The 113,994-nt window shown below is 64.6% G+C and carries 109 protein-coding genes, 4 tRNA genes and 6 pseudogenes (1 of these 119 only partly in view); 59 read left to right on the top strand and 60 right to left on the bottom strand.

Features of this window, described 5'->3' with window-relative positions:
* Positions 1-1,310: pseudogene (cydC, locus tag W823_RS40630) on the top strand (thiol reductant ABC exporter subunit CydC) (it extends 393 nt beyond the left edge of the window).
* A 250-nt stretch (positions 1,311-1,560) separates the two neighbouring features.
* On the opposite strand, the gene W823_RS40625 reads toward cydC, so the two are convergent.
* Entirely contained in the window at positions 1,561-1,878 is a 318-nt protein-coding gene (locus tag W823_RS40625) for a helix-turn-helix domain-containing protein (RefSeq protein WP_235189498.1), read from the bottom strand.
* Between the two features lie 172 nt (positions 1,879-2,050).
* Here W823_RS40625 and W823_RS40620 point away from each other — a divergent pair, with 172 nt between their 5' ends.
* Entirely contained in the window at positions 2,051-2,926 is an 876-nt protein-coding gene (locus tag W823_RS40620) for an NAD-dependent epimerase/dehydratase family protein (protein WP_023957295.1), read from the top strand.
* Here W823_RS40620 and W823_RS40615 read toward each other — a convergent pair.
* The 4 genes from W823_RS40615 to W823_RS40595 form a co-directional block, all read right to left on the bottom strand.
* Entirely contained in the window at positions 2,923-3,537 is a 615-nt protein-coding gene (locus W823_RS40615) for an FABP family protein (protein ID WP_023957293.1), read from the bottom strand. The two genes, W823_RS40620 and W823_RS40615, sit on opposite strands and share 4 nt — an antisense overlap.
* A gap of 294 nt (positions 3,538-3,831) precedes the next feature.
* Positions 3,832-4,137 carry a DUF1416 domain-containing protein gene (locus W823_RS40605; protein WP_023957291.1) on the bottom strand — a complete coding sequence of 102 codons (306 nt, stop codon included), beginning with the start codon at positions 4,135-4,137 and terminating at the stop codon, positions 3,832-3,834.
* A 2-nt stretch (positions 4,138-4,139) separates the two neighbouring features.
* On the bottom strand, positions 4,140-4,979 hold the full coding sequence (locus W823_RS40600; protein WP_023957290.1) for a sulfurtransferase: 840 nt from the start codon (positions 4,977-4,979) through the stop codon (positions 4,140-4,142).
* A gap of 280 nt (positions 4,980-5,259) precedes the next feature.
* Positions 5,260-6,096, bottom strand: coding sequence for an LmeA family phospholipid-binding protein (locus W823_RS40595; protein ID WP_023957289.1), 837 nt, complete (start codon positions 6,094-6,096; stop codon positions 5,260-5,262).
* 177 nt (positions 6,097-6,273) lie between these two features.
* Here W823_RS40595 and W823_RS40590 point away from each other — a divergent pair, with 177 nt between their 5' ends.
* From W823_RS40590 to W823_RS40555, 8 genes are all read left to right on the top strand, one after another.
* Positions 6,274-7,059, top strand: a complete 786-nt coding sequence (locus W823_RS40590; RefSeq protein ID WP_023957288.1) for a response regulator transcription factor — start codon at positions 6,274-6,276, stop codon at positions 7,057-7,059.
* On the top strand, positions 7,049-7,915 hold the full coding sequence (mshD, locus tag W823_RS40585) for a mycothiol synthase (protein WP_023957287.1): 867 nt from the start codon (positions 7,049-7,051) through the stop codon (positions 7,913-7,915). The genes W823_RS40590 and mshD overlap by 11 nt, the downstream gene beginning before the upstream one ends.
* A gap of 212 nt (positions 7,916-8,127) precedes the next feature.
* Positions 8,128-9,234 (top strand): phosphate ABC transporter substrate-binding protein PstS, encoded by a 1,107-nt coding sequence (gene pstS, locus W823_RS40580; RefSeq protein WP_023957285.1) that lies wholly within the window; start codon positions 8,128-8,130, stop codon positions 9,232-9,234.
* Positions 9,235-9,267: 33 nt separating this feature from the next.
* Positions 9,268-10,299 (top strand): phosphate ABC transporter permease subunit PstC, encoded by a 1,032-nt coding sequence (gene pstC, locus W823_RS40575; protein ID WP_023957283.1) that lies wholly within the window; start codon positions 9,268-9,270, stop codon positions 10,297-10,299.
* Positions 10,296-11,210, top strand: coding sequence for a phosphate ABC transporter permease PstA (gene pstA, locus W823_RS40570; protein ID WP_023957281.1), 915 nt, complete (start codon positions 10,296-10,298; stop codon positions 11,208-11,210). Before pstC ends, pstA begins: the two co-directional genes overlap by 4 nt.
* Before the next feature lie 9 nt (positions 11,211-11,219).
* Positions 11,220-11,996, top strand: a complete 777-nt coding sequence (gene pstB, locus W823_RS40565; RefSeq protein WP_023957280.1) for a phosphate ABC transporter ATP-binding protein PstB — start codon at positions 11,220-11,222, stop codon at positions 11,994-11,996.
* A gap of 71 nt (positions 11,997-12,067) precedes the next feature.
* Positions 12,068-13,486 carry an FHA domain-containing protein gene (locus W823_RS56500; RefSeq protein ID WP_161633997.1) on the top strand — a complete coding sequence of 473 codons (1,419 nt, stop codon included), beginning with the start codon at positions 12,068-12,070 and terminating at the stop codon, positions 13,484-13,486.
* On the top strand, positions 13,476-14,348 hold the full coding sequence (locus W823_RS40555) for a protein kinase (RefSeq protein ID WP_023957275.1): 873 nt from the start codon (positions 13,476-13,478) through the stop codon (positions 14,346-14,348). Before W823_RS56500 ends, W823_RS40555 begins: the two co-directional genes overlap by 11 nt.
* 6 nt (positions 14,349-14,354) lie before the next feature.
* On the opposite strand, the pseudogene phoU reads toward W823_RS40555, so the two are convergent.
* The 6 genes and pseudogenes from phoU to W823_RS56495 all read right to left on the bottom strand — a co-directional run bounded on the left by phoU (position 14,355) and on the right by W823_RS56495 (position 20,966).
* Positions 14,355-15,013 (bottom strand): annotated as a pseudogene (gene phoU / locus W823_RS40550) (phosphate signaling complex protein PhoU).
* Between the two features lie 99 nt (positions 15,014-15,112).
* Positions 15,113-17,344, bottom strand: coding sequence for an LCP family protein (locus W823_RS40545; protein ID WP_023957272.1), 2,232 nt, complete (start codon positions 17,342-17,344; stop codon positions 15,113-15,115).
* Between the two features lie 200 nt (positions 17,345-17,544).
* Positions 17,545-18,705 (bottom strand): tRNA dihydrouridine synthase DusB, encoded by a 1,161-nt coding sequence (gene dusB, locus W823_RS40540; protein ID WP_255283870.1) that lies wholly within the window; start codon positions 18,703-18,705, stop codon positions 17,545-17,547.
* A 38-nt stretch (positions 18,706-18,743) separates the two neighbouring features.
* Entirely contained in the window at positions 18,744-19,736 is a 993-nt protein-coding gene (locus W823_RS40535; protein ID WP_023957269.1) for an acyl-ACP desaturase, read from the bottom strand.
* 259 nt (positions 19,737-19,995) lie between these two features.
* Entirely contained in the window at positions 19,996-20,496 is a 501-nt protein-coding gene (locus W823_RS40530) for a nuclear transport factor 2 family protein (RefSeq protein ID WP_023957267.1), read from the bottom strand.
* Positions 20,496-20,966, bottom strand: coding sequence for a hypothetical protein (locus W823_RS56495; protein ID WP_023957265.1), 471 nt, complete (start codon positions 20,964-20,966; stop codon positions 20,496-20,498). Before W823_RS56495 ends, W823_RS40530 begins: the two co-directional genes overlap by 1 nt.
* Before the next feature lie 156 nt (positions 20,967-21,122).
* On the opposite strand from W823_RS56495, the gene W823_RS40520 reads away from it, so the two are divergent.
* From W823_RS40520 to W823_RS40505, 4 genes are all read left to right on the top strand, one after another.
* A complete protein-coding gene (locus W823_RS40520) occupies positions 21,123-23,111 on the top strand; it encodes a serine/threonine-protein kinase (RefSeq protein ID WP_023957263.1) in 1,989 nt (662 codons plus the stop codon).
* Complete coding sequence (locus W823_RS56490) at positions 23,108-23,923, top strand: hypothetical protein (protein ID WP_023957261.1); 816 nt, start codon at positions 23,108-23,110, stop codon at positions 23,921-23,923. Before W823_RS40520 ends, W823_RS56490 begins: the two co-directional genes overlap by 4 nt.
* A gap of 162 nt (positions 23,924-24,085) precedes the next feature.
* A complete protein-coding gene (locus tag W823_RS40510) occupies positions 24,086-25,573 on the top strand; it encodes an LVIVD repeat-containing protein (protein WP_369792605.1) in 1,488 nt (495 codons plus the stop codon).
* Positions 25,570-26,211 (top strand): DUF305 domain-containing protein, encoded by a 642-nt coding sequence (locus W823_RS40505; protein ID WP_023957257.1) that lies wholly within the window; start codon positions 25,570-25,572, stop codon positions 26,209-26,211. The genes W823_RS40510 and W823_RS40505 overlap by 4 nt, the downstream gene beginning before the upstream one ends.
* Positions 26,212-26,228: 17 nt before the next feature.
* Here W823_RS40505 and W823_RS40500 read toward each other — a convergent pair whose 3' ends face one another.
* The 5 genes from W823_RS40500 to W823_RS40480 form a co-directional block, all read right to left on the bottom strand.
* Positions 26,229-26,420: a hypothetical protein gene (locus W823_RS40500; RefSeq protein WP_023957255.1), complete on the bottom strand. Its 192-nt coding sequence runs from the start codon at positions 26,418-26,420 to the stop codon at positions 26,229-26,231.
* Positions 26,421-26,479: 59 nt separating this feature from the next.
* Positions 26,480-27,400, bottom strand: coding sequence for an alpha/beta fold hydrolase (locus W823_RS40495; RefSeq protein ID WP_030173866.1), 921 nt, complete (start codon positions 27,398-27,400; stop codon positions 26,480-26,482).
* A 59-nt stretch (positions 27,401-27,459) separates the two neighbouring features.
* Entirely contained in the window at positions 27,460-28,698 is a 1,239-nt protein-coding gene (locus W823_RS40490) for an MFS transporter (protein ID WP_051406473.1), read from the bottom strand.
* Between the two features lie 66 nt (positions 28,699-28,764).
* Positions 28,765-30,240 (bottom strand): NCS2 family permease, encoded by a 1,476-nt coding sequence (locus tag W823_RS40485; RefSeq protein ID WP_023957249.1) that lies wholly within the window; start codon positions 30,238-30,240, stop codon positions 28,765-28,767.
* Positions 30,241-30,284: 44 nt separating this feature from the next.
* Positions 30,285-30,968, bottom strand: coding sequence for a hypothetical protein (locus W823_RS40480; RefSeq protein ID WP_023957247.1), 684 nt, complete (start codon positions 30,966-30,968; stop codon positions 30,285-30,287).
* 281 nt (positions 30,969-31,249) lie between these two features.
* On the opposite strand from W823_RS40480, the gene W823_RS40475 reads away from it, so the two are divergent.
* Entirely contained in the window at positions 31,250-31,966 is a 717-nt protein-coding gene (locus tag W823_RS40475; protein WP_152538037.1) for a HemK2/MTQ2 family protein methyltransferase, read from the top strand.
* Positions 31,963-32,214 (top strand): CDGSH iron-sulfur domain-containing protein, encoded by a 252-nt coding sequence (locus tag W823_RS0128760; protein ID WP_023957243.1) that lies wholly within the window; start codon positions 31,963-31,965, stop codon positions 32,212-32,214. Before W823_RS40475 ends, W823_RS0128760 begins: the two co-directional genes overlap by 4 nt.
* On the opposite strand, the gene W823_RS40470 is transcribed toward W823_RS0128760, so the two are convergent.
* Positions 32,215-33,243, bottom strand: coding sequence for an iron-containing redox enzyme family protein (locus tag W823_RS40470; RefSeq protein ID WP_023957241.1), 1,029 nt, complete (start codon positions 33,241-33,243; stop codon positions 32,215-32,217). It abuts the gene before it with no gap.
* Between the two features lie 76 nt (positions 33,244-33,319).
* Positions 33,320-33,967, bottom strand: a complete 648-nt coding sequence (locus W823_RS40465; RefSeq protein WP_023957239.1) for a CoA pyrophosphatase — start codon at positions 33,965-33,967, stop codon at positions 33,320-33,322.
* 90 nt (positions 33,968-34,057) lie between these two features.
* Between W823_RS40465 and W823_RS40460 the strand changes: the two genes are divergently transcribed.
* Together W823_RS40460 and W823_RS40455 are read left to right on the top strand one after the other, a co-directional pair.
* Positions 34,058-34,939: an SDR family NAD(P)-dependent oxidoreductase gene (locus W823_RS40460; protein ID WP_023957237.1), complete on the top strand. Its 882-nt coding sequence runs from the start codon at positions 34,058-34,060 to the stop codon at positions 34,937-34,939.
* Positions 34,940-34,988: 49 nt separating this feature from the next.
* A complete protein-coding gene (locus tag W823_RS40455) occupies positions 34,989-35,456 on the top strand; it encodes an SRPBCC family protein (RefSeq protein ID WP_031332008.1) in 468 nt (155 codons plus the stop codon).
* Positions 35,457-35,474: 18 nt separating this feature from the next.
* Here W823_RS40455 and W823_RS58390 read toward each other — a convergent pair whose 3' ends face one another.
* On the bottom strand, positions 35,475-35,645 hold the full coding sequence (locus tag W823_RS58390) for a hypothetical protein (protein WP_165842540.1): 171 nt from the start codon (positions 35,643-35,645) through the stop codon (positions 35,475-35,477).
* A gap of 86 nt (positions 35,646-35,731) precedes the next feature.
* Here W823_RS58390 and W823_RS0128750 point away from each other — a divergent pair, with 86 nt between their 5' ends.
* From W823_RS0128750 to W823_RS40425, 7 genes are all read left to right on the top strand, one after another.
* The gene (locus W823_RS0128750) at positions 35,732-36,442 is read left to right on the top strand and encodes a hypothetical protein (protein ID WP_031332007.1); all 711 of its coding nucleotides are present in this window, start codon (positions 35,732-35,734) and stop codon (positions 36,440-36,442) included.
* 171 nt (positions 36,443-36,613) lie between these two features.
* A complete protein-coding gene (locus tag W823_RS40450; protein WP_023957233.1) occupies positions 36,614-37,603 on the top strand; it encodes a glycoside hydrolase family 26 protein in 990 nt (329 codons plus the stop codon).
* Entirely contained in the window at positions 37,600-38,844 is a 1,245-nt protein-coding gene (locus W823_RS40445; protein ID WP_023957231.1) for a PP2C family protein-serine/threonine phosphatase, read from the top strand. The genes W823_RS40450 and W823_RS40445 overlap by 4 nt, the downstream gene beginning before the upstream one ends.
* Positions 38,841-40,820: a glycosyltransferase family 2 protein gene (locus tag W823_RS40440; protein ID WP_023957229.1), complete on the top strand. Its 1,980-nt coding sequence runs from the start codon at positions 38,841-38,843 to the stop codon at positions 40,818-40,820. Before W823_RS40445 ends, W823_RS40440 begins: the two co-directional genes overlap by 4 nt.
* The gene (locus W823_RS40435; RefSeq protein ID WP_023957227.1) at positions 40,820-41,158 is read left to right on the top strand and encodes an STAS domain-containing protein; all 339 of its coding nucleotides are present in this window, start codon (positions 40,820-40,822) and stop codon (positions 41,156-41,158) included. The genes W823_RS40440 and W823_RS40435 overlap by 1 nt, the downstream gene beginning before the upstream one ends.
* Entirely contained in the window at positions 41,148-41,573 is a 426-nt protein-coding gene (locus tag W823_RS40430) for an ATP-binding protein (RefSeq protein WP_023957225.1), read from the top strand. Before W823_RS40435 ends, W823_RS40430 begins: the two co-directional genes overlap by 11 nt.
* A gap of 102 nt (positions 41,574-41,675) precedes the next feature.
* Positions 41,676-42,917 (top strand): hypothetical protein, encoded by a 1,242-nt coding sequence (locus W823_RS40425; RefSeq protein WP_023957223.1) that lies wholly within the window; start codon positions 41,676-41,678, stop codon positions 42,915-42,917.
* 12 nt (positions 42,918-42,929) lie between these two features.
* Here the strand turns inward: W823_RS40425 and W823_RS40420 are convergent, their stop codons facing one another.
* The 3 genes from W823_RS40420 to W823_RS40410 form a co-directional block, all read right to left on the bottom strand.
* Positions 42,930-43,985: a PHP domain-containing protein gene (locus W823_RS40420; protein ID WP_023957221.1), complete on the bottom strand. Its 1,056-nt coding sequence runs from the start codon at positions 43,983-43,985 to the stop codon at positions 42,930-42,932.
* Positions 43,982-46,237, bottom strand: a complete 2,256-nt coding sequence (locus W823_RS40415; protein WP_023957219.1) for an MMPL family transporter — start codon at positions 46,235-46,237, stop codon at positions 43,982-43,984. Before W823_RS40415 ends, W823_RS40420 begins: the two co-directional genes overlap by 4 nt.
* A gap of 126 nt (positions 46,238-46,363) precedes the next feature.
* Complete coding sequence (locus tag W823_RS40410; protein WP_023957217.1) at positions 46,364-46,978, bottom strand: TetR/AcrR family transcriptional regulator; 615 nt, start codon at positions 46,976-46,978, stop codon at positions 46,364-46,366.
* 110 nt (positions 46,979-47,088) lie between these two features.
* Here W823_RS40410 and W823_RS40405 point away from each other — a divergent pair, with 110 nt between their 5' ends.
* On the top strand, positions 47,089-48,087 hold the full coding sequence (locus W823_RS40405; protein WP_023957215.1) for an oxygenase MpaB family protein: 999 nt from the start codon (positions 47,089-47,091) through the stop codon (positions 48,085-48,087).
* A 92-nt stretch (positions 48,088-48,179) separates the two neighbouring features.
* On the opposite strand, the gene W823_RS59255 is transcribed toward W823_RS40405, so the two are convergent.
* Together W823_RS59255 and W823_RS40400 are read right to left on the bottom strand one after the other, a co-directional pair.
* A complete protein-coding gene (locus W823_RS59255; protein ID WP_023957214.1) occupies positions 48,180-48,308 on the bottom strand; it encodes a hypothetical protein in 129 nt (42 codons plus the stop codon).
* A gap of 96 nt (positions 48,309-48,404) precedes the next feature.
* A tRNA-Lys gene (locus W823_RS40400) sits at positions 48,405-48,480 on the bottom strand.
* Between the two features lie 253 nt (positions 48,481-48,733).
* Between W823_RS40400 and W823_RS40395 the strand changes: the two genes are divergently transcribed.
* The 3 genes from W823_RS40395 (at position 48,734) to W823_RS40385 (ending at position 49,053) form a co-directional block, all read left to right on the top strand.
* Positions 48,734-48,806 (top strand) — tRNA-Glu (locus tag W823_RS40395).
* Positions 48,807-48,837: 31 nt separating this feature from the next.
* Positions 48,838-48,911, top strand: a tRNA-Asp gene (locus tag W823_RS40390).
* 68 nt (positions 48,912-48,979) lie between these two features.
* Positions 48,980-49,053, top strand: a tRNA-Phe gene (locus W823_RS40385).
* Positions 49,054-49,150: 97 nt separating this feature from the next.
* On the opposite strand, the gene W823_RS40380 is transcribed toward W823_RS40385, so the two are convergent.
* Both W823_RS40380 and W823_RS40375 read right to left on the bottom strand, forming a co-directional pair.
* The gene (locus W823_RS40380) at positions 49,151-50,449 is read right to left on the bottom strand and encodes an EAL domain-containing protein (RefSeq protein ID WP_031332001.1); all 1,299 of its coding nucleotides are present in this window, start codon (positions 50,447-50,449) and stop codon (positions 49,151-49,153) included.
* Between the two features lie 145 nt (positions 50,450-50,594).
* Positions 50,595-50,807: an ANTAR domain-containing protein gene (locus W823_RS40375; protein WP_023957210.1), complete on the bottom strand. Its 213-nt coding sequence runs from the start codon at positions 50,805-50,807 to the stop codon at positions 50,595-50,597.
* Positions 50,808-50,983: 176 nt separating this feature from the next.
* Between W823_RS40375 and W823_RS58085 the strand changes: the two genes are divergently transcribed.
* The gene (locus W823_RS58085; protein ID WP_023957208.1) at positions 50,984-51,151 is read left to right on the top strand and encodes a hypothetical protein; all 168 of its coding nucleotides are present in this window, start codon (positions 50,984-50,986) and stop codon (positions 51,149-51,151) included.
* Positions 51,152-51,244: 93 nt separating this feature from the next.
* Entirely contained in the window at positions 51,245-52,138 is an 894-nt protein-coding gene (locus W823_RS40370; RefSeq protein ID WP_031331999.1) for an ATP-grasp fold amidoligase family protein, read from the top strand.
* 27 nt (positions 52,139-52,165) lie between these two features.
* Here the strand turns inward: W823_RS40370 and W823_RS40365 are convergent, their stop codons facing one another.
* Positions 52,166-53,440, bottom strand: a complete 1,275-nt coding sequence (locus tag W823_RS40365) for an EAL domain-containing protein (RefSeq protein ID WP_023957204.1) — start codon at positions 53,438-53,440, stop codon at positions 52,166-52,168.
* A 117-nt stretch (positions 53,441-53,557) separates the two neighbouring features.
* Entirely contained in the window at positions 53,558-55,144 is a 1,587-nt protein-coding gene (dacB, locus tag W823_RS40360; protein ID WP_023957202.1) for a D-alanyl-D-alanine carboxypeptidase/D-alanyl-D-alanine-endopeptidase, read from the bottom strand.
* Between the two features lie 235 nt (positions 55,145-55,379).
* On the opposite strand from dacB, the gene W823_RS40355 reads away from it, so the two are divergent.
* The 3 genes from W823_RS40355 (at position 55,380) to W823_RS40345 (ending at position 59,159) form a co-directional block, all read left to right on the top strand.
* Entirely contained in the window at positions 55,380-57,023 is a 1,644-nt protein-coding gene (locus tag W823_RS40355; RefSeq protein WP_031331995.1) for a serine hydrolase, read from the top strand.
* Positions 57,024-57,093: 70 nt separating this feature from the next.
* Positions 57,094-58,425 carry a serine hydrolase gene (locus W823_RS40350; protein WP_235189496.1) on the top strand — a complete coding sequence of 444 codons (1,332 nt, stop codon included), beginning with the start codon at positions 57,094-57,096 and terminating at the stop codon, positions 58,423-58,425.
* Between the two features lie 92 nt (positions 58,426-58,517).
* The gene (locus W823_RS40345) at positions 58,518-59,159 is read left to right on the top strand and encodes a PadR family transcriptional regulator (RefSeq protein ID WP_023957196.1); all 642 of its coding nucleotides are present in this window, start codon (positions 58,518-58,520) and stop codon (positions 59,157-59,159) included.
* 13 nt (positions 59,160-59,172) lie between these two features.
* On the opposite strand, the gene W823_RS40340 is transcribed toward W823_RS40345, so the two are convergent.
* From W823_RS40340 to W823_RS40330, 3 genes are all read right to left on the bottom strand, one after another.
* Positions 59,173-60,681 carry a YdiU family protein gene (locus tag W823_RS40340; RefSeq protein ID WP_031331993.1) on the bottom strand — a complete coding sequence of 503 codons (1,509 nt, stop codon included), beginning with the start codon at positions 60,679-60,681 and terminating at the stop codon, positions 59,173-59,175.
* A 60-nt stretch (positions 60,682-60,741) separates the two neighbouring features.
* The gene (locus W823_RS40335; RefSeq protein WP_023957192.1) at positions 60,742-60,993 is read right to left on the bottom strand and encodes a DUF6480 family protein; all 252 of its coding nucleotides are present in this window, start codon (positions 60,991-60,993) and stop codon (positions 60,742-60,744) included.
* Positions 60,994-61,059: 66 nt separating this feature from the next.
* A complete protein-coding gene (locus W823_RS40330; RefSeq protein WP_023957190.1) occupies positions 61,060-61,443 on the bottom strand; it encodes a DUF5313 domain-containing protein in 384 nt (127 codons plus the stop codon).
* Between the two features lie 294 nt (positions 61,444-61,737).
* Here W823_RS40330 and W823_RS40325 point away from each other — a divergent pair, with 294 nt between their 5' ends.
* The 3 genes from W823_RS40325 (at position 61,738) to W823_RS40315 (ending at position 62,834) form a co-directional block, all read left to right on the top strand.
* Entirely contained in the window at positions 61,738-62,196 is a 459-nt protein-coding gene (locus W823_RS40325; RefSeq protein ID WP_051406471.1) for a MarR family winged helix-turn-helix transcriptional regulator, read from the top strand.
* 171 nt (positions 62,197-62,367) lie between these two features.
* Entirely contained in the window at positions 62,368-62,598 is a 231-nt protein-coding gene (locus tag W823_RS40320; protein ID WP_023957186.1) for a hypothetical protein, read from the top strand.
* 20 nt (positions 62,599-62,618) lie between these two features.
* On the top strand, positions 62,619-62,834 hold the full coding sequence (locus W823_RS40315) for a hypothetical protein (RefSeq protein ID WP_023957184.1): 216 nt from the start codon (positions 62,619-62,621) through the stop codon (positions 62,832-62,834).
* On the opposite strand, the gene W823_RS0128740 is transcribed toward W823_RS40315, so the two are convergent.
* From W823_RS0128740 to W823_RS40300, 5 genes and pseudogenes are all read right to left on the bottom strand, one after another.
* On the bottom strand, positions 62,831-63,466 hold the full coding sequence (locus W823_RS0128740; RefSeq protein WP_081729712.1) for an MFS transporter: 636 nt from the start codon (positions 63,464-63,466) through the stop codon (positions 62,831-62,833). The two genes, W823_RS40315 and W823_RS0128740, sit on opposite strands and share 4 nt — an antisense overlap.
* Before the next feature lie 46 nt (positions 63,467-63,512).
* A complete protein-coding gene (locus W823_RS58080; protein ID WP_161633996.1) occupies positions 63,513-63,674 on the bottom strand; it encodes a hypothetical protein in 162 nt (53 codons plus the stop codon).
* A 121-nt stretch (positions 63,675-63,795) separates the two neighbouring features.
* Positions 63,796-64,485, bottom strand: coding sequence for an enoyl-CoA hydratase/isomerase family protein (locus W823_RS40310; protein WP_023957180.1), 690 nt, complete (start codon positions 64,483-64,485; stop codon positions 63,796-63,798).
* Positions 64,486-64,491: 6 nt separating this feature from the next.
* Entirely contained in the window at positions 64,492-65,394 is a 903-nt protein-coding gene (locus W823_RS40305) for a cyclopropane mycolic acid synthase family methyltransferase (protein ID WP_152538036.1), read from the bottom strand.
* A gap of 314 nt (positions 65,395-65,708) precedes the next feature.
* Positions 65,709-67,945 (bottom strand): annotated as a pseudogene (locus W823_RS40300) (NADP-dependent isocitrate dehydrogenase).
* 214 nt (positions 67,946-68,159) lie between these two features.
* Between W823_RS40300 and W823_RS40295 the strand changes: the two are divergent.
* Complete coding sequence (locus tag W823_RS40295) at positions 68,160-68,729, top strand: DinB family protein (RefSeq protein WP_023957176.1); 570 nt, start codon at positions 68,160-68,162, stop codon at positions 68,727-68,729.
* Between the two features lie 66 nt (positions 68,730-68,795).
* A complete protein-coding gene (locus W823_RS40290; RefSeq protein ID WP_051406464.1) occupies positions 68,796-69,881 on the top strand; it encodes a spore photoproduct lyase family protein in 1,086 nt (361 codons plus the stop codon).
* Here the strand turns inward: W823_RS40290 and W823_RS40285 are convergent.
* Positions 69,869-71,395: a PAS domain-containing sensor histidine kinase gene (locus tag W823_RS40285; RefSeq protein ID WP_023957171.1), complete on the bottom strand. Its 1,527-nt coding sequence runs from the start codon at positions 71,393-71,395 to the stop codon at positions 69,869-69,871. The genes W823_RS40290 and W823_RS40285 overlap by 13 nt on opposite strands.
* A gap of 155 nt (positions 71,396-71,550) precedes the next feature.
* On the opposite strand from W823_RS40285, the gene W823_RS40280 reads away from it, so the two are divergent.
* The 3 genes from W823_RS40280 (at position 71,551) to W823_RS40270 (ending at position 73,964) form a co-directional block, all read left to right on the top strand.
* A complete protein-coding gene (locus W823_RS40280; protein ID WP_023957169.1) occupies positions 71,551-72,723 on the top strand; it encodes an acyl-CoA dehydrogenase family protein in 1,173 nt (390 codons plus the stop codon).
* Positions 72,724-72,785: 62 nt separating this feature from the next.
* On the top strand, positions 72,786-73,151 hold the full coding sequence (locus W823_RS40275) for a hypothetical protein (RefSeq protein ID WP_023957167.1): 366 nt from the start codon (positions 72,786-72,788) through the stop codon (positions 73,149-73,151).
* A gap of 30 nt (positions 73,152-73,181) precedes the next feature.
* Positions 73,182-73,964, top strand: a complete 783-nt coding sequence (locus tag W823_RS40270) for an SDR family NAD(P)-dependent oxidoreductase (RefSeq protein ID WP_023957165.1) — start codon at positions 73,182-73,184, stop codon at positions 73,962-73,964.
* A 32-nt stretch (positions 73,965-73,996) separates the two neighbouring features.
* Here the strand turns inward: W823_RS40270 and W823_RS40265 are convergent, their stop codons facing one another.
* Both W823_RS40265 and W823_RS40260 read right to left on the bottom strand, forming a co-directional pair.
* Complete coding sequence (locus W823_RS40265; RefSeq protein ID WP_023957163.1) at positions 73,997-74,647, bottom strand: response regulator transcription factor; 651 nt, start codon at positions 74,645-74,647, stop codon at positions 73,997-73,999.
* 69 nt (positions 74,648-74,716) lie between these two features.
* A complete protein-coding gene (locus W823_RS40260; RefSeq protein WP_031331983.1) occupies positions 74,717-76,018 on the bottom strand; it encodes an amidase in 1,302 nt (433 codons plus the stop codon).
* 148 nt (positions 76,019-76,166) lie between these two features.
* Here W823_RS40260 and W823_RS40255 point away from each other — a divergent pair, with 148 nt between their 5' ends.
* On the top strand, positions 76,167-77,342 hold the full coding sequence (locus tag W823_RS40255; RefSeq protein ID WP_023957159.1) for a flavin reductase family protein: 1,176 nt from the start codon (positions 76,167-76,169) through the stop codon (positions 77,340-77,342).
* Positions 77,343-77,355: 13 nt separating this feature from the next.
* Positions 77,356-77,934 carry a nuclear transport factor 2 family protein gene (locus tag W823_RS40250; protein WP_023957157.1) on the top strand — a complete coding sequence of 193 codons (579 nt, stop codon included), beginning with the start codon at positions 77,356-77,358 and terminating at the stop codon, positions 77,932-77,934.
* 107 nt (positions 77,935-78,041) lie between these two features.
* Here the strand turns inward: W823_RS40250 and W823_RS40245 are convergent, their stop codons facing one another.
* Complete coding sequence (locus W823_RS40245) at positions 78,042-78,338, bottom strand: hypothetical protein (RefSeq protein ID WP_023957155.1); 297 nt, start codon at positions 78,336-78,338, stop codon at positions 78,042-78,044.
* A gap of 310 nt (positions 78,339-78,648) precedes the next feature.
* Between W823_RS40245 and W823_RS40240 the strand changes: the two genes are divergently transcribed.
* From W823_RS40240 to W823_RS40230, 3 genes are read left to right on the top strand one after another with little or no spacing between them, the layout of a single operon-like run.
* On the top strand, positions 78,649-79,947 hold the full coding sequence (locus W823_RS40240) for an aromatic ring-hydroxylating dioxygenase subunit alpha (RefSeq protein WP_023957153.1): 1,299 nt from the start codon (positions 78,649-78,651) through the stop codon (positions 79,945-79,947).
* Complete coding sequence (locus tag W823_RS40235; RefSeq protein ID WP_023957151.1) at positions 79,940-80,536, top strand: aromatic-ring-hydroxylating dioxygenase subunit beta; 597 nt, start codon at positions 79,940-79,942, stop codon at positions 80,534-80,536. Before W823_RS40240 ends, W823_RS40235 begins: the two co-directional genes overlap by 8 nt.
* Complete coding sequence (locus tag W823_RS40230) at positions 80,533-81,486, top strand: PDR/VanB family oxidoreductase (RefSeq protein ID WP_023957149.1); 954 nt, start codon at positions 80,533-80,535, stop codon at positions 81,484-81,486. The genes W823_RS40235 and W823_RS40230 overlap by 4 nt, the downstream gene beginning before the upstream one ends.
* Positions 81,487-81,909: 423 nt before the next feature.
* Here W823_RS40230 and W823_RS40225 read toward each other — a convergent pair whose 3' ends face one another.
* Both W823_RS40225 and W823_RS40220 read right to left on the bottom strand, forming a co-directional pair.
* On the bottom strand, positions 81,910-83,460 hold the full coding sequence (locus tag W823_RS40225) for a cation acetate symporter (protein WP_023957147.1): 1,551 nt from the start codon (positions 83,458-83,460) through the stop codon (positions 81,910-81,912).
* Entirely contained in the window at positions 83,457-83,756 is a 300-nt protein-coding gene (locus W823_RS40220) for a DUF485 domain-containing protein (protein ID WP_023957145.1), read from the bottom strand. Before W823_RS40220 ends, W823_RS40225 begins: the two co-directional genes overlap by 4 nt.
* 444 nt (positions 83,757-84,200) lie before the next feature.
* Between W823_RS40220 and catA the strand changes: the two genes are divergently transcribed.
* Genes catA through catC form a run of 3 tightly spaced genes read left to right on the top strand, consistent with a single transcriptional unit; the run spans position 84,201 to position 86,494 of the window.
* Positions 84,201-85,055: a catechol 1,2-dioxygenase gene (catA, locus tag W823_RS40215; RefSeq protein WP_023957143.1), complete on the top strand. Its 855-nt coding sequence runs from the start codon at positions 84,201-84,203 to the stop codon at positions 85,053-85,055.
* Between the two features lie 7 nt (positions 85,056-85,062).
* The gene (locus W823_RS40210; RefSeq protein ID WP_023957141.1) at positions 85,063-86,184 is read left to right on the top strand and encodes a muconate/chloromuconate family cycloisomerase; all 1,122 of its coding nucleotides are present in this window, start codon (positions 85,063-85,065) and stop codon (positions 86,182-86,184) included.
* Positions 86,185-86,212: 28 nt separating this feature from the next.
* Entirely contained in the window at positions 86,213-86,494 is a 282-nt protein-coding gene (gene catC, locus W823_RS40205; protein WP_023957138.1) for a muconolactone Delta-isomerase, read from the top strand.
* Positions 86,495-86,606: 112 nt separating this feature from the next.
* Here the strand turns inward: catC and W823_RS40200 are convergent, their stop codons facing one another.
* Both W823_RS40200 and W823_RS40195 read right to left on the bottom strand, forming a co-directional pair.
* Positions 86,607-87,248: a CoA transferase subunit B gene (locus tag W823_RS40200; RefSeq protein ID WP_023957136.1), complete on the bottom strand. Its 642-nt coding sequence runs from the start codon at positions 87,246-87,248 to the stop codon at positions 86,607-86,609.
* Positions 87,245-87,994, bottom strand: a complete 750-nt coding sequence (locus W823_RS40195; protein ID WP_023957134.1) for a CoA transferase subunit A — start codon at positions 87,992-87,994, stop codon at positions 87,245-87,247. The genes W823_RS40200 and W823_RS40195 overlap by 4 nt, the downstream gene beginning before the upstream one ends.
* 87 nt (positions 87,995-88,081) lie before the next feature.
* On the opposite strand from W823_RS40195, the gene pcaD reads away from it, so the two are divergent.
* From pcaD to W823_RS40175, 4 genes and pseudogenes are all read left to right on the top strand, one after another.
* Positions 88,082-88,855 (top strand): 3-oxoadipate enol-lactonase, encoded by a 774-nt coding sequence (pcaD, locus tag W823_RS40190; protein ID WP_023957132.1) that lies wholly within the window; start codon positions 88,082-88,084, stop codon positions 88,853-88,855.
* Positions 88,852-89,630, top strand: a pseudogene (locus tag W823_RS40185) (IclR family transcriptional regulator). Before pcaD ends, W823_RS40185 begins: the two are co-directional and overlap by 4 nt.
* Before the next feature lie 62 nt (positions 89,631-89,692).
* A complete protein-coding gene (locus W823_RS40180; RefSeq protein WP_023957131.1) occupies positions 89,693-90,904 on the top strand; it encodes an acetyl-CoA C-acetyltransferase in 1,212 nt (403 codons plus the stop codon).
* Between the two features lie 55 nt (positions 90,905-90,959).
* Entirely contained in the window at positions 90,960-91,751 is a 792-nt protein-coding gene (locus tag W823_RS40175; RefSeq protein ID WP_023957129.1) for an IclR family transcriptional regulator C-terminal domain-containing protein, read from the top strand.
* Between the two features lie 13 nt (positions 91,752-91,764).
* Here W823_RS40175 and W823_RS40170 read toward each other — a convergent pair whose 3' ends face one another.
* From W823_RS40170 to W823_RS40150, 5 genes are all read right to left on the bottom strand, one after another.
* Positions 91,765-93,495: a DUF3556 domain-containing protein gene (locus W823_RS40170; protein ID WP_023957127.1), complete on the bottom strand. Its 1,731-nt coding sequence runs from the start codon at positions 93,493-93,495 to the stop codon at positions 91,765-91,767.
* A 126-nt stretch (positions 93,496-93,621) separates the two neighbouring features.
* The gene (locus W823_RS40165) at positions 93,622-94,317 is read right to left on the bottom strand and encodes an aspartate/glutamate racemase family protein (protein WP_031331980.1); all 696 of its coding nucleotides are present in this window, start codon (positions 94,315-94,317) and stop codon (positions 93,622-93,624) included.
* Complete coding sequence (locus W823_RS40160) at positions 94,314-95,609, bottom strand: competence/damage-inducible protein A (RefSeq protein ID WP_023957123.1); 1,296 nt, start codon at positions 95,607-95,609, stop codon at positions 94,314-94,316. Before W823_RS40160 ends, W823_RS40165 begins: the two co-directional genes overlap by 4 nt.
* Positions 95,610-95,646: 37 nt before the next feature.
* Complete coding sequence (locus W823_RS40155) at positions 95,647-95,949, bottom strand: lipopolysaccharide assembly protein LapA domain-containing protein (protein ID WP_023957121.1); 303 nt, start codon at positions 95,947-95,949, stop codon at positions 95,647-95,649.
* An 81-nt stretch (positions 95,950-96,030) separates the two neighbouring features.
* Positions 96,031-97,086, bottom strand: a complete 1,056-nt coding sequence (locus W823_RS40150) for a serine hydrolase (protein WP_235189495.1) — start codon at positions 97,084-97,086, stop codon at positions 96,031-96,033.
* Positions 97,087-97,462: 376 nt separating this feature from the next.
* Between W823_RS40150 and W823_RS40145 the strand changes: the two genes are divergently transcribed.
* The gene (locus W823_RS40145; protein WP_152538035.1) at positions 97,463-98,752 is read left to right on the top strand and encodes a hypothetical protein; all 1,290 of its coding nucleotides are present in this window, start codon (positions 97,463-97,465) and stop codon (positions 98,750-98,752) included.
* 117 nt (positions 98,753-98,869) lie between these two features.
* Here the strand turns inward: W823_RS40145 and W823_RS0128725 are convergent, their stop codons facing one another.
* Together W823_RS0128725 and W823_RS40140 are read right to left on the bottom strand one after the other, a co-directional pair.
* Entirely contained in the window at positions 98,870-100,435 is a 1,566-nt protein-coding gene (locus W823_RS0128725) for an HNH endonuclease signature motif containing protein (protein ID WP_161633995.1), read from the bottom strand.
* 230 nt (positions 100,436-100,665) lie between these two features.
* The gene (locus W823_RS40140) at positions 100,666-101,229 is read right to left on the bottom strand and encodes a dihydrofolate reductase family protein (protein ID WP_023957115.1); all 564 of its coding nucleotides are present in this window, start codon (positions 101,227-101,229) and stop codon (positions 100,666-100,668) included.
* Positions 101,230-101,421: 192 nt separating this feature from the next.
* On the opposite strand from W823_RS40140, the gene W823_RS40135 reads away from it, so the two are divergent.
* Positions 101,422-101,943, top strand: a complete 522-nt coding sequence (locus W823_RS40135; protein WP_152538034.1) for a hypothetical protein — start codon at positions 101,422-101,424, stop codon at positions 101,941-101,943.
* A 16-nt stretch (positions 101,944-101,959) separates the two neighbouring features.
* On the opposite strand, the gene W823_RS40130 is transcribed toward W823_RS40135, so the two are convergent.
* The 5 genes from W823_RS40130 to W823_RS40110 are packed head-to-tail and all read right to left on the bottom strand — an operon-like array spanning position 101,960 to position 108,550.
* On the bottom strand, positions 101,960-104,191 hold the full coding sequence (locus tag W823_RS40130; protein WP_023957111.1) for an AAA family ATPase: 2,232 nt from the start codon (positions 104,189-104,191) through the stop codon (positions 101,960-101,962).
* 52 nt (positions 104,192-104,243) lie between these two features.
* Complete coding sequence (locus tag W823_RS40125) at positions 104,244-105,215, bottom strand: phosphatidylcholine/phosphatidylserine synthase (RefSeq protein WP_023957108.1); 972 nt, start codon at positions 105,213-105,215, stop codon at positions 104,244-104,246.
* Entirely contained in the window at positions 105,212-105,925 is a 714-nt protein-coding gene (locus tag W823_RS40120; protein ID WP_031331973.1) for a phosphatidylserine decarboxylase, read from the bottom strand. Before W823_RS40120 ends, W823_RS40125 begins: the two co-directional genes overlap by 4 nt.
* A gap of 28 nt (positions 105,926-105,953) precedes the next feature.
* Positions 105,954-107,189, bottom strand: a complete 1,236-nt coding sequence (gene glp, locus W823_RS40115; RefSeq protein ID WP_023957104.1) for a gephyrin-like molybdotransferase Glp — start codon at positions 107,187-107,189, stop codon at positions 105,954-105,956.
* Positions 107,189-108,550 carry a dipeptidase gene (locus W823_RS40110; RefSeq protein ID WP_031331970.1) on the bottom strand — a complete coding sequence of 454 codons (1,362 nt, stop codon included), beginning with the start codon at positions 108,548-108,550 and terminating at the stop codon, positions 107,189-107,191. Before W823_RS40110 ends, glp begins: the two co-directional genes overlap by 1 nt.
* 137 nt (positions 108,551-108,687) lie before the next feature.
* Between W823_RS40110 and W823_RS40105 the strand changes: the two genes are divergently transcribed.
* Positions 108,688-109,476 (top strand): HAD-IIA family hydrolase, encoded by a 789-nt coding sequence (locus W823_RS40105; RefSeq protein ID WP_023957100.1) that lies wholly within the window; start codon positions 108,688-108,690, stop codon positions 109,474-109,476.
* 4 nt (positions 109,477-109,480) lie between these two features.
* Here the strand turns inward: W823_RS40105 and W823_RS40100 are convergent, their stop codons facing one another.
* The 3 genes and pseudogenes from W823_RS40100 to W823_RS40090 form a co-directional block, all read right to left on the bottom strand.
* Positions 109,481-109,936 carry an SRPBCC family protein gene (locus W823_RS40100; RefSeq protein WP_023957098.1) on the bottom strand — a complete coding sequence of 152 codons (456 nt, stop codon included), beginning with the start codon at positions 109,934-109,936 and terminating at the stop codon, positions 109,481-109,483.
* Positions 109,937-109,962: 26 nt separating this feature from the next.
* Positions 109,963-111,105: an acyl-CoA dehydrogenase family protein gene (locus tag W823_RS40095; RefSeq protein WP_023957097.1), complete on the bottom strand. Its 1,143-nt coding sequence runs from the start codon at positions 111,103-111,105 to the stop codon at positions 109,963-109,965.
* A gap of 84 nt (positions 111,106-111,189) precedes the next feature.
* Positions 111,190-112,360: pseudogene (locus W823_RS40090) on the bottom strand (acyl-CoA dehydrogenase family protein).
* 188 nt (positions 112,361-112,548) lie between these two features.
* Between W823_RS40090 and W823_RS40085 the strand changes: the two are divergent.
* Positions 112,549-113,229 (top strand): TetR/AcrR family transcriptional regulator, encoded by a 681-nt coding sequence (locus W823_RS40085; protein ID WP_023957095.1) that lies wholly within the window; start codon positions 112,549-112,551, stop codon positions 113,227-113,229.
* A gap of 101 nt (positions 113,230-113,330) precedes the next feature.
* Here W823_RS40085 and W823_RS58765 read toward each other — a convergent pair whose 3' ends face one another.
* Positions 113,331-113,624 carry a hypothetical protein gene (locus tag W823_RS58765; protein WP_235189499.1) on the bottom strand — a complete coding sequence of 98 codons (294 nt, stop codon included), beginning with the start codon at positions 113,622-113,624 and terminating at the stop codon, positions 113,331-113,333.
* Between W823_RS58765 and W823_RS40080 the strand changes: the two are divergent.
* Positions 113,508-113,977 (top strand): annotated as a pseudogene (locus W823_RS40080) (MSMEG_0572/Sll0783 family nitrogen starvation response protein). The gene W823_RS58765 and the pseudogene W823_RS40080 overlap by 117 nt on opposite strands.
* The last annotated feature ends 17 nt before the right edge of the window (positions 113,978-113,994 follow it).

Below are 113,994 nucleotides of genomic sequence, written 5' to 3'. Positions count from 1 at the left end.
GCCGATGTCGACGAGGTGGGCAATGCCTTGATCCGGGCCCTCATACCCATCGGGGTGTCGATGGTGGTGTCCGGCGCCGCGGTCGTGATCATGGCGTGTGTCTCGTTGTGGGCGGCGGTCGCGTTGGCCGGTTGTCTGCTGATCAGCGGCGCAGTTGCGCCGTGGGGTGCCGCACGCGGTGCTCGCCGTGCCGCAGTGGATGCTGCCGTGGCGCAGGCGCGCAGCGCCGAGGCGATGATGAATCTGCTTGATCACGGACCCGAGCTGGCTGTGACACGCCGTCGCGCAGAGGTGTTGACCGACTTGGCATCTGCCGAGGCCGATGCCCGCAGCGCCGCCGACCGTGGAGCCCGGCAGAGCGCATGGGCGGCGGCTGCCACACCACTTGCCGTCGGGGTCTCGGTGATCGTGGCGGGGTTGATCGGCATCGGCATGGCTGATTCGGTGTCCCCGATGACGCTGGGTGTTCTGATCCTCTTGCCCCTGAGTGCTTTCGACTCCACCAGCACCATGACCGACGCTGCGATGACGTTGTCGCGCAGTCGCCTTGCGGCGCGGCGGATCATGACCCTCGTCGACCGCGCGCACGACTACCGAAACGCGCGCCCGAACCGGTCGACTGCGCTCCCGGCCGGGCACCTGACGGTCCGTGGCTTGCGATGGGGGTGGCCCGGCGGGGCGGTGTTCGGCGGGTCTGCCGGCCTGGACCTGGACGTGAAACCGGGGTCCAGGATCGCCCTCGTGGGTCCGAGTGGCTGTGGGAAGTCCACACTCTTGCTGACGTTGGCCGGGTTGTTGGAACCGGTGTCGGGAACCGTCACCGTTTCGAGTGAGAATGACTCGGACCCAAGATATTTCGCGGAGGACGGTCACGTGTTCACCACCAGTGTCCGCGAGAACCTGCTCGTCTCACGCGGCGACGCAACCGACGAGGTGCTGATGTCGGCGTTGGCATCCGTCGGCCTCGACACCTGGGTCGGCGGATTGCCGGATGGACTCGACACGATCCTCGAAGGGGGTGCGGACGCCATCAGCGGGGGACAGCGGAGACGGCTGCTCGTGGCGCGCGCCTGATCAACCCCTCGCCGGGGCTGCTCATCGACGAGCCCGGCGAAAATCTCGACCGTGCCGATGCGGACAGAGTGCAGGCCGGACTCCTCGATGTCGGTGGCGGGCTCGTCGACCCTGAACGCGCGGTCGTTGTTGTCTCGCACCGACTACCGGCCTCTCACCGTGCCGACAGGGTCATCGATCTGGGAGCGAATTCGCTACGAGAAAAAGCGGTTGCCGACCTATCGAACCGGGGGTAACTTCGTCCGTACACGAGGAAGGAGGTGGTCTGAAGTTGAATTCTTGGACACGTGAGGTGACCATCAGCTAACGACCGTTTCGGTGGATTGGCCCGATCGGGATCGCACATCGGTTGCGTCCCAGCGCTCGTCAGCTGAATCCACAATGGTCACCGGACCCCCGCACCTCGGCCTTGTCCAGGCCGAGAGCCCGCTGAGAAGTGGGTGGTGCGGGGGTCTATCCATTTCCCCGGCGTTCGTTGTCGGACGTTCAGGCGGTTTGCTTCGAATCGGCAGCCGAGCGCGCCTCGATGATCCGATGGCAGTTGGTCTCGGACCACTCGCGGATCGCATCGACGGGACCCATCAGAGACAGTCCGAGGTCGGTCAGCTGGTACTCCACCCGCGGCGGGATCTCCGCATAGACCGTGCGGGTCACGAGGCCGTCACGCTCAAGGGCGCGGAGCGTCTGGGTGAGCACCTTGGGTGTCACCACACCGATCATGTCCCGCAGAACCGTGAAGCGAACCGGCCCCGGTCGCAGACCCATCAGGACGAGCAGAGTCCACCGGTCACCGAGTCGTTCCACGACGGTTCGGCTCGGGCAATTCGGCTTGAGTACATCGGGCGGGGGTGAGGTGCATGCGGTCTTGTCGCCCTCTTGCTGGATGCTTTCCACGGGGTAAGTTAAGCACGTTGAAGTCATCAGTTTCCAGCAGATACCGTCCTGCTCACAGTCATAAACTGATGAAAGGACGACCATGAACATCGCCTTGACCGGAGCGACCGGCTATATCGGAGGCGCTGTCCTCGACGCGCTCATCGAGGGTGGCACGACGGTGACTGCTGTGGTGCGATCGGAGGCAGCCGCTGACACCGCGCGGGCCAAAGGTGCCGAGCCCGTCGTGATGGACCTGACCGACAGGGGAGCGTTGCGCCGTGTGTTGGCGCAGGCGGATGGAGCCGTTCACGCGGCAAGCCCGGGTGATGCGACCAGTGCCGACGTCGACTCCGCTGTCGTCGACGCCGTGATCGAGGAGTTCTCGGGAACAGCCAAACCGTATGTCCACACCAGCGGTATCTGGCTGTGGGGGTCGCACCCCGACATCACCGAGGGTTCACCGTTGGATCCGCCGGCGATCGTGGCCTGGCGGGTGGAGCGGGAAGGCCGTCTTCTCGACTCGTCCGTCGCCGCAACGGTCATTGCCCCCGGCGTCGTCCATGGTGAGGGCGGTGGCATCGCCAACCTGCTCGTCGATGCGCCGGCCGTCGCTGGAACAGATGGTCTGAGCCTGATCGGTGATGGCACGCAACACTGGGGTCTGGTGCACGTGCGCGACCTTGCCGCGCTCTATGTGCTTGCGTTACAGACCAATCCGGGTGGCCGAGTGATCGGCGTGAGTCACACGGCCGCAGTCGGTGACCTGGCTGCTGCGGCGCACCCACATGCTCGACTTGTCGCGGCAACGGTCGACGAGACCCGGGCACGGCTCGGTGGGGACTTCACCGATGCCCTGTTGCTCGATCAGCGGGTGGGCTCGGGCCTGCGCGCGAGAGATCTCGGCTGGCGTCCTCAGCGTGCGTCGCTGTCGGATGAGCTGGCGAACGGCTATCGGGCAGCGAACGTCGGCATCTAGCCGGCGTAGCGGCGCAGTTTGGCCGATGCGCGGGGAACGAGGTCGCCGTCCGCGTCGACCCGTTCCTCGACGTAGGCGAGATCGCCGTCCTCGACGAGGCCGTACAGACGTTTGGCTCCTCCGGGACGAGGGCCCGATGCTGCTTTGATCACGACGTCGGTGGCCAATTCCCACGACGTCTGATTGAGCGGCTTGCCATAGAACAGTTCCACCCAGCCCTCGGCATGGGTGAGGAGGAGTTCGATGACATCGTCTTCGCCGATTCGCCAGAACCCGGCCTCGCGCTCACCGGGACCGACGTAGTTGGCGTCCGCGTCGATGACCCAGGTGCGCGATTGCCAGACGAGGTAGTTGCCGCCGTCGTGGCTGATGATGACCTGCTGGCCGAAGTGATGGTCACCGTTCTCGGGGTCGTAGCCTTCCCCTTCGCCGCGCCACACACCGACCATGGGTAGGAGCGCCAGTAGCCCGGGATGCAGGTCAGGGCCCTGACGCAGGTTGGCCGTGTCGTCCGGCAGCGGCAGATCGGGCAGCGACGGGACGTTACGCGCTGCGGTTTCCTGCGCGCGGATCGCCGCCTGGTTGATCGCTTCGTCGCCCGAACGGGTCACGATTCGTCAGTGACCAGCCGGTAGAGGACATACAGGCCAAACCAGGAAATCAGGATGGTTGCCAGCACCAGCAACGCTTCGAAGAATATGACCACCAGAGCATTCTAGCTCGCGCTGATGGGCGGGTGCGTGTGGGGATTCCCTCAATCTGGCCGCGTGCGTGAGTGCACGCAGATCGGTCAGTACGGTCACATCCGGCCACGGTCACGCGAGTTGTGTGCACGGAGGCACACGGCAGTCAAAACAAGCCCGGCCCGCCTCGAGAGGCGGGCCGGGCTCGTCGGATCCGACCTACTACTTGCTGACGGTCACGTTCTGCTCGTGCACGCCGGGGCCCTCCGGGCTCACGGTGGCATCACCGTTGCCGATGGACGAGAGCGCACGCAACGACCACGTGCCGGGAGCGGCGAAGAACCGGAAGTCACCGGTACCGCTGGCGACCACCTCTGCGGTGAACTCGCCGGTGTTGTCGAGGAGGCGGACGAACGCGCCGGCAACGGGGTTGCCGTCGGTGTCGACGACCTGACCTGTCAACACTGTTTCTTTTTCGGTATCGACACCGGCGGGCATCTTCTGTCCCTGTTTAGGCGCAGCACACATGATTACTTGCTCTCTCCCAGTTCGATCGGGGCGCCGACGAGTGAGCCGTATTCGACCCAGCTGCCGTCGTAGTTCTTGACGTTCTTCTTGCCGAGGAGCTGATCGAGCACGAACCAGGTGTGGCTCGAGCGCTCACCGATGCGGCAGTAGGCGATGGTCTCTTTGCTGTCGTCGAAACCCTTTTCGGCGTACAGCTTTTCGAGGTCATCGTCCGCCTTGAAGGTGCCGTCCTCGTTGGCGGTGGTGCTCCACGGGATGTTGATCGCGCCCGGGACATGGCCACGCTGCTGGGCCTGCTCCTGCGGCAGGTGAGCGGGAGCGAGGATCTTGCCCGAGAACTCGTCGGGGCTGCGCACGTCGACCAAGTTCTTGCTGCCGATGGCGTTGATGACCTCATCGCGGAATGCGCGAATGCTCGTGTCCGGCGCGGATGCGGTGTACGTGGTGGCCGGGCGGGTCACCTCGTCGGTCGACAGCGGACGGCCGTCGAGCTCCCACTTCTTGCGGCCGCCGTCGATGAGCTTGACGTCCTTGTGGCCGTAGAGCTTGAAGTACCAGTAGGCGTAGGCAGCGAACCAGTTGTTGTTGCCGCCGTAGAGAACAACGGTGTCGTCGTTGGAGACGCCCTTGGCCGACAACAACTCCGAGAACTGCTCCTGGTTCAGGAAGTCGCGGCGAACGCCGTCCTGCAGGTCTTTGCGCCAGTCGAGGCGGATGGCGCCTTCGATGTGTCCGCCTTCGTAAGCGGTGGTGTCCTCGTCGACCTCGATGAAGACGGTCTTGTCTGCTTTCAGGTTCTGCTCAGCCCAGTCGGCGCTGACCAGGACGTCGGAGCGAGCCATGGTTTTCCTTTCGTGGTGGATGCGGCATCGAGAAGCGATCCGCAGTAGATACAACTGTGGTGGTGCTCAGAGGATGAAGCTTGGGGGTGGTGCTGGGGGCGTGATGAATCGCTGGAGCGAAGAACGCGAACCAGGGGCACGCCGGACGTGCGGGACGCGGAAGATCTCGGAACGGCCCGCCGGTTACCGGCTCAGACAGCAACAATTGGCGATACGACAGAAGTCGATCGCCCGACGGCGGGTGAGCATCAACTCACAGCCCAGTTGCATGGCCGACAGCTTACCGCAGCGTGCGACCACTCCGAGATGGCCCTTGCCAGAAGTCCCGGGCGGTTGCGACCAACGGCGCGGGCTCGGCCTCGAGCACCACATCGCTGCCCTGTGAGGCCGCCTTCACCGCCGGCATCGACCACGGAAGCGGCAGTACCGGAAGCGTCTTGGTGAACTGGGCGAGCACCATCGGCTCGGCCCCGGACGGAACGTCGGACTCCACGTGCTCGGCGGGACCGGAGTAGAGGTTGCGGGCGTCGATGTGAAGAGCACCGCCACGTACGGACAGATCAACCGCGACGCTCACCTTTTCGCGGCGTTGCCCGGGACTGTGACCGGAATTACGTGGATTGCTCACATTGACCGTCCCGGTCAAGATGACGCCGGTGCTGGTCGAGAGGATCCCGTCGCCCGGACCACCACCGCCGGCCTTGTCATCGGGCGCCGGCGTGGTGACGGTGAGGTCGACGATGCCGAGGAACCGGCCGAGGTTGACCGAGTCGATCTTGAGGGACGCGGTGGCCTTGTCCGCAGTCAGTTCGGTGTTCTGTCCGATGACCCATTGGCCGTCTGCTCGGCGCACGTCGGACAGTTTCGACCGCAGGTCGCCCCGGCGCCCATCGCCCAGGTCAGCGCCCCGCGCAGTGATACCGATCTGGTCGTACGAGTCGCCGGCGGCCTGGTCGACGAAGGGAAAGCCGGAGATGGTGATCTCGGGGTCGAACTCCAGGTCGGAAGCCTCCCGCAACGCGGCGGAATAGCGGTACTCTGCGTAGGCCGCGGATGCGAAATCGGCGATCGTGGCGACCATGAGGGTGATGAGCACACCGACTGCCAGCTTGCGCAACGATTCCCCTCTGTAATGGACTCAGTCCATCCGGCGACGCGGCCGGCGACCGCCGGTGGAGACTCCCGCTGGGGACTTGTTAACGGGTAACGACCGATATGACGCTATTCTGTCATCTATCTCGCACACGTTGGTAAGGCAGCGTACATATACGAATAATCGAGATCGGAGTGGTTTGTGGATCTCTTGTTACTGACAGCCGATCCCACCCCTGAGTCTGTATTGCCGTCGTTGTCACTGCTGGCTCATACCGTTCGAGTGGCGCCCACCGAGGTGTCCTCATTGATGGAAGCCGGAAACGCAGATGTAGCCATCGTTGATGCGCGTTCTGACCTTGCCGCCGCGCGCGGCCTGTGCCGACTGCTGGGGAGTACGGGTTCATCGGTCCCTGTGGTCGCGGTGCTGACCGAGGGCGGCCTGGTGGCCGTCAACTCCGAATGGGGCCTCGACGACTTCCTGCTACCCGACACCGGTCCGGCCGAACTCGATGCGCGCCTGCGCCTTCTGGTCGTGCGCACCCGAGGCGTCACCGCCGAGGAGGCCAGTGGAAAGGTCACCCTCGGTGACCTGGTGATCGACGAGGGCACCTACACGGCACGGCTACGTGGGCGCCCGCTCGACCTGACCTACAAGGAGTTCGAACTCCTGAAGTACCTCGCGCAGAACGCCGGTCGCGTCTTCACCCGGGCTCAGCTGCTTCAAGAGGTGTGGGGATACGACTTCTTCGGCGGCACCCGCACGGTCGACGTGCACGTCCGGCGTCTGCGCGCCAAACTCGGCAGTGAGTACGAGTCGTTGATCGGTACCGTCCGGAACGTCGGCTACAAGGCGGTGCGTCCCAGCCGGGGCGGTCGCGGTGGCGGCGAGACCTCCACCGACAACGGAGATCTCGACGATCTGGGCGGATCGGACGAGGTCGAGTTCCCGGACCCGGAGCTGAGTTCGAGCGCCAATGGTGGCTGACGTCGGGCCTGTCCACGACCTCTTGACTGCCGCCGCCCGCGCTGACGGTGTCGCGCCGTTGGGCGAGCAGGCGGTGGCCGTCATCGGCCGCGAGGGCGTCAGGGAGTTCACCGTCTCATCCGGCGACACCGTCGTCGGGTATGCGAACGTCACCCCTGCCCGAGAAGGCGAACCGGCGATGATCGAGCTGGCGGTGCACCCCGAACACCGCCGCCGCGGGCACGGGAAACGGCTGCTGACAACAACTCTCGAGCACGTGCCCGACAGCCGTCGGGTGTGGGCGCATGGGAATCTGCCCGCCGCGCAGGCGCTGGCGGCTTCACTGGGACTCACTGCCCGGCGCGAGCTGCTGCAGTTGCGACGGCCTCTGGCCGGGTCCGAACTCCCGTCGCTCACCGTGCCCGACGACCTTGTTCTGCGAACGTACGCGGGGCCCTCGGACGACGCGGAGATCTTGCGGGTCAACAACGTGGCCTTCGAGTGGCATCCGGAGCAGGGCGGTTGGAGCAGCGACGAGATCACCGCGCGAACGGGCGCCGACTGGTTTGACCCCGCGGGGTTGTTCCTCGTGTTCGATGCGTCCGATCCTCACACCTTGCTGGGCTTCCACTGGACAAAGGTGCACCCTGCCGAGGGTGACACCCCCGCACTGGGAGAGGTGTACATCGTCGGCGTCGACGCCACCGCCCAGGGACGAGGTCTGGGACGATTGCTCACCCTGGCCGGCCTGCACCATCTCCAGCAGCGTGGCCTCGCGGAAGTCGAACTCTACGTCGAGGGCGACAACAAGGCTGCGCTCAACACCTACGCCAAACTGGGGTTCACCCAGTTCGCGATCGACGTCGCATACGGCTGAGTGCCGACCCGGGCGTCGGCCCGGGGCAATGTCCGATTCGTCACCATGGCTGTTCACCTCTCGTTCACCTCTCCAGGGGTATCGCTTCACTCTCGCTCTGTAGCTTCCAAACCGCAGCAGGACGCGATGCGCTACGGCGTCGTGGCTGCCTGTGAATCATTGCGACCTGTGTCGAGCAGACTGCCGATGCACGAATCGAAGGACTTCTTCAGGTGAACTTGAAAAACAGTGGAGCAATCCTGGGCGTGTTTGCTGCCTCAACGCTGCTGATCTCGGCGTGTGGAAACTCCGCGTCAGACTCCGACACGGCCAAGAAGGTCGAAGGCGTCACATGTGAAGGCCAGGCGAATCTGAAGGCCAGTGGATCGAGTGCACAGGCCAACGCCATGACCCTGTTCGCCAACTCCTACGCCACCACGTGCGAGGGCAAGACCATCGACTACAACTCCAACGGCTCCGGCGCCGGCGTCAAGGAGTTCACCGGCGGCCTCACCAACTTCGGTGGCAGCGACTCGCCGCTGAAGGAAGACGAAGCCACCGCCGCGGCGACCACCTGCGGGTCCGAGGCATGGAACCTTCCCCTGGTCTTCGGCCCCATCGCCGTCACCTACAACCTCGACGGCGTCGACGCCGTCAACCTGTCGGGCCCCACCCTCGGCAAGATCTTCAACGGCACCATCAAGAAGTGGAACGATCCGGCCATCGCCGCCGAGAACTCCGGCGTGTCCCTGCCCGACCAGGACATCATCGTGATCTTCCGCTCGGATGAGTCCGGCACCACCGACAACTTCCAGAAGTACCTCGAAGCCGCATCGGATGGCACCTGGACCCAGGGTGCGGGCAAGTCGTTCGCCGGCGGTGTCGGTGAGGGCGCGAAGGGCAACGAGGGCACCTCGGCCGCCATCAAGAACTCGCCCGGATCGATCACCTACAACGAGTGGTCCTACGCCACCAACCAGGGCCTGAGCATCGCCAACATCATCACCTCGGCCGGTCCTGAGGCTGTGCCGCTCTCGGTCGAGACCGTGGGCAAGACCATCGACGGTGCAACGCTGAAGAACCCGGGCTCGAACAACCTGGTCCTCGACACCTCGAGCTTCTACAAGCCGTCCGTTGCAGGTGCCTACCCGATCGTGCTGGCCACCTACGAAATCGTCTGCAGCAACTACTCGGACGATGCCATCGGCCAGGCCGTGAAGTCGTTCCTCAAGGTCGCCGCGAGCACCGACGTGCAGAGCTCACTCGAGGCCGAGGGATACATCCCGATCCCCGAGGGCTTCAGCACTCAACTGAACACAGCCATCGATTCCATTCAGTGACTGATCTCTCTCATAAGTTAGGGCAGGAAAGCGATGACGGTGCATGACGCGGTCGGGCAATCTGACAAAGTAGGCGCGGTGAGCCCAAGCGCATCAGCTCCCGAGCCTTCGGACAGTCAATCGGATCTGAAGTCGAACTCCCGACAAAATCGGAGTCGGTTCTACGATCAGGCGTTCAAGGTGCTGGCTTTGACGGCCGGTGGCTTTGTCTGCCTGGTGATCCTGTTGATCGCACTGAACCTACTCTTCGAGGCCATCCCCTCATTGAGAGTGGACAACGTCAACTTCTTGACGAGTTCGGTGTGGGACACCACCAACGCCCTGAACCTCCGGTTCGGAATCCTCGACCTGCTCAAGGTCACGGTTCTGAGCTCGGTGTTCGCCCTGGCGTTGGCGGTGCCCATCGCGATCGGTATCGCGACATTCCTTGTGTCGTATGCACCGGCGCGGTTGTCCCGACCGCTCGGCGCCGTCGTCGACCTGCTTGCCGCAGTGCCGTCGATCATCTTCGGCCTGTGGGGCATGGCGGTTCTCGGACCCAAGCTCCAGCCGGTCGCCGACTTCCTCAACAGCAACCTCGGATGGTTCTTCCTCTTCGCCGACGGCAACGTCTCGAGTGGAACGATCTTCACCGCGGGAATCGTGCTGGCGATCATGATCCTTCCGATCATCACGTCGATCTCGCGTGAGGTGCTGCAGCAGACACCTGTCCTGCACAAGGAAGCGGCCCTGGCACTGGGCGCGACGAAGTGGGAGATGCTGCGGATGACCTCGTTCCCCTACGCACGTAGTGGAATGATCGCGGCGTCGATGCTCGCGCTCGGTCGCGCACTCGGTGAGACGGTTGCCGTCCTCATCATCCTGCGGGCCGCGACATCGACGTCCGGGTTCAGCCTCTTCGATGGTGGATACACATTCGCCTCCAAGATCGCCTCTGGCGCAGGCGAGTTCAACCAGCCCCTGCCGACCGGCGCGTACATCGCCGCAGGTTTGGTGCTGTTCTTGCTGACCTTCGTGGTCAATGCCATCGCCCGGGTTCTCTCCGGCGGAAAGGTAAACGGATGAGCACCTCAACCATCGATGGCAGCAGCCCGGTCAAGGCCGGCAGTCTGTACAAGCCGGTCTCGCCCGCCCGGCGCCTCAAGAACCAGTCGGCCACAATCGTTTTCACCCTGTGCTTCCTGATCGCGATGATTCCCCTGGTGATGGTGCTCTTCACCGTCATCAGCAAGGGCTTCGAAGCCATCATCAAGCCGGAGTGGTGGTCGGGCGACCAGTTCCTGATCGGGCCGACGAGCTTTTCCGGCGGTGTCGGACACGCGATCCTGGGCACGATCCTCACGGCATTGATCGCCGCCGTGATCGCCGTCCCGATCGGCATCATGGCCGCGATCATGTTGGTGGAGTACCCGAACAGCAAGCTGGTCAAGCCCACCTCGTTCATGGTGGACATCCTCGCCGGCGTCCCGTCGATCGTCGCGGCGCTGTTCATCTTCACCGTGTGGGTGACCACGTTCGGTCTGCCGCAGAGCGGCTTCGCGGTCAGCCTGGCACTTGTGCTGCTGATGCTCCCGGTGGTTGTCCGTTCCACCGAGGAGATGCTCAAGCTCGTCCCCGACGAGTTGCGTGAGGCCTCGTACGCCCTGGGCATCAGCAAGTCCAAGACCATCGTGAAAATTGTTGTCCCGACGGCGATGTCGGGAATCATCTCCGGAGTGTTCCTCGCCACCGCGCGAATCATGGGTGAGACCGCCCCGGTGCTGATCCTGGTGGGTTACACCGCTTCGGTGAACTACGACCCGTTCCAGAACAACATGACGTCGCTGCCGTTGTTCATCTACAACCAGTTGGCAAACCCCAATCCCGCCGGGGAATACCGCGTCTGGGGTGCAGCGCTGACCCTGGTCATCGTGATCGCGCTGGCGAATGCACTCGCGGCGCTGGCTTCTAAACTGCTCGCGCCGAAGACGAAATGAGATAAGGCAATGGCAAAAAGACTCGACCTCAAAGATCTGAACATCTACTACAGCGCCTTTCACGCCGTCAAGGACGTGAGCCTGGAAGTGCCGCCCCGCTGCGTCACGGCGTTCATCGGCCCTTCCGGCTGCGGTAAGTCCACCGTGCTGCGCACGCTCAACCGCATGCACGAGGTGACCCCCGGTGCTCGTGTCGAGGGCAAGGTCCTGCTCGACGGCGACGACATCTACGGCAAGGGCATCGACCCGGTGTCGGTCCGCTCCACGATCGGCATGGTGTTTCAGCGCCCCAACCCGTTCCCGACGATGTCGATCAAGGACAACGTGGTGGCCGGTCTGCGACTGCAGGGTGTGCGCGACAAGAAGGTGCTCGACGAGACCGCCGAGCGCAGCCTGCGCGGAGCGAACCTCTGGGAAGAGGTCAAGGACCGGCTGAACAAGCCCGGCGGTGGCCTCTCCGGTGGTCAGCAGCAGCGTCTGTGCATCGCGCGTGCGATCGCAGTGTCGCCTGACGTGCTCCTGATGGACGAGCCGTGTTCGGCGCTCGACCCCATCTCGACGCTCGCCATCGAGGACCTGATCACCGAACTCAAGAAGGACTACACGGTGGTGATCGTGACGCACAACATGCAGCAGGCTGCCCGCGTCAGCGACCAGACCGCGTTCTTCAACCTGGCGGCCGTCGGCCAGCCCGGACAGCTGGTCGAGCTCAGTGACACCGAGACGATGTTCTCCAACCCGACGCAGAAGGCGACGGAAGACTACATCTCCGGCCGTTTCGGCTGATCCTCGCCGGTACCCGAAGAAAACGGCCCCATGTTTCCGCATGGGGCCGTTTCCTTGTCAGAATGGTCCCCGTGACGGCAAAACATCCGGTGAGTGTGCTGCCTGGCCGTGGCATCGTGCTCCGCCGCGGACCGTCGCTCCTGCTCATCGACGCCGATCCGATCCGGAGCAGCGCAACGCTCACAGATCTGGCGCATCTCGCCACCGAACCGCTCGAACAGGCCGGCCGCGTCGACGGGTCGCGGCTTCGGTCGCTGACCAAGTGGTTGCTGGCCAACGAGGACAGCAGCCCGGACTTCGCGGTGGTCTCCACCGACCGGCACGGGGGTCTGGAGGTCTTCGTCTACGGTGCCGCGAGTGCGAGGGTCTACGTCACCGAGTTCGCCACCCCGGAGGTCATCAGGGGAGCAGACGCCGGTTTCCTGGTACAGCGCAGCTATCCGAGCAGTGTGTTCGCGGTGGCCCTGACCATCGACGAGGACGATCCGCTGGGCGGTGGACCGATCGGGTCGGGCGGTCTGGCCCCGTCGGAGATCTTCTCGCTCGAAAAAGGTGCGGCACCCGGGGCCGGCGTGGTGTTGTGGCCATCGGCCTCGCCTTCCACCGACAGTGCGGTATATGCCGTACCGGCAGCGACGCCGATGCCGTCGGCTGCCGACGAGCCCACTGGTGTCCCGGTGGTGGTGAGTCCCGAACTCGTCGACACCGCGATGGCGGTAACCGAAACGCCTTTGCTACCACCGGCACTCTCGGTGAGGCTGGACGATTTCGACAACCACACCGCCGCCGGGCGGGCACCGTTGCCGATCGTCGGTGGCCGGCGCAGAGCTGCCTCGGTTCGGCGTGGCATCGCCGAGCCGACACTGGTCCCGCCGCGTGACGTTGTCGGACCGGCCGATGCCGCACTGGCGTCTGCGCCGACCGATGTCGCGAATCGTCCTGTGCGCCCATCTGATCCGAAGGTATCGGCGCGCGAACAGCAGGTGCAGATCCAGGGGTTGCTGTGCCAGAACGGCCACATCAACGATCCGCGGTCGCCGGTCTGTACCCGGTGCGGTATTCGGATCAACCGGATGACGGGGGCGATGGTGCAGGGTCCGCGACCGCCGCTGGGGCTACTTGTCATCGACGATGGCACCACCTACGTGGTGGCCGGCGATCTGATGATCGGACGTGATCCCGAGCCGATGGTCGCAGCCAGGGGTGGTGTCGCAAGTGCGGGTATCGGACCACTGGACCCCATTCGCATCAACGACACCTCGGGGTCGATGTCGCGCGCGCATTGTGAACTGCGACTGGTGGATTGGGATGTCCGGGTGGTGGATGCCGGTTCGGTGAACGGGACGTATGTCCGGTTGCCGCGCGCACCTGGCTGGATCACGTTGCGCCGCGGCCAGGAAGCGGTGTTGTATCCGGGATCCGAACTGCGGGTGGGAAGTCGCTCGTTGCTGTTCGAGGCGCCGCACGGGAGGATCAGCGATGTTCGTTGACCCGACATCGGGAACCGACGCACGTCGGCTGCCCCCGGCGATCGCCGATTACCGGACAGTCCGGGCGCTCGGTGCGGGCAGCCACGGTACGTGTTATCTGGCGGTGCCCCCGGCCCGGCTGCAGCTGGATGTCGAACACGTTGCGCTGAAGGTCTTTTCGAACCCCTGCGGTGAGGACGCCTTCCATCGCGGTGTGCGCGAACTCCGCAGCTTCGCCGCCGTACGGTCCCCGCATCTGGTGCATCTGTACGAAGCGGCACTGGGTGACCTGTTCATGTACGCGATGGACTACTTCCCGGGTGGGTCGATGGCTGCCCCATCGATGCCGCTGCAGCGTGACCAGGCGCTCGCCGTGCTCGAGTGCGCGGCCAGGGGGGCGCACGACATGCACGAGGCCGGGTTGGTCCACTCCGACATCAAACCGGCGAATGTGTTGATCGCTGGAGGTGATCGCGCCGGTACCACGGCATCGCCGGCCGGGGTGTTGTCCGATCTCGGTCTGGCCCGGGTGATCACCGCGGCGACCGCGGTCAGCGGCATCGGGTCGTCCGCGTCCCTCGAGTACGCCGACCCCGACACTCTTGTCGGCCAAACACCTTCGCGGGCAACGGATATCTGGGCTCTGGGAGCGACGATCCACCGCACGCTGACCGGTGAAGGCCTCTACGGTGAACTGCCCGACATGCAGCCACTGGTGGCGATCAGGACGGTCCAGTCCACCAAACCCAGGATCAGTCCGACACTTTCACCGGCTGAACGCGACCTGGTGTCGGAATGCCTTGCCCCGCACAGCGATCGGTTCAGGACGGCTGCAGAACTGGCCGACCGGATCTCCGAGGTGCGACGCACCGCACCCCGGTAGGAGCCGCTAGACCTCGGTGAACTGCTCCGGAGTCTGCCCCGTCGCCTGGAACACCACGCGACGTCCGATCAGCACAGCGTGGTCGGAGAAGCGCTCGTAGTACCGGCCGAGCAACGTGACGTCCACTGCGGCAGCGACGCCGTGACGCCACTCGCGGTCCATCAGCACCGTGAACAGGTGGCGGTGGAGGTCGTCCATCGCGTCGTCGTCGTCCTGCAGCTTCAGCGCGTCCTCGGGGTTCTGGCTGGTGAGGACCTCACGCGCGTTGGTCGCCATGGTGATGGCGAGCCGGCCCATCTCGGCGAAGTAGCCGTTGACCTCTTCGGGCAGCGCTTTGGCGGGGTGGCGACGGCGAGCGACCTTGGCGACGTGCAGCGCAAGCGCACCCATGCGGTCGATGTCGGCGACGATCTGGAATCCACTCACGATCGAACGCAGATCGCCGGCGACCGGCGCCTGCAACGCGAGGAGGGCGAACGCCCGTTCTTCGGCTTGCGTCGACAGTTGGGTCAATTGCTCGTGGTCGCTGATCACCGACTCGGCGACCGCGAGATCGGCTTGGAGCAGGGCTTGGGTGGATCGCTCCATCGCAATCCCGGCCAACGCACACATTTGTCCCAGACTCCGTTGAGTTCGGCCATCTGCTCAATGTAGGCACTACGCATGAGCCAACGGTACTGCCACGATCGGTGGGAATGGTGGTCAGGTGGTGAACTGCGAATGAACGAGTGGCACAGGCTCGATGTCGGCGTCGCCGGCCCGACTCATGCGCAGGTCGTATCCGCGGCGTTCGTGACCGTGAGGTCGTTGGGCAGCTCGTCTGTTCCCGACTCGCGAGGCAGTTCGGCGACGGTGATCTGGTTCCCGGCGAGAGCGGGCGAGCCCAGGTTCCCGCTGTAGCCGCTGCCGACGATGACCTCGATACCCGACTGCACGGTGTTGTCCGCCTGGATGCTCGCCCCGGGGAACAACTGTGCAACCGTGGCCGCCGCAGCCTGTTGCCCCTCGCCGTACCGGACGACGGTGTCGGTGCGGTTCTCGGAGGCGTCGGCAACACCCTGGACGCCGAAGCCCTGATTGGCCAGACTCTCGGCGATGCCGGTGGCGACTCCGGCGGTACCGGTGCCGTTGAGCACCCGCATGCTCACCGAATACGGATCGAGCGCGCTGACGGTGACGTCTGCCGGCCGCGAGGGTGTCGGAGAAGTTGTTGTGCTGGTTGTTGTTCCGGCCGGTTTCTCTTCTTTCTCCCCGGGCAGCGGTTCGTCGTTGATGATCGCGTCGAAGATCGCGCGGATGTCGGCATCGCGGGGGATCTCGTTGCCCGAGCCGTCTTCGGCCGTGCCCGAGGTGGGGACGGTGAGGAAGGTGACGCGGCCGGCGTCGAGCCCCTGCATCGACTGGGCCAATTGGAGCAGGTCGTCGGTGTTCACCTGATCGACGAAGCTGTTCTGGATGAAGGTGTCGACGATGCCGTTGAGCGTCGCGGGATTGGACAAGACCTTGCTGGAGAGCGCTCCGCGCAGCAGCGACGAGAGGAACAGCTGTTGGCGTTTGATGCGCCCGTAGTCACCGTTGCCCTCGGTGTCGATGGTGCGGGCGCGTACGTAGTTGAGGGCAGCTTTACCGCGGATCTTCTGCTTACCGGGCTTGGTGAGGATGGGGCCCAGCTCGAAGTCGTTGAGCGGCACCGGCGAGCAGACCTCGACACCACCGATCGTGTTCACGACCTTCTCGAAACCCGAGAAGTCCATCGCGATGAAGTGGTTGATGTTCAGGCCGCTGATCGCGGTGAGTGTGTCGACGATGCACTTGGGGCCGCCGTCGCCATAGGCGGTGTTGAGCTTGGCGCCCGTCTCGGCGGGCACGATCTGGCCGGTGTATTCGCCTTTGTCGTTGTCCCAGGTTGTGCACTCGGGGCGGTTGATCTGCAGGTCCCGTGGGAAACTCACCGCGACCACGCGGCTGCGGTCGGCCGGGATGTTCACGAGGATCACCGTGTCCGACCTGGCGCCTCCGGCGTCTTCGGTGGTACCGGCGCCGATCTGCCCGTTCTTTCCCGACCGGGTGTCGGTGCCGACGATCAGGTAGGTTTCGTCGCCGGTCTGCAGTTCTTTGCCGCGGATCTCGCTGTTGTCCGGGTTGACGGCATCGACGATGTTCCAGTTGCCGTCTTTGACCTTCTGATAGCCCCACACCGCGCCCGTACCCAGGAGTGTCATGACGCAGGCGAGAGCGAGGAGGACGCGGCCACCCACCCGGGCATTCCTGGTCAGCGCGGCTCGGTCGCGTCCTTTGGGCGCCGCGGCATGCTTGCGGCCGCGGGCCGTACCCGCGCCGGATTCGGGAACCACCGCCGGCTGAACGCGGTCGGCCACGCTGTCGTGCGACGCGTCCGGATCCGGCTCGGGATCGGCGGGCAAGAAGACGGGTGGGTCGTCCTTGGCGGCCGGGATGACCTCTGTCTGGGAGTCGTCGTCGCCCCGTTGCGGGGGGTCGGTGCGCGCGAAGGGATGGCTCGACGTGCCCGGCAGGTTCGCAGGCGGGGAGGGCGGCCCACCGGCCGGAGTGCGGCTACCGCGTGGGTTGGGATCGGACGGCGGACCCGAATCCACCGCACGGCTGATGGTCTCGGTGGGGGCATCGGCGGGGCGGACTCGGCGTGGGCGCGGTGGCGGAATCGGCGGAACCGAGGGTCCGTCGGACGGAGGTGTCGAGGAACGGTCTGTCGAGGAGCGGGGTTCGCCGGCCGGGGGCTGCGACGGCCCGTCGGATGCGGCTCGAGACGAAGGGGGTGGTGCGGCACGTCCGGACGAGCCGGCGGCATTCATCCGATTGAGGAGTTCCTGGACCGTCAATCGGCCCGCGGCGTCGCGGGGCAGTTCTCGAGCGGGGGGTTCACGGAGTACCTCATCCGATGGCGCGCCGAGCTGGCGGCGAATCAGATCGCGGCGTTCCTCGGGTGTGCGTCCCCGGAGCTCCTCGTCGCTGCTCACTCATGTTCCTTCGGACTTCTGGGCACCGGGCTGTATCTCAGGCCCGTCGAAAAACATGTCGGCCGGGCAGGCGCGTTCACGATGATACTGGCCGAACCTGTATGTGCCTTGTTGCCGAGCGTTCGTCGGCCGTTGTTCTTGTGTTCGAGTTCGGCAGCGTGAAACCGAGGTTTCCGGATTCGGTATTTCTACTGGTCGTGCTATCCGCCGGAATGCATGACCTCGGCGCCGTCGGGAACGCAGTCGTCGTCCGGGTCGTCGAGCCAGCCGTGGGGGAGGGCCACGGCCGACGGCGACCCCTGCCGTCCGCGAGGACCGTGGCCGTCGCGGGGAAAGGGCACGTCAGCGGGTAATTGGCCCACCATGTCGGCGAGTTGATCGACGGTCTCGACCAAGGCCATGTCGCGGCGCAACTCCGAGCCGACGGGGAAACCGCGCAAATACCAGGCAACGTGCTTGCGGATTTCCCGCATGCCCTTGAACTCGCCGTGGTGGTCGGCGAGCAGCTGTCCGTGCCGGACGATGATCTGCGCCACTTCGCCGAGCGTGGGGGCCGCCGGGGTGGGCAGTCCGTTCAGTTCGGCGCTCAGTTCGGAGAACAGCCATGGCCGGCCGAGGCATCCGCGACCGATGACCACGCCGTCGCAGCCGGTCTGATTCATCATCCGGGTGGCGTCGGCGGGCTCGAAGATGTCGCCGTTGCCGAGGACGGGCACGTCGGTCACGTGCTCCTTGAGTCGTGCGATCTCGTCCCAGTCGGCGCTCCCGGAATAGCGTTGCGAGGCCGTACGGGCATGCAGCGCAACAGCTTTCGCGCCCTCAGCGGCGGCGATCCGACCGGCGTCGAGGTGGGTGTGGTGCTCGTCGTCGATTCCGATGCGGAACTTGACGGTGACGGGGATGTCGGTGCCCTCGGTAGCGCGGACAGCAGCGGCGACGATGTTGGCGAACAGGCGGCGCTTGTAGGGGATGGCGGAGCCGCCGCCCTTGCGTGTCACCTTCGGCACCGGGCAGCCGAAGTTCATGTCGATGTGGTCGGCGAGGTTCTCGTCGACGATCATCTTCGCCGCGGCATACGTGTATTCGGGATCGACCGTGTAGAGCTGCATCGACCGGGGGTTCTCTTCCGGGGCGAACGTGGTCATGTGCATGGTCACCGGGTGGCGCTCCACAAGAGCGCGGGCGGTGACCATCTCACAGACGTAGAGACCGGCAACGGTCCCGGTCCGGGCGAGCTCGAGTTCTCGGCACAACGTGCGGAAGGCAACGTTGGTCACCCCGGCCATCGGAGCCAGGACCACCGGGCTGGAGAGCTCGATGGATCCGATGGACAGTGCCGGGGTGGTGCGCGTGTCTGGCAGCAGGGCGGTCAGGATGTGGCCTTTCCGAGAAGTCGCCGCTAGGAGGCGGCGCGGGCCTTTTCGCGCTTGGCCGCTTCGCGAGCGAGCGCGCGGTCACGCATCTCTTCGAACTTGATGGTGTCTGCGGCCAGCTTGTCGAGGAACGCGGCCAACTCTTCACGGGTCTTCTCGCCCTCGGCGCTGAAGTCCTCGCGCTCGAAGATGTTCCACTTGCGCAGAACGGGCTGGATGACCTCTTCGAGGTGCTGACGCAGGTCGTAGATGCCGTGCTTGGCCATGAGGACACCGTTGCGACGGAAGTTCGGCATGCCGAGGCCGGGCATCTGGAAGTTGGAGACCACTTCGTAGATCGCTCGGATGGTCTGGTCGGGCGAGATGTCGAGGCCGGCGCCGCAGATGTTGCGGTAGAACACCATGTGCAGGTTCTCGTCGGCGGCGATGCGCTGGAGCATGCGGTCGGCGATCGGGTCGTTGCACGCCTTGCCGGTGTTGCGGTGCGACACACGTGTCGCGAGTTCCTGGAAGGTCACGTACGCCACCGAGCGCAGCAGTCCTGCGCTGGTCTCTCCGAGCTCCTCGGCGCGTGCACCCGCGGTGGCGAGTGAGGAGAAGCCGTTGGTCATGTGGATCATGCGGGCTTCTTCGAGCGCGACGGGGTCGACGCCGCGGGTGACCACGAGGTAGTCACGCATCGCGATGCCGTGGCGGTTCTCTTCGGCGGTCCAGCGTCCGACCCAATGGCCCCACGCGTCGTCCATCGAGAAATTCTCCGCGATCTCGCGGTGATAGGACGGCAGGTTGTCCTCGGTCAGGAGGTTGGTGACCATCGCGGCCTTGGCCACGTCGTCGAGCCTCGACTGCTCCGGATCCCAGTCGACACCACCGAGAGCCGCGAAGTTCTGACCTTCGTCCCAGGGGACGTAGTCATGCGGGTTCCAGTCCTTGGCAAGGCGCAGATGGCGATTGACGTTTTCCTCGGCCACCGGCTCCAGTTCTTTCAAGAGCTCCAGTTGAGTCAACTCGCGGGCCATTAGTTATTCCTCCAAGAACGGCTAGGCGTGATAAGGGTCCAGGCTACGGGAACGCACTACCGCCACCCAAGTTCTTCGCGCCGGCGCAAAGGTGTGTCGAAACCCTCGCGCCACTGAATCGATGCTGGTCAGTGGTGGCCTGGTTATTGCTCGAACTGGGTGCGCCGATCATCCCCGTGTGTGGTGCATCTTACTGACGTGATGCGGATCCGCCCAGAAAAACTGAACTACCAATCCATTATTGGTGGCGAGCGATTCTTCAGAAGTACTTGCCCACCGTGTCGAGCCATCGCCCGGCCTCGTCGGTCAGGTTCCCCAACTCCTGTGCCTTATGACACCAGGCTTTGGCTGCCTGAGCAAACTCCAGGGGGTTGTAGACGTCTTCTTCCTTGGACCACAGCCCGTCGCCCGCATACGTCAGGATCGTGATGTTGGTGGCCGTGAACAACGAACCGTCGCCGGGGTCGCGCAGGGGATTGTCGATCTCACAGATCACCCGGTCGGTGTCCTCGTCGATCACATGCCACAGTGCCGGGAAGGCGACCATGTGACTACCCGGGAATCGGCCCATGGTCTTGATCACCCAGGTGCGGATCTCTTCGCGCCCCTTGAAGGTGCCCATGGCGTGTTCGACGTAGTCGGCATCGTCGGTGAACTGCTCGGCCCAGGGGTTCCAGTCGTGGGTTTCGGCAACCTGCTCGACCATCTTCTCGAACCTGGCGAACTCGCTCTCGAGTTCGGCGCGACGAAAGCGCCCCATCAGAATCCGTCACCGGGGGCGATGGTGATGGTCGCGTCGATGCGCTGGATCAGGCAATCGGCGTTGAACCGGAAGGTCTCGTCCACGGTGGCATCGGCCAGATTGAGGTCGCCGACTCCGTATTCGAGGTCGTAGATCACCCGGACCGAGTCGCCGTTGCCCGACCACTGTTCGTTGTCCAGCGAGGTGATGCCGCTGTACTGCAGATGCAGAGCGAGTTCGGCCTTCATCACATCGCCGGAGAACCCGGTCTGCAGCCCGTTCTCGAATCGGACCACGTCGTCGGCAAGGGGGACGTCGTAGGCGTACGAGGGGTCGACGAGCGCATCGAGGTAGGTCTGGGCGCCGGCCACCCGATCGGCCGCAGTGCATGTATCGGTGGGGGCGGCGGAAGCGGCACCCGCGCCCGCGGACACCGCGGCGCCCACCGCCGCGACACAGACCAGTACCCGGACAACGTCAGATTTCATGGCGCTGAGCGTATTTGCCGAACCGTGTCACGCGGGCTGTTTTGGCGTGATCGGTCAGACGGTGTAATCGGGCTCCGAGATCTGGTCCGCCCCAGCCGGTGGTGGCTACTATCTGCTCAGCTCACCGACCGTGGGTGAGAGGTGGAAGGGCATGAGATGAGCGTGGCGATCGGTTCCTACATCGGTGGCTATCAAATTCTGGAGCTGCTCGGCCGCGGCGGGATGGGTGAGGTGTACAAGGCCCAGCACCCCCGGTTGCCCAGAGCCGATGCCATCAAGTTGCTGAACAACACCTACGGCAGTGACCCCGACACCCGGGCTCGGTTCGAGCGGGAAGCGGACCTGGTCGCCCCACTGAGTCATCCGAACCTGGTGAACGTGCTGGACCGGGGTACTCACGAGGGTCAGCTGTGGATTGCGATGGAGTTCGTGTCGGGTACCGACGCGGCGCACATGTTGATCGACGGCCCGCTGCATCCGCGACTTGCGGTGCAGATCATCTCCGAGGTCGCCGACGGACTGGACTACGCGCACCGCAAGGGGCTGCTGCACCGCGACGTCAAGCCCGGGAACATCCTGATCACGCCAGGTGCCGATCCGATGAACCCGGATGCGGTGAAGCTCACCGACTTCGGCATCGCGCGGATGGCGCAGGAGACCGACAGCAGTCTCACGTCGGTGGGGATGACGGTGGGCACGCTGCGGTACAGCGCCCCCGAACAAATCGGCGGCGAGGAGATCGACCACCGTGCCGACGTGTACGCGCTGGGCTGCACGCTCTACGAATTACTCACCGCGACAGCACCTTTCGACGCTCCCACCAGTCAAGGACTGATGGCGGCGCACATGTTCAACGCCCCGCCGAACCCGGCCGCCGTCAATCCCGCGGTCCCGGCGGCGATGGCTTCGGTGATCGCGAGGGCGATGGCCAAGAAACCCGCTGACCGTTTCGACAGCGCCCGCGAGCTGGCCGATGCCGCACTGGAGGCGCTGCAAGGCGGTGGGGCGCCGCAGAGCACACGCGCGCAGAGCGCTTTTGTGCCCATTCCGGTCAAACCCGGTACGCCGCAGACGAATGCCCCGCGGTCGGCAGCCGCCACTACCTTCCCCCCGGTCGCGACGCCCGGGCCCGTGCCGTCGAATCCCTACCAACCGGGACAGCATTCGTCACCGCAGCACTTCACTTCCCAGCATTCTTCGCCGGGCCAGTCGTCACACCCGAACTCGTCCCCGTATCAGTCGAACCCGTATCAGTCGAACCCGTATCAGGGGGCGGGCCAGGGATACCCGGGGATGGCGTCGAGTGGACAACGTCCGGCCTACGCGGGCGCCGGATCCGCGGCGACCCCGACGTCGAACGGTCCCTGGTTCACCCGCCCTGCGATGCTCGCCGGGCCGGTGGTGGTGCTCGCGCTGGTGCTCGGTGTGATCGCCGGCATGCTGGTCGCCGGCGGCGGGAGTGCGCTGGCCGCGCCGCAGAAGCCCGCCGTCGAACTGGCCGCAGAGTCCGTGGACATCAGTTGGTCCGCGGTGGACGGTGCGTCCGAGTACGTTCTGCGGCAGGGTGATTCGGTCATCTATGTCGGGGACAAGACCGAGTATGCACAACCCATGCCGTTGCCGGGTACGTACTCGTACACGGTGTCGGCGCGATCGGGTGACCGGGATGAATCGTCCTATAGCCCGGCGAGTGACGAGGTTGCGGTGGCGCAACGGTGGCACGGTCTGGAACAGATGGCGTCCACCTTCGGGGAGATCGTCGGCCCGAGCCCGTTGTCCACCGACACCTTCGGACAAGAAGCGTGCTGGGGCGGCACGGGCAGTGTCGACCAGGAGATCCCGAAGACGGGCGTCATCTTCTGCCGCGACGCCGCTGCCACCTACACAGTGCAGCTGCGGCAGTTCCCGTCGCGCCAGGTCCGCGACGAGTATCTGGAGAGTCTCAACCTGAAGACGTCATCGGTGACCACCGATCAGGGTGCCGACGGCACCCTCTATCAGGGCAGTGGCCCGACCAGTGACTGGGCGGGAACCGCGATCCTGGCCTTCGACGACACCGATCGTGAGGTGTACGACTTGAGCGTCACCATGGAGAGCGGCAAAGACGCCGACGCCGTGGCCCTGCTGGACAGGCTGCCGCTGTGAAGCGCTGGGGATGGCCGCTGCTGGTGGTCGCCGGGGTGGTGGCGCTGGTTCTCGCGTTCACCATCACCTACTTCGTGCGGGGTGCCGGCAGCTCGGTGTCGAGTCCGGGGACGGTGACGGCCAGCGCCGAGGGGCCGGTGGTGAAAGTCAGCTGGAAGTCGGCGTCAGGAGCCGATTCCTATCTGCTCAGTCGCGGTGAGGCGGTGGTGTACTCGGGCCCGGCCACCGAGTTCACCGACATCTCGGCGGTGGCTCCTTCAGGCGGCGACCGGGTGGAGTACCGGGTGCGGGCCGTGGACGACAAGGGTCGCGTGTCCGAACCGAGCGCCTCGGCGTCGGTCGAGGTGGGCTCCGGGTGGGGGCTGTATGCGGAGTCGGCCCAGCGGTTGCCCGAGCTGTTACCGGCGGGACCTGACGAGCAGGGCTACAACGGCATGCGATGCGAGACGCGCATGGATGCTGTGCCGCCGGAGGAAGGTGACGGGCCCGACGGATCGGGCGAGCAGTTCATCAAGGCGGGATTCCGCTGTGTCCTGGACTCCGGTGGTGAGCAATACGACCTGTGGACCGACTTCTATGTCACACCCGAGGCACTCGAGAGCCGGATGGACGACATCCGCGGGTTCGACGGGGTGTCCAGCACAACGTGGCAGAACGGGCGGGCGGTCAGCGGTGGAGGCGGGGACGAGCCGCGATGGATGGCGCTGACGGTCGACGGTATGCCCGACGTGTACATCGAGCTCTCCGCCGTGGACAAGGCCACCACGTCCGACCAGCTCGTCGATGCGGTGAACAGCCTGCCCGTGGGCTGACCACCACCGCACAAAAATCCCGAAAGCGCACCTCGTCGCAGCCGAGCGGCGTTACGCTCCCGCGAAGCACGGCAATGAAGCCGGAGGGGGCTTGTTGTGGGCGCATGGGCGGGAAACAAAGGCGCGGTCCGGATCGCGGTGATCTTCGGTGCAGTCCTGGCGATGGCAACGGCTACGGTCGGTCCGGCTTCGGCGGCCGCTCCGCCCGGGTACAACGACCTGATCGACGTCTGGCCGACCGCGGTGGACGTCGCGGACTGTCGACCGGGGGATCAGGTCGAGACCGGTATCCAGGGCGAGGTGCCCTTGGCGGACCGCAAGTCCGGGCGCAGCACCAAGGGATACAACTGCAACATCGATCTGATCGGTCAGTATCAGGGGCAGGGTGCCGGCATCGTCAGTGCCACCTACGGTCACTGTTCGTACACGGGTTCTTCCTTCCCCACCAACTTCTTGGGACCCAATCCCGGGGTGCAGGTGATCGACGTCAGCGACCCGGCCAATCCACGGATGACGGATGTGCTGAGCGAACCGGCGATGGTGGGCGGCACCTGGGAGTCGTTGAAGGTCAACAAGGAACGTGGACTCCTGGTGGGCACGGGGGTGGGCATCCTCGAGGGTGCCGGCTACATCTCGGTGTACGACATCGCCACCGACTGCGCGCACCCGCGGTTGCTCAACACCGGCGCCGGGTCCCAGCTGTCGACTCCGATTCCGATCACCACCCACGAGGGCGACTTCTCGCCTGACGGGAACACCTACTGGGCCACCGGCATTGCCCCCGGCTACGTCAGCGCCATCGATATCACCGATCCGCGTGATCCGATGGTGGTCTGGTCCGGTGTGACGGGTGTCGAGGCCCACGGTCTCGGGTTCTCGCCGGACGGCAACACCATGTATCTGTCGAATCTTCTGGGACTGACGATGATCGACGTCTCGGCGGTGCAGAACCGCACGCCGAGAACGATTGTGCCCGAACTCATGCCGCACGTCGGGGAAAAGCTCTGGGCCGATGGTCAGATCACTCAACACAGCATCTACGTCACATACGACGGGCAGCCGCACGTCTTCAGCGTCGACGAGGGCGGATCGGGTGGCGTCAAGTTGTTCGACGCCGCGCGCTCGTCGGATCTTCAGCAGCGCAACGCCATCAAGTTGGCGATCAATCTGCCGGAGAACGCCAACAGGTGGGCCCAGAGCACCACGGCCAACGGCGCGTTCGGTTACGACGCCCACTACTGCTCGGTGGATCGTCCGGTCGATCCGACCGCGATGGCATGCGGGTGGATCCAGTCGGGCGTCCGGGTGTTCGACATCAGCGACCCCGACCACATCGCGGAGATCGCGTACTTCAACCCGCCCGCGCAGACGGGCAAGAACTGGGAGTTGAGCAACTCTCTGCACGCCTTGCTCGGATCCATCGCGGCTCCGCCGATCATCGGTACGCTGGCGGTCGCCCGGGCAGTGCTGCAGGGCGACAGCCCCGTGGACGGGATCATCAACGATCGAAGTCGTCTCGTCGGAGGCGACCTCTCGGCCGACTGGTGTCTGTCACCACCGGAGTTCCACGGCGATCAGCTCTGGGTGACCTGCATGGACAACGGGTTCATGGCCCTGTCGCTCGATCCGGCGGTGTACCCGGTCCGATGAAAACCATTGTCGGCCAACGGCTGTGGCTGATCACCGCGGTTGTCGTGGCCTTGGTCGTCGGGCTGGGCGTGGGATTGATGGTCGACAGCGGAGGTCCGGAGTCGAAGGCGGCCGGTGATTCGGCGACCGCCGTGGACGTGGGCTTTGCACAAGACATGTCCGCACATCACCAGCAGGCCCTCATGATGTGCGACCTACTGGCGCCGACAGCGCAGCCGGACGTCCGGGCGCTCGCGGCCCAGATCGAGCAGGCGCAGTGGCGCGAGATCGGGCAGATGCAGGGCTGGTTACAGATGCTCGACGCGCCGCTGCAGGCGACGCGTCCGATGAGCTGGATGGAAGCGGGTGGCCATCAGCACGCCGCGGGTGTGTCGACGATGCCGGGGATGGCCAGTGGCGACGAACTGACCCGGTTGTCGTCGGCCGACGATGTGCAGAGCGAGATCTTATTCCTGCAGTTGATGATTCGGCACCACCAAGGGGCGATCGACATGGCCGCAGAAGCGGCCCGGACTGCTGGGGAACCCGCCATCCGGCGCGCGGCGGTCGGGATGGTGAAGTCGCAGTCGGACGAGGTATCGGTGATGACGGTGATGCTCGACCAGAGAGGAGGTGACACCCTGCCGTACCCGGTGTGAGCTCGGCGGGTGCCCGATCACTCCGCCTTCGGTGCGCCTTCGGGCTCGTCCGAGGGTGCCGCGTTTTCCGCTGCGTGGGCTTCGGGGTCACCGGCGCGACGATCCATCGGGTCCACTCCGTCAACGCCCTCGAGGACGGTGAACTCTTGCTCCGCGGACGCCACGAACTCCTTGGCTTCTTGTTTGATCTTGTGCACCCAGTCGGACATTCGGCACTCCTGTTCCGCTCGCGGACGCCCGGTCGGCGCCAGAGACCACCCTACGTCGTTCACCGTTTGTCGAGCGCGGTCTCCGAATCCCAGACCGCCATCAGCTCACCGAGGATGTCGACCGCCAGGCCCAGTCCGCCCAGATGGCTCTCACCGGGCATGGTGAACATCTTGGCGTCGGGCAGCAGATGCACCACGTGTTCGCCGTGCTTGTGCGGAATGATGTGGTCGTGGTCGCCGTGCCACCAACGCACCGGGACGGTCACGTCGCCGACCGAGAATCCCCAATCGCGGGCGAAGACAACAACATCGGCGAACGGGGCCTCCATCTGGCGGCGTCCGCCGTTGAGGAGATCGTCGAGGAACATCGCTTTGAACTCGGGGCGCTGAAGCAGTTCGCGGTCGGCAGCGGGGGACAGTCGTCCGTAGAGACCGATGGCCGGCCCGGCAACCGGTCGTGCCACTCGCACGACCGAACTGACAACCCGCCCGATCGGAGCCCCGGCAGTCTGCAGCAGGGGTGCGAGGAACTTGCCCAGTTCCATGGCGCCCCCACCGATCGCGTCGGGCCCGACGGCGGGTGCCACGCCGCCGAGTACGCCGGCGACGACCACTCGGTCGGGCATCGCATGGGCCACGCCCAACGCGTAGGGGCCTCCGCCGGAGAGGCCGATAACCGCGAACTCGTCGACGCCGAGGGTGTCGGCGACGGTGGCGAGATCGTCGGCGAAGGCGAGCACGTTGGGGTAGCTGTACGGGGTCGAAGACCCGACGCCGGGCCGGTCGAGACCGATGATCCGGATGTTCTCCGCTTCGCCGAGATCGCGGACCTCGATCGGGATCTGCCGCCTGGCGCCTGGCGTGCCGTGGAGCCAGAACACAGCTCGGCCGGTCGCGGAACCGAACTCGGCGAACCCGATCCGGCGTCCCTCACCGACCGCCACGGAGCCTTCGATCTTGGGTCGTTCGATGTCGATCATCCATCCAGAATGGCACCGAACGCCGGTCGTGTGTGCAAGTTGCTGGTGGAACGCCTGCCTCACTCGTGGGAGGACAACACCACCCGGCCGTGGTCGAGCGAAGGCCGCATGTGACCGGCGCGCATCAGCAGCAGTCCGCACCCCGCCACGGCGATCGCGCTGATCGCACCACCGACGATCAGTGGTGCACGCGGATCGGTCACCTGGGCTAGCCAGCCCAGCAAGGGGCTGCCGATCGGCGTGCCGCCGAGGAAACAGAGCATGTAGATGCCCATCACCCGGCCGCGCATCTGCGAATCCACCGACAGCTGCATGATGTTCATCGCCGAGGTGGTGAACATGATGTTGGCGACACCAACCGGGATGAGGACAACTGCCACCAGCCAGAAGGTCGGCATCACACCGACGACCACCTCGAAGACACCGAACGCGAGTGCGCCGGCCAGAAAGTGCCGGAGCCGTGCCGGTTTCGTCCGGCGGGCTGCCACGAGTGCTCCGCTGAGTGTGCCCACGGCAAGCATCGTGGACAGCAGACCGTATCCGCCTGCAGTTCCCTCGAAGGTGTTCGCGGTCAAGAGCGCGAGCGAGAGTGGGAAGTTCAGGCCGAAGGTGGAGACGACGAACACCGTCGCGAGGACCACGACGAGGTGGCGGTTGCGGCGCACGTAGCGCACCCCACTGCGAATCGAGCGGTCCGTGGTGGCACGCGCGGAGCGGATCAGCTCCGAGGTGCGCATCGCGAACAATCCGGCCAGCACCGCCAGTGAGGTGACCGCATTGATGAGGAAAACCGGGCCGGTGTCCACCAAGGTGATCAGGAGCCCGGCCACGGCCGGTCCGATGATCCGGGCGAGATTGAACGTCAGCGAGTTGAGTGCCACGGCGTTGGGCAACTGCTCTGCGCCCACCATCTCGATGGTGAACGACTGCCGGATCGGCGCATCGATCGCCGAGACGCACCCCAAGGCGAACGAGAGGATGTACACCCAGGCCAGAGTTGCCATCCCCGCCACATCGAGTACCCCGAGGATCAGGGCACACAAAGCGATGGTGGTCTGGGTGGCGATGAGGAGTTTGCGTTTGTCGAACCGGTCGGCCAGCGCTCCGGCGGGTAGCGACACGATGGCCGTGGGACCGAATTGCAAGGCCATGACGATGCCGACCGCAACGCCGCTGCCACCGGACAGTTCCAGCACCAGCCAGTCCTGCGCGATGCGCTGCATCCAGGTCCCGACGAGCGAGACCACCTGCCCACCGGCCCAGAGACGGTAGTTGCGTACCCCGAGAGACGAGAACATCACCGGGAGTTGCATCGGGAATAGTTTACCGCTGCCAACTATGTCGGCCTCGCGGCCGACGGAGAGCTACCCGATGAGGGCCTCGATGGGTTCCTTGGCGAAGTACAGGGCGAACAGCGCGGCAACCAGCCAGAGCAAGGGGTGGATCGACCGGATCTTGCCCCGCGCCGACGCGAGCACCACCCAGGTGATGAAACCGACGCCGATGCCGTTGGCGATCGAGTAGGTGAACGGCATCACCACGATGGTGAGGAAGCAGGGCAGCGCGTAGTCGAACCGCGTGAGATCGACGGTGCGGATCTGCGCGATCATCAACGCGCCCACCACCACCAGCGCAGGTGCGGCAGCCTCGAGTGGCACCACCGAGTACAGCGGTGTGAAGAACATGGCAACCAGGAACAAGACCCCGGTGACGACGTTTGCCAGGCCGGTCCTGGCGCCTTCGGCGATACCGGACGCCGATTCGACGAAGACGGTGTTCGACGACGCCGACCCCGCGCCACCGGCGATGGCGCCGGCACCCTCGACCACGAGGGCCTTGCCGATACCGGGCAGATTGCCGTCCTTGTCCGCGAGTTCGGCCTCCTTGCCGAGCCCCGTCATCGTGCCCATGGCGTCGAAGAAGTTCGAGAGCACCAGTGCGAACACGAGAACCGACGCCGAGAGCACGCCGATGCGGGTGAACGCGCCGAAGAGGTCGACGTCGCCCACGAGGTCGAGGTCGGGCATCCCTCCGACGGATGACGGCCAGTCGGGCACGTTGAGATTCCAGCCCTTGGTGTCGGTGACCGAGGGCCCCAGGTCGGCGAAGGTCTGCACGATCATGGCGACCGCAGTGGTGATCACGATGCCGATGAGCAGACCGCCCCGCACCTTGCGCACCACCAGGACACCCATGAGCAGCACACCGAAGACGAAGATCAGGGTCGGCCATGTGGCCACGGAGTTGTCGATACCCAGGCTCACCGGCACGGTTGTGCCCGCCGCGTCGGGGATGCGTTTGACGAAGCCGGCGTCCACCAAGCCGATGAATGCGATGAAACACCCGATGCCTGCCGCGATTGCGGCCTTCAGTTCTGCAGGGACGGCCCGGAACACAGCGGTCCGGAATCCGGTGACGGCCAGCGCCACGATGATGATGCCGTCGATGACGACAAGCCCCATCGCCTCGGCCCAGGTGACCTGCGGCGCGATCGACACCGCGAGCAGGCTGTTGATTCCCAGGCCGGCTGCGATCGCGAACGGATAGTTCGCCACCAGGCCGAAGATGATGGACATGATGCCGGCGACCAGCGCGGTGACGGCCGCAACCTGTGCAAGGGGGAGAACGTCACCGAGGACGTCGGTGTTCTTGGAGTTGCCCGGTACCCCGCCGATGATGATCGGGTTGAGCACCACGATGTAGGCCATCGTGAAGAAGGTGACGAGACCGCCGCGAATCTCCCGCGAGAGTGTCGAGTTGCGCTCGGTGATCTTGAAGAAGCGGTCGAGCGCAGGGAGGCGATGTTCCGAGGTGCCGGTCTTCTCCTGGTCCAACGACATGTTCTTCGGCCCCTTCGCGACTCGACCAGATTGCCGTGCTCACCTCACCCTTCGGCGGCACGCCCCTTGCGGCTGTAACGATAGGCGAGCTTACGGGTACCTGATAGCCAGTTGGGTTCGGGATCAACGTCTCTGGTGGTGTTCACCGTGGGATCGAAACCGATGTTGGGGTAGTCGGCCTCGTCGGCAGGTTCGGAGAGCGTCAACCGGGCGAGCGGCTCAAAAGGCCCTGTGCCGTGGGCCTGCTCGATGTCGAAGACCAGACCGGCACCGGTGATCTGTTTGTGGAAGTTCTCCAGGGAGACGCTGGCCTGCGGTGTCTTCGGCGCAACCCGTGCCCGGAGCCACCAGCTCCCACCGTCGTGATGCAGCGGCTGCAGGGAGGAGAGGACGGCGCTTCCGAGGGCGCGAGCGGGGAAGGGGATGGTCCTGGTGACCGGATTGGTGCCGGCGGCGCTGGCGAGCAGCACGTCCCACGGCGCATGGTCGCCTGGATGGGGCGGCATCCGGATGGCAAGGCCCAGCACATCGGGAACCGTTCCGGGCATCCCGACACCTTTGGATACCCGGGCCACCACGTCGGAATCGGCGACCGGCAACCCGACACCGTCGGCGGCCATCCTGGTGAGGGTACCTTTTGCGAGCACGCCGTCGGGATGGAAAAGGCGAGCGCCCCGGAGAGCGGCGCCTGCCTGAATGGGAAGGCCGGCTATGTCGGAAACCTTCATCGCGCTCCTTCATCACTTGGGGGAGGTGGCGCTGTCCCAGGGCAGGTACCCGACGGCCGATGTGGGCAAACGCCCGGAATGACTCGGTGGCTGCCCGTCACCCCGGAACGGGAATGTCGAGCCGTTTGGGGCAATATGCTCGGACGGCAAAGCGCACGGTGTGTTTACTGCCCACAGGTAGGGGGCATAAGAGACCCATGGCGGCCACGGCGATCAGCGTCGGCGGCCTCGAGACCGCAAAGGCCCACAACATGACAATGCTGCCAGTTCGGGGTGTCCCGATGCTTGCCAACTACGTGTCGGACCCTGTCGACGAGGCCTTGGCGGCCTTGGAGGCCATCGAGGTGCCGAACGGCGTGTACAAGCCGCAAGAGGACTCGCGACTGCTGCTCGCGGCCATGGCGGGTCTCGGAATGGTGCAGGGGCGGCGGGTGCTCGATCTGTGCACGGGCAGTGGTGTGCTCGCCGTCGCGGCCGCACGGATCGGTGCCGCCGAAGTCGTCGCGTACGACATCTCGCCCAAGGCAGTGCAGTGCACTCTCGACAACGCGGAGGCACAGGGACTTGTCGTGGACGCACGGCTCGGTTCGCTGGAGGAGGCGCTCGAAGCCGGCCCGTTCGATCTCGTGGTCTCGAACCCGCCGTACGTACCCGCAGACCGTCTCTCGACAGCGACTGTGGGACTGACACATTCATGGCACGGTGGCCGCGATGGCCGCACGTTGCTCGACCCGCTGTGCGTCGCGGCCCCGGATTTGCTTGCCGACGACGGCACGATCATGATCGTCCAGTCGGAGTTCGCCGACACCGAGAGTTCGCTGGTCGAACTGCGTGCAGGCGGCCTCAACGCCGACGTGGTTGCCCGCGAACGCATTCCGTTCGGGCCCGTCCTGATGCAGAATGCGCGCTGGCTCGAGTCCCTGGGCATGCTCGAACCCGGTTGCCGCGAAGAGGAACTCGTGGTCGTCCGGGCGCACAAGGCCGCCGGTGGGCGATGACAGTTCCTGACAAGGGAACCGTTCCTGACAGTGGAAGAGGCGGCGATCGCCGGGTGATCCGGGTGGTGCAGGGCGGCCCCATCATGGTTCAAGGACCGGTGAGTATCGAGATGCCCGACGGCAGCACCGTGAACTCAGATCGGTTCATGGTCGCTCTGTGCGCGTGCAAGCGCAGCAAGACATACCCGCTCTGCGACACCAGTCATCGTGGCCGCAAGAAGATCGTGCGCCGCGAGGACCGGATTTGATCAGCTGATCGGTTCGAGCAGCGAGCACTTTCCTTCGGTCCAGCTCTTCATCAGCAGCGCCGCGAGTTTCTCCTCGAGGAAGTCGAAGGCGCGGATCCCGAAGACCACGTCGGATTCGAGTTGGGGCTCCCTTGCCAGCAGGTCACCCACCACCTCGTGGCGCAGGACCTGCTCGTGCACGGCGTCGGCCTCTACGTGTTCGCGGTAGAACCGGATGCATTCATCTGGGGCGTCGAGACGCTCGAGAGCCTGCGCCAGCCGGCGTGAACCAGGTGAGGACGTGATCTCGGTGGCCGCGAAATGCCCGACCACCGCGCCCCGCAACGATCGGTGTAGTCCGAGCATCGACATCAGGTTGACCAGCGCCAGGGATTCGCCGGGGACGATTTCCAGGTACGCGAGGTAGTCGGAGTCGAGGCCGGCGGCATCGAGGAGGTCGGCGTACAGCTGCTGGTGGACGTTCTCGCCGCGACCGCCACCGAACTCGTCGAATTCGACGGCCACAAACGACGCTTTGGCCTGGCCCGTGAGGCGGGGGATCGCCCATGCATGAGGATCGGCTTCTTTGAGGTGGTACACCGAGCGGTGCACGAAGTACTCCTGCAGCTGATGCCACGTCCCGACGTCGCACAGGTAGTACGAAGGTCCGCTGCCGTCCGGGGTCTCGATGGAGAGCGCCTCGATTTCTGCGGTGGCGTTGTCGCCCGGCTCCACGTCGGCGCGCAATGCGTTCATGAACTTCTTCTCCAGGCGGCCGCGCAGCCGAAGGAGTTCAGGGTTCCATTCCCAGGCGTCGTCGACGCCGATGAACCCGCGGTAATGCAGTTCGTAACAGACGTACAACGCCAGCTGGAGATCACGATCGTACGGTTCGGTGTCGTAGGCGGACTCGTCGAGTGTGAGCAGCGACGTGGACGTCTCGGGATCGCGGGACAACGCCGAGACGACCGCCGCCGAGAGAGGACCGGCAGGCTTCGGCAGGTCTCGGATGATCGAACTGGACGATGAAGTCTTCAGCGGTGCGGTCACGGTGTTCGCCTACCCTTTCGGTGCTGTGCGGAAACCTCATGGTGACGAGGGGTACAGCCGGTTGTGGGCACGCGGATCAACGCCATGCGAACACCGGCTGCTCGAACCCGTCGACCCGGGTGTGGCGTCCTGCCAACACGACTTCGGCGAATTGGTAGATCACTGCGGCCGTGGGTGCATGCACCAGAGATCCCACCAGCGGGAGCTGGATGACCGGCTTGTCAGATTCCGGGATGCTGATGAACCGCGGCGTCACCATCAGGTCGGACATCGGGATGAAGAACAGTTGGGCCACTTCACCGGGGTTCGGATTGGTCTCACGGTCGGGCCCTGCCCAGCACACGATGGGGGTCATCACGTACCCCGATCGGGTGGCGTAGTCGTCCAGGCGGCCCAGTACCTGTGTCTGATCAACGTGGACGCCGAGCTCTTCGTGCATCTCGCGTAACGCTGCATCGGCGTGGGTTTCGCCGGCCTCGAGGCGTCCGCCGGGGAGCGCGAACTGGCTGGGGTGTTCGCGCATCCGCGAGGGACGTTTGGTCAGCCAGATGCCGTATTCGCCGTCGCGACTGGTCACCGCGATCGCAACAGCGGCAGCCCGGACGCCTTCGGTGAGGTCGGCGGTGGCGTGGTCGAAACCGTCGAGACGGTCGACGATGGTCTGGCGGACCGTGTCCGGGCTTTGTCCGAGGTCGTCGGCGCCCCTCGTGTTGTTCACGCTCATGGATTCACTGTGCCGTATCGGTCGGCCCGGTGTGTCGGCGCAGGGACCAAACCAAGCCCGCCGGTGGTGTTGCGAGATACGGTCGACGCCATGGCAACACAGTGGCTACCCGATCGGCTCGGTGTCGTGAAGGGCAAACGGGTGGTGGTCACCGGGGCCACGAACGGGGTCGGATTCGCCACCGCCCGAGCACTCGCACGTGCCGGGGCGCGAGTGGTGCTGGCGGTCCGGGATCCCGAACTCGGTGCTCGGCGCGCGGTGGAGATCGGCGGCGACACCGAGGTGGTGCGACTCGATCTCGCCGACCTCTCGTCGGTGCGCGATGCCGCGGCGAACCTCGACGGGCCGATCGACGTCCTGATCAACAACGCCGGGATGGTCCCGACGACACGCGCTGACACCGCCGACGGATTCGAGACCGCCATCGGCACCAACTTCCTCGGGCCGTTCGCCCTGACCAACCTGCTGCTGCCGCAGATTCGTGAACGGATCGTCCTGGTGGCCTCCGATGCTCACCGATCGGCGACCATCGACCCCGACGACCTGCATCTGCGCAGCGCACGGTGGTCGCCGCCCCGCGCTTACGCCCGGTCCAAGCTGGCCGTGATGTTGTGGGGCCTCGAACTCGACAAGAGGTTGCGCCACAGTGGTTCTCCCACCACGGCGATGCTCAGTCAGCCTGGCTGGGTGGCGTCCAACATCTCGAACAAGCCCCGGCTGGGTCCGGTACACAAGGTGGTGAAGGCCGCAGCGACCCTCGTCGCCAACGACATCGATGCCGGCGCAGCGTCCACGCTCTACTGCCTGACCGAACCGATCCCACCAGGCAGCTACGTGGGGATGGACGGGCTCTGGGCGCTGAAAGGGTCGCCGGTGCTGTCCGGGCGATCGTCCACCGCCTGCGACTACGACCTGGCCGGCGAACTGTGGTGTGCCGCCGAACGTGAGACCGGGACGAAATACCCGCTCTGAGAATGCGTTCGACGCACATCGACCAGCGGTCGCGGCGTACGTTGGCGCCATGGCAGATACAACTGTGACAACAATCGATTCTGGCCCCCGCAAGATCGCCCGGCAGGTGGTGGTGAAGGCACCCGTATCCGAGGTCTTCGCGCTGGTCGCCAACCCTCACCGGCACCCCGAACTCGACGGATCGGGCACAGTCCGCGACACCCCGGTCAAAGGACCGGACCGGCTGAGCCGGGGCGCGAAGTTCAGCGTCGGCATGAAGCAGTACGGACTTCCGTACAAGATCACCTCGACCGTGACCGGCTTCGAGGACGACAAGCTGGTGGAGTGGCAGCATCCGCTGGGTCACAAGTGGCGGTGGGACTTCACGTCGCTCGGCCCGGACACCACGAAGGTCACCGAGACGTTCGACTACAGCAGTGCGAAGTCGCCCAAGATGATCGAGGTCTTCGGGTTCGAGAAGAAGAACGGTTCCGGTATCACCGGCACGCTCGAAGCTCTCGCCGCCCGCTTCGCCTGACCTCCACAGCAGCCGGCGTCACCGGTTCGGGGCGGTCCCCTCTGCTTCCTCGTACCGCTGGTGCAGGCGGGCCCGGATGTCGTCGGCCGTATAGGCGTTGCGCTGGCGGACGTCCCGCCGCACCAGGACTCCGCTCGCGGCGACACCTACGACACCGGCCAAACCGATCCACTTCCAGGCATTGCGCACCGGTAGAGAGTACCGGCGCCGTGATGCTGCGGGGGTCGACGTGGCGCGTTTAGGCTCTGCGTGTGCATTCCCAGCGGCCTGCGGCCATCTCGCTCGACGAGGCGCTCGACTCCACCCGGACCGGAGATGTGTGGCTGTTCCGGGGGCGGTCGGGTCCCGACCGCGCCATCCAGACCCTCACCAACAGTCCGGTGAACCATGTGGCGATGGCGGTCGCGCTCGACGACCTGCCGCCGTTGATGTGGCACGCCGAGTTGGGCAACAAACTCACCGACATGTGGACCGGCACCAACCATCGAGGCGTGCAACTCAACGACGCCCGTGAGGCCGCCGAGCAGTGGATGCAGAAGTACGGCCAGCGATGCTGGATCCGGCAGCTGACGCCGTATGCGGCCCGGGAACAAGAAGATCTGCTGCTCAGAGTGATCGCTCGAATGGACGGCACCGCGTTCCCGACGACTGCCCGGCTCGCCGGCCGATGGTTCAAGGGGCGCGTTCCGACGATGAGTGACGTCACCCGGGGCGTGCCGGTGCTCGACGACAAGGTGCGAAGTTCAGCGGACCGGCGACGTGCCGCGAGACGTGGGACAAAACAATCGAAGGTCGGTCTGGAGTCGGCGTACTGTGCCGAAGTGGTCGCGATGACCTATGAGGAAATGGGTTTGCTCGCCACCGAGAAAGAACCGAATTGGTTCGACCCCGGCCGGTTCTGGAGCGGCGACTCCCTGCCGCTGGCCCCCGGTCATGCACTCGGCGCCGAGATCGCCGTCGAGCTGCGCACGGCACCGCGCCGGTGATCCACGACGGTCGTTGACGTGCCCTTCGGTGGGTCGGGCCGGGACCGAGTTTCGTCATACGCAATCCTGGTAAATCAGGAACAATGGCTGTTACGTCTTTTTCGGGGAGGGACGCGGCTGTGGACCGGGTGGCCGCACTCGGCGAGTGGTGATCATCGACAGAGGTGGTAGATGCGTTCTTTGCCGGCGTGGCGGTTGACCGCGTTGCTGTGCAGTGTGTTGTTCGCTTCGTCGGGTCTTGTTGCCTGCTCTACCGAATCCCCATGCGTCGTCGACACGACGTCCATCGATGATTCCGAGGACTCCTGCCTGCGTTTCGGCGTCGGTACGCCCGGTGGTCTGGCCGCCACAGACGAGGTGGCCGCGGTCGCGACCCTCGTCGGCGAACAACCGAGCATCGTGCTGTCCTTCTCCGACTTCACCGCCATCCCGCCGATCTCAGGTCTCGACACGGTCCGCAGCAAGGGCGCAGATCCGATCGTGACATGGGAACCGTGGAGGTATCTCGGCGGCGACAGATACGACCGGTCGGCTTTCACGATGGATTCCATCATCTCGGGAGCACACGATGACTACCTGTATCGATGGGCCGACGAACTGGCGGCCTGGGGGCAGCCGGTCTACCTGCGTTTCGCCCACGAACCGAACGGCACCTGGTATCCGTGGAGCCCGGCCGGTGGCACCTCTCCGCAAACCTACGTGCAGGCCTGGCGACACGTACGAGGCATTTTTGCGTCCAAGGACGTGCAGAACGTTCGATGGATCTGGGCGCCCAATGTGGTCCTCGACGGCGAGGAACTCGCGGACTGGTACCCCGGCGCTGACGTCGTCGACGTCATCGGGGTGGACGGATACAACTGGGGCACCTCGATTCCCGGCGGTGAATGGACGCCACCGAAGGCTCTGTTCGGTGAGTCGTTCGACCAAATTCGCCAGTTCGCTTCGGACAAGCCGATTCTCGTCACCGAGGTGGGCAGCGCGGAACAAGGTGGATCCAAGCCGACCTGGATCGACGACCTCGTCGGTTTTCTGGACAAGTCGTCTGGCGTGGCCGGCTTCGTGTGGTTCGACTACGACAAGGAGGCCGACTGGCGCATCGAGAGTTCTGAGGGGTCAGCAGAAGCGATGTCCGAAGCCTTGCAGAAAGCGATGAACCGATGAGTATCGACACCGAGATCGCCGAGATCCAGCTCAAGCTACCGCCTGGGGACGAAGCAAAACGATTGCGTTCGCTCGACCAGCTCCAGATTCTCGATTCGCCACCGGAAGACCGCTTCGAAAGGGTCACGCGGATGGCGCGCCTGGTCTTCGGTGTACCCATGGCCTCGGTTGCCTTGCTCGACCGAGACCGGTTGTGGTTCAAAATGGTCGAAGGACTTCCGTTGACCGAGGTGCCGCGGGCCGAGACGGTCTGCCAGACCACGGTGGCACGGACGTACACCAAGCCGGCCGACCCGGCCCTGATCGTCGATGACCTCGAGCGGGTGCCCGAGTTCGCGGCACTTCCCGGCGTGGGAGGAGAGGGCGGCGTCCGGTTCTACGCGGGCTACCCGCTCTACGGTCCCGGTCATCAGCCAGTTGGCACGTTCTGCGTGTACGACACCGTTCCACGGACATTCGACGACTCGCAATTGGCGACTTTCCGTGAGCTCGCCGCATGGGCTCAGCGCGAATTGGAACGCGCCGACGACCTCGATCGGGCCGCCGAGGTGCAACGGCAATTGCTTCCGCCGCCACTGGAGGATGTCGACGGCTATTCAGTCGTCTCGATGTGCAAGCCCGCGTATGCGGTCGGTGGCGACTTCTACGACCACTACCGGGTAGACGGCGGCGCCATGTTCACGGTCGCCGACGTGATGGGCAAGGGGCTCGGTGCGGCAATTCTGACCGCGAGTGTGCGCGCGGCCCTGCGTGGAGCATCCCAGGCCCTCGACGACGTCAACCCAGCGATCGGTCCCGACGAGGCGGTGACCATGGTTGCCGGTCATCTCGACCGCGACTTCAGCGGGACCGAGAGTTTCGTGACGCTGTTCCACGGCCGGTTGGCCGCGTCGACCGGCCGGATCGACTACGTCGATGCAGGGCATGGCCTCGCGCTCGTCGCACGGGCCGATGGCAGTGTGGAGTCGTTGCCCGGATGTGGTCTTCCCCTCGGGGTGCTCCCACGGGGTTCGTGGAAGTCAGAGAGCACCACGCTGCAACCGGGCGACACCCTGGTCATCGTGTCCGACGGGCTGCTCGACCTGCTGTCCGACGACAGCGATGCAGAGACGGTGCAGAAGTTCGTCCAGCAATACCCCGACTCCCGAGCGCTGTGCGCCGCCGTGACGGCCCTGGCGAACGCCAGCCCTCCTCTCGATGATGTGACGGTGGTCGCGGTCCGCCGAGACGACCTCGCATGACCCATCGCCACGTCGAGACCGAACCGGACGTCGGTACCACCCCTTCACCATGGCTGCGACTTCTGATCGTCGTCACCGCCATCCTCGGCATCAACTATGTGGTGTGGCGCTGGATGGCCTCGATCAACTGGGACGCCTGGTGGATCGCTGTGCCGCTTGTCGTCGCCGAAACCTACAGCCTGATCGATTCGCTGCTCTTCGGTCTGACGATGTGGCGTCTGCGCCGTCGCCCCGACCCCGGTGACCCACCCGAAGGTGCCACGGTCGACATCTTCATCACCACCTACAACGAGCCCATCGAGATGGTCATGGAGACCGCCAACGCGGCTGTGCGGGTTCGATATCCGCACACCACCTGGATTCTCGACGACGGCGACCGTTCCGAGCTCGCACAGGTGGCCAAGGAGAACGGCATCGGCTACCTGACCCGCACCGAGAGCTGGGTCGACAAACCTCGACATGCCAAGGCCGGCAATCTCAACAACGCGTTACTGCAGACCGACGGCGAGTTCATCCTCATACTCGACGCCGATCAGATCCCCGAGCCGCAGATCCTCGACCGCACCCTCGGCTACTTCAAGGACGAGAAGATGGCGTTGGTGCAGACGCCGCAGTACTTCGTCAACGTACCGCCGAACGATCCGCTCGGCAGCCAGGCGCCCCTGTTCTACGGGCCGATCCAGCAAGGCAAGGACGGTTGGAACGCTGCGTTCTTCTGTGGCTCCAACGCTGTGCTGCGGCGTGAGGCCCTGATGCAACTCGGCATCACGGGATATGTGCGTGCCATCGAAGAGGGCATCGAGGAATCGCTGCGGGCTGCCAAGGCGGTCCTGAAGAAGACCCGCAAACAGGTCAAGAACGACAATCCCGAGGCGATCGTCGCCCTGGACGCGGTTGACGAGGCGGTTCGGCTCGCCCGCGCCGATCTCAAGGCCAAGAAACCGCTGGCCGACGTGACGTACGACTTCCAGCAGCGGGTGGACGCGGCCGCCAGAGGGCTGGTCGAATCCGACATGGAGATGATGCGGGCCGACCTGGAGGCGATCGCCGCACTGAACGAACTGGCCGAACAGGAATCGGGCGCAGCACCTCTCGACGACGAGGCGTTCGCGGCCCTGGCCGGTCGTGAGTGGTCACCGCTTGGCGCCCTTGAATCCATTCGGGCGATGATCCGAGCGGTGGATGTCGGGCGCGACGACGAAGCGCAGCCGATGCTCCCGTTGGCGACGATCTCGGTCACCGAGGACATGGCGACCTGTATGCGACTGCACGGGATGGGCTGGCGGTCTGCCTATCACGACGAGGTGCTGGCACTGGGGCTGGCGCCTGAGGACGCGAAGACGATGATCACGCAGCGACTTCGTTGGGCGCAGGGCACGATACAGGTGATGCTGCGGGAAAACCCATTGGTACAAAAGGGTTTGAGCATCCCGCAGAGGCTGATGTACTGGGCCACGATGTGGAGTTACCTAGCCGGCTTCGCGGCCGTGGCCTACATCGCCGCCCCGGCGGTGTACCTGATCCTCGGCATACTTCCGGTGCAGGCACTCAGCTTCGACTTCTTCGTCCGGCTGATCCCGTTCCTGTTGTTCAACCAGCTGCTCTTCTTCATCATCGGACGCGGTAAGTCCACGTGGCGCGGCCAGCAGTACAGCCTTGCGTTGTTCCCTGTGTGGATAAAGTCGTGCACCACCGCATTTCGCAATGTCTACTTCCACCGCCCGCTCGGCTTCGCGGTGACGCCGAAAACCCGGCAGGACCAGGGCGCGGTGCCGTGGCACCTGATCCGGCCCCAGCTGGTGGCCATGACCGTGCTGGTGGTGGCGTCGTTCATCGGGATCGTGCAGCTCTACCGTGGTTCGATCTCGGTGCTCGGTGTGAGTGTGAATCTGTTCTGGGTGCTGTTCGACCTCGTTGTACTCAGTGTCGTGATCCAAGCGGTCCGCTATCGCGGGTCGACCACAGAAGGAGAATGATGACCAGCTACGAAACGCGCACCACCAGTGGGGGTGCCGTGGTTCTCAAGCCGGAGGGCAGGCTCAACATGGTTGCCGCCCCCGCGATGCGCGAACAGCTGCACAAGCTCGTGGAATCGGGGTCGACCAAGATCGTCATCGACTTGTCGGCGACGGACTTCATCGACTCATCCGGCCTCGGCGCGCTCATCTCTGGATTGAAGGTGGCTCGGCAGGCCGGCGGTGATCTCCGTATCGCAGCCCCGTCCACCCAGGTCGAGTCGGTGCTGTCGCTCACCAATCTCAACCGGGTGCTTCGATCACATCCGTCGGCGGACAGTGCGTTCGATGCCGACTGACAACTCGCCCGACGTGCGGGTGCTCGAAGAGTTCGCCCAGCCGGACACCGTCGAGCGGATCCACCAGCTTCTTGGTGAACTGCTCACCAGCCGTCCGGTGGACGACATGGATGCCATGCATTTCGAGTTGGCCCTGGCCGAGATCGGCGCCAACATCATCGAACACGCTCACAAGAGCGACGGTGGACCAGTCACCGTCCGCTTGGAGTTGGAGGTCGAGCCCACGAGCATTCGGGCACGCTTCTCCGACGACGGGAAGCAAGCTCGGGTGGACCTGCAATCGGTGGCGTTGCCCGACGAGCTGTCCGAACGCGGCAGGGGGCTGGCCATCGCACTCAACGTGCTCGACGAGCTCTCCTACCGTCGTATCGGGGGACACAACCATTGGACGCTGGTCCGCAACCGCACCGCCTAGGTGTCGGTCAAACGGACAGCCAATCTTTTTCTGCTGAACGCCATTTCGCCGGCAAAGGGGTTACCGTCGTAACGCCAGCTGTCGTCGAAAGGGCTGTTTGCCATGCCATCTCTGCCGTTTTCCGCTCATCCGCACGAGGCATTCAACGCAGGCTTCTATCGAAGTCCGGACCGCGATTTCGAGGTCCGGATCGTGTTGGGGCAATCCGTCTACGGTGCTGCTGACATCGGTGAGGTGCTCTCGGCGATCGCGACGGTAGGGGAGAGTGCCCATCAGGAGTGGTTCGATGCGTGGGTCGGGCTCGGCGACCGGATCACGGCGCTGGCCGAGGCCGGGCGTGCTGCCGGCCACGATCTGAGTGCCGCCCGCGCGTATCTGCGCGCCGCGACGTACTACGCCACGGCGGTCAACTCGGTTGATGAACTCGACTCCGAGGATGCGCTGCTGCCCACGTTCCGCAAACACCGCGACTCCTGGGACGCTTTTGTCGACACCACCCCGCACAAGACCGAACGGGTGGACATACCGTACGAAGACAGCACTCTCCCCGGATACTTCTTCCGGCCACGGCATTGCGACGACGGCCCCCGGCCGACATTGATATTGAACAACGGCAGCGATGGCCCGATCAGCAGTCTGTGGACCTGCGGCGGAGCCGGCGCCCTCGAGCGTGGGTACAACGTGCTGTTCTTCGATGGGCCGGGCCAGCAGTCGATGTTGTTCGAACGGGCGGTGCCCTTTCGTCATGACTGGGAGGCGGTGATCACTCCGATCGTCGACTTCCTGGGCGCCCGTGCCGACGTCGACGAATCGAAGATCGCCCTCTACGGCATCAGTCAGGCTGGATACTGGGTTCCGCGTGCTCTGGCATTCGAGCACCGGCTGGCCGCGGCCATCGCCGACCCGGGAGTGGTGGACGTGTCGGCGTCGTGGTTGGCGCACATGCCCAAGAGCATGATCAAGCTCATCGAGCAGGGCAATCGCGAGAAGTTCGACCGCAACATGGCCACCGGGATGAAGTTCTCCAGGAAGAACTCTCGGATGTGGAATTTCCGGGCGCGTCCCTACCAGAAGGACACCTACTTCGACACGCTCGCAGAGGTGCTCAAGTACCGGATCTCCGATGACGACGCGGCAGCCATCATCACGCCGCTGTTCATCACCGACCCCGACGACGAACAGTTCTGGCCAGGACAGTCAAAGGCTTTGGCCGACAAGCTGAACGGCAAGGCTGTGTTGTCCCACTTCACCGCGGACGAGGGAGCGAACTTTCATTGTCAGCCGCTCGCCCGCGCGTTGACCGATCAGCGCATGTTCGATTGGCTCGACGACATCATCGCGTGAGGCGACTCGGGCTCATCCGCGCGAGCCGGCCGCCCACTCCAGCACCTCGTCGGTCGGCCAGGTCGTGACGATGCGTTCGGGCGGGATGCCGTGTTGCTCTGCCCGTTCGCACCCGAGGGCCTTGAAGTCGAGTTGGCCTGGTGCGTGCGCGTCGGAGTCGATCGCGAACAGACAACCGGCCTTCATCGCCAATTCGATGAGTTCGTCTGGGGGATCGACTCTTTCAGGGCGCGAGTTGATCTCCACCGCGGTGTTGGATTCGGCGCATGCCTCGAACACCGCCCGAGCGTCGAACACCGACCTGGCGCGTTTGCCCCGCCCCCCGGTGACCAGCTGCCCGGTGCAGTGGCCGAGCACGTTCACGTAGGGGTTGCGCACTGCGGCGATCATGCGGCGGGTCATCGGTGCGGCATCCATCTTCAACTTGGAATGCACCGATGCCGTGACGATGTCGAGTTCACCCAGCATCTCTTCGGTTTGATCGAGCGATCCGTCGTCGAGGATGTCCACCTCGATGCCTCGGAACAGACGAAATCGTTCTCCGAGTGTGTTGTTGATGCCGTCGACCACGTGCAGCTGCTTGCGTAGGCGCTCCACCGACAGGCCGTTGGCGACGGTGAGCCGCGGCGAATGATCGGTCAGCGCCATCCAGTCCTGACCCAGGTCGATCGCGGTGAGCACCATCTCGTCGATCGGGGATCCGCCATCGCTCCAGTCCGAATGGCTGTGCAGGTCGCCCTTGGTCATCGCGTAGAGGTCGGCGCCGCCGGTGGCCAGTGGTGCGGATTGCTCGTCCTGCAACGCTTTCAAATAGTCCGGCACCTCACCGGAGACGGCCTGAGCGATGACGGCGGCGGTGGTCTTCCCGATGCCGGGCAGGTCGGTGAGTGTGCGTCGCCTGGCCTTGTCGGCCAGCTCGTCGTCGCTGAGGCCTGCCACCACCTTGAGGGCTTTGCGAAACGCTTCTACGCGGTAGGTGCGTTCGCGGGCCCGTTCGAGGAGCAGCGCGATTCGGCGCAGGGCCTCCGCCGGCGACACCGGTGCGGTCAACGGATCTATGGATCTCACTTCACCAGTTTGCCTTCCGCGTCCACGGGGGCGCTCGGTGCGGTCTCGCGCGAGCCGTCATCGCCTGACCGGACATCGGGGATGTCGTCATCGTGCGAACCATCGACGCGGGGCAGCCAGCTCAACCAGGACGGGAACCACCAATTGGCCTTGCCGAGGATCTCCATGGTCGAGGGCACCAGCAGCAATCGGACGATGCTGGCGTCGATGAACACCGCGACAGCGAGTCCGACGCCGAGGATCTTCAGACTCCGATCGGGCATCAAGGCCAGCGACAGGAACACGCAGACCATGATGAGAGCGGCGCAGGTGATCACGCGGGCCGTGCTGGCCAGCCCTTCGGCCACCGACGTGGTGGCGTCCCCGGTCCGCTCGAAGCGCTCTTTGATGCGCGAGACGAGGAACACCTCGTAGTCCATCGAGAGCCCGATTGCCGTGACGAACAACATGATCGGTACCCACGCATCGATGGGGCCCGCCCGGCCGACCCCGAACAGTGAACCCGCCCAACCCCATTGGAAGATCGCCACGATGACGCCGTAGGCGGCGCCGAGCGACAGCACGTTCACGATCACAGCCTTGACCGGGACCACGATCGACCGGAAGGCCAACACCAGCAGGATGAATGCGGCGGCCAGGACGGCAGCAATGGTCCAGGGCAGCAACTTCAAGGTGATGTCCGCGTAGTCGATTGCGCCGGCCGTGATGCCGGTGACACTGACCGAGATGTCGGAGTCGGGTCCCAGGCTGTCCGGGATCACCTCGCTGCGTAGGCGTTCGATGAGCTCAGTGGTGGCCTCGTCTTGCGGTCCGGTGGCCGGGTTCACCGACATCACGGCGATCTGGTTGCCGTCGACCTGGCCGACGGGGATGGGGGGCGTGACCCCACCTTGCGCGACATCGGGATCCGCCTGGATCCGCTGCTGCAACGTTCCAAGGGCTGCCTGCGGGTCGGTTCCGTCGGGGTATTCGGCAACCAGTACAAGCGGGCCGTTGGCACCGACACCAAAGCCTTCGGTGACGTAGTCGTAGGCGACGCGGGTGGTCGCGTCGGTCGACCGGTTCCCCGCGTCGGAGAAACCGAGGCGCAGGGAGAACGCCGGGATCGACAGGATCACCAGGATGAGCACCGCTGTGGCCACACCGACCCACGGTCGCTGCTGGATGCGTCGGCTCCACTTGCTTGCCCACACGCCTTCCAGCGCCTTGTCGGGGTCTTTGCCACGACGTTTACGCAACCAGTGCAGGGACAGGCTGTTCACCCGGGTACCGATGACCGACAGCAGTGCGGGCAGTAACGACACCGATGCGATCAATGTGCCGAGGATGCCTGCGATGGCCGCGAACGTCAGTGACGGTCCGAGGTCGCCGCCGGAGATCAGGATGCCGCACATGGCGATGATCACCGTGCAGCCTGCGAACAACACCGATCGTCCGGCTCGGAGCATCGCCGTCCGGACCGCCGCGTCGGTGTCGAGACCGTCGTGAAGCCCCGAGCGGAAGCGGGTGACGATGAGCAATGCGTAGTCGATGCCGACGCCGATGCCCAGGATCATCGTCACCGAGATCGCGAAGTTGGGGACATTCATGACGTTCTGGAAGAGGAACAGCACGGACGCGCCCACCCCCACGCCGAACAGTGCCGACAGGATCGGCAGGCCGGCGGCGATCACCGAGCCGAATGCGATCAGCAGGATGATGAGAGCCAGCAGTACGCCGATGCCTTCGGATGTCCCACTCGGCGGGACCTCGTCAAAGCGCGGATCACTGAATTCCACTGCCAAGCCGGGGATGTCGGCGCTGTCGGCCATCTCCTTGATGGTGTCGACGCGGTCTTGCACCACCGAGTCGGTGCCGGTCCCGAGGTCGAGCGAGGTGATCGAGATGCGTCCGTCCGGCGAGATCTGTGCACCCTGCCCATAGGGGTCGCCGACGGTCACGTCCGAGGAACTCGAGCGGATCTCGCCGACAAGGCCTTCCACGGCCTGGGTCACCTCCGCGTTGCGGACGCCGCCCGGTATGTCGCTGGACGCGGCGATGACGATCTGACCGGCGGTCGCCTGGTCACCTTGGCCGGCGCGTTCGAGGAGTTCACCGGCCTTACCCGACTCCGTCCGGGTGTCGTTGATGAAGGCTGTGGTGGTGGGGCCGGCCCACATGGCCGCTGCGGCGATCGCGGCGATCAGCACCGCAATCCAGGTGCCGATCACAAGCCATCGGCGACGGATGATGAATGACGTGTAACGGTCCATGGCGGTCGGCCTCCGGGGCGAGATGGCGAGCGGGACGGATCCCATCCTTGCCCAGGGGCCGGGACGGATCCATCAGGAATGACCCTGAGATCTCCCCGAATTCATCGGTGTGACCGACAGGGGGATCTACTTGTCTGCCGGCGCCGAGCGCATCACCAGACGAAACGCGTGTTTCACCACCGTGTCGAGGTCGTCTCCGAGATGTCCCGCGAGCCAGTCCTGGGCGAGCTCGGCCATCGCGCCGGTGTACATCGCCGCGCCGACCCTGGTGGCCACCGGATTTGAATCAGGGAACACCTGACCACTTTCGGTCAGCACCAGTTCACGCAGAACATCCTGTGCCACAGCACGTCTCGCCGCCAGGACGGGATTCGCTCGGGCGTCGGTGAACAGCACCCGGCCGCGGCGTGGGTCTTCGGAGCTGAACCCGAGGACCGCCCGGATGCCGGCACGCGTGCGGTCCGGGACCGAGTCGCCGGCGTCGGTCATCGCCTGTTCGACCGTCGTCGCCAGTGCGGCGGCGACCCGGTCGTACACAGCGCCGAGCAATTCATCGGTGTCGGCGAAGCTCTCGTAGAAGTAGCGGGTGTTCAACTCGCATTCGCGGCAGACCGAACGGACCGAGAGTGCGGCCTCGCCGCCCGACCCGAACAGTGCGAACCCGGCGTCGACGAGCAGAGTGCGGCGTTCGGCGCGACGATCGGTCAGCGGAACGCCGGCCCATCGGGTGGGGGTCGACATGGGCAAAGCGTACTTCCAGGCCCAGTCGAATCAAAGAGAAGTCTGGTCACGACCGTAACCAGACCCTATTGTGGAGACACGCGTCGCCAAACCGAGAGTGAAACGACCCCATGCTCGCACTACTGCCGCACCAAGTAGCCGGCCAATGGCTCAACCAGCGCTTCGACAGGGACATCCGCAGCAAATACTTCCGGGGCATGGAGTTCGCCGGTCCAAAAGGTGATCCGGGCTGGTTCGGCCCGGACAGTGCCACCTGGCACGTGCACTCGCACACGCCGGTTCTGATCTTCGGCCTGCAGTGCGCCTCGTACCTCGAACGGCTCGATCCCAGCATCTTCTGGATGGGCATGCACCATTCACGGCTGGTGCAGAAGGATGCTCGCGGTGAACCCACCGGACAGCTGGATCCGGCGGGGCTCGCGGTGCGACTCGGGCATTCGGTTGCATTCTTCATCGGCACCGCCTACGGGTCCACGGCGACCGCAGAGCGTCTGGCCAAGACGGTGCGGTCGATGCACCACACCATCAAAGGGGTTCGGCCGGACGGTCTCTCGTACGACGCCGACGACCCGGAGTGGTTGCGGTGGAACTATGCGACGGTGGTGTGGGGGATTGCCACCGCACACGAGATCTACCATCCGAAGCCGCTGCGCGGGGCAGACCTCGACGAGTACTACCGCGAGTTCGTCCGGGTGGGGCACGCCCTGGGCGGTACGGATCTGCCGACCACCAAGGCCGAGACGCTCGACTGCCTGAAGTCGTACCTGCCCCGATTGGCGATGACACATGGGAACGCGGTGGCCACCGGCGTCAACCTCGTCGACCCTGTCCCCGCGGCGGTCGATTGGGCCATCCGCGACACGATGCCGACCTGGGCGGCCCAGTTGGTGATGTACCGCCCGCCCAATTCCCTCGAGCGCGCTGCGCGCCGAACCGCGGTCTGGAGTTCGCTCAATGGTCTACATCTGGCGATGGGAACCGCACCCGAGTTCGAGGAAGCCAAGGCGAGGGTTGCAGGCGGCACCACGTCGGCACACACGCTCCCGACGTATCAGTTGGGGACTGATGAGGTCCGCGATCGCGAGGCCATCGAAGCGAGCTTCGTCTGACGACGCGTCGTGTCACCGGTCCGGGTGACGCATGCGTTGTCGGTGAGCCATGCCCGGGTGGCGCGTGGACACCCGGGGCACGCGTCTCGGTGTCAGCTGCCGTTGGCGTAGAGCGCCAAGATGGGGCCGATGAATGCCAGCAGTGCAGTGAGAGCGAGTTCAGAAGACGACATGAAGTTCCTTTCGGCGATGTTCGAACTGATCTGATCGCCGATGCGCACTTCTGCTCGGCGACCGCGATGACAGTCGCATCCAGGGCGCCGTTTTGTCTGCGAAACAAACTGTCTTTCGTACAGCAAACGTCGGGTTCAAAAGGGTGGTGCCCCCTCTCGGGCTCGAACCGAGGACCTGCGGATTAAAAGTCCGTAGCTCTACCAACTGAGCTAAAGGGGCGTGCCCATTTCAGGGCGCAACGAAGTTTACAAGACGGCGGCGCAGGGTCGTGTAGTCGGGGCACGCGGTCGGTCGGTGTGCTGCCGCCCGCGTTCGATCACGGCGCACGTGTTTGAACACGGGCGTGGTGATCAGAACGGTGCGTCGTCGACACCGAGTGACAAACTGCCCAAAGAATGCGGGCTGACCTGCTGATTTGGGATTTTCTGCGCCCGTGTCCTAAGCTGATTCAGCTCCCTTACGGAGAACACCGGCCCCCTTCGTCTAGCGGCCTAGGACGCCGCCCTTTCAAGGCGGTAGCGCGGGTTCGAATCCCGTAGGGGGTACGCGAGCCAGATGACACTGGCAAGCATGCAAGGCCCTGTGGCGCAGTTGGTTAGCGCGCCGCCCTGTCACGGCGGAGGTCGCGGGTTCGAGTCCCGTCAGGGTCGCTTTACATCTCCGGTTCGCCGGAGATCGCAACACCAAGTTCGATTGGCATTCGGTTCGGGTGCCGTCCGGCCAGGTAGCTCAGTTGGTACGAGCGTCCGCCTGAAAAGCGGAAGGTCGTCGGTTCGATCCCGACTCTGGCCACCGTTTATCGCAGTTCACGAAATCCGATCCTCTCCGAGGGTCGGATTTTTTGCTTCTGTCGGGCCTCGGGTGAGGGTAGCTGTCCGCCTCGCACGGTCTACGTCAGGCGGGGCGCACTCGAGACCATCGGGAATGCGTCGGCGGGTTGCGCGGCGGACCAGTGGTAGCCCTGCCCGTAGCGGGCCCCGACGAGGCGTGCCTGGTGCGCCTGTTCAGCTGTCTCGATGCCTTCGATGACCAGGAATTGGCCGAGCTCGGCAGTGAGTGCGGTCAAAGCCCGGGCAATCGCACGTCCGGTCGGCGTGTGTAGCGACGATCCGACGGTGCGGTCGGCCTTGAGGCCGTTGACGCCGATCGCAAGCAGGTGTTCGGCAGGTAGCCACGGGCCGCCGATGTCGTCGAACACGACGATGTAGCCGCGCTCCCGGAGATCGTCGATGACGTGGGCATCGATGAGCGCCGTGGTGGGTACGGCAACGGATTCGGTGATCTCGAGGGTGACCGAAGCAGGGGCCACGCCGGCCGCTGTGGTCACCTTGTCGATCCGGTCGGCGCAGTCGGGACGATAGAAGTGGTGGGCGGAGAAGTTGACCGCGACCCCGATGTGGTCGGCATCGATGCGTTCGCTGCGCCACCGCTGCAGGTCGGCAACCGCCCGGGCCAGCATGGTCAGGTCGAATTCGATGATGAGATCGGTGTTCTCGACCAGCGGGATGAAGGAGTCGGCAGCCAGCACCCCGCGCTCGGGGTGTACCCATCGCGCGAGTGCTTCTACGGCCGTCAGCTCACCGGTCTGCAGGTCGACAATCGGCATGTACCACGGCACGATCTGGCCGTTGTCGATCGCAGCAGACACCTCGCCGATGCCGAGTTCGGCGTCGCCGTGGCTGCGGGGCGACCTCGCGCCGATGGCTGTGCGACTGTTCTGCGAGCGTGCCGCGTCGAGGAGTTCACCTGCCAGGACCGCGCAGTGTTGCAGTGCCATCAGATCGAAGTCCTGTGCCGTGTGCGGCTCGGTGTCGAGGACACACAGCGTGGCCACCGGCAGGTCTTCGCGACCGAGCAGGGGGATGCCTGCGTACGCACGAAATCCCGCTCGGCGCAACGGATCGGCCACATCTTCATCTGCGTCCGAACTGGCGGCGTCGAGAATGGTCACCGGCGCAGCCCGTGTTATCACCCCGGCGCACGCGGACATGCCCAGAGGTACAACAATTCCGGTGTCGAATCCGTGAGCAGCCACGGTGTACTGATGCGTTCCGTCAACCACGTTGATCAACGCGATCGGACAACCGGTCACCTGCGCGGCGAGAGCGAGCACTGAGGTCAGCCCGCGAGAAGGCGTTATCCGCGTGTAGTGCGACGCCGACTGCGCGCGCCGGTCGTCTTCGGCCATGACCACACTCCTCGGGTTGGAAGCCAACTCAACCACCCCCGCCGGATTCCTGCGCAGGCGACCTGCCCGGAGTCAGATGCCGGACAACTTGTCTCGCATCTGTAGGGCGATCGCCGCGGTGGTTTCGACAGTCGAAACTCTCTTGTCAGTTGTATTCGGGCCGCAGCGGTCTCGGGTGGGTGTCGATCAACAGCGACGCGGCATCGAACATGGACACCTTGGACACGGTTGCGACCTGCGTCAATCGCCGCGTGGCATCGATGCGTCTGAGCTTGCACCGTTGCATCAGCATCCCGACGGCGATTGCGATGACGTGTCGCTCGCTGAGTACGCCATTGAGCTCACTGCTGGTGCCCATGTGGGGTTCCCTTGTTCGCTGCGACACCGGAGGGGATGTCTGCGGTAGAACCCCATTGTGCGCTTCTGGCTGCGCAGAAGGCGAACCACGATGGTTTGACCGTCGCGTGCTGACCGTAAAGATCACTATGACCATTGTCTGGCAGGGCGAATTCTCGGTACGACATACTTTCCCGGGTGTGGTGGTGGATCGGCGTCGGAGCCGTCGTCTGGGTGGTCGTGTCGATCGGTGTCGCAATCGTTGTTGCGCGCGTGATCAGCCATGCCGACCTCGAAGACGAAGCCGAAACCCTGCGGCGCAACGAACACCATCGCGGGCTTCGCGATGTCTTCCGCCGCCGCTGACCCGGCAGGACGACGTGTGTAGCTTCTATCCCGATGAAGATGTACGTGCACCCACTGGAGCGGCTGCGCTCCGTGGCCGGCTGAGGACCGGGTATGCGGCACGCGCGGTGGCGCGAACGCAGCAGGCTGGTGCGATGGTGGCGGCTCGCGCAGACACGGAACCCCGAAACGTTCACCGAGAAGGTTCGTTACAAGATGCTGCGGGACCACCGCGGCGTCGTGGTGACGTTCGCTGACAAGGCCGCGGTACGAGAGCTCGTCGGGACCACCGTGGGCACGGGATATCTACCGGCGGTGTACGCAACCGTGGACGATCCGGAGCGGCTTCTCGCCGTCGCCTTGCCGCGACAGTATGTCGTCAAGCCGTCCCACGGGAGCGGGGCTGTCGTGGTGGTCTCCGACGCTGCCGATCCGGACATGCGTCTGCCCGATGTGGAGGCGTGCTGGTCCTACATTCATGTCCGCCCCGAGCACGCGGACCGTGGCCGATTGACGGCGATCGCACGCTACTGGCTACAGCAGTTGTACGGGCAGGGCCCGAACCGGGAGTGGGCATATGGCCATGTCCCTCGGAGGGTCCTCGTCGAAGAACTCCTGATGAATGACCTCGGCAACGTACCCGACGACTACAAGTTCTTCGTCTTTCACGGTAGATGCGAGTTCATTCAGGTCGACACCGGCCGGTTCGGCAGGAGAACCCAGAACTTCTACCGAAGGCCCTGGACCCTCTTGCCGCTCAGTGGTGGTCCTCCGCCGGCCGAGCAGCCCCAAGCGGCACCGGCATGCTTGGACGAGATGATCATCGTGGCCGAGAAATTGGCCGCCTCCACCGATTTCGTCCGGGTCGACCTGTACGTCGTCGACGGGCGAGTGGTGTTCGGCGAACTGACGAACTACCCCGCCGGCGGGGAGAGTCCTTTCCATCCGGAGTCGTTCGACCGGGAGTTCGGTCGGACGTGGCAGGTGCCGAAGGAATACGTCGATTGACGGAAGATCGCGGCCGCCCGAGTGATATCAAGAATCATGTTGTGACGCAGGAACATCCCGGTGGTGTATCCGTCGCATGAGCGCTCGGGCGGCGGTGGTCACAATTGACCGGTCATGGGTGAGCGTGTACGCGTACCGGCGGTCTGGGTCGTCAGGGGGGTCGCCGAGGTCGCGGGCGATGAGCGCTCCGAAGTAGTGCGGGCCCGTGACCGTGATCGTCCACTCGTTGACCAGATTGTCGTCCGCGCTGAGGGGGACTCCGACCACACCGGTTGCCGGGTAAGTCGGCATGTCGACGCCGAAAGTTGCCACAAAAGCATGGGGGTGTGTGGCTGCCAGGGCGGAAAATCGTTCTGCGACAACGGGTCCGAAACTCGCGGCGTCTTGGAAAGTGGCCAGGACCGTGACCGGGGCCCGCAGGGTCGAGGCCATGTCCTCGAGGTGGCGGGACAGCGTGATGAGCAGGCTCTTGCGGCCGATGCGCGGACTGATCGTCTCCAGTGCCTCCGACGGGGGGCTCGGCGGCGCGTTGCGCACGTTGGTGAGCGGGAGCATCCTGTTCGACACAGTTGAAAAGACGTCGGGCAGGGGTGCGGGGTGCCCGAACAGCCAGCCTTGGCCATGCGTCGCGCCGAGCGCCAGAGCTTGTTCGAGGTCGGCCTCGGTTTCGATTCCCTCCGCAATCAGCTCCGTGGCGGGGGTCGCTTCGATGTACGCGGCGATCGCTGCCAGGGTCGCAGTGTGGACCGGGGTCGGGCGACGAGTCCGCGTCAGTGGGCCATCGATCTTGATGATCTCCGGTGCAACGAAATCCAGCATGGTGAGGCAGTCCGGATTGGAGCCGACGTCGTCGAGGGCCACGCCCCATCCCAGCGCCCGGGCTTCGTCGGCGATTCCGAGAACACGACCGGGGTCGACAAGCAGCGCGCGCTCGGTGATCTCGATGACCACGCGGTCGGGCCCCGCGTCACCTTCCGGAGCGAACCCGTCGGCAGTCAGCGACAGGCTCGAAGACGTATCGGCTTCGACGTTGATGAAAAGGGTGTACGAACCGGGTAGCCCCGCCTCGCACGCTCCGCGCCACGCGGCCTGCTGCGCGGCACGATCCAGGGTGGCGAGTGTGCCGTCGTCTCGTGCTGAACCGAACACCTCGCCCGGGCTCAGATCTGGTCGGCTCGGCCACCGTGCGAGTGCCTCGTACCCCGTTGTCTCTCGGGTGCGCAGGTCGACGATCGGCTGGTAGAGGCAGACGATGGGAACCGCGGCAATGCCTGACGGTGGATCTTCACTTTGGTCCATCATGGGGCACGTTTCTCCGCTGTCAGCAGGCCTGCCGAACTGTTGTGAGAAGCCTAGTTGACGATTTCGCGGGCAGTGGGACGTGCGGGTGTCAGGACGGGTGAGGTGGGGTCCTGCGCATCACTTGCTCTGAGCCTGCTGGAACGCCGCCGCGACCATCCCCACGTCGTCACCCACCTGGAAGATCCCGCGTGGGAGATCAGGGAACACCGCGTTGCTGACCCCGACCACGAAGAGCAGCCGGCGGCCGTCACCGACCTCGAGGTAGCCGGACAATCCCTGGATCGTCATCACCAGTCGGCCGGTTCCAGGTTCGGCGTCGGCAGACGTTCCCGTCTTCCCGACCACCTTCCCCTTCGCAGGGCTGTCGGCACCCACCCCACTGAGGGAGCCGCGCTCGCCAAGGATTGGTTGTCCGGCCCAGAAGGTGCCGGCCCACGGTTGTTTGTCCACCCACTTGAACCACTTCGTGATCGCGGTGGGCGTGGCCGACGACGGGTCGCTGCCCTGGCCGTCGACGATGACGAACTCGGACGGCGCGATGCCGGCCTCGGTGGCGAGCTCCCGGATCGCGGGCAGACCGTCCGAACACTCCTGGGACCCGGCCTCGACCGCCAACAGGCAGAGGAAGTCGTTTGCGCCCGTGTTGTAACTGGTGGCCAGGATCATCGAGCCCATCTCCTGGAGCGGTACGGATTCGAGTTTCGCGAGGCGCAGATCGTCTCGATAGCTGTTCTCGGCCGGAAGTGCGGCCTGCTCGTTCACCTTGGCAGTCGATGAGACCGTCACGCCCTTGCGCTGCAGGGCTTCGATGAACAGCTGACGGGCCCAGGTCGGAGCGTCGGTGATGCGGAAGACCGTCAATGTCGACTTGCCTGCGGGTACCGAACCGGTCGCCCGGATGAGGGTGGGATCGAGCTCGTCCGCGCTGACCGTCATGGTGGAGTCGCTGTCGGCTGCGCCCGTGGTGACTTGCGAGTCGAGTCTGAAAAGCCCGTTGCCAGGCAGCATCTGGATGGTCGCGGGCTGTCCGGGCTGCCCCGGTGTGGCTTGGATGTCGACCAGGTTGTCGTTGACGTATATCGACGGAACCACCCCTTCGACCGTTGTGTACCGCTCCCACAACCGTGGGTCGACGAGTACGTCTCCGTCGATGCGGGTGACCCCGGATGCGACAACCTGGGCGGCGAGGTCATCGAGTCCGGCGAGCGGATCGCCGGGTGCCAGTACGGCACCCGGGATGGCATCGGCGTACACGTGGTCGATGCCGTCGGTGGCGAAGTCGAACCTGCCGGCGGGTGCATTGCGCCCGCCGAGCGCGAGGTCGCCCGATCCAACCAGTACGAGGTTTCCACTGAGCGTTCCGCCCACAGGTGCCGCCGTTGCATAGACAGGGGTCGTCAGTCGTCTGTCGACGCCGAGATCCTGGTAGACCGTCCCGACGGTGAAATGCTTTGTCTGCGAGGCCATGAACATGAACTCGTCGGCAAGATTGCTGTAGACGACCTCGTCGGTCTCCGGGTCCACCACCAGATACGACCACCGTGCGGCGTCGTACGGTTCGGTCTCCATGATTGTCGCTGCAGCTGCAGGAAGCGTCTGGCCTTGCCCTCCGGGCGACTTCTCATCGGATCCCGACGAGTCGCCGGAGCATGCGGCGGCAAAGAGTAGACCGCCGACGGCGAATGCGGCCAGCGTTGTCCTCACTCGATACGTCCTTGTTTGCGGTTCGACTGCTGACATGGTGGCGCACCACTCCCTTGTCCGGCTCGACAATCACTTCCATGGAAAGTAATTACTGCAAATTACACCGTGCAAGTTGCACTTGATGGAAGTATGGTCGACACACTGGCTCGAAGCGTCCACGGCGGGGTGGATCGGCGCGCGCCTCATCGGTTTCGACGGGTCGCCACGGGCGGACCGCCTTGTCATGGAGCGAAGAATGACCACTCGGCCGGCTCTTCCCACCCAACGTTCGCGGTCGAGACCTTCTGGTTTCACCTGTGCGCTGGTGCTGACAGTTTCGGCCACACTCGTTCTCTCCGGGTGTGATTCGTCGTCCGAGGCGTCGTCTGGGTCACCCGCGAAGGCGCCGACCAATGTCTCGGCCGCACAGATCGATCGGGCAGCGGTGGATGCGGCGACCGATCGGATCGACGGGTTCGTCGACGACATGATGTCCCGTACGGGGGCCCCGGGTATCGCGGTGGCGGTCGTCTACAGGGACGAGGTGGTCTATGCCAAGGGCTTCGGCGTGCGCAAGGTGGGCGAACCGGAACCGGTGGACACCAGCACGATGTTTCAGCTCGCCTCGGTCTCGAAGCCGCTGGCATCGAGCGTGATCGCCAAGCTCGCGGGCGATGGCAAGATCTCCTGGGATGAGCCCGTGAAACGGTACGAACCGAACTTTGTGGTCGCGGACCCGTACGTCACGGAGAACGCCACCTTCACCGACCTGCTCTCGCATCGAACGGGTCTACCCGACCACGGCGGCGACCTCCTCGAAGACCTCGGCTACAACTACGAGGAGATCGTGTCGCGTCTGAATCAGCTTCCCCTCGACCGTTTCCGAGACAATTACGCCTATTCGAATTACGGCTTCACCGTCGCCGGCGTTGCTGCGGCCAAGTCCCAGGGCACGACGTGGGCGGAGCTCTCGGAGCAGACGATCTACGAACCCCTGGGCATGACCGACACGACGTCGAGCACGGACGAATGGCAAAACGTCCCGAATCACGCGTACAACCACGTGCTCGTCGATCCCGCCACCAACACGTGGGAGGCGAAGTACGTCAGCAATCCCGAGGCCCAGTCGCCGGCGGGCGGTGCCAGCTCGTCGGTCGACGACATGGCCGCTTGGATCCGGATGGAACTCGCCGACGGCATGTTCGACGGCCGCCAGATCGTGGATCCCGACGCGCTGCAGTACACCCATCAGGCCCACGCGTTCTCCCGCCCGGCAACCGAGCCCGGCGCACGAGAGAGCTTCTACGGCACCGGCTTCTCGATCAACACCGACGATCGAGGCAGGGTGCAGGTGGCTCACGCGGGCGCTTTTGCGTTGGGCGCCAGCACCGATGTCGAGCTCTTGCCGAGTGAAGACCTCGGGATAGTGGTGCTCGCCAACACAGCACCCATCGGCGTTTCTGAGACGATCGCCGCCCAGTTCATGGACTATGCGAAGAATGGCAAGCTGACCGTCGACTGGGCGCCGTATGTGTCGGGTCAGTTCAAGCAGCTTGTCGAACATGGTCGCTCCGAGACCGATTACACCAGCCCGCCGGCCGGTGCCACGCCGCCACAAGCGGCCTCGGTCTACGGGGGCAAGTTCGTCAGCCCGTTTTATGGCGCCGCCGAAGTGGTGAACGAGGGCGGTGATCTCGTGTTGAGGCTGGGTCGAGATCAACAGCTGAGCTATCCGCTCATTCACTACGACGGTGATACCTACTGGTTCGAGACGTCGGGGGAGAACGCAGTCGGACCCACGAGTATCCAGTTCGCCACGGACAACGGCACGGCTACGTCGTTCACCATCGAGTATCTCGATGCCCAGGGCCTCGGTACCTTCACGAAGGTTCCGGCATGAACCACGAACACGCCACCGAAGATCTCTGCAGCCCTAGCGAAGTCGACCGCCACACAAGGAGAGAGAGCACATGTCATCACCTTCTACATTGATCCGCGTAGGCCGGCGGCACGGGAACCGTAAGGCAGCGGCCGTCGCCGTGATGGTCACAGCGGCTCTTGTAGCCACCGCATGCTCGTCCGATTCGAGTAGTTCGTCGACGTCGTCGTCGCCGAGCAGCGCCGCGCCGGGTGGTGCGCTCGTGCCACTCGACCCCGCCGCGATGGACAAGGTGGTCGACGAGATGGCGACCGAGTTCCGCGAGATCGGCATGATGGTGTTGGTCCGGACGCCCGAGGGCGACTACACGAAGTCGTGGGGCACCCTCGGAATCGGCTCCTCTGAGGCTCCGACCCCAGACACCAAGGTGCGCATCGGTTCCAACACCAAGACGTGGACCGGCACGGCCATCATGCAGATGGTCCAAGAGGGCAAGATCTCCGTGGACGACCCGGTCAGCAAATACCGACCTGACGTCCCGAACGGGCAGAACATCACAATCGGCCAGCTACTGGACATGCGCAGCGGACTCTACAACTACACGGCCACGCTGGAGCTCAACACAGCACTCGACACCGAGACCCAAAAGGTCTGGACGCCTGAGGAATTGCTCAAACTCGCGTTCGCCAATCCACCGTTGGCCCCTCCGGGTACGGAGTACAACTACTCCAACACCAACACGGTGTTGCTGGGCCTCATTGCCGAGGAGCTCGACGGCAAGCCCCTTGCCCAGATCTTCCAGGACCGCTTCTTCTCCAAACTCGGAATGACCGGCACGTCGTTCCCGGCCAACACCGACACCTCCATTCCGGCGACCTACGTCAACGGTTACTCCTACAGCGGCAACGTCGAGACTTTGGGTGAAGGCAAGGAGTCGTTGTCGCCGGAGAGGCTGGCGGCGATCGAGGCGGGTACGGTCACACCGCGGACGACAACCAACGACAACCCGTCGTGGACTTGGGCTGCGGGGCAGGGCATTTCGACCGCCAACGACCTGGCCACCTGGGTCAAGGCGATCGGCAAGGGTGATCTGCTCGACGAGAAGACCCAGAAGCTGCGGATGGACAGCGTGCAACCGTCTGATCCCGAGGACCCATCGGGGAGTAGCTATGGCTACGGAATCGCCAAGATGGGACCGATGTACGGACACATCGGCGAGATGCCCGGCTACAACTCCTTCATGGGCTACGACCCGGTGAACGACGTCACCATAGTGGTATGGGGCAATCTTGCTCCGACCGCAGAAGGTATTCCGCCTGCGGCGATGGTTGCCAAGTCCCTGGTTCCCCTGATCTACGCGGGCCCGGCCACCGACACCGGCGAAGACATCGACGATGCGGCGGAGGACACAAGCGGCGGCTAGCGGCCGGCGGTCGCGGCGGCTCGCAGCAGCGTCTCGGTAGGATTGGCTCTCGCGGCCGTATCGAAACACGACGCTACGCGGGAAGGAGATCAGTGGCCCAGGGCGACCTCAACACGACGTCGTATGTGATCTTGGGTCTACTGACGGCCAAGGACAGATCGGCCTACGAAATCGCCGAGCAGGTCGGACGCGGGGTCTCCGCGCTGTGGCCGCGAGCAGACAGGCAGCGCTACAACGCACCGAAGCGACTCCTCGAACGTGGCCTCGTCACTGCGCGAACCGAACCGGCGGGCAAGCGCCGCAATCGGACGATCTACTCGATTACGCCACAGGGGCGTGCCGCACTCACCGAATGGCTGGCCACCCAGTCGCAGCCGCCCGCGTTGGTCTTCGAGGGAATGATCCGCGTGTGCTTCGCAGAACAAGGGTCGATCGAGGATCTGCGGGCGAACCTGCGCAACATGCGTGATCAGGCCGAGGCGGCCCGAAACCTGTTCATCTCCAACGCCGAACGGATGTTGGAACCGGATCGGGGTTCACATCCCGAACGCCGCCATCTGCTGACCTTGGCCAACCGCTACATGGTGGGGCACTACGCCCACATCATCGAGTGGTCGGAGTGGGCACTGTCGGAGACCGATTCATGGCCCGACACCGTCAGTCCGGCCGATACATCTCGGGGCCGTACCGAGGAGATCCTCAAAGCCGTGGTGCGTGAGGGCAGGGAAGAGTGAATTCCACCTGTGCTCAAGTCCCGCAGAACGTCTGAAAGTTCTCGCTGAACACCAGCGGGGCTGGCCCGCTGTATTCGGACCACTCGTCGCGTCGCTGGAACGGATGCGTGACAACGTCGAGCAACGTCTGGAAGGGGCCGAGATCGCCCTCCGTGGCGGCGCGCAATGCGGCGTCGAGATGGTGATTACGCGGAATGTAGATCGGGTTCACGCGGTCCATCGCTTCTGCGACTTCCGGGATCCCGACTCCCGCGCCCGCCAGAGCGCCGCGCCATCGTTGCAACCACGAAAGGGTGCGCTCACGAGGCAAAAGATTGTCCAGAGCGGTCGAGTCGCCGCGGAGTTCGTCGGCGAGGGCGCGGAAGGTGCTCGTCCAATCGACGCCGTGGTCGGCCAGCAGAGCGAGGAGTTCGTCGATCAATTCTGGCTCGACCACCGTCCCGGCCAAGCCGAGTTTCGCCGCCATGCCCGCCGAGTAGTGACTCGCGTAGCGCGCATCAAAAGTGTTCAGTACGTCGGTCACCGCGGCAATGGCGTCGTCGGGTTCAGAGGCGATCAGTGTCAGCAGGGTTTCTGCGAGGCGAGCCAGGTTCCACTTCAACACGGCGGGTTGGTTGCCGAACGCGTACCGGCCGCCGCGGTCGATGGAGCTGAAGACCGCGTTCGGGTCGAATGCGTCGAGGAAGGCGCAGGGGCCGTAGTCGATGGTCTCGCCCGAGATCGTCGTGTTGTCCGTGTTCATCACGCCGTGCACAAAGCCGGCGAGCATCCACTGCGCAACCAGTGAAGCCTGCGCATCCACCACCGCATCGAAGAAGGCCAGGTATCGGCTGTCTGGACCGTGCGCGGGCAGATCGGTCAGCGCCGGGTAATGGCGGGCGATCGCGTAGTCGGCGAGGGGCTGCAGGATCTCGCCCTGTCGAACCGCGAACTCGAAGGTGCCCACCCGCAGGTGGCTGGACGCAACCCGCGCGAGCACGGCTCCCGGCTCGAGACCGTTTCGGCGAACGGCTTGTCCGGTGGCAACCACCGACAGCGAGCGGGTCGTGGGGATTCCGAGGGCGTGAATGGCCTCGCTGACGAGGTATTCGCGCAGCATCGGCCCGACGACCGCGAAGCCGTCGCCGCCGCGCGAGAACGGGGTGCGTCCTGAACCCTTGAGGTGCAGGTCAATACGGTGGCCCTCGTCGGTCTTCAGTTCGCCGAGGAGCAGTGCCCGACCGTCGCCGAGCAGCGGCGTATACCCCCCGAACTGGTGGCCGGCGTACGCCATCGCGACTGGCTTTGCCCCGGGTGGCGGTGTTGTCCCGGACAGGACGGCGACTCCCTCGGCGCTGCGCAGCGTTTCGACATCGAGGTGCAAGGACTCCGCGAGTCGTTCGTTCAGCACGAGCAGGGTGGGGTCAGGGGAGGGAGCGCCCTGCCAAGGAACGGTGAGTGCCGTCAGCTCGTCGGCGAAAGTGCTCTCGAGGCCGGCTATCGCGGCCTTCGTGTCCACTGGTGGATGCGGTATCTCAGCCATCACACCAGGCTAGCGACCGAAGGTGGGCGGACGCCGTTCGAGCGTGGCCGGAGGCCGACATCAGAACAGGCCCACGACGCGGCCGATGAGACCGATCGCGATGATGAGCACGATGAACGAGATCACGCCGATGGCGATGATCGGACCGGTACGACCACGTTGAGGCGGTTCGTGATTCGGGCCGCCGACACCCGTTTCCGCTGGCGGGGTGTCACCGGGCGTGACGCTGCCCCCGGCTTCGAGCCCCGCGGTGTTGTTCGGTTCGGGGTTCTGTGGTTCGTACTTGGAGTTGTCAGGAGCGTCAGCAGGCATGTGGGCTGAGTACCCCAATCGACGATTGTGAACCAGCGGGGTGCACTACTACTGGCTTCGAGCGCTCTATTTGCCCCGGTATTTCTGTTCGTACGCTTCGTAGAGATGGGCGTCGCGCTTCCGGGCGATCGCGTTGACGAGATCGGGATCCAACCCGTGCTGGGCCAGACGATGACGTCGGTACACGCGGTTCAGGGCGATCGCAAACATCACGTAGGGCAAGAAGATGGGGACCGTCATGTTCAGGCGGACGTAGATCGACGCGTGCACGAAGAACATCGGGGCGAGCAGGAGGATGCAGGGTATCGCCCAGCGAATGATCATCCGCCGGGTGGCGCCGGGGCCCGCTTGGTCGTTGGCGACCCACGCACTCATGCTGTCGGGCAATTTGGCTCCGTAGCAGTACTTCACGTACTGGAAGAAGGCCGGTCGGTCTGCCTCGGATGTCACGCTCGCTCCACTTCTACGGTCTCCGGTGTCCCCAGGTGGGACGGCGCCGGTCTGTGAGTTCGATCGCGCTGAACCGGACTCGCCACTGGTGCGCACAGAGATACATCGTGCACTATCTAATAGGACGCTACGCCGGTGATGGGGCAGGAGCTAGTCATGATGACAGAGGTCACAACGTCGAGTGGACAGTGAATAAGACGCGATTGAATCGCGTGCTATGCAGTAGATTGGGTGTCAATCCGGTCATCAGCGCCGCTGGAAGTGGTGCTGCCTGTTCGATCGAGGAAGAGTTTCGTGAGCACAATTTCGAGGCAAGAAGAAGGCCATGTTGATCCCCTGGCTCTCGAACGGCAGGTCTGCTTTGCGCTGGCTGTCGCCAACCGCTCGGTGCTGGCTGTCTACCGGCCATTGCTCGAACCGCTCAACCTGACCCACCCGCAATACCTCGTGATGCTCGCGCTGTGGGAACAATCGCCGCGCTCGGTCAAAGAGATCGGCAATGCCCTGCAGCTCGACTCGGCCACGCTCTCGCCGCTCCTGAAAAGGCTGGAGACAACCGGGTACCTGACCCGCCGCCGCGATCCGGCAGACGAGCGATTGGCCGTCATCGACCTCACCGCACAAGGTCTCCGAGTCCGCGAGAAAGCACTTCTCATTCCCGATGCGGTCGTCGAGGCTCTCGGCGTCGACCTGGACACGCTCGAGCGGCTGCATTCGGTTCTGACGACAGTGAACGCCGCCGCACGGCGCTGAGTGGACTAGGGGCTTCACGGCGACCGCTCGTGGCTGCCGGCACTCAACGAATCAAGCGTTCGCGGTTGGCAGTTCGCTGAACATTCACGCACTGTTCGTCTGACGTCCGTCGCCACATCGGGATCTTCTGTCCACGTCACGAATTCGCCGCTCGCGGTACAGACTTGAGGTATGACACCACGTATCGCGCCAGCCGATCATGCGCGTTTGCTCGAGTTCGCAGAGCGGTGGTACCCGTTCGGGGGAGGCTCGGCCGAGGACATCTTTGTCGAGTTCGGGCTCACCGTGGATGCTTACTTCGAACGGTTGTCCGATGCGCTCGACGCCGATGTCGGTGGTTTGTCCCCCGAGGTGCACGAGGCTCTTCAAAGGATTTGCAATCAGCGACTGCATAGCGCTTAGGATCTACGACCATGCCGTCAGTGTCCGATAGCGTCAGTCCCAGCGAAGAGCAAGCGCGGTACTTCGCAGACCAGCTCGAGCGGTGGGCTGATCAACTCGAGGCCGAGCTGTCGGGCCGGGCGGCGGTGCCGGTGGCCGTGCAGCACGCCAAGCGCCGCGAGTTGTACGACGTCCAGCGCCAGATCAAAGCTCTGCGAGATCGATTCCCGAATGCCTTCGAACCCAGGCGGCGCTAGCTGCGATTGCTGGTCAGCCGAGGGCTGGGCGACCCGGCAGGCGGCGAGGGGTCGTGCATCCGGTCGACCTGCTCCAGACTGATCCCTGTCGTCTCGACTCGGAACCACCAGGTGATCAGGGCGCCGAGCAGCGATGTGCCCGCCAGGATGAGGACGATGGCGGCCGTGCCCGATTCTTCGAGAAGGATCGGGAAGAGTAAGGCTGTGAGGACGGCGCCCACCTTTGCCACCGAGGCCGCCATGCCTGCACCGGTACCCCGCAGGTGGGTGGGGAACACCTCGCCTGCCAACAGGTATGTCATCGAGTTCGGGCCGAGATTGGTCATCAGGTTGAACAACATGAAGCCGGCAAAGACCAGGACGATCTGCAGGGTTCCCGTCATGACCGTCGACAGGGCCGCGATGACGAGACCGACTGCGCAGCCGAGGAACCCGAAGACCTGCAGTCGGATTCGGCCGAACCTGTCCACCAGGACGACAGCGAGGACGATGCCGATCAGCAGGAAGGCGTCGATCATCACGGCGCCTTCGGTGCCCTGGAGGTCGTTGTCGACGACGGCGGTGACGGTCGACTCGTTCGCGGCGGCTGTGCCCACAGTCGCCGCGATGACGGTGGGTGTGAAGATACCGATGCCGTAGGTGCCGAGGTCGGCAGCGCCACCCCGACCATGAAGACGATCATTCCTCGAAGAACTTGCCTGCCGACGCCAACAGCCAGATGCGCTTCTGCATCGAGGTCATCGCCCCGGCGGTGGCCGGCGTGCCGTCGCGCCAGGCCGGCACCTCGTCGATGTACTGCTGCACCGTTGTCGGGCGGCCGTCCCGATCAGTCGCTGTCATCGGCTCTCGCCACCGCCCGCCCCTGTACTCGGCTACCCAGACGGGGGCACCCTACAACGTCACGGTGAACCCGGGTTGTCCTGCACAAGAACGTAATCGGCAGCGACCGCCGCTTGTCGCGCTACTGGTTGTATCCGCTGACCGGCTGCTTCAGTGCTTCGAACACCTCTGGATGCAGACCACGTTTGATGTCACCGAGTACCTCAGACCGGGTGTTGGCGTTGGAGCGGGCCCACTCGACCGCGGCGGTCAGCACGTCGGCCTCTTCCGCGACCTCGTCGACAAGCCCCAACCGAAGTGCCTCTTCTCCGCCGTATCGCCGGCCTGTCATCAGTGCTTCATGTCCGGCACGTGCAGGCAGACGCGCAGCGGTCAGCGCCAGCACCCCGGGTGCATAGGCTGCACCCAGGGTGATGCCGGGGAAGCAGAGATAACCGCGGTCGGCCCGCATCACCGAGTGGTCGTGGGCGATGGCGAGGAACGCACCTGCGCCGAAAGCGTGACCTTGCATCGCCGCCACCGTCGGCATCGGAAACGCCAGGAGGCGCGCGAGCAGAGCCTGGATTTCACTCAGGCACCAGTCGATCTGGCCCGGATTTTGCGCGCCCCAGCTCAAATCTGCGCCGGTGGAGTAGTACTTGCCGTGGCCGGTTGTGACCAGGGCGCGCGGCCCGACCTCGGCTTCCACCTCGTCGAGCAGAGCATGAGCGGTCTTGAGCCAGTCCGGATTGAAACGGTTCTGAGGATCGGGGGAGTCGTGCCCGCCGAGATGCAGAACCGACACCTCGCCGTCTTTGTCCAAGTAGGGCACTGTTCCTCAGCCCTGTGAGAACTTCGCCGGAAGTGGCCGGGCGGTCGGCTTGGCCAGACTGAACTGCATGATGTCGATGTACCCCTTACGGAAGTAATCGGCACAACCGGTCAGGTACTTCACGTAGGTGTTGTAGGTGTCCTCCGAGGCGACCTCGATCGCCTCGTCGCGCCGCTTCTGCAACGCCTCCGCCCAGCAATCGAGCGTGCGCGCGTAGTGCAACTGCAGCGGATGGACGCGCTCGACGGTGAAGCCGGCTCGATTCGCGCCGTCCACCACCCACTGTGGTTCGGGCAGTTGGCCACCGGGGAAGATCTCGTACTGGATGAACTTCCCGAACTCCATGATCTCCCGGTTGATCGGCAGGCCCTTGTCCCGGATCTGGTGACGGTTGAAGCCGACGATGGTGTGCAACAGCATCCTGCCGTCGTCGGGCAGGAGCGTGTTGCAACGGTCGAAGAATGCGTCATAGCGTTCACGCCGGAAGTGCTCGAATGCGCCGATCGACACGATCCGGTCGACCGGCTGGTCAAAATCCTCCCAGCCCTGCAATCGCACCTCTGCACTGCGATGGGTGGCAGACCGGTTCTCCAGCAATTCGCTGGCACAACGGTGCTGATTGCGGCTGAGGGTGAGTCCGATGACGTTCACGTCGTACTTCTCTACTGCGTGGAGCAGGGTCGATCCCCACCCGCAGCCGACGTCGAGCAGTGTCATACCCGGCTCCAGGTCGCATTTGCCCAGTGCCAGATCGATTTTGGCGATCTCTGCTTCCTCGAGTGTCATCTCGTCGCGCTCGAAATACGCGCAGCTGTATGTGCGGGTGGGGTCGAGGAACAACGCGAAGAACTCGTCGGACAAGTCGTAGTGGGACTGCACGTCATCGTAGAACGGCGTCAATTCGGTCATCGAAGGCATTCCTTCCATGCCTGCGGCCGATGCCGCCCACACGGGTTTGGTTTGGTCTCGATTCACCAGCGCGGGGCGCAAACATCGGCACAGACAGATTCCGGTGTCTGGCGGCGACCCGCGTTCTTGGAGCCGGTGTGACGGCAGTCACTTTGCCATAGAACGCAACGATTTTCCATTCGTGGAATGCGCGCGTCCGATACCACCTGGAAAGAGCAAAGGACGGATCGTGGGAGACCTCATGTCTCCCACGATCCGTCCATGTCAAAAAGGTTGCTGTTCAGACGATTTGGTCCGTCAGCGCTGCGGGCACGTCACTTCTGGGCAGACTCCAGGGCCTCGTTGAAGGTCTTGCTCGGCCGCATGACGGCGGTCGCGAGTTCGGGGTCGGGCGCGTAGTACCCGCCGATGTCCGCGGGTTGCCCCTGGGCCTCGTTGAACTCCTTGACGATGGTGTCTTCGTTCTCGGCCAGCGACTTGGCCAGCGGTGCGAAGTACTTGCGCAGTTCCTCGTCCTCGGTCTGGTCGGCCAGCTCCTGCGCCCAGTACATCGCGAGATAGAACTGGCTGCCCCGGTTGTCGAGTTCGCCGGTGTTGCGCGAGGGCCCCTTGCTGTTCTCCAGCAGCTTTCCGGTTGCGGCATCGAGTGTTTTCGCCAAGATGGTCGCCCGCTTGTCGCCGGTCTTGGTGCCGAGGTCCTCCAGGCTGACGGCGAGCGCCAGGTACTCGCCGAGCGAATCCCACCGTAGATGGTTCTCTTCGAGCAGCTGCTTGACGTGCTTGGGTGCCGAGCCGCCGGCGCCCGTTTCGTACAGTCCGCCGCCTGCCATCAACGGCACGATCGAGAGCATCTTGGCGCTCGTGCCCAGCTCGAGGATCGGGAACAGATCGGTGAGGTAGTCACGCAGGATGTTGCCGGTCGCGGAGATGGTGTCGAGACCGCGGACGAGCCGTTCCATCGTGTACCGGATGGCCCGCACCTGCGACATGATCTGGATGTCGAGTCCCTCGGTGTCGTGGTCGGCGAGGTACGTCTTCACCTTCGTGATCAGTTCGTTCTCGTGCGGACGGTAGGGATCGAGCCAGAACACCACGGGCATCCCCGACTCACGCGCACGCCGCACGGCCAGCGCCACCCAGTCGCGGATCGGCGCATCCTTGACGATGCAGAGGCGCCAGATGTCGCCTTCTTCCACGTTCTGGGTCAAGAGCACCTCGCCCGTGGCGAGGTCGGTGATATTGGCGACGCCGCCTTCGGGAACCTCGAAGGTCTTGTCGTGTGAACCGTATTCCTCGGCCTTCTGCGCCATCAGGCCGACATTGGGGACGGTGCCCATCGTCGCCGGGTCGAAGGCGCCGTTGGTCTTACAGAAGTTCACCATCTCCTGGTAGATGCGGGAGAAGGTGGACTCAGGGTTCACGGCCTTGGTGTCCTTGGGGCGGCCATCGGCGCCGTACATCTTGCCGCCGGCCCGGATCATCGCCGGCATGGAGGCATCGACGATCACGTCGCTCGGCGAATGGAAGTTCGAGATGCCGCGGGCGGAATCGACCATCGCCAGCTCGGGACGGTGCTCGTGGCACTTGTGGAGGTCGTCGATGATCTCTTCTTTTTTCGACGCCGGGAGTGACTCGATCTTGTCGTACAGATCGGACAAGCCGTTGTTGACATTGACACCCAGCTCATCGAACAGCTCGCCGTGCTTGGCGAACGCGTCCTTGTAGAAAACCCGCACCGCGTGCCCGAAGACGATGGGATGCGACACCCGCATCATGGTGGCCTTGACGTGGAGCGAGAACATGACGCCCGTCTTGTAGGCGTCTTCCATTTGCTCTTCGTAGACTGGATCAGGGCCTTCTTGCTCATGAACATGCTGTCGATCACGTCGCCGGCATTGAGCGTCACCTTGGGCTTGAGCACAAGCGTCTGGCCGCTCTCGGTCAGCAGTTCCATCTTGACCTCGCGGTCGCTGTCCACGGTCATCGACTTCTCGCCGTGGTAGAAATCGCCCTCGCGCATGTGTGCCACGTGGGTGCGTGACGCCATCGACCACTCGCCCATGCTGTGGGGGTGCTTGCGCGCGTACTCTTTCACTGCCTTGGGTGCGCGCCGGTCCGAATTGCCTTCGCGCAGGACGGGATTGACCGCACTGCCGAGGCACTTGACGTAGCGATCGTGGATCTCTTTTTCTTCGTCCGTCTTCGGGTTGCCCGGGTAGTCGGGGAGTTTGTACCCCTTGGACTTGAGCTCCTTGATCGCGGCGAGCAACTGCGGCACCGAGGCGCTGATGTTCGGCAGCTTGATGATGTTGGTGTCGGGCAGTTGGGTGAGCCGGCCCAGCTCGCCCAGGTTGTCCGGAATGCGCTGATCTTCGGGCAGGTAATCGGGGAACTCGGCGAGGATGCGGCTCGCCACGGAGATGTCGGTTGATTCGACGTTGATGTCAGCCGCACCGGCGAAAGCACGGACCACCGGCAGGAAGGCGTGGGTCGCAAGCATCGGCGCCTCGTCCGTCAGTGTGTAGATGATGGTGGGCTGCTTCGCGTTCATATTTGCTTCGTCTCCGGTTTCCGTAGCGTTTTCAGAGGGGTTTTGCCCCTAGTTACCAGTATCACGGCGAATGGGACATCGTGCGAGCAAAGGGGTGGGTGGGTGCTGACCGCCCGCAAACCGGTGTGTGAACGGCGGGCAATCGCGGACCGTTTCTGACCGCAATCGGTCATAACGTCATGGGCGTTCAGTTCCTCCCCGAAAGGACCACACCATGGCCGGCACATACACCTCCGTCACCCTCAGCGTCCCCGTCACCGGCGAGAAAGCCGACATCCTGACGCTTCTCGCCGATCAGCGAGCGCTGCTGAAGGTCACCGCACGCGGCCTCACCGACGCTCAGTCCCGCACGCGGTCGACGGTCAGTGGACTCACCATCGGCGGCTTGATCAAGCACCTCGCCCGTGGCGAACGAGAACATGCAGCGACCATCCGCGAGCGCGACGAGAACGCCGAGTTCGACATGGACGCGGCTGTGGACGCGTACGCCCTCAATGAGGGCGAGACACTCTCGGATTGGCTGGACGAGTACGACCGGGCCGCCGCAGACTACGACCGTGTGATCGCAGAGGTCGAGAGTCTCGACGACCTGATTCCTCAGCCGACCGCACCCTGGCAGCCCGAGCGGGAATGGTGGTCGGTCCGCAAGATGGCGCTGCATCTGCTCCGTGAGACCGCGCATCACTGCGGCCACGCCGACATCATCCGCGAGGCGCTCGACGGTCAGAGCACCATGGCGGCCATCTCCGGGGACATGGATTGGAGTGACGGCCTCGGGGAGTGACCGCGACCGGCTTGCGGGTCTGTTGTCCGGCGGCCGGTTGTCAGAGGCCCGTGATAGTTGTCGGCCGTGACCTCTTCGTCGTCTGCGCGCCCCCGTTCGCCGTTGCTGCAGGTGCGCCGGATCTGGGCCGAGCCGGAGGCTCAAGCCGATCTGCGCGGCCAGCAGGTGCTCGCGCGATTCCCCGACGCCGAGATCATCGACGTCGAGTCGCACTGGCAGATCCCGTCGTTGCACGGCAACGAGGGCAACGTCGATCGATGGGTCAGGGTCAAGACCGAAGATCTTGTCCTCGGTGTGAAGAAGTCGCTGACGGCGCGACCCAACGGGAGGTCTGCTGACTGGATCGCGCCGTCGACGGCCAACGGGTGCGCCATGGCCTGCGCCTATTGCTATGTGCCGCGCCGGAAGGGTTACGCCAACCCGGTCACCGTGTTCACCAACATCGACGCCATCGTCGGCTACATCGGCAGGCACATCCGGCGGCAGGGCGCCAAGCCCGCGCCCAACCAGTGCGATCCGGCTGATTGGGTCTACGACATCGGCGAGAACAGCGACTGCAGCGTGGATGCGACCATCAGCGACAACGTTGCCGACCTCATCGCGTTCTTCGCCAGACAGGCCGGCGCCAAGGCCAGCTTTGCCACCAAGTACGTGAACCGGGACCTGCTCGACCTCGACCCGCGGCGGGGCACCCGCATCCGGTTCTCGCTGATGCCGGAGGCGGACTCGAAGTTGCTCGACATCCGTACGTCGACCATCGACGACCGCCTCGCGGTGTTGAACGACTTCGTCGACGCCGGGTACGAGGTGCACCTGAACTTCTCGCCGGTGGTGCTCTCCGCCGGATGGCGGGAGCGCTGGACGGAGCTGCTCCGCCGTCTGGGCGATGCGACGGATGAACGTTTCAAACAGCAGGCGGCAGTCGAGATCATCACGCTCACCCACAACCGCGACCTGCACGAGGTGAACCTCGGCTGGCACCCCAAGGCCGAAGAGGTGTTGTGGACTCCGGGCATCCAGCAGACCAAGCGGTCGCAGTCGGGCGGAATCAACGTGCGGTATCGCAACACGGTCAAAGCCGACGCCGTGCACACGATGGTCGAGCTGATCGCGACGCACGCCCCGTGGCTGACTGTCCGCTATGCGTTCTGACCAGTCGGATCCGGATCGTCGCCGAGGGGGAGATGAAACTCGAACACGGCGCCGCGAGGGAAGTTCTCGTGAGCCGACAGGGTTCCACCCTGGCGGGTGATGATCCGGTGGCTCAGGGCCAGCCCGATGCCGTGGCCGGTCGACTTGTCGGTGAACGCGCCGTCGAAAATGCGGCCGGAAGGCATGTGTGACAAGCCTTTTCCTTGATCGGTGACGGTGAAAACGCCAAAGCCTCGCTCCCGCCGCACCGCCACCGACACCATTCGTTGCTCCGCCGGCCACTCCGCCATCTCCTCGATGGCGTTGAAACACAGGTTGAGCACCACTTGCCCGGTCAGCACCCGCTCGCACACCACTTCGACCGGGTTTTCGGCAGGTGCGTACTGCACGATGACCCCCCGTTCCCGGGCGCGCAGGTCGATGAAATAAGCACACTCCGCGACGATGTCGTTGAGGTCTGTGTGCTGCTGTGACTCCTCGAGAGTGGTGACGTACTCCCGCAGGCTCCGCACGATGTTGTTGGCCCGATCGAGTTGTCTGCGTGCATGTTCGAGGCCGCGGTGGATGTCTTCCTGCCCCGACTGGCCGTCGCCGAGGCGGCTCTGTGTACCCGCCAGGTAATTGGTGGCGGCAGCGAGCGGCTGGGCGAGCTCATGAGCGATGGCCATGGCCATGTCGCCCATCGCGTTGTACCGGGCCAGATGATTGAGGTACTGGGCGTCACGGCGATGCGCTTGCTCGGTGAGGACGTGTTCGGTCACGTCATGACACAGCAGCAGTGAACCGCTGAGGTCGTTCTCGATCTCGATGTGCTGACAACTACCCGAATGCCATCGCACACGTCCACTGGGCAGAGCCAGCTCATAGCGGATGCTCTCTGGTTCACCGTGGCGCGCTGTGCGCCCGAGCGCGGCCTGCACGCTCAGTCTGGATTCTCCTGGACGGCAGAAGTCGATGAACTGTGCGCCGACCAGGTCATCGACCGACGAGTCGAGCAATGTGGCCGCTGCCTCACTTGCGTAGGTGATCAGGCCGTCGTCGTCGAGGACAAGAATGCCTTCGCTCATGCTCCGTAGAAACGCCGCCAGACGTGCCTCGGTTCTGGTCAGGTCGGCCTCGGTGCGTACCAGGTTGCTACGCATCAGCGCTTCGTGTTCGATGTCGCGGAACTGGACCATCACCACCGGGCGGGCGGACAGTTCGACGCGGATGGCGATCGCCTCGGTGAGGATTACTCGGCCGCTTTTGGCCCGGTATGCCCATTCGGTGACCGCCACACCGTTGTCCGCGGCGTCCTGCAGCCATTGACGGCCGACCGACCGCCGGTACCGACGCTCGCGGGCACTCATGTCCGGTGCCTTGAGGGGACGCAGTTCCTCCACACTGAACTCCAGGAGTTCGGCGGCCGCCGGGTTGGCCCACAGGATGTCTTTCGTCACCGCGTCGTGTACGAGGACGCAGTACCGCAGTGACCTGACCAGGCGCTCGTAGTCGCTTGCCGTCAATTCGGGCACATCCGCCTCCTTTGCAGGCCTTCAGCATCGGGTGCCCGGGGCCGGGGTGCAAGTAAGGAATTGCTTAGTCGCCACGCGGGAAGTCCCGATACCGCGGAATCGGCCGCGTCCATAGCGTTTGCGGCAGAGCGATTTCGAACGAATGGGAGACGGCGATGACGACCGAGAGCGTGACGCAGAAGGTGTCCGCGGAACCGGCGGGTCCGGCACGAGACGCAGCTTTTGATCACGCACTCGAGGTGCTCCGAGCACGTCGCGACGAGTTCAACGAGCAGCGATTTGTGCCCAGGGACTACGTCGAACTCCTCAAGCGCGCCGGGATCTACCGCGCCTCCACGCCGGCCGCGTTCGGCGGTGAGCCCGTGCCGCCCGCCGACTTCATGCGACTGATCGAGCGCATCTCCGCTGTCGATCCGGCCACAGGATGGGTCTCGAGCTTCGGTTCGGCGCTGGTCTACTTCGCGGCTCTGCCCGTCGAGACCCAGGAGAAGATTTATGCCGAAGGGCCCGATGTCGCCTATGCCGGTGGTCTTTTCCCGATGCAGAAGGCCGAAAAGGTCGACGGTGGCTTCGTCTGCTCGGGCGTATGGCAGTTCGCCAGCGGATGCCGCGGCGCGGACATCCTGGGCATCGGACTCGTCGGTGGGCCGGACACCGGAGGCAAACCACTGACCGCCCTCGTCCACCCCGACGATGTGGAGATCGTCGACAACTGGTCGGTGGCCGGGATGAAGGCCACCGGAAGCCACTCGATCCGCGCTGAGAGGCTGTTCGTCCCCGACGAGATGACCTTCGTCCGGGGCGGGGCTCCGCAGGTCGACGAACCCCTCACCCGGTATCCGTCGCTGGCCTACGCCGCGCAGGTGCTTGCGGTGGTGGCGCTGGGCGCGGCCAGGGGAGCTCTCGACCACGTCATCGAGGTGGGGGCGGCCAAGTCGTCCATCACCGGCGGTGAGGCCAAGGGCAATCGGCCCGCCTACAAGTCGGGAGTTGCCAAGGCAGAGGCGGAGTTGCGGTCAGCGCGCGCCTTCTTCTACGAGACCAGCGAGCAGGTATGGCGCAAAGCTGTTGCCGACGAGCCCATCTCGGACACGGACCGGGCGATGTTGCGGCTGTGCGCAACACACGCCGCGCATGTCGGGCGTGCTGTGGTGCTGCAGGCGTTCGACCTTGCGGGCACCGGCGCGATCTACGAGACCCACCCACTGCAGAGATATGTGCAGGACGCACTTGTCCCCGCACAGCACGCCATGCTGCAGACCCATACGTACGAGGCAGCCGGCGCGCTGATCCTCGGACTGGACGCCGGGATTCCCAGCTTCCCCTGAACGCTGCCTTCCCCAGGCATTGTGCAGCAGCAACATTCACCTCGACCAAGGAGTAGGACATCATGGCCACCGAGCCGCTACGCACACTCTTCTGCATCGGCAACAACCAGAACTTCTTCGACCTGCCGAAGTCCGAGATCGGCCCCGTCTGGGTTGCCATCTCGACGATGCTGTCGAACCTCAAGAACATGGACGGCGTCGACATCATCGGCACGTTCGACGACGATTCGCACATGGTGGGACCGTCGGACGGTTGGCCCTGGACGTGTTACGTGCTGGCCGATGTGCGTGATCAGCCGACGGTCAAGGAAGCCTGCAACCTGCTTCGCACCACCATGATCGGCGAATACGCCCTGTGGAAGTACTTCAAGATCGAGGCCCGGATGGGCCGCGAGTTGACGATCCGCGACGACGTCGCACTTGACTGACCACACGAGCGCCGACCACGAGGTGAACCGATGATGCGAGACGAGCACCCCACCCAGACCGGTCACGCAACACAGGCCGGTATCGCCGTGGTGACCGGGGCGGCAGGGGGAATGGGTCGCCACATTGCCGGCCGACTGCACGCGGACGGTCATCGAGTTCTCCTCACCGACATCGCGGTCGACGCGGCCGAGTTGTTTGCGGCCGAACTCTCACCCGATGGCACCACCGCACGTGCGGTGGCACTGGATGTGGCCCACCGAGCAGAGTTCGCCCGCGTGCTCGACGAGTGCCGCGGACTCTGGGGTGTACCAACCATTCTGGTGAACAACGCCGCAGTCACCCAGGCGGCCGACCTGATGACCCTCGGCGAGGAGGACTTCACGCGGGTGCTGACGACAAACGTCAACAGCATCTTCTTCGGTTGCCAGATATTCGGTGCGGCAATGGCCGAACAGGGGTACGGCCGAATCGTCAACATGGCCTCGCTTGCCGGTCAGAACGGTGGGACCGCGACAGGCGGGCACTATGCGTCGTCGAAAGGCGCGATCCTCACGGCCACCAAGATCTTTGCCCGAGAGCTCGCAGCGCAGGGGGTGACGGTGAACGCCATAGCGCCTGGCCCACATGATCTTCCGGTGGTCCGCGCAACCGTACCGCCCGAGAAACTGGATGCGGTGATCGCGGGTATCCCGGTCGGCAGGCTCGGCGACCCGGCGTTCATCGGTGACGTGGTGAGTTTGCTGACGTCTGCCGGCGCGAGTTTTGTCACGGGCGCATGCTGGGACGTCAACGGGGGTCTAAACCTTCGCTGACCTGCCGTGGGGACGACAGCGACGAGGGAGCTCTAGTCGTGGTCGACGGCGATGTCGACGTCGAAGCGCAGGACATCACGCACCAGCGTGCTGATACTGTCCGCGTCGGTCTTGCTCTTGATCCGCGCGCGGTGCACGTCGACCGTCTTGACACTCATCCCGAGGCGGCGAGCGATGTTCTGACTGGGTAGCCCCTCGACAACCAGGGCCAGGATCTGGCGTTCGCGAGGTGTCAGCGACGCCACCTTGACCTGCACCGCCTGCTGCAGACGGAACTGCCGGAACTTGCTGTCGGCCTTCTCGACGCCGGCCTGAACCGCGTCGAGCAGGCGCTGCGGTTCGTATGGTTTCTCGAGGAAGTCGAGTGCCCCGGCCTGAAGGGTCTTCACCGACATCCGGATGTCACCGTGGGCGGAGACGAAGATGATCGCCACGTGGGGTGCAAACGCAGTCAGCTTCTCCTGCAAGCGGGTTCCGCTGATCTGGGGCATCCGGACATCGAGCACGATGCACGCCGCGTGGTCGCCGTTGTACGCCGAGAGGAACTCGTCGGCGCTGTGGAAGATCCGCGGCGTGATGCCGATGCTGTCCAGTAACCAAGCCACCGACTCGCACAGTTCGGGATCGTCATCGACAACGTAGACCGTTGCCGGTCGTGGCTCATCGGTTGGCTGATCGGACATTTCTCCTCGGATCTCCGCATCTGGAACCTGGCACTGGAGACGAGTCGACTCTACCCTCTCTGCTGCGCGTCAGTCCTGAACCGGGGGCAGAGCCCGCAGTGCGGCTTCGAGGGCGATCGCGACGTCGAAGAGCTCGCCCTCGTGGCCAGGATGGCCGATGAGTTGCAGTCCGAGTGGAAGCCCGGCGACAGTACGTGCACCGGGCACGGTCACCACCGGGGCCCCGAGTAACTGCCAAGGCCGACTCAAGACAGGCGATCCGGTGGCAGCGAGGCCCGCTGGTGCCGGTCCGAGTGCGGCCGGGCCGACGATGATCGATCGCCCGATGCGGTCCACGAGTTGCGTTCGCGCACGCTCGCGTCGGTCGAGGGCCGTATCACGGTCACCCTCTGATGTGTTCCGGCCGTCGTCAATCAGCTGTCGAAGGGGATCGCTCAGAGTTCGGGAGTGCTGGTTGTACACGGCGTCGAGCGTGATGGCCGCTTCATGGGCCATCACGGTGAGGTGATCTCGGGCGAGCTCACGCACCTGATCGTCCCACTCCAAACGTGCAGTCGCACGGCCTGCTTCACGCAAGAGCGTGGGCGACTGCTCGATCAATCGCGCCATCGGAGGCTCGATGTCCCCGAGTGCCGTTCCATCCCAGACGAATACGGTGCCGGTGCTGTCTGTGCTGCTCGGCTGCAGTTCCCGGCCGGTGAACGACGAGTACACGTACGCCAGGTCAGACACCGTACGGGTGAGCATCCCCAGCGAATCGAGCGATTCGCTCAATCCGCACACACCCGCCAGGTCGGTTGTGCCGTGCGCGAAAACCACTCCTGCCGCGCCGCAGAACGACGCCGGCCGGGTGAGTGACCCTGCGGTTTGGGTACCCAAGGCAAGGGGCAGGGTGCCGGCTCCCACAGCGGCCGCGGAACCGCTCGAAGAACCGCCGGGCGTGTGATCGATCGCGAACGGATTTCGTGTCGGACCGGGTGCGAAGTACCCGAATTCGGTTGTGACGGTTTTGCCCTGGACCACGGCGCCGAGTTCGCGCAGCCGGGCGACACAGGGTGCGTCGGCGAGGACAGGGTCGGCCGATGTGGTCGACGATCCGGCGCGCGTAGGGATTCCGGCGACGTCGATGAGGTCTTTGACCCCCACGGAGATCCCGCGCAGCGGCAGGGCGCCGTAGTCCCGGTCCCGGTCTCGTTCGCGTGCTTCGTTCATCGTCTCGGTCGACAGGTGAACCCAAGCCGCGATACGTGATTCGGCGCCTTCGATCTCGCCGCGGACTGCCGAGGCGAGTTCCTCGGCGGTCACGTCACCGTTGCCGACGGCGGCCGCCTGATCCTCGATCGACCGTGTCAGGTGCTCAGCGATCACCATTGTCTCCTTCATATCCGGTGCCGCCAGTGTGCCCGACCGCGGCGACGGGGAACAGTAAAGATTTCTCTCCTACCGGTGTAGGGGAGGTGAGCAATACGTTGCTGCCAGCACAGTATCGAGCTCGCATCCTGCCCACAGGAAGGCAATCATGCCCCATCCCGCTACGGCTCCGGTGGACCCGCACGTGTTCCGAGAAGTGATGGGACACTACCCGACCGGCGTCGTGGTGGTGACCGGCCGCGACACTGAAGGCGACATCCTCGCTATGGTCGTCGGCACGTTCAACTCGGTGTCTCTCGATCCGCCTCTGGTGTCGTTCATGCCGATGATGACCTCGCGCACGTTTGCGAAGATGCGTGAGTGCTCGTCGCTGTGCATCAACATCCTGGGAGGGGAGCAGGAAGACATCGTGCTGACCATCGCGCAGCGTTGGGAGAACAAGCTCGATGGCATCGAGTGGTTCCCCTCGCCGTCGGGCGATCCCGTGCTGTCGGAATCGATCGCATGGATCGACACGACGATCTGGAACACCGTTGAGGCGGGCGATCATTGGATCGTCCTGTGTCGGGTCAACGACATGGCGGTGGCAAACCCGGTGTCGCCTCTGATCTTCTTTCAGGGCGGCTACGGCAGTTTCGTCTCCACGTCGTTGATGGCACGCATGGATCACGAGATCCTGCCTGCCATCCACGCCGCTCACGGTGCTCGTGCCGAGGTCGAGGCGTTGGCCAACTCGATCGGATGCGAGGTGTCGGTGTTCACCGCGGTCAGCTGCGACGAGATGGCCACCGTGTTGTCTGCCACCGGGGTAGGAGTCGACCGAGAAGAAGGGCTTGCCCACCGGGTGCCGATGGTCCCGCCGATCGGGGACAGCTACGTCTTCTCCCGGCCCATCGAAGAGCAGGAGCGCTGGGTCGACAAACTGCGCGAAGCAAGTGCAGAGGTCAAGGACATGCATCGGATGCGGCTCGAGTTCGTGCGTGAGCATGGCTACCTGCTGTCGTTCCTGCCCGTGGAGGGGAGCGCGGCGTACGACGAGATGCGGGATGCGACAAAACGTTACGAGAAGGGCCGGTTGACCCCATCGCAGGAACGCAACATTCGCGAATCGATCGGCCGGGCATCGGTCGACTATCGGGTACGCGAGGTCGACGAGCAGCAGGTCTACGACGTCGGCTCGATCGTGTTGCCGGTGCGAGATCCTGCGGGCGAGTACTCATTGACGCTGCGCCTCGGCCAGCTGCCGCCCCAGAGCACGGGGTCCACGATCAACGCCTGGCTGGACGAGGCGCGGTCAGTCGTCCGCGTGCTGGAAGCCGGATGAGGAGAAGCTGACGATGACGACGAACACGACCGACGCCGGTCGAGACGAAGCGCTGGCGGCCCTCGCCGCACGCGTCGAGGTACTCGAAGCAGAGGCCGAGATACGAAGACTGCAGGCACGTTACATGCTTTTGTGCGACACACCCTGCCCTGACCCCGGCGTAGTCGATGACGCCCAGCGCATCGACGCGATCATCGATCTCTACACCGCCGACGCCGTGTGGGAAGGAGTTGGCGAGTACTACAACGGTCAGTTCGGTCGCGCGGTGGGCCGCGATGCACTACGGGCCCACTTCCAGAACTTCTGGGGTGAGAAGCAAGATCCCGCCCTGCTGTTGAACGCGCACTACCTCACCTCGGAGCAAATCCACGTCGACGGTGACACGGCAGAGGGTCACTGGATCCACATGCAGCCGTGGTTGTTCTCCGACGGCAGGAGTCTCCTGCGGTCGAGTCGGTTGAACAACGCGTTCCGGAAAGAGTCCGGGGCCTGGAAGATATCGAGGACCCGCACAGAGAACGTCTTCATCGCGCCGCTGCCCGAGGAGTTCGCCGAGAGCTACCCATCCACCTCCGTGGTCATGAACCCCTGAGGGCCGTTCTCACGCAGAACCTTCGGTCCGAACAACAAAACGTCCCCGAAGAACAAAACGCCCCCGAGATCTCGAACGGATCCGGGGGCGTTGTTCGTGGGGGGCGCCTATCCGACGTCGTCCGCCCAGACTGCATCGGCTTCCCAGTAGTCCATACCGCCGGCGCTGACCTTGTGACGCCAGTCAGAAGTGCGCCGCAGGGTCGGCTCGACACGGGCGGTCACCGCGTCGGCGGCGTCAGGCCCGTCGGCCGGCACCGTCCAGTGGACCCAGTTCAGCTCCCGGCCGGAAGCGTCGCGGGTGAAGAGATCGACGTGCCGCCATCCGTACCCGAAAGTGTCGTTGTAACAGGTGAGGGTCATCCGGTGCTCGCCGGCTGTGGCGGTGCGGGCTGTTGAGGTCATTTCGATTCCGTGGATCTTTCCTCATGGGTTGTGGCATCTACGAGTTCGGCTCTGTCACTGGCTGAGCATGCGGCCGGCCACTGCCCGAGTCTACGGCGGAAGAGGCTCGTCCGGGCCCACTGCGGGGGTAAGGAAATCACCTACCCGAGGTTGTGTCTTTTCTGATTTCGCACCCGGCCGTGCCCCCGTACCGTGGGCGGGGAAGGTGCGAGAAGTCGCAAGATTGCGGTAGGTGTGCGCATCCGGTGCCGCAGTGCCACAACCTGTTTCGTCTTGCGATGCACATAGTCTATCCACTGGAGCGATCACGATGACCATCGACTTCTCCGCGGAGGAGGTCTTTGACCTCCCTCCCGCCGACCTGGTGCGCGAAGATCGCGTAGCGGGCCGCATGTACACCGACCCCGAGATCTTCGAGCTCGAGATGACAAAGATCTTCGAGAAGACATGGGTGTGGGTTGCACACGAGAGTGAGCTCCCCAAAGCCGGCAGCTTCAAGTCGACGCACGTCGGACGCCAGCCTGTCATCGTCAGCCGTGACCGCAAGGGCAACATCCACACGCTGCTCAACAGGTGCCGCCACCGCGGGGCCAGCGTGTGCGAAAAGCGTTCGGGCACCACCAATGGCTTCACCTGTCCCTACCACGCGTGGTCATACGGATTGGACGGAACGCTACGCGGCATTCCCTACCCCGACGGTTACGAAGACGTCATGGGCAAGGAAGGCATGGGCCTGAAGAAGCTGCGGACCGAGTCGTACGCGGGCATGGTGTTCGCCACGCTCGATCACGATGCTGCGCCTCTCGAGGAGTTCCTGGGCGATGCCAAACTCTGGATGGACAGATTCTTCAAGCAGGGTGGCGGTTACCCCGTCAAGGTTCTCGGCACGCACCGGTTCAAGTTCCGGGGTAACTGGAAGATCCAACTCGAGAACACCACCGACGGTTATCACTTCCCGATCGTCCACCGCTCGTGGATGGCCTCGGTCGACTCCGAGACGTCGGACATGATGAGCTTCATGACCGACCCCGCGGCCATCACCCACGACCTCGGCAACGGTCACTCGGTCATGCAGATGGTGCCTGAGCACTCCGATCTCGACATCGACGACGGCAGCGAGCCCCTGCAGGCGCGTTTCGGCGGCCTGGTCTCCGAGCTGAAGTCGGCCGGTCTCGACGACTCGGCGGTCCGAAAGTTGGTGCGGGCCATGCACGGAACAGGGTTCAACCTCAACCTGTTCCCGAATGTGTCGATGTCGATCTCGTTCTTCCGGGTCATCCGGCCGATCTCGGTGGACGAGACATGGATCGAACACGTCGCGCTCGGATCGGACGGCCCGGCTGACATCGTCGGCCCGGTCAACCGTGAGCGGCTCAGGGTGCACGAGCACTTCCAGGGCCCTTTCGGCTTCGGAACCCCTGACGACGCGGAGGGCTGGGACCGCGTGCAGCGGGGCGCGATCGGCGGACCCGAACTACCGATCATGGTCAATCGTGGTCTCGGCCGGGAGCAACTTTCACCCGAGGGCTGGCCCACCTCACACGTCACAGACGAAACCGGTATGCGCGCTGCATACGGCAAATGGAAGGAGATGATGAGCGATGACTGACACGGTCACCACCCCGAAGCCCAAGCCGAAACCGAAGCCGGGGGCGTGGGCAGCCGCCACCGAGGGGCGCGATCTTCCTGTCTCCTTCGTGCCGACAACGGATCCCCGCATCGTGCGGGCCACCGACCTCATAGCGCGCGAGGCCGAACTACTGGACCAGAAATCGTACGAGCCCTGGCAGCAGCTCTACTCCGATGATGCCCTCTATGTCATCCCGATCGACCCGGACGAAGAAGACTTCGCCAACAGCCTGAACATGGTCTACGACGACGCCCGAATGCGTCAGCTGCGCGTGACACGGATGACCGAGGGCTACGCGATCGCGGCGGTCGACTCGGCGACGACAGCGCGCACCGTCTCGCGCTTCGTCCCGGCCGGCGTTGTCGACACCGAGGACGGCTCCACCGTCGAGGTTCGCGCCGCGCAGGTTCTGGTTGCGTACAAGCGTGGCAGGCACGACATCTGGGCAGCGAACGTCGATTACACGATTCGGGTGGCGGCGACTGCGCAGGAGGACAAGATCGTCCGTAAGGTGATTCGCCTCATCGACGGCAGGGACGAGGTCCCGGCGGCCGGATTCCTGCTATGAGCGTGCTCGTGCGGGTGGCGGAGGTCGTCGAGGAGACGCCGGACATCCGCACTCTTCGGCTGACTCGCGAGGACGGCGCCCCGTTCGTCCGGTATGAGGCGGGCGCCCACATCGACGTGGTGGGCCCCACGGGTGTGCTGCGGCAGTACTCGCTGTGCAGCCCACCGAGCGACCCGTCGTCGTTGCTGATCGCCGTGAAGCGGGAGGCGAAGTCCCGTGGCGGTTCGGTGGCGTTACACGAGGTGAGCACCGGCGACCACATCAAGATCAGCGAACCGCGAAATCTGCTCACGATCGCGAAGGGCGCCGACCGGCACATCTTGATTGCCGGAGGCATCGGTGTGACGCCGTTGCTGAGCATGGCCTACGAGATCTATTCGTGGGGAGAGGAATTCGAGCTCCACTACTTCGCCCGATCGCGTGATCACGCGGCATTCGTGGACCTGCTGGAGAACCGGGTCGGCTTCTCCGAGCGCGTGCACCTGCATTTCGGGACACCGCGGTCGGAACAGCCCGGTGTGCTCGCCGCCGTGGCGTCAACCGCGACAAGCGCGACCCACGTCTACACCTGTGGTCCGGACGGATTCATGGAGCAGGCCGCAGCAGTGTTCGCACCGGTGGTCGGACAGGATCACGTTCACACCGAGCACTTCGTCGCGACGGTGATCGACTCGAGTGACGACAAGGCTTTTGCCGTCGAGCTGGACACCGGTGAGGAGTTCGAGATCCCGGCCGACCGGTCCATCCTCGAGGTCCTCGAGGACAACGGCATCGAGGTGTTCAAGTCCTGTGAGGAAGGCATCTGTGGTTCGTGTGTATCCGGTGTGCTCGAAGGGACGCCGGACCACCGCGACAACTGCCTGTCTGCGGCAGACAAGGCCGCGGGGAATCAGATGGCGCTCTGCGTGTCACGAGCGTTGTCGGAGAAACTGGTGATCGAGCTCTACTGAGCGAACAACCACCCGATCCGGGCACCACATCGTAGCGACGATGTGGTGCCCGTTTTTGGTTGTGGGCGTGAGTCTGGTCGGCCAGACCCTCCGACTGCGGCGACTTGCTCCGGTTGCAACGGGAGGGTCTGCATGGAGTCGGAGGGAGTGTGCGTCAGCGGGTGCGGGGCTCGCGGTGTGTCGGCCTAGGTCCTCCGACTGTGGCCACTTCCTCCGGTTGCAACGGGAGGGACTGCATGGAGTCGGAGGGACTGGGTCCGCCGGCCAGACCCTCCGACTTTGGCCACTTCTTCCGGTTGCAACGGGAGGGACTGCACAAAGTCGGAGGGTCTGGGCTGTTCGCAAACACCAAGACACCTCCCGCGGGCTGGGTGCCCGGCCGGGAGGTGCCTGGTGTCGAGAGGTCGGCGGCTGCCGCCCGGATCAGCTGACCTGGGCGGAATTCGGTGTCCGCACCACGGGCGGTTTGCCGGTGAGCGCGGTGATCCGCATGTCGTCGAACGTCTCGGTGGCGTCTTTCGCACGGTCTCCGCGTGGTGCCGTCATCAACGCGACCACGATGGACACGATGAGCGCGATCGGCGCGACGACGAGAGCCGGGTTGGAGAAGCCGAGAGGCGCATCGGGGCCGTGGATGGCCGGGCTCGCGAGGATGATCGCGATCGACAACGTCAGTCCCACAACGATTCCGCTGATCACCGCAGATGCGGTCATCCGGCGCCAGTACATCGTCAACAGCAGCGCCGGCAGGTTGGCGCATGCCGCGATCGACATTCCGAGGGAGGCCAGAAACGCCACGTTCTGCTTCTCTGCCGCGAGTGCGATGAGGACGCCGATGGCGCATGTGGCCACAGTGGCGATGCGGGCGGCGCGATGCTGGCCCACCTCGGACACCTTGCCGCGCCGGAACACCTGTGCATAGAGATCGTGGGCGATCGCGCCCGACGTGGCGATGACCAGACCGGAGAGTGCGGCGAGGATGGTGACGAAGGCGACTGCGGCCACGAACGCGAGAAGCAGTGAGCCACCCAGTGATTCGGCCAGCTGCGCCACGGCCAGGTTTCCGCCCTTGTTCTCCTTGGCGATGTCCTCACGTCCGACGATGTTGGCGGCTCCGTAACCGAGGATCGGAATCATGAGATAGAAAGCGAAGAAGACCCAGATCGCCGTGTAGGCCGATGATCTGGCCTGCTTCGAATCCGGGACGGTGAGGAAGCGGATCATCACGTGCGGCAGCCCGAGAACACCCAAGACCAGTCCGACGATCTGCGACAGCTGATCGAACGAGGTCATGTCCGACGATCGGGCCGGGCCGACAAACGACTTGCCGAACTCGCTGAGCGCCGAAGAGAACGGGCCCAGGGGGTTGAAGTCGAACCGAAAGAGCACCAGCAGGAACATCGCGACCGCGCAGCAAATCAGAAGTCCGGTCTTGATGATCTGGATCCAGCTGGTCGCCAGCATGCCACCGATCATGGTGTACGCCGTGGTCAGCACGCCGATGATGAGTACGGCCACGTAGTACTTGATGTCGAACAGCAGCGACACGATCAGGGCGGCTCCGACGAGCTGCGCAACCAGGTAGACCACGCTGATCACAACGGTGCTGGCGGCCATGGCCGAGCGGACGGCCGACCCCTGAAACCGCGTCGCGAGTACGTCGGCGAGGGTGAAGCGTCCGAGGTTTCGCAGGGGTTCGGCGACGATCAACATCGCGAGCAGGAAAGCGATCGGGACGAAGACAGCCAGATAGAACCCGTTGAATCCGGTGAGCGCGATGGCTCCGGTCACACCGAGAAATGATGCGGCCGAGATGAAGTCACCTGCGATCGCGACGCCGTTCTGCCTGCCGGAGAGTCGACCGCCGGCGACATAGTGGTCGGCGGCTGTCTTGTTCCGCTTGGACGCCCACCACGTGATGATCAGGGTGACCACCACAAGGGCGCCGAAGAGCAGTGCTGAAGAAAGTGTCATGAGCTGGTCTCTCCGGTGGTCAGGGCCGCGAGTCGCTGGTCGAATCGAGCCGACCAATTCGAATACCAGCGGGCGACGACGATTGCGACGACGAACTGGGCGAATGCATAGACCCACGCGACGGTGAGTCCCTGGAAGAGCACGCCGTCGAGTACCGAGGTGAATCCACCGAGAATGGGCAGCGGCAGGAAGAAAGCCAATACTGCTGCGCTCAGGGTGAGTGTGAGTCGAGTGCGCTCTTTACTCAGCGCGTAGTAGTCCGCGCGATCGGCGCGGGGGTGTTCATGCACGGTCATGGGGTACCTCTGCCGTCGGCCGCGGACAGGCCGCGACTCCGGTGATCCAGGGGGCTGACATGCCCTTTGAGATAGTTCATCGAAACTCCAAGGTGGGGTACGCGATGCGTACATGGCTGACCTTCTGCGTACGTGATCGTGACTGCTGTCACAGATGCGAGGCAATTGGGAATTCCCTTAGCGAGACGCAGGGTGTATCGGGCCTACCGATGGCCACGAGGGCGGGGCGATGCCAACGAAGTCGAATAACATTGTGTTGCAGCACCACTCATCAACGGCGCAGTCGGCGAACGATGGCCCTGCCAGTCGGCTCCGCCGTGATGGGTGAGCGTTCAGGTGCTTGACATCACGTGTGACTGGACGCACAGTGTACGTACGCACTGCGACAGCCCTGTACGCATAGCGGTCACGCCTCTTAACTATCTGCTGAGCAGGAGACACGACATGACGACCACCGAACACGAGAGCCCCACCGCGGTGGGATCTGGCACTGCCGCCACCGACAAGTTCAAGAACGAGCGGGTCAGTGCCGACACCTCGCCGGAACGAGTTGCTGCCATCGCGAAAGACGCGTTGAGCGCGCTGCACAAGGTGATCCTCGATCACAACGTCACGTATCCGGAATATCGTGTGCTCAAGCAGTGGCTCATCGATGTCGGCGAGGGCGGCGAGTGGCCGCTGTTCCTCGACGTGTTCATCGAGCACGCAGTGGAAGAGGTTCTCGCGCGCAGCCGTAAGGGCACCAAGGGCAGCATCGAGGGGCCGTACTACGTGGCCGATGCTCCCGAGTTGCCGTCGGTGTGCACACTGCCGATGCGTGAGGTCGACACGAAGGAGACCCCTCTCGTCTTCTCCGGTCAGGTCACCGATCTGGACGGCAAAGGCATCGGCGGGGCGATCGTCGAGTTGTGGCACGCCGATGCCGATGGCTACTACTCGCAGTTCGCCGATCATCTGCCGGAGTGGAACCTGCGCGGAAAGATCATCACCGACGGTGAGGGCCGTTACCAGGTGACGACCATTCAGCCTGCGCCGTACCAGATCCCGACCGACGGTCCGACCGGTGCATTCATCGCGGCGCAGAATGGTCACCCCTGGCGGCCGGCGCATCTGCACCTGATCGTGTCCGCACCGGAGCACGAATCGGTGACCACGCAGCTGTACTTCGACGGTGGGGAGTGGCTCGACAGTGATGTCGCCTCGGCCACCAAGCCCGAACTCGTCTTGCGACCGACCTCGGGTGACGACGGGATCAACCGGGTCACCTACGACTTCGTACTCGACCCGGCAGCCGGGTAAGCGGGCTGTGCCGGATCTGAAGATCGTCGGCGTCGACACCCGCATCATCGACGTCCCGCTTGTTCGCCCGCACAAGTTCGCCACCACGTCGATGGACGCCCAGCCGATCCTGCTGGTGTCGGTTCGTGTCGACGGTGGGGTCACCGGCCTGGGCGAGGGAGTTGTCCCAGGTGGGCCGTGGTGGGGCGGTGAGTCGGTCGAGACGATGAAAGTCCTCGTCGACCGCTACATCGCCCCGGTGCTGGTGGGCCGCACCGTAGACGACATCACCGGGATCATGCTCGACATCGAGCGAGTGGTCGCAGGTGCTCGTTTCGCGAAGGCCGCTGTCGAGATAGCGCTGCACGATGCGTGGGCGCGCTGTCTGGATGTGCCGGTACACACGTTGCTGGGTGGTGCATTTCGAAGCAGCATCGATGTCACGTGGGCGCTGGGTGCCGCGCCGGTCGAGGAGATCCTCGCCGAGGCTGCCGAGAAGCTCGACCGCAGAGAGCACTTCAGTTTCAAACTGAAGATGGGCGCCATCGAGCCGGCCGACGACACGGCTCGAGTCCTTGCCATCGCAGAAGGTCTCAAAGGCAGGGCCGGGGTACGGGTGGACATCAATGCCCGGTGGGACCGGTTCACCGCGCTGCGGTATCTACCGGCTCTGGCCGATGGTGGTGTCGAGCTGATCGAACAGCCCACGCCAGGTGAACAGATCGAGGTGCTGGCCGAGTTGAATCACCTGCTGCCGATCCCTGTGATGGCCGACGAGAGTGTGCTGACCCCACACGACGCACTCGATGTGGTGCGCCAGGGTGCGGCCGACGTGATCGCAGTCAAGACCACCAAATGTGGTGGTCTGCAACGCAGCAAGGAGATCGCCGCGATCGCCAAGGCGGCCGGTGTTGCGTGTCACGGTGCCACGTCGATCGAAGGTCCGATCGGTACCGCCGCGTCGATCCACTTCGCGTGTTCGGAGCCCGCGATCAACTATGGGAGCGAACTGTTCGGTCCGCTGCTGTTCTCGGTCGAGTTGTTACAAGAGCCACTTCGGTATTCAAACGGCAAGGTCGCGCTGCCCGAAGGTCCCGGGCTTGGCATCCAACTCGACATGGACGTCGTCAACTCGCTGACCCGCGACTGACAACACCCGAATTCGAAAGGACAAACCCTTGGCACTCTTCCATGTTCGTATGGATGTGAACATCCCGCGTGACCTCGACCCCGACGAGCGGGGCGAGACCATCGCGCGAGAGAAGGCCTACTCGCAGGACCTGCAGCGGCAGGGCAAGTGGGTTCACCTGTGGCGCATCGCCGGTCAGTACAGCAACATCAGCATCTTCGATGTTGCCGATCCCGACGAGCTCAACGACCTGCTCTGGGGGTTGCCGTTGTTCCCGTATATGGACATCGTGGTCACCCCGCTGGCCAAACACGGGTCTTCGATCAAGTAGCCAGCACAAACACTCAGCCACATCGGCCGGTTCAGCGCCGGCTGGTGTGGCTGGATGCGTTTGTGGCTGAATTACGTTGTGCGAGGAGTGGTCTGCAACCACACCCAGATGCTCACACGACGCTGTCGACGAGGATCGTTGCCCCGGTCTTGCTGTGGAGGTCGTCGACACCCACGCCGGGTGCCAGTTGCACCAAACGCAGTCCGTTGTCGGTGATGTCGAGGACGGCGAGGTCGGTGATGATGCGTTGTACACACGCCTTGCCGGTGAGGGGCAATGTGCATTGCTCGAGAATCTTGGGGGCGCCTTTGCGGGTGACGTGCTCCATCATGACGATGACCTTGCGGGCACCGTGGACCAAATCCATGGCGCCTCCCATTCCCTTGACCATCTGGCCCGGGACCATCCAGTTGGCCAGATCGCCGGTGGCGCTGACTTGCATTGCGCCCAGTACTGCCACGTCGACATGGCCACCGCGGATCATGCCGAACGAGGCGGCTGAGTCGAAGTATGAGGCGCCGGGGTTGACGGTGATGGTCTCTTTGCCGGCGTTGATGAGTTCGGGGTCGAGTTCGTGCTCGGTGGGGTAGGGGCCGACTCCGAGAACTCCGTTTTCCGAATGCAATTCGACCGAGATGCCGGGTGAGATGTAGTTGGGGACCAACGTGGGCATGCCGATGCCGAGGTTGACGTATTGCCCGTTCTCGAGTTCGTCGGCGACGCGTGCGGCCATCTCTTCGCGTGTCCAGCTCATGGGCGTACCGTCCTTTTCTCGATGCCTACCTCGACCTTGCCGACGTTCACCACGCGTTGCACGTGGATGCCGGGGGTGTGTACCGCGTCGGGGTCGATCTCGCCTGGTTCGACGAGTTCCTCGACCTGGGCGATGGTGATCCGTCCTGCGGTTGCGGCCGGGGGATTGAAGTTGCGGGCACTGCGGCGGTAGACCAGGTTGCCGTGGCGGTCGCCTTTCCATGCGTGCACGAGGGCGAAGTCGGTGACGATGCCGTGTTCGAGAACGTATGTGGTGCCGTCGAACTCGCGGGTTTCCTTGGGCGGGCTGGCTGTGAAGACGCCGCCGGATCCGTCGTATCGCAAGGGCAGACCACCCTCGGCGACGGGTGTCCCGACTCCCGCAGGGGTGAAGAACGCAGGTATCCCTGCGCCACCGGCGCGCATCCGCTCGGCCAGGGTGCCCTGTGGGGTCAATTCGACCTCCAGTTCACCGGACAGATATTGCCGGGCGAACTCTTCGTTCGACCCGATGTACGAGGAGATGGTCCTGCGGATCCGGTGTTCCGCGAGGAGCATCCCCAAACCGAATCCGTTTGTGCCGCAATTGTTGCTGACCGTTTCCAGGTTGGTCGCGCCTTGATCGAGGACGGCGCGGATGAGTACCTCGGGTACGCCGACCAGGCCGAACCCGCCTACGGCGACGGACGCGCCGTCGGGTATGTCGGCGACCGCGGCCGCTGCTGTGCTGATGACTTTGTCGAGCATGGCGCAAGAATAGCGTCGTGTACGCTACAAGTACAGTCGTACGCACTACGTACAGTTATGTGTACACATCAACGAGGAGTGTTGTGCATGTCAGTTGATCTCGCGCGCACGGTGGCCGGGGCGCAGGACGGTCGGGACACGGTTGTGCTCCTGGGGTCGCTGGGCTCGAACCGCTCCATGTGGAACCCGCAGATCGAAGCGCTTGCCGATGGCGGGCTGCACGTGATCGCCTTTGATCTTCGTGGACACGGGGATTCACCGACTCCGCCGGGGCCCTATTCGTTGGACAACCTCGCCGCCGACGTGCTGTCGAACCTCGACACCCTCGGTGTCGAGCGCTTTCACCTGGTCGGGTTGTCGCTCGGTGGCGCAGTGGCGCAGCACATCTCGATAACGGCCGCAGATCGGGTTGCCGGATTGTCGCTGCTGTGTACCGCTGCAAAATTCGGGGAACCAGCGGGTTGGGTCGAACGGGCGGCAACCGTGCGGGCGCAGGGGACAGGTGCGATCACCGATGCTGTTGTCGGTCGGTGGTTCACGGCCGACTTTGCCGAGTCGCATCCAGGCGTTGTCGACGAGGCGGTCGCCATGGTGCGAGGTACCGACGACGAGGGGTACGCCGCATGCTGCGAGGCTCTTGCGGAGTGGGATTCGCGTGCCGATCTGACGGCGATCTCGGCGCGCACCCTGGCCATCGCGGGAGCGCAAGACCCTTCCACCCCACCGGACACGGTGCAGATCCTGGCCGATGGCATCACCGGGGCCCGGTTCGAGGTGCTCGACCCCGGCGCCCACCTGGTGAACCTGGAACGGGCAACAGAGGTCTCGGCTCTGCTCCGTGCTCATATCGTGGACGTATGACACCCGCTCCTGGCGATCATGTGCAGTCACTGGCCCGAGGGCTGGCGGTGATCCGGGCATTCGATGCCGACCACCCGAGGCAGACGGTCAGCGAGGTCGCAACAGCAACTGGACTGTCCCGGCCGGCGGCCCGGAGGTTTCTCCTCACCCTCGTCGACCTCGGCTATGTGCGCTCGGACGGTAACGCCTTCTGGCTCACACCACGCGTTCTCGACCTGGGGTACAGCTACCTGTCGAGTCTGTCCCTTCCGGAACTGGCGGGCCCGCACCTGGAGGCGCTCACCGCGAAAGTGCATGAGTCGGCGTCGGTGTCGATTCTCGACGGCGACGACATCGTCTACGTCGCACGTGTTCCGGTGAGTCGCATCATGCGGTCTCCATCACCATCGGCACCCGGTTTCCGGCATACGCGACATCGATGGGGCGCGTGCTGCTGGCGGGTCTGAGCGACCACGAGCTGGACGATCACCTCGCCAGGGTCTCGCCCGTTGCACTGACCGAACACACCAAAACCACTGTGCGCGAGCTCCGAGAGGAGATCGACCGGGTCCGCCGCGACGGTTATTGCATCGTCGACGAGGAACTCGAACTGGGACTGCGCTCGCTCGCCGCGCCGGTGCACGGACGTGACGGGGCGGTGATCGCAGCGATCAACATATCGACCCAATCGGCTCGATACAGCGTCGACGCCGTCCACGCTGATCTGCTCCCGCGGTTACAGACGACGGCCGCGGAGATCACGGCCGACCTCGCCCGAACCCCGAACTCCCGCTGACCGAACTCACACAGACCGAATTCCCGCTGACCGAACTCACACAGACCGATTCAGGAGCACCCATGCCAGACGCCGTCATCTGTGAACCGTTGCGCACACCTGTCGGACGTTTCGGTGGTTCGCTGAAAGATGTTCCACCGCAAACGTTGGCGGCGACCCTGATCCGGGAGTTGCTGCAGCGTACCGGCATATCCGGCGATCAGATCGACGACGTGATCTTGGGTCAGGCGACGCCGGGTGGTGAGGCTCCGGCGATCGGCCGGGTCGCGGCCCTCGACGCGGGCCTGGGAATCTCGGTGCCCGGCATGCAGGTCGATCGCCGATGCGGATCAGGCCTGCAGGCAGTTCTTTTGGCGTGCATGCAGGTGATGACCGGGGCCGGTGACGCGGTGATCGCCGGTGGTACCGAATCGATGAGCCAGGCGGAGTTCTACACCGATTCGATTCGATGGGGTGTCAAGGGCGCCGGGGTGGAACTCGCCGATCGCCTCGCACGGGCCCGCGTCACCGCCGGTGGCGCCAACTTCCCTGTCCCGGGCGGGATGATCGAGACCGCGGAAAACCTGCGGGCCGAGTTCGGCATCAGCCGCGCCGACCAGGATGCGTTGGCTGTCCAATCGCACCGTCGGGCCGTTGCCGCGCAGGACAACGGTGTGTTCGCAGAAGAGATCGTCGGCGTCGACGTGCCGCAACGGCGGGGCGCGGCAGTGGTGGTCGATCGAGATGAGCACCCACGTGCAGACACCACGGTCGAGTCGCTGGCGGCGTTGCGGCCGATCCGGAGTGCGGTCGATGCCGACTCGACGGTGACAGCGGGAAACGCAAGTGGTCAGAACGACGGTGCCGCAGCGTGTGTGGTGACGACCCCGGCGAAGGCAGCGGAGCTCGGACTGCGTCCGCTCGCCCGGTTGGCCGGGTGGGCGACAACCGGGGTGGAGCCGGGGCGGATGGGTTTCGGACCGGTGGGCGCCGTCGAGAAGGTGCTGGGTCGAATAGATCTCACGCTCGGGGACATGGACGTGATCGAGCTGAACGAGGCCTTTGCGGCGCAGGTGCTGGCCGTTCTGCAGGCATGGGGGATCGACGCCGACGATGAGCGACTCAATCCGCACGGGTCAGGCATCTCACTGGGTCATCCGGTCGGGGCCACGGGTGCGCGGATCCTGGCGACACTGCTGCGCGAACTGGACCGTCGAGAGGGCCGGTATGCCCTGGAGACCATGTGTATCGGCGGTGGGCAGGGTCTTGCCGCGGTCTTCGAACGCACAACCTGATCGGCCACCAACTGTCCGCATTGCGTACGGTTGAACCGCGACTATCGAGGGGGCAATGGTGACCGAAGTCGGGGCCGAGCGGGATCGGGACCACATCCAGAGCATCGAACGCGGCTTTGCGGTCCTTTTGGCCTTCAACGCTGATCGTCCCAACCCGACGTTGGCGGAATTGGCCGCAGCCACTTCGCTTTCTCGGCCCGCGGTACGTCGCATACTGCTGACACTGCAGCGGCTCGGTTACGTGTCCGGTGGCGACGGCCGCTGGTCGCTCACCCCGCGCGTCCTGAGCATCGGCCAGCACTACACCGCGTCGCATTCGCTTGCCGATACCGCGATGCCGCATCTGCTCAAGATCGTCGAGACCGTTCACGAGTCGGCGTCGCTCGGCGTGCTCGACGGAGCCGAAGTGGTGTACGCAGCGCGCGTTCCGGTGCGCCGGATCATGAGCATCAACGTGTCGGTGGGTACCCGGATCCCTGCATACGCCACATCGATGGGTCGGGTTTTGCTTGCTTGGGCTCCGGCCGGTGTGGTCCGGTCGGTGATCGAGAACTCGGACTTTGCGCATGCCCTGACGCCGGCGACGGTGACGTCAGGTGATGAGCTCCAACGCGAGCTGGCCAAGGTGCGAGAGCAGGGCTACGCACTGACCGAGCAGGAGCTGGAGGTGGGCCTGATCTCACTGGCCGCACCGGTTCGCGACGCCGGCGGATCGGTGGTCGGTGCACTGGCCTGCTCGACCTCGTCGGCGCGTGCCACGGCGGAGTCGTTTGCTGCCGACACCGCCGGTTTCCTGGTATCGGTGGCGCAGGAGTTCAGTGCTGATCTGGGCAACGGATACCGCTGAGCGCGCACGGCATTCAGGGTTCGACTGCCGAGTGCACGTGCACCGGTACGTCGTCGTCCCACGGCTGACGGGTCACCATGTCGGCCACCCGCACCTCACCGCGCTCGAACTCTCCTGTGGCTGCGTCGACGAGCCGGTACTGCTGGGTTCCGCGGTGGATCGGCTGGGCTTCGAGCAGCACGATCCGTACCTCGCCGGGTTCGAAATGACACCTCTCCTGTAGCGCTGCGATGAGCTGTTCGCTGTGGAGGTGGCCGTCACCGAAGTTCCATCCGAGCGCCGTGCTGCAGATGCGTTCCCCGTCAGTGAGCAGGTAGTCCGACTCGTTGCGTCCGGTCATCGCTCGATGCGCCAGGGTGAACAGGGCCCGGCCGTGCGTGTTCATCGCCCGGAAGGCGTAGCCGAGATACAACGGGATCTCCAGGCGTTCCTTGCCGTAGACGCGCTCGAGTTGGGCGGCAGGCATGCTGGCGATCGAGACGATGCCTGCCTCGATCTTGGCCGAGCCGGAGGGCGTGATGCACCACAGGGTGGTGTCCCAATTACCTGCGTAGTAGCGCATTCCCGGCAGGAACGAGATTCTGCCGGGAAACAGGTTGCCCGCCACCACGACCGCCGCGCTCACACCGGTGAGTGCGAGAACAAGCCAGAGATGGTCGGCGTCGGATGGCGCGACGTCCGCGTGGCCGACAAAGAGGAACAGCAGCCCGAAGATCATGAAGACGTTCCACTCCAGCGGCACGCCCATCGGGATGGCACTGAGAATGCCCACATGGAAGACCACCATCACGGTGGCAGCGATGGCGGTGGGCCAGCCACCGTGCGAGAAGAAGAGGATCAGGGGCACACCCATCTCGATCACCGTGGCACCGTGCGCCACCACACGTGAGAGGCGGCCTGGGCGCAGGTCATCGGGGAAGTGCTCGAAGAACTTTCGCTTGATCCGCTGTGGTCGCACGATCGGGTTGTTCGACATCATCGTGGACACCACAAACGGGAAGTGCTTGTTCAGTTTGGAGGTGGCCGCACCCATCCAGATGATGACAAAGACGATCTTCGCGGCAAGGATCATGTCGGCGCCTGCGAGCAAGAAAGTCACCACGAGTGCGCCGTAGACCTCACCGCGAGCTGCCAGGAAAACCGTCTTGTCCCTCAGCCCGATCAGCGCGAGCGCGATCAGCACGGCAATCGGGATCCAGATGGGAAGCGGGCCGACATCGCTGCCGAGATCGGGCGCCGATTCATCACCGCCCGAGAACAAAGCGAGCACGCACGTCACGAGGAGCGCAGCGTAGAGCAGTACATCGACGGGAGTTCGGTTGCTGCCGGCGGTGAATGGGACCACCCGAGGCCACGGCGGCAGTCGAATGGTGTTCGGTCGCAGCCAATACAGAGCCGACCCCATCGGGGGCGAGTACCGGTTGTTGAGTGGACCGAATCCGCAGCCGAGCCCGAGTACCTCGAAGAGCAGGGTGTAGATCACTATTTTCTGGAAGACGATGGGCTCGTCCCACCAACTGCTGATCTGCGTGACGCCGCCGAGACCGGACGTCGACCCGGCGATCAGCCCACCCACCACGATGTACAAGAGGATCTTCACCACGTAGAAGAGGTGCAGTACAACGGGTGTACCGAAGCCGACCTCTGCCCAATGCCGGGCCAACGGGCGGATCTTCTCCGCACGGGTCCCGCGGCTCCACTCGTTCATCTCGAGACTGGGCAGTGTCGGCGTGGTGAATCCCATTGCACAATCACCTTCTTGACGTATCGCGGCCATCTTCTGTCGCGACCGTAAACGAAGTGGTTGTGTGCAGGCAGCAAAATGCGATGTTCGCTGCGGATGGTGGGTGGTTCTCGGTGTTCTACTGGCCTACCGGTCGGACAGGGCGAAGTCGACGGCGGCCTGCGCGTGCAGGAGCGTCGTCGGGAACACCGGGACGGTGACGTCCTCCGGGCCGATCAGCAATTCGACCTCGGTGCAGCCGAGAATGATCCCTTCGACGCCCTCGGCCAGCAATCGGCCGACCACCTCCAGATAGAGAGTGCGCGACTCAGGACGTATCACGTTGTGGCAGAGCTCGTCGTAGATGATCGAACTGACCTGGTCGCGGTCTGCCGCATCGGGTGTCAGCACCTCGATACCGTGCGAGGCGACGCGGTCACGGTAAAACGACGATTCCATCGTGAATGCGGTGGCGAGTAACCCCACGCGTGATGAACCCGCCGCGGTGATGGCCCTGGCTGTTGTATCGGCGATGTGGATGAACGGGATGGACACCGCATCCTCGATGGTCTCGGCCACGTAGTGCATCGTGTTGGTGCACAGCACGATCGCCTCTGCGCCGTGCGACTCGAGCCGGGCGGCCGCCGCGGCGAGGTGGGCGCCGATATCCGTCCACCGCCCTGCGAGCTTCAGCTTCTCGATCTCGCCGAAGTCGACGGACTCGAGAATGATCCGCGCCGAATGCAGCCCGCCGAGTCGTTCCGCGACGAGTTCGTTGATCATGCGGTAGTACTCAGCGGTGCTGACCCAGCTCATCCCACCGATCAACCCAAGTGTTCTCATCGCCGCACGCCCAGCACTTCCGCGAGCAGGTGCATGGCTACGGTCGTGGACAGTGCCCGCACACTCGCCCGGTCGCCGGGTAGGCGTCGCGTCCTCGTGACGGTCGGCTGGCCCGTCACCGCGACCCCGAAGCAGACCGTGCCCACCGGTTTGAGTTCGGATCCACCGCCGGGCCCGGCGATACCGGTCGTGGACACGGCCACGTCAGCGCCGACCCGGCTCAACGCGCCCTCGGCCATCCGTGCGGCGACCTGTTCACTGACGGCGCCGTGCTCGGCGATCATCTCCGCGGGGACGTCGAGAAGGCCGGACTTCACCTCATTCGCGTACGAGACGACACCGCCCATCACATATGCCGATGATCCGGCCCGTTCGGTGAGTCGTGCCGCGACAAGGCCGCCAGTGCATGATTCTGCGGTCGCGATACGACGGCCGGCGAGTGCCGCCGCCACCAGGTCGTCGATGGTCGACCCGTCGGTGGAGAAGATCCGGTCTCCGTGACGGGCGGTGATCTGCTCCTCCAATCGGGAGTACGCCCCCGCAGCCGACTCTGGGTAGCGAGTCACCATCTCGAGCTCGCCGAGCCGCAGGCAGGTGGTGATCTCGAGATCATCGAAGCCGCTGACCTCGTGCTCGATGGCCCGCAGCGTTGCTGCCAGGTCTGCTTCGGACAGGCCATACGCAAAAATCGTCGACTGTTCGAACTCGGACCGGCCCGCCAAGGCTTTGACCACCGGGGCGGTCTGGAGCGCCGTCGGCCACATCGTCTGTAATTCTCGGGGTGGCCCCGGCAACACCAGGATGGCGGGCCGAACCGGAACGGAATCGACCACCTCGGCGGGGATGGCCACTCCGGGGGCGGTGCCGGTAGGCGGAATGGATTCTGCGCCTTCGGGAACCATCGCCTGCTTGCGGATGCCCTCACGCAGTGGCGCAGCGTCGGGCGCAGAAGTCATCCGTCCGCGCCACCGTTGCACGATGGAATCGATGTGCTTTTCGAGTTCGACGTCGAGGTGCAGTTCGCGTCCGCAGAACGCGGCGACCGTTGCAACGGTGAGGTCGTCCGCGGTCGGGCCGAGACCACCGGTGGTGACGATGAGGTCCACGCGCTGGTCGGCCAGGAACCGGAGCTGGGCCGTGAGGTCATCCGGACGGTCACCGCACACGGTGATGTGCGCGACGTCCACACCGAGGTCGAGGAGATGCTGAGCGACCCACGGGCCGTTCTGGTCGGTGACCCGGCCGGTGAGGACTTCGGTACCGGTCACCACGATTCCTGTCCGCACTGTCATCTTGCCGAGCTTAGTGGTGAGGGAGGGCCGTCGGACGTCAGTGATGTCGATTTCGCACCTTGCGCCGCAGCCGCAGGAAGCCGCTGCCGAGCAGCGCGATCAGGAATCCGACCACGGCGGCGAGTAGCAGGGCAACACCTTGTGCCATGTCGAGGTTGAGTCCGAAGAACTCGATGTGTACCTGCTCGGTGTTCTGGACCACGAAGACGATCAGTGCGATCACCAGGAGCGCGGCGAGGATGAGCCCGAGGATGGTGGAGATCTTTCGGCCGCTGCCGGACGCGGGGGCAGTGGTGGTGGTTGTCGCGGGTGGGGCTGGATCGTAATCGGGGTTGCTCATGGCGTCCTTTCGGTGCTGTCAGAGGCGAAGAGCCTTTACCCACCCGCGACGGGTCACAAACGGACCGTTTGCGGGGGGACCTCAGCTCACCGCCTGTTGTAGTCCCGCCGACACTGCCGGGGCCGGAAAGGCCTCTTTGCCGTTGACGGTGAAAGTGTTGTCGCTGTTGGTCAGCACGATGATCGTCGTGTCGGAGTCGTAGTTGTGGAACAGCACGCTGTTGTATCCGGGGATGTCGCCGTCGTGGCCCCACCAGCCGCCCCGATCGCCGAATCCGATTCCGTACCCCGCGGTCGCGGTGTTCGGTGGGATGTCCCGGATGATCGAGTCCCTCCGGAACTGCTGAGTTGAACTGTCCAGGACACCTTCACCGGTGAACAGCGCGTGCCCCCACTTCTTCAGGTCGTCGAGAGTCGAGATGACCGCGCCCGCAGTGAACGCGAACGACGGATTCCAATGGGTGGAGTCGACGTTCTGCCCGGGCGGCTGGTTCTGGTCGGTCAACCCGTCCATGTGTGGATTGGCGATCTCGATGGAGCCTCCGGGGAACGAGGTGTCGTCCATCCCCAGTGGCCCGAACAGTCGCTGCTCGAACACCTCGGCAATCGGCTGACCCAGCACCTTCTCGATCACCATGCCCAGGAGTACGTAATTGGTGTTCGAGTATTCCCAGCCCTGACCGGGAGCGAAATCGGCCGGCAGTCCTTTGACGCCGTCCACCAGTTCCTGTGGAGGCCAGGCATATTCGGGATTTGCGAAGAACTTGTTGACGATCGCGTCGGACTTCGTGTAGCTCGGGATACCGCTGGTCATGTCGGACAGTTGCAGCAGGGTTGCGACGTCGCCGTTGGGCATTCCCGGCACGTATTTGCCGATTGTCTCATCGAGGGAGAGCTTGCCTTCTTGTACCAACTGCAGCAGGACCGTGGCGGTCATCGTCTTGGTCAGTGATCCGATACGGGTCTTGTCGGTGGGCGTGGGCGCCTCGGTCTTTCCCTGACCGATGGTTCCCGATGTGCCGGTCCAGGTTCCATCGGGCGAGGCGACCTGCGCGATGACACCGGGAAAGCCGGCTTGGGCGCGCGTGTCATCGAGGACCTTCTGCAACTCGGCGGCGTCGGCAGAGGACACTGTCATTGTGGGCGCCGTCGTAGACGATGCCGCCGGCTCGTCTGACGACGACGAGCAGCCGCTGAGTACCAGCGAGACCAAAGCCGTCACGGTGACGGTTGAAACAAGTTGTTTGTAGATTTTCATGTTGCCCTTGAGTTCGTGTGAGCGCATCAGAACCGTCTCATAATGCCGTCCGCGCGTAAGACATTCGTCATGTTAGGACAAACACGCAGTAAAAAGCTGTCGATGAGCATGCGTGGACTCGCCGCGAGCGGAGATCGACCGGCTGGGTGGGTGCGGTAGTGCCCTTGCGCCTACGAGCTGAGGCTTTCTGACACACTGCGGCGTATGACCTGCAGGTGCGAGACCACCACTGCTGCGCATACATCAAGGATTCAGCATGGTGAATAGGGCGGTGGTCTCGGCCGCGATGGCGGTGGGTGCGTTCATCTCCGTCGTAGTGCTCCTGACTCGCCTCGGTGGCGGACAGTCGGTGTTCGAGTCAGATCCATGGCGAGTGCTGTATCAGGGTGACGTCGCGTGTGTTGCGTTGTGCGCAGTGGTCGCGGTTGTCGGCAGTGTGTTGATGGGTCGCTCTCTTGTTTTCTTCGTCGGCGGCGCCGGCTTGGTGGCCCTTGGGGTCGTGGCTGCCGTTGGCACCACAGCGAATTGGGCAAGCTACGTCAGCGCCGTGGCCGCAGGATTGCTGATCGCTGCGATCGGATCGTTGGCAGTGCAAGAAGACAGTCGAGAGTCGTTGCAGAGTTGGCTCTTTGCTGGTGCCCTGGTCGGCGCTTGGTTGGCCCGGCCACTCGAGCAGTGCCGTTCATCGGTCACGTACTCCGGCGCCTACACCACAACCGGCACGCCCTCCGACTGGCCGCTGGCTGTCGGTGCAGTTGCCGCACTTGTGCTGTTCGCTGCCGCCAGGTTCACCGGACGTTCACACGCCCGATTTCCCGACGATAACGGCCGATCAGCTACGCAGCGTTCTGCTCTGGGGCCCACTTTGACGCTCGGGATCGGCGTGCCAGTCGTCGCGTTGTTGTCATGGTGGTGGTTTATCGCCACCGTAGGTTCCGGCGACGACATCGAGGGCGGTACGTGGGCATACGGCATAGTTTTGCTGCCGGTGATCATCGTCGGCGTGTGGTGGTTGCCCCACCGCAACGGGCTGGTGTTACTGGCGATGCTCGCGACGTTGACCGCTGCAGCTGGCCTACCCAAATGGCAAGGATCATGGCCGATGCTCCTTGTCTTCGTCCTGTTGATCGCTGGTGGTCTGGTGTCCGGACGCCGCTGGGCGCACCCCACGATCGCCATGGGCGTGCTTCTCGCCTGCACACTCATGACCGCAATAGATGAATCGCCCTGGAGTACGGCGGGAATTGTCGCCGCATTTGTCGTTCCCGTAGCGGGCGCGCACGTGGTCGCAGCTTGCTTACCCACGACCGCACCCGTCAGCACTATCGCGGTCGCCGGACCAGCCACATTGTTCCCCGTCGTCGGCATCACGGTCGCCTACAGCTTCTCGAGCTCATCGGGCTCATCGGGCTTCGACAGCCGCCAGCTGACCACCACTGAAGTGATCCTGGCCGCAGTCACCGTTGCTGCGTGCGGAGTAGCCGTTGCTTTCCTGACTCGCCGCAGGCCGCCGAGTGACATCGACGAGAACGCTTTGCTCCCATAGTGGAGAAACCACGCGGTTGATCGCGGTCGCAGTGGCGGGTGAGTTCTGAGTCTGTGCACGACAGCCGTGTACAAGATCCCAGCGCGAAGCGCAGGAAAGCCGGGTTATCGGTGGCCGCTATTCCTCGACCTGTTCTGCCGAGTCTTCGGCGGCGTCGTCTGAGTCCGCGATCGTCTCGGTCCGGTTGTGTTGCTGGAGCTGCATACGTTCTTGGCGTTCGTCGAGTGCTTGTTGTCGTTCGGCGATGATGTTCTGCCATACCGCTTCAATGGTGTGGTCGGTGTGGTGGGCCCGGTTGATGCGTGGGTGTTGGTCGGGGTCGATGTATGTGGGTGGGATCCATGCGACTCGGCCGGCGTCGGGGCCGTCGGTGACCATGACGGTCTGCCATTGATCCTCGCCGGGTCCGATCATCTTGTGGTGAGGCGGACACGCAGGCGCGAGTTCGTCGATGTCGGTGTGTCCGCCGTCGGCCCAGGCGGTGGTGTGATGGATTTCGGTCCAGGAGATCGGGTTACGGCAGCCGGGGCTGGTGCAGCCTCGGTCTTTGGCGAACAAGGCCATCCGTTGGCCTTGCTGGGCGGTGCGTTTGGCGCGGGCGAAGTAGAGGACGTCGGCGGAGTGGTTGGCGAACACTGCCAGCGACCAATCCACCCGGGCGGCGAGTTCGACAGCGTCCTTGACCGGCATATCAACGCCGGAGGCGGTGCGGGCGATGCCTGCGGCCTCATCAAGCTGTTGTTTGGTCATGGTGATGATGACCTGCACTGGTAGGCCACGGTGGGAGGTACCGAGCAGTTTGTACTCGAGGATGGTCTTCAGGATTGCTTTGAATGCATCGTGCTGACGTTGGGCTCTACTCCGGGAATCGCGCCCCGCGGCAGCCTCGATGATCGCCGGATCCATGGTCGGATCGTCAGCAGCGCCGGTCGGTGAGTTCGGATCATCAGGATTGTTCATACCCGGTGCTGCCCATACATCCATCACCGTCCGAAACAACGCCAACGTCGCCGGGTCGAGGTTGCCGGTGATTTTGGCCATCATGTCCAACCCTTGAGGACCATCAGACAGGCCCCGGTTACGTTTGCGGTCAGCGTCGTCGGTCAACGAACCGTCCGGATCAACCCGCGCCAACATTTCTCGTCCACACACTTCAAGTTCGTTGGGGCCCAGGGTGCGGGCGTTGTCGGTCATCCACGCATCGACCACGTCATACACTTCCGGTGCTGACTTGTGAGGGATTTTGTCCCGGACTTTGAGCATCACATCCACGTGCGCCAACCCGATCGCACCCTCGGCCAACGCTTGGGCCGCGGCCGGACATTTCGGGGGCAACGCCTCACCCTGCATCGACAACAACTCACCGGCAGCATCCAACGCTTTCAACCGTGACGAGGCATCACCACGAGACACCCGCAACTCACTCATCACAAACCGATGCAACGTCGAATGACCAGCCTTACGAAACAAACCCCGATCATTCACCTCCTGCAACCGCCTGAGGCCCTGAAACGACAGTGCCCGAACAACTCTCTCGTTCACCCGCACCAACTCAGCAACCTGCACATCATCAACATCAGCTGCTGACGCACCAACAATCCGCTGCAGCACCGCATCAAGATCGCGATACAACCCCACCAACACCGGCATTGGCGGTGGATCCACCGTCACCGAATCACTCATCGACAAGCCCCCCAGCCCTCGAACCCCTGTCATCAAGTGTACCAACCGAATCGGACATTGTCGAACAGGTGTTCGAGTCTGACTAGTTCGGGATTAATGCAGGCTTTGTGTTCGTCTGCAGGTGCTGCAACACCTGCAAACGAACACAAGCCCTGCGTTTGATTGCGCTACACCGCGGCGAACTCTCGCAGCTACGAACAGCGTTGCGCTACAACCGTTATCGGATCGACCTACCGCACCACATCGAAGACCTGCTTCTGAATGCCGTTGCCGTACACCTCGTGCTCGATCAGGTTGAGCTTCGTGGTGTCTTTGTCCGACTCACTGAACAGGCGCTTGCCGGCGCCGAGAAGGAGTGGGAACACCAGGAGGTGATAGCGATCGACAAGACCCGCGTCGGCGAGGCTGCGGCCCAGGGTCGCACTGCCGTGCACAGCGATCGGGCCGCCGTCGGTCTCTTTGAGCGACGCAACGTCTTCGATCGACCGAAGGATCGTCGCCGGCCAGCGTGCGTCTTCTTTCTCGAGTGTTGTCGAGACGACGTATCGGGGCATCGCGTTGTACTCGGCGAACTCGTCCATGGTCGGCCAGATCGGAGCGAACGCCTCGTACGACGTGCGCCCCAGCAGTAGTGCTGTGGTCTCCTCCTGCTCGCGCCCCTTGATCTCATAGGCAGCTTCGTCGAATTCGACATCTTTGAAGGTCCACCCCGAATTGCGATACCCGGGCTCGCCGCCCGGTCCTTCCATGACACCGTCCAGCGAGACGAATGCGGTGACGATCAATGTGCGCATGACAAACCTCCGTGATGGGTGGTGCCTCGGCCCGTGCCGAAGCTGTTCTCATCCCTACGTCGAATGAGAGAACCGGAAATCGACACGAATTGCAGAGAAATCACGCGAGAAGAGAGACGGGGCGCCGGTGCGCCCCTTGTTCCGCCGTCGTGTTCGCCAGCGAATTAAGAATGCCTCGACAATACTGAGGTGGTGAACGCGTCAAATGAGCCCGAGGTCGAGGTGTATCGGTTGTGGGACTGGTCCGGCCTGATCGGCTGGTGCGCCGGTGTGGTGGCGGCCGGCGCATGGTTTGTCACCGACAACGGGCATCAGCGTGCTCCGGTGCAGGCCCCAGGTCAGTACCAGTCGGTGGACACACCCGACGTGATCTGGTGGCTGCCCTATATCTTCGGGGCCACTTTCGGGCTGGCGGGATTGGCGGTGCAAAGTCTTCTCGAGCGGGCGAACACGGTGGTGACCCCACGAATACGCGATGGTCTGCTCGTCGCGGGGTGCACGGCCGGAGGCGCTGGGGCCGCGGGTGCGGTCTGGCTCATTCCCCAGCAGTTGGTGTTCCAGGACACCGCGGGCCATGGCACCACCCTGTCGCGGGGCGTGGTCTTCGTCGCGCTGCCGTTGCTCGGTGTACTCGTCGGCACAGCCTTGGCCGCGCGTCGGCATCGCACCGCATCTACGACGTCGATGACCAAGACGCCGTCGATGGCCCACTGAGAGTCGCAAAAAGGCTTCAGGCTCCACGCTTTTCGGCGTACTGACGCAGGTTCTCCACCTGGGCCGGATCGAGGGACGGCCGAACCTTGTCCTGCGCCACCCCGACGTCCTCGGCGGTGACGATGGCTGCGTCGATGTTCCGCCGCATCGCGGCCAGAGCAGCCTCCCGGAGCAGTGCGGCGCAGTCGGCGGCCGAGTATCCGTCTAGCTCCGCGGCCAGCTCGGCGAGGTCGATGTCTTCTGCCAGTGGCACCGACTTGCTCGACGTCCGCAGGATCGCAGCGCGGGCATCGGCGTCGGGCGGTGGCACGAACACGAGCCGCTCCAGACGGCCGGGACGCAGCAGCGCTGGATCAATGAGATCGGGACGGTTGGTCGCGCCGAGAACCACCACATCCCGTAGGGGTTCGACACCGTCGAGTTCGGTGAGCAGCGCCGCGACCACTCGATCGCCGACGCCCGAGTCCGACGACTGACCGCGGCGTGGCGCCAGCGCGTCGATCTCGTCGAGGAAGATGAGCGATGGCGCCGACTCGCGTGCCCGGTCGAACAGGTCGCGGACTGCCTTCTCCGATGACCCGACCCATTTGTCCATCAGCTCAGCACCTTTGACGCTGTGCACGCTCAGTTGCCCGGACGCGGCGAGTGCGCGCACCACAAAGGTCTTGCCGCATCCGGGAGGACCGTAGAGCAGCACGCCGCGTGGTGGGTCGACGCCGAGTCGGGTGAAGGTGTCCGGGTGCTGCAGCGGCCAGAGCACGGCCTCGGTGAGCGCCTGTTTGGTCTCCACCATGTCGCCGACCTCGTCGAGCGTCAGGCTGCCGACCGCGACCTCGGGCGATGCCGACCTGGACACCGGCCGGATCACCTCCAGTGCGCCCAGCAGATCGGCCTCGATGAGCGTAGGTGGCTCGCCGTCGCGGGCGCTGCGGGCCGCTGCCCGCAGGGCGGCCTCGCGGGTGAGGGCGGCGAGGTCGGCGGCGACGAAACCGGGTGTGCGAGCGCTGATAGCGCCGAGGTCGATGGTTCCGGTGGGCACGGACTCCAGGAGCGCGCCGAGGAGACCTCGCCGGATCTTGTTGTCGGGCAATCCGATCGACAGCTCGCGGTCGCAGAGGTCGGGGTCGCGGAGCCGTTGGTCGAGGTTTTCGGGCGCCGAACTGGTGCAGATCAGGGCCACCCGGTCAGCGGTGATCGCCGTACGCAAGGCGTCGAGGATGAGCGCTGAGACGGGGTCTGCCTCGGCGGGCAGCAGCGCCTCGACATCGCTGATGAGCAACACCGCGCCCGTGTCGGACGCTGCCGACACCAGTTGGCTGACCGCATCTTTGACAGCAGCGAGCCGCCCGGATGCCTCGAGCGCGCCGGTGACCGGGCCGTCGAGGTACACGAGCGCTCGGCCGGCGCACACGGCCCGGGCGACGGTTGCCTTACCCACCCCGGGTGGGCCGGTGAGCACCACACCGAGTCGGGCTTGCGCGCCGAGGGCGGTGAGCAGTTCCGGGTTGTCGAGGGCGAGGCCGAGCCATTCGGACAGCTTGTCCACCTGGGCGTCGACGCCGACGAGTTCGTCGACGGTTCGAGCCGGGGGAGCAGTGCTGACGGTCGCCTTGGCCGGTGTGTGCCGGGTGGATGCACTGGTGGCCGCCTCGGCGGTGGTCGGCAGTCCGACGCTCTTGTCCGCCCACAGCACCGCGGTGTTCGGTTGCACGCTCACCGGGCCGGATGGGTCGGCGTCCACCACGGTGAGCAGTTCGTTGGTCCAGGTGATGCCCACCGACCTCGCCAGCGAACGAGTGGCGTCGGACGTCGCGAAATCGGGTCCGAGATCGCGCGGCAAGAGTGACACCACATCCCCGGCCGACACCACCTTTCCGAGGAGTGCGCGCCGCAGGGTGGTCTCGTCCACCGAATCGGCGGTCAGCCGCGAACCGCGCACCATCACGCGGGTGGCGCCGTGCACCACCACGGGGGACAACACCACCGGGGCGTCGGACTTCAGGCCCGCGTTGGACAGCGTCAGCTCGTCGAGCAGCGCGATGCCGGTGGGAGCGGACGCATCGGTGGCTGCGATCACCGCGCCGGTGGTACGCGAGCCGATCACGGCCACTCCATCCCACTCGCGCAGCGCCAACGCGGCCAGAACCTCCGGATGCACCCTGACGATGCCGCGGCGCGCCTCGGTCGCCGAGAGGTTGAGCCGGGCGGTCAGCGTCAATTGCGGAGACGCGGCAGATGTGGGAGTCACAGGGCAAAACTACCGTCTGCGGCGTTCGGCGCGGGCTGGTGCTCGCTACCCGTTACTGGTCGCCGGGGCGGCGCAGGCCCAGACGGGCCGACGATTTGGTCGGTCTGCCGCGCCGCACTTGCCGGATGGCGCGTCGTTCGGCCCGGCGTTCCCGGGGGTGGAAGTCCCAGGTCTCCGGTCGGCTGGCCACCCATCGCTTGGTGCGCCAGGCAAACGGAATGTGCAGCAGGTAGAGACCGATCGCCACCACCATGAGCAGATACGGGTAGGTCAGCAGCGCGGCGGCGAACAGGGCCACCCCGATGAGCACCAGCACCAACGCATTCGGCGGCACCGCGTACGACTTGAGTGATGCGGTCGGCAGGCGACTGACGGCCAGCAGCGCAGTGATGGTCATCCATGTGCCGACGGTGGCATCCGAGGTCCACCATCCCATTCCGAATTGCTCTTCGAGGGCGATGGGCAACATCGCGATGAGAGCGGCGGCGGGAGCGGGTACACCCACGAAGAAATCCTTGGTGTACTGCGGCGTGTCGTCTTCGTCGATCAGTGTGTTGAACCGCGCCAACCTCAAAACGATTGCGCAGCAATAGATCAGCGACAGCAGCCATCCCACGTCGTTGCCCTCGAGCAGGAGGACGTAGAGGGTCAGCGCGGGGGCCACCCCGAAGTTGATGGCGTCGGCGAGAGAGTCCAGTTCGGCGCCGATACGCGTGGTCGCCCCCAGCAAGCGGGCCACCCGGCCGTCGAGGCCGTCGAGGAGCGCCGCAGCTGCGATCATGGCAACGCACAGGTGGATTCGGCCGTCTAGAGCGAACTTGGTGGCTGACAGGCCGGCGCAGATGGCAAGGACGGTGAGGGCAGACGGAACGAGGAGCTTGCCGGTGTTCAGCGTTCCCGCGCGGCTGGGGCGGCGCCGCCGCCTCGGACTACCTGCGGGTACCACCCGGCTGCCGGAACGTCGGCCCGCGTCCTTGCGACCCGGGTCCTTTCGGACGGGTTCCTTGCGAACGGACTCTTTCATCCCAGCTGCGCCAACACGGTCTCCGCGCCGACGGCGCGTTGGCCCACGGCGACGAGCGGTCGGGTGCCCTCGGGCAGGTAGACGTCCACACGTGATCCGAACCGGATCAAGCCGTAGGTGTCGCCGAGCGTCACCGGGTCGCCGGGGCGGGCCTCACACACGATGCGCCTGGCGATGAGCCCGGCGATCTGCACCACCACCAGCTCGGTGCCGTCGGCGGTGCGGATCAGCATGGAGTTGCGCTCGTTCTCGGCGCTTGCATCGGGGAGGTCGGCGCTGACGAACTTGCCCGGCCGGTATTCGACCGACTCGACCGTGCCGGCGATCGGGATCCGTTGCACGTGTACGTCGAAGATCGAGAGGAAGATCGACACGCGTGGTCGGGGAGTGTCGCCCAGTCCGAGCTCGTGCGGTGGCGGGGCATGGTCCACCAACGCGACCTGCCCGTCGGCCGGTGCGACCACTACTCCGGCAGCGTTCGGGGGCACCCGGCTCGGGTGACGGAAGAACGCGGCGGTGGCGAGTGTGGCTGCGGTTGCCGGTGTCCGGATCCAGCCGTGGCGTCGGCCGGCGAGGGCCACGGCGGCGCCCGCGGCCACGAACGGCACACCGGCCCGGTGGATCGGTGGCACGGTTTCCCGCACGAGGTCGGCAAAATGTGCCAGGCGGGTCACACTCTCGGGTTCAGTAGGTCTGGGTCGTCTGGCCATGGCCGCCATTGTCGCAGGTGCTCATCGGTCAGCTGTCCTCCAGGATCAGCACTTCGACGTCGGCGCCGGTCTCGACCCTGTCGGTGTCCGCCGCGATGTCGAGCAACGCGTTTGCCGATGCCATGAATGCCAGGTGATGTGAACCCGGTGGCCCGATGGGTCGCACCGAGGCGACACCGTCGGCGATCGTGAGTTCACCCCTGCGGAACTGGCGTTTGCCTCTCGGGGAGGTGATCGGTTCGGTGACCGACGCGGTGGTGGTTCGCCGTGAGGCGGGCAGGCCCATGGCTGCGCGCAGGGCCGGCCGGACGAACACCTCGAAGGACACCTGAGCGCTCACCGGATTGCCGGGCAGGGTGATGATCGGGACAGCCGTGCCCCCCGAACTCGTATAGGTGCCGCAACCCTGCGGCATGCCTGGCTGCATGGCCACCTTGGCGAACTCCACCCCGTGACCGACCAGCGCATCCTTGACAACCTCGTACGCGCCGGCGCTGACGCCGCCGGAGGTGATGATGAGGTCGACGGCGGTACCGTCCGCGCCGTCGACGTACTCGTCGAGTCGTGCCCGGAACTGGTCGACGTCATCGGGCACGAAATGCACCTGTTCGGAGATCGCCCCGGCCTCCATGGCCGCGGCGGTCAGCATCGCGCCGTTGGACTCGTAGATCTGTCCGTATTGCAGCGGCGTCCCCGCGGGCACCAGCTCACTTCCGGTCGACAGGACCAGCACCCGCAGCGGCGCGAACACGGCGACCTCGGCGATACCGAGCGCGGCCAGCAACCCCAACTGCGGTGCGTGCAGAACGCGCCCGGACGAGAGGGCGCGGGTCCCTGCACCGATATCGGAACCGGCGGCGCGGATGGCGGCTCCGGCCGGGACCGGCGCGTTGATCCTCACCTCGGAGACGCCGCCGTCGGTGAGCTCCACCTGGATCACCGCGTCCGCTCCGGCCGGCACGGGTGCTCCGGTCATGATGCGGTGGGCCGTGCCGGGAGAGAGGGTGAGCTGATCGGTTCGGCCTGCCGGGATGTCTTCTGCGACAAACAGGATGACGGGATCGGTCTCCGTCGCGTGCGCGATGTCCGAGGCGATGACGGCGTAGCCGTCCATCGCCGAGTTGTCGAAGCCGGGCAGTGTGACCCCGGCGACGACATCGTCGGCGAGCACCCTGCCGAGGGCGGCTGCGGCAGGCACGGTGACAGGCCGGGGCTCGGCGAACAAGGCTGCGACGATGGCCTGGTGTTCCTCGACTGTGCGCATCAGGCGTCCACCGTGTACGTGGCGAGGAACAGGGCAAGGGACAGTGCGGTTTTCGAGATCTCGTCGGGATCCACACTCTCGTTGGGCGCATGGATCCGGCAATTCGGTTCCTCGACGCCGAGTAGTGCAATCTCGGCTCTGGGGCAGATTTCCGAGAGCACCGTACACAGGGGTATCGATCCACCCTGACCGGAATGGACCACCTCGGCCCGGTATGCCTTGCCCATCGCCTCGGTGAGCGCCTTGTACCCAGGGCCCGAGGTGTCGGCAGCGAACGGCGCCCCGGTCATCACGGTGTCGACCTGCACCTTGGCGTGCCACGGAATGTGCTTGTGCAGATGACCTTCCAGTGCCAACGCGGCCACACCGGGATTCACGCCGGGTGGCACACGCAGGTTGAGCATCGCCGAGGCGCGTGGATTGATGGCGGCCACGCAGTTGTCGGTGTTCGGTGCGTCCAAACCGATCACCGTCACCGCCGGCCGCGCCCACACCATCTCTGCAGGGGTGCCCGAGCCGAGGATGTCCACACCATCGAGCGTTGTGGAGTCGGAGCGGAACTGCAGGGGATCGTAGGTTGCGCCGGGCCAGGATTGACTGGCGGGCAGCCCGTCGATCGTGGTGTTGCCGTCCGCATCTCGCAGGGTCGCCAGCCCGGCGATGAGCGCGGCAAGCGCGTCGGGGGCCGCGCCGCCGAACTGTCCCGCATGCACTTCCGATGCGAGGGTCTCGACCGAGACCTTCACGCCCGCGACCCCACGCAGGCTGGTGGTGAGCGTGGGTACACCCGGGGCCACGTTTCCGGTGTCGCAGATCAGGATCATGTCCGCATCGAAGAGGTCTGGCTGCCTGCGGGCGAGTTGATCCAGACCCTCGCCGCCGGCTTCTTCCGAGCCCTCGATCACCACTCGAATTCCCAACGCCGGCAGCGCCGCAAATGAGCGCAGCGCGGTGAGGATGGCGACGACGTTGCCCTTGCAGTCCGCCGCACCTCGCCCGAACCAGCGACCGTCGTGAGTGGTGAGTGCAAACGGCGGCGAGTTCCAGAGATCTTCGGGGCCGGCCGGCTGCACGTCGTGGTGTGAATACAGCAAGACGGTCGGCGATCCTGGCGGGCCGGGACGATGACCGATCACTGCCTGACTGCCGTCGACGGTGTCGTACACCTGAGTCTCGATCCCGGCGTCGGCGAACGCGCCGCGAACCCAGGCAGCGCTGGCCCGGCAGTCATCCCGTTTGTCGGGGTCGATGTGCACAGACGGCAACGACACGAGGTCGGCGAGGTCGGAGTGAGCGCGCGACATCAGGCCGGTCACACGTTTGGACAGGGTCGAGTACTGCGTCGAGAGCTGGTCGGCCATGGTGCCAAGCATGCCGGAAGGACCACCACGACCGCCAGAAAAGTCGAGTTCGGCATGATCGGGCGGCGCTGTGAGAATTGTCGGACCTGCCGGCTCCCGCGTGCGATCGACCGTAGGCAGGACTAGGTTTCTCAGGTATGGCCGAAGGGTTGCTGCTCGACATCGACGGGGTGCTCGTCACCTCGTGGAAAGCCCTGCCCGGCGCCGTCGAAGCCCTCGAGGAGATCGCCGACACCGGTTTGCCGCGAATGTTCTTGACCAACACCACATCCAAGTCGCGAGCGGAGATCGCCGAGGCGCTCACCGACGTGGGATTCACGGTGCGTGACGACGAGATCGTGACGGCCGCCGTGTTGACGGCCGAGTACCTGCGCACCAAACACCCCGGTAAGCGGGTTGTGGTGTTCAACGAGGGCGCGGTCAACGAGGACATGGCAGGGGTGAATCTGGTCGACGACAACCCCGAAGTGGTGGTCTTCGGGGGCGCGGGCCCGTCGTTCACCCACGAGCTGTTGTCGATCGCCCTGGGCTGGATGATCGAAGGCGTACCGACCATCGCGATGCACCGGTCGCTCACGTGGTCGACCAGCAGCGGACCGAAGATCGACACCGGGGTGTACCTCGAAGGCCTCCAGAAGGCCACCGGAAAGAAGATCCGCGCGATCGGCAAACCGTCACCGCTGGGCTTTCGTTCGGCCGTGGAGATGCTCGGCGTGGGTGATCCGGGCGGGGTGGTGATGGTGGGCGACGACATGTACAGCGATGTGCTGGGCGCCCAGAAGACCGCGATCACCGGCGTGTTGGTGCGGACCGGCAAGTTCTTGCCCGAACAACTCGACGCCCTGGTCAAGGACGAGTTCGGGCAGGTCCCCGATCACGTCATCGACTCGATCGCGGACCTGCCCGCACTGCTGAAGAAGCTGTAGTGCGCTAGCGCACCGACGCCTTGATCTTGCCCAGCGTCTGCTGCATCCCGTCGGTGAGCTCGGCGTCGAACGACTTCTCGCCGCCGAATGCCAAATTGATCAGCGTCGACGACACCTTGGTGGTGCCGTTGGGTGCCTCACGACGTTCGGTGAGCTCCACGCCGTCCTCGGTGGGAGTGATGGTGAAGCTCCACACGCTGTTGTTCTCGTTGATCTTGTACGCGATCTCTTTGTTCGGTTCGAACCGGACCACCTTTGCGGTGGTCGGCCAGACCAGCAGACCGCGTTTGTTCACGTTGACGGTCTTGGTGCCCAGGGTGACGGGACCGCCCCCGCGGACCACGACCTTTCGGCATTGCGGGCTCCACTCGCCCATCCGCTTCAGGTCGGACACCACTTTCCACACCTGCTCAGGTGTGGCCTTGATGTGAGTGGACGCTTCGAGCAGTGGGGCAGCCATGGAACTCCTGTCAATGAACGTTGTCACTATCCGATCAGGATCTTGTCATAGTCCGCGATCTGATTCGACAGTGTTCGGAGATGTTCGGACGCACCGCCGAGAGTGTGCTCGATGGCGAGCAGCCGGCTCACGTAGTGCCCGACCGGGTACTCGGCGGTGATGCCGATACCGCCGTGCATCTGGATGGCCTCCTGCCCGATCTTGCGCGCGGAGCGGCAGATCTGCAGCTTGGCGCGCGACGCGACGATCGGGTTGACGTCGCCGTCGGCCAGGGTGACCGTGGCGTAGAGACTCATGCTGCGGGCCTGCTCGAGGAGTACGTACATGTCGGCGGCACGCTGGGTCAGGGTCTGGAACTTCGCCAGTGGTACGCCGAACTGCTTGCGCTGCTTGAGGTATTCGGTGGTGAACCGCAGTGATTCCTCCATGGCGCCGACGGCCTCGGCGCACAGCGCGACCTGGGTGACCACTTCCGAACGCACCAGCGCCGCGGCCACATCGCCCTCGGCCAGTCGGGTGGCGGGAGCGTCCTGTAGTTCCACCTGGGCACCACGCCGCATGTCGTGTGTACGGAACGCGGTGCGAGATACGCCGGTCAAGGTGGCGTCCACCAGGAACAGGCCGATCTCGCCTTGCCCTTGGCCCTGGGCGTCGATGCGGGCGGTCACCACCAGGACGTCGGCGCAATCACCGTGCAACACAGGGTTTTTACGGCCGGTGAGGACGTAGCCGTCTCCCGACGCCGTGGCGGTGGTACTGACAGCCGCGCTCGGCCACCGGTCGCCAGGTTCGGTGTGCGCGAATGCCGCGAGGAGTTCACCGGAGGCGAGTTGTGGCAGGTACTGGGCACGTTGTTCCGCGCTGCCGGTCTCGGCGATGAGCCCGCCGGGCACGTACACCGCGTCCAGCACGGGCTCTGGAGCAAGACTGCGACCGATCTCGCCGAGTACGGCCGCGACCTCTTCGGGTCCGGCGCCCATGCCCCCGTCGTCCTCGCTGAACGGGAGACCGAGAATGCCGATCTCCGCCAACGACTTCCACACGTCCCGGCTCCAGCCGAGGTCGGTGGCGGTGACCTCGCGCAGCTTCTCGATGTCGTAGAACTTGGTCAGGACGTCATGCGCGGTGTCCCGCAGCATCGTCTGTTCCTCGTTGAGTTCAAAATCCATGGTGAAGGCAGTCCTTCGTTAGTTGGTGCCGCGAGCGCTCGACGTCGGCATCAGGGATGAAGTCCGTAGATGGGGAGGTCGGGGTCAGAGGCCGAGGATGGAGGACGCGATGATGGTTCGCTGGACCTCGGACGAGCCGCTGTAGATCGAGACCTTGCGGTGGTTGAGGTACGTCGGAACGGTCTCTTGCGCCCAGTGCGGGGACCCGATGTCCGCCGCGTCCACGGCCAGTGAGTCGACTCCCGCGAGGTCGGCCAGGATCTCGGTGGACGCCTGTTGTAGCTCGCTACCGCGGAGCTTCAAGACCGAGGAGACCGGATCGGGCTTGCCGTCTGCCGACGATGCCACCACCCGCAACTGCGTCAATTCCAGTGCGAGCAACTCGTTTTCGAGTTCGGCCAGGCGCGCGGCGAACAGGGGATCTTCCAGCAGGGTGCCGTCGCCGACGGGTGTCTTCGCGGCCAGCTCCTTGGCCAGCGCCAGGCGGTTCTTGGTGATGCCCACCCGGGTGACACCTGTTCGCTCGTTGCCGAGCAGGAACTTCGCGTATCCCCAGCCCGCGTTCTCTTCGCCGACCAGGTTCTCCACCGGCACCCGGACGTTTCGAAAAAGACCTCGTTCACCTCGAAGCCGCCGTCGACCAATTGGATCGGCCTGACGGTGATGCCCTCGGTCTTCATGTCGATGAGCAGGAAGCTGATCCCCGCCTGGCGCTTCGGAGCATCGGGGTTGGTGCGCACCAGCGCGAAGATCCAGTCGGCGTACTGGGCCATGGTGGTCCAGGTCTTCTGACCGTTGACCACATAGTGGTCGCCGTCGCGAACCGCACGGGTCTTGAGCGATGCCAGGTCGGATCCTGCCTCGGGCTCGGAGAAGCCTGGCACCACCAGATGTCGAGATTGGCTGTGGCGGGGAGGAAACGCTCTTTGATCTCCTGAGAACCGAAGTTGGCGATCACCGGGCCGACCATGTCGGTGTTGAACGCGAGGGGTTCGGGCACCGAGGCGAGGTTCATCTCGTTCTGCCAGATGTGTTTCTGCACGGGAGTCCAGTCGCGGCCGCCCCATTCGGAAGGCCACTTCGGCACTGCCAGACCGTGCTCGTTCAGGATCCGCTGAACCGTGATCATGTCGTCGGGGAAGTTCAGTGTGCCCGCGGCGGTCCGCTCGCGGATCTCCTTGGGGATCTCGGTGGTGAAGAAGGTCCGCATTTCCTCGCGGAAGGCAACTTCGTCGTCGCTCAGTTTGAGGTGCATTGTTCCTTGATACTCCCGATCGTGTGCGTGCGTAAGGAACTCCGGCATGGTCCAACGCAATTTTTTCCCGCGGCGCCACAGAGTTTTACTCGTCGGTCAAACAAAGCCGATTCTAGCTGATGAATGGTGTCGTGCCAAGGGCGAAGCGTGAGGACTGGAGGGCGCGGCGGTGACGTAAAATCGCGACCATGGCCAAAGTTCGGCAACGATCGGGTGCTGCGCCGTCCCGTCGCAGCAACGGAAACCGTCCGAGCGATGACCTACTCCTCGACGCAGCGCGAGATGTGTTCCACGCCAACGGCTATCACGCAACCTCCATGGAGGCCATCGCGCAGCAGGCCGATGCCACCAAGCCGACGCTCTACTCCCACTTCGGCAGCAAGGAGCAGCTCTACCGGGCGTGCCTGGTCCGGGAGGCCGACAAACTTCGCGAGTGGTTGTTCTCGGCGTACGAGACCGCCTCGGGATTGTCGATGGAGGAGCAGGTGAAGGCTGACATGGTGGCCTTCTTCCGCTACGCGTCAGAGCATCCTGCCGGCTTCGGGCTGCTCTTCGGTGATGTCACCTCCGGGCCCAATGCGGAGATCCGCGACGAGCTTGTGCTGAGCATCTCGGGGCAGATCGCCGTGCGCATCCGTGCCTACTACACGTTGCGGGCTCTGCCCGCGCCCGAGCAGAGCGCCGAACTCCTCGCCTCGATGCTGGCCGGCATCGCCATCCACGGCGGCCGGCAGGCCCTTGCTCTCGATCTCCCGCCCCACGAGGTCGGGCTCTTTGCCACGGCGCTCGCACACGCGGGCCTCAAACATCTCGCACCTGTTCAGATGGAGAACATCGACCGCGTGGCGAGCGGCTCGCGCACGCGTTGACTTCTCGCGCACCGATTCGAACCGGTGCGCGGCCCCCGAGACGGTGCGCCGCAGCCCGGATTACCTCCGCGTTACGTCGGTGAGGCTTGAGCAGCGCAGTGTTATTCCCTGGATAACCACCGGGAAACAGGCGGCTTCTGTACTGGAACACGCAGCCGAGTTCGGCTCTCGCCCATCGGCAATGTCGCCGAGGCGGCCTCAATCTTCGCCAGCCAGGAGACGCCATGTCCGATATCGATCAGACCATCGCCGAGAATATCAAGAAGTCTTTGGCTGAGATCCCGCATCCGTCGTTGCCCAAGGGCAGCAACATTTATGGGGGGACGAAGTTGTTCCCGGATTATCAGGCCGAGAACGGGGAAACGTACTTCACGTTGGTTCATGGGATTGCTCATGAGTCGTCGGTGAGCTTCGTGGCGGTGTTGCAGGCGACGCGGGCGTGCGGAAGGGGTTTGAGTCGGCGTTGTATTTTTATGGCCCTGGTGCGATCAACTGTCTGGCGACGCGTGGTTTTCCGACGACGGGTGATTCGGGTTTCCCGGGGGAGCAGAACATCAATGATTCGTTGGCAACGTTCATCGGTGAGGGTGGGACGGTGTATTGCTGTCGGTTCGGGTTGGCACTTCATGGTGGTCGTGAGGAGGATTTGATCGAGGGTGTGATTCCGGCTCATCCGCTTGATGTGCAGGATGCGTTGATTCACTATGCCCGTAAGGGTGCCATCATCAACTCCACCTACATGGTCTGAGGGCAATCCGATATGCC

The organism is Williamsia sp. D3, from assembly GCF_000506245.1.
In the GTDB taxonomy this organism is placed as follows: Bacteria; Actinomycetota; Actinomycetes; order Mycobacteriales; family Mycobacteriaceae; genus Williamsia; species Williamsia muralis.
Note: the sequence above shows the minus strand (reverse complement) of the source record. Positions and strands in the feature narration are given on the sequence as shown.

Excerpts from the sequence above, each read along its gene's own strand:
- W823_RS40620 (WP_023957295.1), top strand. The coding sequence starts at position 2,051 with ATGAACATCGCCTTGACCGGAGCGACCGGCTATATCGGAGGCGCTGTC.
- W823_RS40605 (WP_023957291.1), bottom strand. The coding sequence starts at position 4,137 with ATGTGTGCTGCGCCTAAACAGGGACAGAAGATGCCCGCCGGTGTCGAT.
- W823_RS40600 (WP_023957290.1), bottom strand. The coding sequence starts at position 4,979 with ATGGCTCGCTCCGACGTCCTGGTCAGCGCCGACTGGGCTGAGCAGAAC.
- mshD (WP_023957287.1), top strand. The coding sequence starts at position 7,049 with ATGGTGGCTGACGTCGGGCCTGTCCACGACCTCTTGACTGCCGCCGCC.
- pstC (WP_023957283.1), top strand. The coding sequence starts at position 9,268 with ATGACGGTGCATGACGCGGTCGGGCAATCTGACAAAGTAGGCGCGGTG.
- pstA (WP_023957281.1), top strand. The coding sequence starts at position 10,296 with ATGAGCACCTCAACCATCGATGGCAGCAGCCCGGTCAAGGCCGGCAGT.
- pstB (WP_023957280.1), top strand. The coding sequence starts at position 11,220 with ATGGCAAAAAGACTCGACCTCAAAGATCTGAACATCTACTACAGCGCC.
- W823_RS40555 (WP_023957275.1), top strand. The coding sequence starts at position 13,476 with ATGTTCGTTGACCCGACATCGGGAACCGACGCACGTCGGCTGCCCCCG.
- W823_RS40535 (WP_023957269.1), bottom strand. The coding sequence starts at position 19,736 with ATGGCCCGCGAGTTGACTCAACTGGAGCTCTTGAAAGAACTGGAGCCG.
- W823_RS40530 (WP_023957267.1), bottom strand. The coding sequence starts at position 20,496 with ATGGGGCGCTTTCGTCGCGCCGAACTCGAGAGCGAGTTCGCCAGGTTC.
- W823_RS56495 (WP_023957265.1), bottom strand. The coding sequence starts at position 20,966 with ATGAAATCTGACGTTGTCCGGGTACTGGTCTGTGTCGCGGCGGTGGGC.
- W823_RS40520 (WP_023957263.1), top strand. The coding sequence starts at position 21,123 with ATGAGCGTGGCGATCGGTTCCTACATCGGTGGCTATCAAATTCTGGAG.
- W823_RS40510 (WP_369792605.1), top strand. The coding sequence starts at position 24,086 with ATGGCAACGGCTACGGTCGGTCCGGCTTCGGCGGCCGCTCCGCCCGGG.
- W823_RS40505 (WP_023957257.1), top strand. The coding sequence starts at position 25,570 with ATGAAAACCATTGTCGGCCAACGGCTGTGGCTGATCACCGCGGTTGTC.
- W823_RS40500 (WP_023957255.1), bottom strand. The coding sequence starts at position 26,420 with ATGTCCGACTGGGTGCACAAGATCAAACAAGAAGCCAAGGAGTTCGTG.
- W823_RS40495 (WP_030173866.1), bottom strand. The coding sequence starts at position 27,400 with ATGATCGACATCGAACGACCCAAGATCGAAGGCTCCGTGGCGGTCGGT.
- W823_RS40490 (WP_051406473.1), bottom strand. The coding sequence starts at position 28,698 with ATGTTCTCGTCTCTCGGGGTACGCAACTACCGTCTCTGGGCCGGTGGG.
- W823_RS40485 (WP_023957249.1), bottom strand. The coding sequence starts at position 30,240 with ATGTCGTTGGACCAGGAGAAGACCGGCACCTCGGAACATCGCCTCCCT.
- W823_RS40480 (WP_023957247.1), bottom strand. The coding sequence starts at position 30,968 with ATGAAGGTTTCCGACATAGCCGGCCTTCCCATTCAGGCAGGCGCCGCT.
- W823_RS40475 (WP_152538037.1), top strand. The coding sequence starts at position 31,250 with ATGCTTGCCAACTACGTGTCGGACCCTGTCGACGAGGCCTTGGCGGCC.
- W823_RS0128760 (WP_023957243.1), top strand. The coding sequence starts at position 31,963 with ATGACAGTTCCTGACAAGGGAACCGTTCCTGACAGTGGAAGAGGCGGC.
- W823_RS40465 (WP_023957239.1), bottom strand. The coding sequence starts at position 33,967 with ATGAGCGTGAACAACACGAGGGGCGCCGACGACCTCGGACAAAGCCCG.
- W823_RS40460 (WP_023957237.1), top strand. The coding sequence starts at position 34,058 with ATGGCAACACAGTGGCTACCCGATCGGCTCGGTGTCGTGAAGGGCAAA.
- W823_RS40455 (WP_031332008.1), top strand. The coding sequence starts at position 34,989 with ATGGCAGATACAACTGTGACAACAATCGATTCTGGCCCCCGCAAGATC.
- W823_RS40450 (WP_023957233.1), top strand. The coding sequence starts at position 36,614 with ATGCGTTCTTTGCCGGCGTGGCGGTTGACCGCGTTGCTGTGCAGTGTG.
- W823_RS40445 (WP_023957231.1), top strand. The coding sequence starts at position 37,600 with ATGAGTATCGACACCGAGATCGCCGAGATCCAGCTCAAGCTACCGCCT.
- W823_RS40440 (WP_023957229.1), top strand. The coding sequence starts at position 38,841 with ATGACCCATCGCCACGTCGAGACCGAACCGGACGTCGGTACCACCCCT.
- W823_RS40435 (WP_023957227.1), top strand. The coding sequence starts at position 40,820 with ATGACCAGCTACGAAACGCGCACCACCAGTGGGGGTGCCGTGGTTCTC.
- W823_RS40430 (WP_023957225.1), top strand. The coding sequence starts at position 41,148 with ATGCCGACTGACAACTCGCCCGACGTGCGGGTGCTCGAAGAGTTCGCC.
- W823_RS40425 (WP_023957223.1), top strand. The coding sequence starts at position 41,676 with ATGCCATCTCTGCCGTTTTCCGCTCATCCGCACGAGGCATTCAACGCA.
- W823_RS40415 (WP_023957219.1), bottom strand. The coding sequence starts at position 46,237 with ATGGACCGTTACACGTCATTCATCATCCGTCGCCGATGGCTTGTGATC.
- W823_RS40410 (WP_023957217.1), bottom strand. The coding sequence starts at position 46,978 with ATGTCGACCCCCACCCGATGGGCCGGCGTTCCGCTGACCGATCGTCGC.
- W823_RS40405 (WP_023957215.1), top strand. The coding sequence starts at position 47,089 with ATGCTCGCACTACTGCCGCACCAAGTAGCCGGCCAATGGCTCAACCAG.
- W823_RS40380 (WP_031332001.1), bottom strand. The coding sequence starts at position 50,449 with ATGGCCGAAGACGACCGGCGCGCGCAGTCGGCGTCGCACTACACGCGG.
- W823_RS40375 (WP_023957210.1), bottom strand. The coding sequence starts at position 50,807 with ATGGGCACCAGCAGTGAGCTCAATGGCGTACTCAGCGAGCGACACGTC.
- W823_RS40370 (WP_031331999.1), top strand. The coding sequence starts at position 51,245 with ATGCGGCACGCGCGGTGGCGCGAACGCAGCAGGCTGGTGCGATGGTGG.
- W823_RS40365 (WP_023957204.1), bottom strand. The coding sequence starts at position 53,440 with ATGATGGACCAAAGTGAAGATCCACCGTCAGGCATTGCCGCGGTTCCC.
- W823_RS40355 (WP_031331995.1), top strand. The coding sequence starts at position 55,380 with ATGACCACTCGGCCGGCTCTTCCCACCCAACGTTCGCGGTCGAGACCT.
- W823_RS40350 (WP_235189496.1), top strand. The coding sequence starts at position 57,094 with ATGTCATCACCTTCTACATTGATCCGCGTAGGCCGGCGGCACGGGAAC.
- W823_RS40340 (WP_031331993.1), bottom strand. The coding sequence starts at position 60,681 with ATGGCTGAGATACCGCATCCACCAGTGGACACGAAGGCCGCGATAGCC.
- W823_RS40335 (WP_023957192.1), bottom strand. The coding sequence starts at position 60,993 with ATGCCTGCTGACGCTCCTGACAACTCCAAGTACGAACCACAGAACCCC.
- W823_RS40320 (WP_023957186.1), top strand. The coding sequence starts at position 62,368 with ATGACACCACGTATCGCGCCAGCCGATCATGCGCGTTTGCTCGAGTTC.
- W823_RS58080 (WP_161633996.1), bottom strand. The coding sequence starts at position 63,674 with ATGACAGCGACTGATCGGGACGGCCGCCCGACAACGGTGCAGCAGTAC.
- W823_RS40305 (WP_152538036.1), bottom strand. The coding sequence starts at position 65,394 with ATGACCGAATTGACGCCGTTCTACGATGACGTGCAGTCCCACTACGAC.
- W823_RS40295 (WP_023957176.1), top strand. The coding sequence starts at position 68,160 with ATGGCCGGCACATACACCTCCGTCACCCTCAGCGTCCCCGTCACCGGC.
- W823_RS40280 (WP_023957169.1), top strand. The coding sequence starts at position 71,551 with ATGACGACCGAGAGCGTGACGCAGAAGGTGTCCGCGGAACCGGCGGGT.
- W823_RS40275 (WP_023957167.1), top strand. The coding sequence starts at position 72,786 with ATGGCCACCGAGCCGCTACGCACACTCTTCTGCATCGGCAACAACCAG.
- W823_RS40270 (WP_023957165.1), top strand. The coding sequence starts at position 73,182 with ATGATGCGAGACGAGCACCCCACCCAGACCGGTCACGCAACACAGGCC.
- W823_RS40265 (WP_023957163.1), bottom strand. The coding sequence starts at position 74,647 with ATGTCCGATCAGCCAACCGATGAGCCACGACCGGCAACGGTCTACGTT.
- W823_RS40260 (WP_031331983.1), bottom strand. The coding sequence starts at position 76,018 with ATGGTGATCGCTGAGCACCTGACACGGTCGATCGAGGATCAGGCGGCC.
- W823_RS40255 (WP_023957159.1), top strand. The coding sequence starts at position 76,167 with ATGCCCCATCCCGCTACGGCTCCGGTGGACCCGCACGTGTTCCGAGAA.
- W823_RS40250 (WP_023957157.1), top strand. The coding sequence starts at position 77,356 with ATGACGACGAACACGACCGACGCCGGTCGAGACGAAGCGCTGGCGGCC.
- W823_RS40245 (WP_023957155.1), bottom strand. The coding sequence starts at position 78,338 with ATGACCTCAACAGCCCGCACCGCCACAGCCGGCGAGCACCGGATGACC.
- W823_RS40240 (WP_023957153.1), top strand. The coding sequence starts at position 78,649 with ATGACCATCGACTTCTCCGCGGAGGAGGTCTTTGACCTCCCTCCCGCC.
- W823_RS40235 (WP_023957151.1), top strand. The coding sequence starts at position 79,940 with ATGACTGACACGGTCACCACCCCGAAGCCCAAGCCGAAACCGAAGCCG.
- W823_RS40230 (WP_023957149.1), top strand. The coding sequence starts at position 80,533 with ATGAGCGTGCTCGTGCGGGTGGCGGAGGTCGTCGAGGAGACGCCGGAC.
- W823_RS40225 (WP_023957147.1), bottom strand. The coding sequence starts at position 83,460 with ATGACACTTTCTTCAGCACTGCTCTTCGGCGCCCTTGTGGTGGTCACC.
- W823_RS40220 (WP_023957145.1), bottom strand. The coding sequence starts at position 83,756 with ATGACCGTGCATGAACACCCCCGCGCCGATCGCGCGGACTACTACGCG.
- catA (WP_023957143.1), top strand. The coding sequence starts at position 84,201 with ATGACGACCACCGAACACGAGAGCCCCACCGCGGTGGGATCTGGCACT.
- W823_RS40200 (WP_023957136.1), bottom strand. The coding sequence starts at position 87,248 with ATGAGCTGGACACGCGAAGAGATGGCCGCACGCGTCGCCGACGAACTC.
- W823_RS40195 (WP_023957134.1), bottom strand. The coding sequence starts at position 87,994 with ATGCTCGACAAAGTCATCAGCACAGCAGCGGCCGCGGTCGCCGACATA.
- pcaD (WP_023957132.1), top strand. The coding sequence starts at position 88,082 with ATGTCAGTTGATCTCGCGCGCACGGTGGCCGGGGCGCAGGACGGTCGG.
- W823_RS40180 (WP_023957131.1), top strand. The coding sequence starts at position 89,693 with ATGCCAGACGCCGTCATCTGTGAACCGTTGCGCACACCTGTCGGACGT.
- W823_RS40175 (WP_023957129.1), top strand. The coding sequence starts at position 90,960 with ATGGTGACCGAAGTCGGGGCCGAGCGGGATCGGGACCACATCCAGAGC.
- W823_RS40170 (WP_023957127.1), bottom strand. The coding sequence starts at position 93,495 with ATGGGATTCACCACGCCGACACTGCCCAGTCTCGAGATGAACGAGTGG.
- W823_RS40165 (WP_031331980.1), bottom strand. The coding sequence starts at position 94,317 with ATGAGAACACTTGGGTTGATCGGTGGGATGAGCTGGGTCAGCACCGCT.
- W823_RS40160 (WP_023957123.1), bottom strand. The coding sequence starts at position 95,609 with ATGACAGTGCGGACAGGAATCGTGGTGACCGGTACCGAAGTCCTCACC.
- W823_RS40155 (WP_023957121.1), bottom strand. The coding sequence starts at position 95,949 with ATGAGCAACCCCGATTACGATCCAGCCCCACCCGCGACAACCACCACC.
- W823_RS40150 (WP_235189495.1), bottom strand. The coding sequence starts at position 97,086 with ATGACAGTGTCCTCTGCCGACGCCGCCGAGTTGCAGAAGGTCCTCGAT.
- W823_RS40145 (WP_152538035.1), top strand. The coding sequence starts at position 97,463 with ATGGTGAATAGGGCGGTGGTCTCGGCCGCGATGGCGGTGGGTGCGTTC.
- W823_RS0128725 (WP_161633995.1), bottom strand. The coding sequence starts at position 100,435 with ATGAGTGATTCGGTGACGGTGGATCCACCGCCAATGCCGGTGTTGGTG.
- W823_RS40140 (WP_023957115.1), bottom strand. The coding sequence starts at position 101,229 with ATGCGCACATTGATCGTCACCGCATTCGTCTCGCTGGACGGTGTCATG.
- W823_RS40125 (WP_023957108.1), bottom strand. The coding sequence starts at position 105,215 with ATGAAAGAGTCCGTTCGCAAGGAACCCGTCCGAAAGGACCCGGGTCGC.
- W823_RS40120 (WP_031331973.1), bottom strand. The coding sequence starts at position 105,925 with ATGGCCAGACGACCCAGACCTACTGAACCCGAGAGTGTGACCCGCCTG.
- glp (WP_023957104.1), bottom strand. The coding sequence starts at position 107,189 with ATGCGCACAGTCGAGGAACACCAGGCCATCGTCGCAGCCTTGTTCGCC.
- W823_RS40110 (WP_031331970.1), bottom strand. The coding sequence starts at position 108,550 with ATGGCCGACCAGCTCTCGACGCAGTACTCGACCCTGTCCAAACGTGTG.
- W823_RS40105 (WP_023957100.1), top strand. The coding sequence starts at position 108,688 with ATGGCCGAAGGGTTGCTGCTCGACATCGACGGGGTGCTCGTCACCTCG.
- W823_RS40100 (WP_023957098.1), bottom strand. The coding sequence starts at position 109,936 with ATGGCTGCCCCACTGCTCGAAGCGTCCACTCACATCAAGGCCACACCT.
- W823_RS40095 (WP_023957097.1), bottom strand. The coding sequence starts at position 111,105 with ATGGATTTTGAACTCAACGAGGAACAGACGATGCTGCGGGACACCGCG.
- W823_RS40085 (WP_023957095.1), top strand. The coding sequence starts at position 112,549 with ATGGCCAAAGTTCGGCAACGATCGGGTGCTGCGCCGTCCCGTCGCAGC.
- W823_RS58765 (WP_235189499.1), bottom strand. The coding sequence starts at position 113,624 with ATGAGCAATCCCATGAACCAACGTGAAGTACGTTTCCCCGTTCTCGGC.